110 protein-coding genes and 1 tRNA gene (2 of these 111 cut by a window edge) are annotated in these 113515 nt (G+C 71.7%); 58 read left to right on the top strand and 53 right to left on the bottom strand.

The features are described from left to right. The 4 genes from AB0L00_RS16460 to AB0L00_RS16445 all read right to left on the bottom strand — a co-directional run. On the bottom strand, window positions 1–501 hold the start of the coding sequence (locus AB0L00_RS16460; RefSeq protein ID WP_364434170.1) for an EAL domain-containing protein. The gene continues 636 nt to the left of window position 1, outside the view; only the first 501 of its 1137 coding nucleotides appear in the window; it begins with the start codon at window positions 499–501; its stop codon lies beyond the left edge, outside the window. Window positions 502–683: 182 nt separating this feature from the next. After that, window positions 684–1079 carry an ABC transporter permease gene (locus tag AB0L00_RS16455; protein WP_345347110.1) on the bottom strand — a complete coding sequence of 132 codons (396 nt, stop codon included), beginning with the start codon at window positions 1077–1079 and terminating at the stop codon, window positions 684–686. Between the two features lie 65 nt (window positions 1080–1144). Next, window positions 1145–2200 carry a DUF2330 domain-containing protein gene (locus AB0L00_RS16450; protein ID WP_364434167.1) on the bottom strand — a complete coding sequence of 352 codons (1056 nt, stop codon included), beginning with the start codon at window positions 2198–2200 and terminating at the stop codon, window positions 1145–1147. 359 nt (window positions 2201–2559) lie between these two features. Further along, complete coding sequence (locus AB0L00_RS16445; protein WP_364434164.1) at window positions 2560–2799, bottom strand: hypothetical protein; 240 nt, start codon at window positions 2797–2799, stop codon at window positions 2560–2562. A 283-nt stretch (window positions 2800–3082) separates the two neighbouring features. On the opposite strand from AB0L00_RS16445, the gene abc-f reads away from it, so the two are divergent. From abc-f to AB0L00_RS16420, 5 genes are all read left to right on the top strand, one after another. Next, window positions 3083–4681 (top strand): ribosomal protection-like ABC-F family protein, encoded by a 1599-nt coding sequence (gene abc-f / locus AB0L00_RS16440; protein ID WP_364434161.1) that lies wholly within the window; start codon window positions 3083–3085, stop codon window positions 4679–4681. A gap of 126 nt (window positions 4682–4807) precedes the next feature. Then, on the top strand, window positions 4808–5020 hold the full coding sequence (locus tag AB0L00_RS16435) for a helix-turn-helix domain-containing protein (protein WP_141961196.1): 213 nt from the start codon (window positions 4808–4810) through the stop codon (window positions 5018–5020). A 121-nt stretch (window positions 5021–5141) separates the two neighbouring features. Beyond that, window positions 5142–5927 (top strand): enoyl-CoA hydratase/isomerase family protein, encoded by a 786-nt coding sequence (locus AB0L00_RS16430; RefSeq protein WP_364434159.1) that lies wholly within the window; start codon window positions 5142–5144, stop codon window positions 5925–5927. Window positions 5928–6093: 166 nt separating this feature from the next. Then, the gene (bioB, locus tag AB0L00_RS16425) at window positions 6094–7152 is read left to right on the top strand and encodes a biotin synthase BioB (RefSeq protein WP_345347095.1); all 1059 of its coding nucleotides are present in this window, start codon (window positions 6094–6096) and stop codon (window positions 7150–7152) included. Between the two features lie 147 nt (window positions 7153–7299). After that, window positions 7300–8094, top strand: a complete 795-nt coding sequence (locus AB0L00_RS16420; protein WP_364434463.1) for an aldo/keto reductase — start codon at window positions 7300–7302, stop codon at window positions 8092–8094. A gap of 50 nt (window positions 8095–8144) precedes the next feature. Here AB0L00_RS16420 and AB0L00_RS16415 read toward each other — a convergent pair whose 3' ends face one another. Beyond that, window positions 8145–10013 carry a Xaa-Pro dipeptidyl-peptidase gene (locus AB0L00_RS16415; protein ID WP_364434157.1) on the bottom strand — a complete coding sequence of 623 codons (1869 nt, stop codon included), beginning with the start codon at window positions 10011–10013 and terminating at the stop codon, window positions 8145–8147. 268 nt (window positions 10014–10281) lie between these two features. Here AB0L00_RS16415 and AB0L00_RS16410 point away from each other — a divergent pair, with 268 nt between their 5' ends. The 4 genes from AB0L00_RS16410 (at window position 10282) to AB0L00_RS16395 (ending at window position 13632) form a co-directional block, all read left to right on the top strand. Next, the gene (locus AB0L00_RS16410; protein ID WP_364434460.1) at window positions 10282–12327 is read left to right on the top strand and encodes an ABC transporter ATP-binding protein; all 2046 of its coding nucleotides are present in this window, start codon (window positions 10282–10284) and stop codon (window positions 12325–12327) included. A gap of 45 nt (window positions 12328–12372) precedes the next feature. Next, on the top strand, window positions 12373–12555 hold the full coding sequence (locus AB0L00_RS16405) for a hypothetical protein (protein ID WP_364434155.1): 183 nt from the start codon (window positions 12373–12375) through the stop codon (window positions 12553–12555). Window positions 12556–12678: 123 nt separating this feature from the next. After that, complete coding sequence (locus AB0L00_RS16400) at window positions 12679–13206, top strand: hypothetical protein (protein ID WP_364434153.1); 528 nt, start codon at window positions 12679–12681, stop codon at window positions 13204–13206. A gap of 27 nt (window positions 13207–13233) precedes the next feature. Beyond that, complete coding sequence (locus AB0L00_RS16395; protein ID WP_345347083.1) at window positions 13234–13632, top strand: hypothetical protein; 399 nt, start codon at window positions 13234–13236, stop codon at window positions 13630–13632. A 312-nt stretch (window positions 13633–13944) separates the two neighbouring features. On the opposite strand, the gene AB0L00_RS16390 is transcribed toward AB0L00_RS16395, so the two are convergent. The 4 genes from AB0L00_RS16390 to AB0L00_RS16375 all read right to left on the bottom strand — a co-directional run bounded on the left by AB0L00_RS16390 (window position 13945) and on the right by AB0L00_RS16375 (window position 17854). Then, window positions 13945–14847, bottom strand: a complete 903-nt coding sequence (locus AB0L00_RS16390; RefSeq protein ID WP_364434150.1) for a sulfotransferase — start codon at window positions 14845–14847, stop codon at window positions 13945–13947. A gap of 169 nt (window positions 14848–15016) precedes the next feature. After that, entirely contained in the window at window positions 15017–16126 is a 1110-nt protein-coding gene (locus tag AB0L00_RS16385) for a glycoside hydrolase family 3 N-terminal domain-containing protein (protein ID WP_364434148.1), read from the bottom strand. Between the two features lie 189 nt (window positions 16127–16315). Further along, the gene (locus AB0L00_RS16380) at window positions 16316–17071 is read right to left on the bottom strand and encodes a glucose 1-dehydrogenase (protein WP_364434146.1); all 756 of its coding nucleotides are present in this window, start codon (window positions 17069–17071) and stop codon (window positions 16316–16318) included. A 42-nt stretch (window positions 17072–17113) separates the two neighbouring features. After that, a complete protein-coding gene (locus AB0L00_RS16375; protein ID WP_364434143.1) occupies window positions 17114–17854 on the bottom strand; it encodes an SDR family oxidoreductase in 741 nt (246 codons plus the stop codon). Window positions 17855–18153: 299 nt separating this feature from the next. On the opposite strand from AB0L00_RS16375, the gene AB0L00_RS16370 reads away from it, so the two are divergent. Then, window positions 18154–19110, top strand: coding sequence for an LD-carboxypeptidase (locus tag AB0L00_RS16370; protein WP_364434140.1), 957 nt, complete (start codon window positions 18154–18156; stop codon window positions 19108–19110). Further along, window positions 19107–19970, top strand: coding sequence for a hypothetical protein (locus AB0L00_RS16365; RefSeq protein WP_345347066.1), 864 nt, complete (start codon window positions 19107–19109; stop codon window positions 19968–19970). Before AB0L00_RS16370 ends, AB0L00_RS16365 begins: the two co-directional genes overlap by 4 nt. A gap of 51 nt (window positions 19971–20021) precedes the next feature. Here AB0L00_RS16365 and AB0L00_RS16360 read toward each other — a convergent pair whose 3' ends face one another. Next, window positions 20022–21821, bottom strand: a complete 1800-nt coding sequence (locus tag AB0L00_RS16360) for a glycoside hydrolase family 15 protein (protein ID WP_364434137.1) — start codon at window positions 21819–21821, stop codon at window positions 20022–20024. A gap of 152 nt (window positions 21822–21973) precedes the next feature. Between AB0L00_RS16360 and AB0L00_RS16355 the strand changes: the two genes are divergently transcribed. Then, entirely contained in the window at window positions 21974–23524 is a 1551-nt protein-coding gene (locus tag AB0L00_RS16355; protein ID WP_364434134.1) for an MFS transporter, read from the top strand. Window positions 23525–23571: 47 nt separating this feature from the next. On the opposite strand, the gene AB0L00_RS16350 is transcribed toward AB0L00_RS16355, so the two are convergent. After that, window positions 23572–24252: a hypothetical protein gene (locus AB0L00_RS16350; RefSeq protein WP_364434457.1), complete on the bottom strand. Its 681-nt coding sequence runs from the start codon at window positions 24250–24252 to the stop codon at window positions 23572–23574. A 145-nt stretch (window positions 24253–24397) separates the two neighbouring features. Between AB0L00_RS16350 and AB0L00_RS16345 the strand changes: the two genes are divergently transcribed. Then, window positions 24398–25804, top strand: coding sequence for a PLP-dependent aminotransferase family protein (locus AB0L00_RS16345; RefSeq protein ID WP_364434131.1), 1407 nt, complete (start codon window positions 24398–24400; stop codon window positions 25802–25804). A gap of 114 nt (window positions 25805–25918) precedes the next feature. On the opposite strand, the gene AB0L00_RS16340 is transcribed toward AB0L00_RS16345, so the two are convergent. Beyond that, a complete protein-coding gene (locus AB0L00_RS16340; protein ID WP_364434128.1) occupies window positions 25919–26812 on the bottom strand; it encodes an alpha/beta fold hydrolase in 894 nt (297 codons plus the stop codon). Window positions 26813–26834: 22 nt separating this feature from the next. Beyond that, window positions 26835–27644 carry a formate dehydrogenase accessory sulfurtransferase FdhD gene (gene fdhD / locus AB0L00_RS16335; RefSeq protein WP_364434125.1) on the bottom strand — a complete coding sequence of 270 codons (810 nt, stop codon included), beginning with the start codon at window positions 27642–27644 and terminating at the stop codon, window positions 26835–26837. Between the two features lie 144 nt (window positions 27645–27788). Here fdhD and fdh point away from each other — a divergent pair, with 144 nt between their 5' ends. The 3 genes from fdh to nrfD all read left to right on the top strand — a co-directional run bounded on the left by fdh (window position 27789) and on the right by nrfD (window position 32915). Continuing rightward, window positions 27789–31007, top strand: a complete 3219-nt coding sequence (gene fdh / locus AB0L00_RS16330; RefSeq protein WP_364434123.1) for a formate dehydrogenase — start codon at window positions 27789–27791, stop codon at window positions 31005–31007. A 4-nt stretch (window positions 31008–31011) separates the two neighbouring features. Continuing rightward, the gene (locus AB0L00_RS16325; RefSeq protein WP_364434120.1) at window positions 31012–31848 is read left to right on the top strand and encodes a 4Fe-4S dicluster domain-containing protein; all 837 of its coding nucleotides are present in this window, start codon (window positions 31012–31014) and stop codon (window positions 31846–31848) included. A gap of 158 nt (window positions 31849–32006) precedes the next feature. Next, window positions 32007–32915 (top strand): NrfD/PsrC family molybdoenzyme membrane anchor subunit, encoded by a 909-nt coding sequence (nrfD, locus tag AB0L00_RS16320; protein WP_364434117.1) that lies wholly within the window; start codon window positions 32007–32009, stop codon window positions 32913–32915. A 31-nt stretch (window positions 32916–32946) separates the two neighbouring features. Here the strand turns inward: nrfD and AB0L00_RS16315 are convergent, their stop codons facing one another. From AB0L00_RS16315 to selD, 3 genes are all read right to left on the bottom strand, one after another. Beyond that, on the bottom strand, window positions 32947–33714 hold the full coding sequence (locus AB0L00_RS16315; protein WP_364434115.1) for a hypothetical protein: 768 nt from the start codon (window positions 33712–33714) through the stop codon (window positions 32947–32949). Window positions 33715–33864: 150 nt separating this feature from the next. After that, the gene (locus AB0L00_RS16310; RefSeq protein WP_364434112.1) at window positions 33865–34506 is read right to left on the bottom strand and encodes a trimeric intracellular cation channel family protein; all 642 of its coding nucleotides are present in this window, start codon (window positions 34504–34506) and stop codon (window positions 33865–33867) included. 69 nt (window positions 34507–34575) lie between these two features. After that, a complete protein-coding gene (gene selD / locus AB0L00_RS16305; RefSeq protein WP_364434109.1) occupies window positions 34576–35583 on the bottom strand; it encodes a selenide, water dikinase SelD in 1008 nt (335 codons plus the stop codon). A 155-nt stretch (window positions 35584–35738) separates the two neighbouring features. On the opposite strand from selD, the gene AB0L00_RS16300 reads away from it, so the two are divergent. From AB0L00_RS16300 to AB0L00_RS16290, 3 genes are all read left to right on the top strand, one after another. Next, window positions 35739–36005 carry a DUF6412 domain-containing protein gene (locus AB0L00_RS16300; protein ID WP_345347030.1) on the top strand — a complete coding sequence of 89 codons (267 nt, stop codon included), beginning with the start codon at window positions 35739–35741 and terminating at the stop codon, window positions 36003–36005. A 126-nt stretch (window positions 36006–36131) separates the two neighbouring features. Next, window positions 36132–36836, top strand: coding sequence for a membrane protein insertase YidC (yidC, locus tag AB0L00_RS16295; protein WP_364434105.1), 705 nt, complete (start codon window positions 36132–36134; stop codon window positions 36834–36836). A gap of 14 nt (window positions 36837–36850) precedes the next feature. Next, window positions 36851–36946 (top strand) — tRNA-Sec (locus AB0L00_RS16290). A 6-nt stretch (window positions 36947–36952) separates the two neighbouring features. On the opposite strand, the gene AB0L00_RS16285 is transcribed toward AB0L00_RS16290, so the two are convergent. Next, entirely contained in the window at window positions 36953–37780 is an 828-nt protein-coding gene (locus AB0L00_RS16285) for a helix-turn-helix transcriptional regulator (RefSeq protein WP_364434102.1), read from the bottom strand. 102 nt (window positions 37781–37882) lie between these two features. Between AB0L00_RS16285 and AB0L00_RS16280 the strand changes: the two genes are divergently transcribed. After that, window positions 37883–39262, top strand: coding sequence for an MFS transporter (locus tag AB0L00_RS16280; RefSeq protein WP_364434098.1), 1380 nt, complete (start codon window positions 37883–37885; stop codon window positions 39260–39262). Between the two features lie 63 nt (window positions 39263–39325). On the opposite strand, the gene AB0L00_RS16275 is transcribed toward AB0L00_RS16280, so the two are convergent. After that, window positions 39326–39862 (bottom strand): hypothetical protein, encoded by a 537-nt coding sequence (locus AB0L00_RS16275; protein ID WP_364434095.1) that lies wholly within the window; start codon window positions 39860–39862, stop codon window positions 39326–39328. Between the two features lie 404 nt (window positions 39863–40266). Here AB0L00_RS16275 and AB0L00_RS16270 point away from each other — a divergent pair, with 404 nt between their 5' ends. From AB0L00_RS16270 to AB0L00_RS16260, 3 genes are all read left to right on the top strand, one after another. Continuing rightward, window positions 40267–44877, top strand: a complete 4611-nt coding sequence (locus tag AB0L00_RS16270) for a HAMP domain-containing protein (RefSeq protein WP_364434092.1) — start codon at window positions 40267–40269, stop codon at window positions 44875–44877. A gap of 48 nt (window positions 44878–44925) precedes the next feature. Beyond that, window positions 44926–47418 carry a SpoIIE family protein phosphatase gene (locus AB0L00_RS16265; protein WP_364434089.1) on the top strand — a complete coding sequence of 831 codons (2493 nt, stop codon included), beginning with the start codon at window positions 44926–44928 and terminating at the stop codon, window positions 47416–47418. A gap of 94 nt (window positions 47419–47512) precedes the next feature. After that, entirely contained in the window at window positions 47513–49039 is a 1527-nt protein-coding gene (locus AB0L00_RS16260) for an alpha/beta hydrolase domain-containing protein (RefSeq protein ID WP_364434086.1), read from the top strand. A 15-nt stretch (window positions 49040–49054) separates the two neighbouring features. On the opposite strand, the gene AB0L00_RS16255 is transcribed toward AB0L00_RS16260, so the two are convergent. The 4 genes from AB0L00_RS16255 to AB0L00_RS16240 all read right to left on the bottom strand — a co-directional run bounded on the left by AB0L00_RS16255 (window position 49055) and on the right by AB0L00_RS16240 (window position 52471). After that, window positions 49055–50293, bottom strand: a complete 1239-nt coding sequence (locus AB0L00_RS16255) for a hypothetical protein (RefSeq protein ID WP_364434083.1) — start codon at window positions 50291–50293, stop codon at window positions 49055–49057. A gap of 1 nt (window position 50294) precedes the next feature. Then, complete coding sequence (locus tag AB0L00_RS16250) at window positions 50295–51122, bottom strand: alpha/beta fold hydrolase (RefSeq protein ID WP_364434080.1); 828 nt, start codon at window positions 51120–51122, stop codon at window positions 50295–50297. Between the two features lie 118 nt (window positions 51123–51240). After that, complete coding sequence (locus tag AB0L00_RS16245) at window positions 51241–51441, bottom strand: hypothetical protein (protein WP_364434077.1); 201 nt, start codon at window positions 51439–51441, stop codon at window positions 51241–51243. Between the two features lie 211 nt (window positions 51442–51652). Next, window positions 51653–52471, bottom strand: a complete 819-nt coding sequence (locus AB0L00_RS16240) for a GPR1/FUN34/YaaH family transporter (RefSeq protein WP_364434075.1) — start codon at window positions 52469–52471, stop codon at window positions 51653–51655. 354 nt (window positions 52472–52825) lie between these two features. Between AB0L00_RS16240 and AB0L00_RS16235 the strand changes: the two genes are divergently transcribed. Continuing rightward, a complete protein-coding gene (locus tag AB0L00_RS16235) occupies window positions 52826–53581 on the top strand; it encodes a protein phosphatase 2C domain-containing protein (protein WP_364434072.1) in 756 nt (251 codons plus the stop codon). Between the two features lie 124 nt (window positions 53582–53705). Here AB0L00_RS16235 and AB0L00_RS16230 read toward each other — a convergent pair whose 3' ends face one another. Next, window positions 53706–55166, bottom strand: coding sequence for an MFS transporter (locus AB0L00_RS16230; protein ID WP_364434069.1), 1461 nt, complete (start codon window positions 55164–55166; stop codon window positions 53706–53708). 86 nt (window positions 55167–55252) lie between these two features. On the opposite strand from AB0L00_RS16230, the gene AB0L00_RS16225 reads away from it, so the two are divergent. Then, window positions 55253–55648 carry a MarR family transcriptional regulator gene (locus AB0L00_RS16225; protein ID WP_364434067.1) on the top strand — a complete coding sequence of 132 codons (396 nt, stop codon included), beginning with the start codon at window positions 55253–55255 and terminating at the stop codon, window positions 55646–55648. A 96-nt stretch (window positions 55649–55744) separates the two neighbouring features. After that, on the top strand, window positions 55745–56731 hold the full coding sequence (locus AB0L00_RS16220; RefSeq protein ID WP_364434064.1) for a hypothetical protein: 987 nt from the start codon (window positions 55745–55747) through the stop codon (window positions 56729–56731). 22 nt (window positions 56732–56753) lie between these two features. On the opposite strand, the gene AB0L00_RS16215 is transcribed toward AB0L00_RS16220, so the two are convergent. Beyond that, window positions 56754–57278 carry a DinB family protein gene (locus AB0L00_RS16215; RefSeq protein ID WP_364434061.1) on the bottom strand — a complete coding sequence of 175 codons (525 nt, stop codon included), beginning with the start codon at window positions 57276–57278 and terminating at the stop codon, window positions 56754–56756. 100 nt (window positions 57279–57378) lie between these two features. Between AB0L00_RS16215 and AB0L00_RS16210 the strand changes: the two genes are divergently transcribed. The 4 genes from AB0L00_RS16210 (at window position 57379) to AB0L00_RS16195 (ending at window position 60235) form a co-directional block, all read left to right on the top strand. After that, entirely contained in the window at window positions 57379–58335 is a 957-nt protein-coding gene (locus tag AB0L00_RS16210) for a DJ-1/PfpI family protein (RefSeq protein WP_364434059.1), read from the top strand. Beyond that, window positions 58332–58931, top strand: coding sequence for a DJ-1/PfpI family protein (locus tag AB0L00_RS16205; protein ID WP_364434056.1), 600 nt, complete (start codon window positions 58332–58334; stop codon window positions 58929–58931). The genes AB0L00_RS16210 and AB0L00_RS16205 overlap by 4 nt, the downstream gene beginning before the upstream one ends. Window positions 58932–59199: 268 nt before the next feature. Further along, entirely contained in the window at window positions 59200–60075 is an 876-nt protein-coding gene (locus tag AB0L00_RS16200) for a helix-turn-helix transcriptional regulator (protein ID WP_345346975.1), read from the top strand. Beyond that, on the top strand, window positions 60059–60235 hold the full coding sequence (locus tag AB0L00_RS16195; RefSeq protein WP_364434053.1) for a DUF397 domain-containing protein: 177 nt from the start codon (window positions 60059–60061) through the stop codon (window positions 60233–60235). Before AB0L00_RS16200 ends, AB0L00_RS16195 begins: the two co-directional genes overlap by 17 nt. A 158-nt stretch (window positions 60236–60393) precedes the next feature. Here AB0L00_RS16195 and AB0L00_RS16190 read toward each other — a convergent pair whose 3' ends face one another. Further along, window positions 60394–61842, bottom strand: coding sequence for an MFS transporter (locus tag AB0L00_RS16190; RefSeq protein ID WP_364434051.1), 1449 nt, complete (start codon window positions 61840–61842; stop codon window positions 60394–60396). Between the two features lie 85 nt (window positions 61843–61927). On the opposite strand from AB0L00_RS16190, the gene AB0L00_RS16185 reads away from it, so the two are divergent. Then, complete coding sequence (locus tag AB0L00_RS16185) at window positions 61928–62416, top strand: MarR family transcriptional regulator (RefSeq protein ID WP_364434048.1); 489 nt, start codon at window positions 61928–61930, stop codon at window positions 62414–62416. A 71-nt stretch (window positions 62417–62487) separates the two neighbouring features. Here the strand turns inward: AB0L00_RS16185 and AB0L00_RS16180 are convergent, their stop codons facing one another. Further along, entirely contained in the window at window positions 62488–63447 is a 960-nt protein-coding gene (locus AB0L00_RS16180; protein ID WP_364434045.1) for an ornithine cyclodeaminase family protein, read from the bottom strand. Window positions 63448–63623: 176 nt separating this feature from the next. On the opposite strand from AB0L00_RS16180, the gene selA reads away from it, so the two are divergent. The 5 genes from selA (at window position 63624) to AB0L00_RS16155 (ending at window position 71422) form a co-directional block, all read left to right on the top strand. After that, window positions 63624–64928, top strand: coding sequence for an L-seryl-tRNA(Sec) selenium transferase (gene selA / locus AB0L00_RS16175; RefSeq protein ID WP_364434042.1), 1305 nt, complete (start codon window positions 63624–63626; stop codon window positions 64926–64928). Next, a complete protein-coding gene (gene selB / locus AB0L00_RS16170) occupies window positions 64919–66661 on the top strand; it encodes a selenocysteine-specific translation elongation factor (RefSeq protein WP_364434039.1) in 1743 nt (580 codons plus the stop codon). Before selA ends, selB begins: the two co-directional genes overlap by 10 nt. A gap of 72 nt (window positions 66662–66733) precedes the next feature. After that, on the top strand, window positions 66734–67927 hold the full coding sequence (locus tag AB0L00_RS16165) for an RtcB family protein (RefSeq protein ID WP_345346957.1): 1194 nt from the start codon (window positions 66734–66736) through the stop codon (window positions 67925–67927). Window positions 67928–68429: 502 nt separating this feature from the next. Then, complete coding sequence (locus AB0L00_RS16160; protein ID WP_364434036.1) at window positions 68430–68771, top strand: hypothetical protein; 342 nt, start codon at window positions 68430–68432, stop codon at window positions 68769–68771. Window positions 68772–68962: 191 nt separating this feature from the next. Then, window positions 68963–71422 (top strand): hypothetical protein, encoded by a 2460-nt coding sequence (locus AB0L00_RS16155; RefSeq protein WP_364434034.1) that lies wholly within the window; start codon window positions 68963–68965, stop codon window positions 71420–71422. 125 nt (window positions 71423–71547) lie between these two features. Here the strand turns inward: AB0L00_RS16155 and AB0L00_RS16150 are convergent, their stop codons facing one another. The 3 genes from AB0L00_RS16150 to AB0L00_RS16140 all read right to left on the bottom strand — a co-directional run bounded on the left by AB0L00_RS16150 (window position 71548) and on the right by AB0L00_RS16140 (window position 75326). Beyond that, a complete protein-coding gene (locus AB0L00_RS16150) occupies window positions 71548–74088 on the bottom strand; it encodes a LuxR C-terminal-related transcriptional regulator (RefSeq protein ID WP_364434032.1) in 2541 nt (846 codons plus the stop codon). A gap of 138 nt (window positions 74089–74226) precedes the next feature. After that, window positions 74227–74580, bottom strand: a complete 354-nt coding sequence (locus AB0L00_RS16145; protein WP_364434029.1) for a PRC-barrel domain-containing protein — start codon at window positions 74578–74580, stop codon at window positions 74227–74229. Window positions 74581–74837: 257 nt separating this feature from the next. Continuing rightward, window positions 74838–75326, bottom strand: coding sequence for a DUF4232 domain-containing protein (locus AB0L00_RS16140; protein ID WP_364434027.1), 489 nt, complete (start codon window positions 75324–75326; stop codon window positions 74838–74840). Between the two features lie 221 nt (window positions 75327–75547). Here AB0L00_RS16140 and moaA point away from each other — a divergent pair, with 221 nt between their 5' ends. Genes moaA through AB0L00_RS16120 form a run of 4 tightly spaced genes read left to right on the top strand, consistent with a single transcriptional unit; the run spans window position 75548 to window position 77667 of the window. After that, entirely contained in the window at window positions 75548–76537 is a 990-nt protein-coding gene (moaA, locus tag AB0L00_RS16135) for a GTP 3',8-cyclase MoaA (protein WP_364434024.1), read from the top strand. Between the two features lie 9 nt (window positions 76538–76546). Further along, the gene (locus AB0L00_RS16130) at window positions 76547–76858 is read left to right on the top strand and encodes a DUF3467 domain-containing protein (RefSeq protein WP_364434021.1); all 312 of its coding nucleotides are present in this window, start codon (window positions 76547–76549) and stop codon (window positions 76856–76858) included. Further along, window positions 76845–77429, top strand: a complete 585-nt coding sequence (locus AB0L00_RS16125) for a molybdenum cofactor guanylyltransferase (protein WP_364434019.1) — start codon at window positions 76845–76847, stop codon at window positions 77427–77429. Before AB0L00_RS16130 ends, AB0L00_RS16125 begins: the two co-directional genes overlap by 14 nt. Continuing rightward, on the top strand, window positions 77422–77667 hold the full coding sequence (locus AB0L00_RS16120) for a DUF6457 domain-containing protein (protein ID WP_345346927.1): 246 nt from the start codon (window positions 77422–77424) through the stop codon (window positions 77665–77667). Before AB0L00_RS16125 ends, AB0L00_RS16120 begins: the two co-directional genes overlap by 8 nt. Before the next feature lie 61 nt (window positions 77668–77728). On the opposite strand, the gene AB0L00_RS16115 is transcribed toward AB0L00_RS16120, so the two are convergent. Next, window positions 77729–78502, bottom strand: a complete 774-nt coding sequence (locus tag AB0L00_RS16115; RefSeq protein ID WP_364434016.1) for a YoaK family protein — start codon at window positions 78500–78502, stop codon at window positions 77729–77731. Window positions 78503–78707: 205 nt separating this feature from the next. Here AB0L00_RS16115 and AB0L00_RS16110 point away from each other — a divergent pair, with 205 nt between their 5' ends. Continuing rightward, window positions 78708–79934 (top strand): acyltransferase, encoded by a 1227-nt coding sequence (locus tag AB0L00_RS16110; RefSeq protein WP_364434014.1) that lies wholly within the window; start codon window positions 78708–78710, stop codon window positions 79932–79934. A gap of 13 nt (window positions 79935–79947) precedes the next feature. Here AB0L00_RS16110 and AB0L00_RS16105 read toward each other — a convergent pair whose 3' ends face one another. Beyond that, on the bottom strand, window positions 79948–80154 hold the full coding sequence (locus tag AB0L00_RS16105) for a hypothetical protein (protein ID WP_345346921.1): 207 nt from the start codon (window positions 80152–80154) through the stop codon (window positions 79948–79950). Window positions 80155–80251: 97 nt separating this feature from the next. Here AB0L00_RS16105 and AB0L00_RS16100 point away from each other — a divergent pair, with 97 nt between their 5' ends. Further along, window positions 80252–80947, top strand: a complete 696-nt coding sequence (locus AB0L00_RS16100; protein ID WP_364434012.1) for a hemerythrin domain-containing protein — start codon at window positions 80252–80254, stop codon at window positions 80945–80947. Here the strand turns inward: AB0L00_RS16100 and AB0L00_RS16095 are convergent. From AB0L00_RS16095 to AB0L00_RS16060, 8 genes are all read right to left on the bottom strand, one after another. Further along, window positions 80937–82691, bottom strand: coding sequence for a proton-conducting transporter membrane subunit (locus AB0L00_RS16095; protein WP_364434010.1), 1755 nt, complete (start codon window positions 82689–82691; stop codon window positions 80937–80939). The two genes, AB0L00_RS16100 and AB0L00_RS16095, sit on opposite strands and share 11 nt — an antisense overlap. Next, on the bottom strand, window positions 82688–83029 hold the full coding sequence (locus AB0L00_RS16090) for a cation:proton antiporter subunit C (protein WP_364434007.1): 342 nt from the start codon (window positions 83027–83029) through the stop codon (window positions 82688–82690). Before AB0L00_RS16090 ends, AB0L00_RS16095 begins: the two co-directional genes overlap by 4 nt. Before the next feature lie 64 nt (window positions 83030–83093). After that, a complete protein-coding gene (locus tag AB0L00_RS16085) occupies window positions 83094–83777 on the bottom strand; it encodes an MnhB domain-containing protein (protein ID WP_364434004.1) in 684 nt (227 codons plus the stop codon). Continuing rightward, window positions 83774–84025: a DUF4040 domain-containing protein gene (locus tag AB0L00_RS16080; protein ID WP_364434001.1), complete on the bottom strand. Its 252-nt coding sequence runs from the start codon at window positions 84023–84025 to the stop codon at window positions 83774–83776. Before AB0L00_RS16080 ends, AB0L00_RS16085 begins: the two co-directional genes overlap by 4 nt. Continuing rightward, window positions 84018–84287, bottom strand: a complete 270-nt coding sequence (locus AB0L00_RS16075) for a monovalent cation/H(+) antiporter subunit G (RefSeq protein WP_364433998.1) — start codon at window positions 84285–84287, stop codon at window positions 84018–84020. Before AB0L00_RS16075 ends, AB0L00_RS16080 begins: the two co-directional genes overlap by 8 nt. Then, on the bottom strand, window positions 84284–84529 hold the full coding sequence (locus tag AB0L00_RS16070; protein WP_345346900.1) for a monovalent cation/H+ antiporter complex subunit F: 246 nt from the start codon (window positions 84527–84529) through the stop codon (window positions 84284–84286). Before AB0L00_RS16070 ends, AB0L00_RS16075 begins: the two co-directional genes overlap by 4 nt. After that, on the bottom strand, window positions 84523–85020 hold the full coding sequence (locus AB0L00_RS16065) for a hypothetical protein (RefSeq protein ID WP_364433995.1): 498 nt from the start codon (window positions 85018–85020) through the stop codon (window positions 84523–84525). Before AB0L00_RS16065 ends, AB0L00_RS16070 begins: the two co-directional genes overlap by 7 nt. Beyond that, entirely contained in the window at window positions 84951–85982 is a 1032-nt protein-coding gene (locus AB0L00_RS16060) for a cation diffusion facilitator family transporter (RefSeq protein WP_364433992.1), read from the bottom strand. Before AB0L00_RS16060 ends, AB0L00_RS16065 begins: the two co-directional genes overlap by 70 nt. A gap of 300 nt (window positions 85983–86282) precedes the next feature. Between AB0L00_RS16060 and AB0L00_RS16055 the strand changes: the two genes are divergently transcribed. After that, the gene (locus tag AB0L00_RS16055) at window positions 86283–87215 is read left to right on the top strand and encodes an ATP-binding cassette domain-containing protein (RefSeq protein WP_364433989.1); all 933 of its coding nucleotides are present in this window, start codon (window positions 86283–86285) and stop codon (window positions 87213–87215) included. Then, on the top strand, window positions 87212–88048 hold the full coding sequence (locus AB0L00_RS16050; RefSeq protein ID WP_364433986.1) for an ABC transporter permease: 837 nt from the start codon (window positions 87212–87214) through the stop codon (window positions 88046–88048). Before AB0L00_RS16055 ends, AB0L00_RS16050 begins: the two co-directional genes overlap by 4 nt. A 245-nt stretch (window positions 88049–88293) precedes the next feature. Here AB0L00_RS16050 and AB0L00_RS16045 read toward each other — a convergent pair whose 3' ends face one another. Further along, entirely contained in the window at window positions 88294–88608 is a 315-nt protein-coding gene (locus AB0L00_RS16045) for a DUF3099 domain-containing protein (RefSeq protein ID WP_364433983.1), read from the bottom strand. Between the two features lie 252 nt (window positions 88609–88860). On the opposite strand from AB0L00_RS16045, the gene AB0L00_RS16040 reads away from it, so the two are divergent. Next, entirely contained in the window at window positions 88861–89073 is a 213-nt protein-coding gene (locus tag AB0L00_RS16040; RefSeq protein WP_364433980.1) for a dodecin, read from the top strand. Between the two features lie 249 nt (window positions 89074–89322). On the opposite strand, the gene AB0L00_RS16035 is transcribed toward AB0L00_RS16040, so the two are convergent. Next, on the bottom strand, window positions 89323–90714 hold the full coding sequence (locus AB0L00_RS16035; RefSeq protein ID WP_364433977.1) for a metallopeptidase TldD-related protein: 1392 nt from the start codon (window positions 90712–90714) through the stop codon (window positions 89323–89325). Then, window positions 90711–92210, bottom strand: coding sequence for a TldD/PmbA family protein (locus tag AB0L00_RS16030; RefSeq protein ID WP_364433974.1), 1500 nt, complete (start codon window positions 92208–92210; stop codon window positions 90711–90713). The genes AB0L00_RS16035 and AB0L00_RS16030 overlap by 4 nt, the downstream gene beginning before the upstream one ends. Window positions 92211–92325: 115 nt before the next feature. Here AB0L00_RS16030 and AB0L00_RS16025 point away from each other — a divergent pair, with 115 nt between their 5' ends. Both AB0L00_RS16025 and fabI read left to right on the top strand, forming a co-directional pair. Continuing rightward, window positions 92326–93030 (top strand): beta-ketoacyl-ACP reductase, encoded by a 705-nt coding sequence (locus tag AB0L00_RS16025; protein WP_364433971.1) that lies wholly within the window; start codon window positions 92326–92328, stop codon window positions 93028–93030. Between the two features lie 71 nt (window positions 93031–93101). Further along, window positions 93102–93866, top strand: a complete 765-nt coding sequence (fabI, locus tag AB0L00_RS16020; RefSeq protein WP_364433968.1) for an enoyl-ACP reductase FabI — start codon at window positions 93102–93104, stop codon at window positions 93864–93866. Window positions 93867–94029: 163 nt separating this feature from the next. Here fabI and AB0L00_RS16015 read toward each other — a convergent pair whose 3' ends face one another. Both AB0L00_RS16015 and AB0L00_RS16010 read right to left on the bottom strand, forming a co-directional pair. Beyond that, window positions 94030–94131, bottom strand: a complete 102-nt coding sequence (locus tag AB0L00_RS16015) for a DUF397 domain-containing protein (RefSeq protein WP_345346867.1) — start codon at window positions 94129–94131, stop codon at window positions 94030–94032. Next, entirely contained in the window at window positions 94128–94937 is an 810-nt protein-coding gene (locus tag AB0L00_RS16010; protein WP_364433964.1) for a helix-turn-helix transcriptional regulator, read from the bottom strand. The genes AB0L00_RS16015 and AB0L00_RS16010 overlap by 4 nt, the downstream gene beginning before the upstream one ends. Before the next feature lie 155 nt (window positions 94938–95092). Here AB0L00_RS16010 and AB0L00_RS16005 point away from each other — a divergent pair, with 155 nt between their 5' ends. From AB0L00_RS16005 to AB0L00_RS15990, 4 genes are all read left to right on the top strand, one after another. Then, window positions 95093–95497, top strand: a complete 405-nt coding sequence (locus AB0L00_RS16005) for an ATP-binding protein (RefSeq protein WP_364433961.1) — start codon at window positions 95093–95095, stop codon at window positions 95495–95497. Next, entirely contained in the window at window positions 95497–95826 is a 330-nt protein-coding gene (locus AB0L00_RS16000; RefSeq protein WP_364433958.1) for a hypothetical protein, read from the top strand. Before AB0L00_RS16005 ends, AB0L00_RS16000 begins: the two co-directional genes overlap by 1 nt. A gap of 135 nt (window positions 95827–95961) precedes the next feature. Beyond that, window positions 95962–96468 carry a hypothetical protein gene (locus AB0L00_RS15995; RefSeq protein WP_364433955.1) on the top strand — a complete coding sequence of 169 codons (507 nt, stop codon included), beginning with the start codon at window positions 95962–95964 and terminating at the stop codon, window positions 96466–96468. Window positions 96469–96480: 12 nt separating this feature from the next. Continuing rightward, window positions 96481–97335: a phosphotransferase gene (locus AB0L00_RS15990; protein ID WP_364433953.1), complete on the top strand. Its 855-nt coding sequence runs from the start codon at window positions 96481–96483 to the stop codon at window positions 97333–97335. A gap of 51 nt (window positions 97336–97386) precedes the next feature. On the opposite strand, the gene AB0L00_RS15985 is transcribed toward AB0L00_RS15990, so the two are convergent. Next, on the bottom strand, window positions 97387–98649 hold the full coding sequence (locus AB0L00_RS15985) for an MFS transporter (RefSeq protein WP_364433950.1): 1263 nt from the start codon (window positions 98647–98649) through the stop codon (window positions 97387–97389). Window positions 98650–98805: 156 nt separating this feature from the next. After that, window positions 98806–99150, bottom strand: a complete 345-nt coding sequence (locus tag AB0L00_RS15980; RefSeq protein WP_345346846.1) for a helix-turn-helix transcriptional regulator — start codon at window positions 99148–99150, stop codon at window positions 98806–98808. 128 nt (window positions 99151–99278) lie between these two features. Here AB0L00_RS15980 and AB0L00_RS15975 point away from each other — a divergent pair, with 128 nt between their 5' ends. Beyond that, window positions 99279–100754, top strand: a complete 1476-nt coding sequence (locus AB0L00_RS15975) for an MFS transporter (RefSeq protein WP_364433947.1) — start codon at window positions 99279–99281, stop codon at window positions 100752–100754. Window positions 100755–101013: 259 nt separating this feature from the next. Here AB0L00_RS15975 and AB0L00_RS15970 read toward each other — a convergent pair whose 3' ends face one another. The 3 genes from AB0L00_RS15970 to AB0L00_RS15960 form a co-directional block, all read right to left on the bottom strand. Continuing rightward, window positions 101014–101658: a hypothetical protein gene (locus AB0L00_RS15970; RefSeq protein ID WP_364433944.1), complete on the bottom strand. Its 645-nt coding sequence runs from the start codon at window positions 101656–101658 to the stop codon at window positions 101014–101016. An 83-nt stretch (window positions 101659–101741) separates the two neighbouring features. After that, a complete protein-coding gene (locus AB0L00_RS15965; RefSeq protein ID WP_364433942.1) occupies window positions 101742–103346 on the bottom strand; it encodes a helix-hairpin-helix domain-containing protein in 1605 nt (534 codons plus the stop codon). 124 nt (window positions 103347–103470) lie between these two features. After that, window positions 103471–104409, bottom strand: a complete 939-nt coding sequence (locus AB0L00_RS15960; protein WP_345346834.1) for an aldo/keto reductase — start codon at window positions 104407–104409, stop codon at window positions 103471–103473. A 275-nt stretch (window positions 104410–104684) separates the two neighbouring features. Between AB0L00_RS15960 and AB0L00_RS15955 the strand changes: the two genes are divergently transcribed. Next, window positions 104685–105503: an undecaprenyl-diphosphate phosphatase gene (locus tag AB0L00_RS15955; protein WP_345346831.1), complete on the top strand. Its 819-nt coding sequence runs from the start codon at window positions 104685–104687 to the stop codon at window positions 105501–105503. 110 nt (window positions 105504–105613) lie between these two features. Here the strand turns inward: AB0L00_RS15955 and corA are convergent, their stop codons facing one another. Continuing rightward, window positions 105614–106585: a magnesium/cobalt transporter CorA gene (gene corA, locus AB0L00_RS15950; protein ID WP_364433937.1), complete on the bottom strand. Its 972-nt coding sequence runs from the start codon at window positions 106583–106585 to the stop codon at window positions 105614–105616. Window positions 106586–106688: 103 nt separating this feature from the next. Here corA and AB0L00_RS15945 point away from each other — a divergent pair, with 103 nt between their 5' ends. Genes AB0L00_RS15945 through AB0L00_RS15935 form a run of 3 tightly spaced genes read left to right on the top strand, consistent with a single transcriptional unit; the run spans window position 106689 to window position 108701 of the window. Then, window positions 106689–107351: a histidine phosphatase family protein gene (locus AB0L00_RS15945; RefSeq protein ID WP_364433934.1), complete on the top strand. Its 663-nt coding sequence runs from the start codon at window positions 106689–106691 to the stop codon at window positions 107349–107351. Between the two features lie 9 nt (window positions 107352–107360). Further along, a complete protein-coding gene (locus tag AB0L00_RS15940; protein WP_345346822.1) occupies window positions 107361–107909 on the top strand; it encodes a DUF3090 domain-containing protein in 549 nt (182 codons plus the stop codon). A gap of 27 nt (window positions 107910–107936) precedes the next feature. Beyond that, window positions 107937–108701, top strand: coding sequence for an SCO1664 family protein (locus AB0L00_RS15935; protein ID WP_345346819.1), 765 nt, complete (start codon window positions 107937–107939; stop codon window positions 108699–108701). 22 nt (window positions 108702–108723) lie between these two features. Here the strand turns inward: AB0L00_RS15935 and AB0L00_RS15930 are convergent, their stop codons facing one another. After that, window positions 108724–109659 carry an alpha/beta hydrolase-fold protein gene (locus tag AB0L00_RS15930; protein WP_364433929.1) on the bottom strand — a complete coding sequence of 312 codons (936 nt, stop codon included), beginning with the start codon at window positions 109657–109659 and terminating at the stop codon, window positions 108724–108726. A 231-nt stretch (window positions 109660–109890) separates the two neighbouring features. Between AB0L00_RS15930 and mshC the strand changes: the two genes are divergently transcribed. Further along, window positions 109891–111153 carry a cysteine--1-D-myo-inosityl 2-amino-2-deoxy-alpha-D-glucopyranoside ligase gene (gene mshC / locus AB0L00_RS15925; RefSeq protein ID WP_364434454.1) on the top strand — a complete coding sequence of 421 codons (1263 nt, stop codon included), beginning with the start codon at window positions 109891–109893 and terminating at the stop codon, window positions 111151–111153. Window positions 111154–111198: 45 nt separating this feature from the next. On the opposite strand, the gene AB0L00_RS15920 is transcribed toward mshC, so the two are convergent. Then, the gene (locus tag AB0L00_RS15920) at window positions 111199–112047 is read right to left on the bottom strand and encodes a PAC2 family protein (protein ID WP_364433926.1); all 849 of its coding nucleotides are present in this window, start codon (window positions 112045–112047) and stop codon (window positions 111199–111201) included. A gap of 100 nt (window positions 112048–112147) precedes the next feature. Next, window positions 112148–112606, bottom strand: coding sequence for a universal stress protein (locus tag AB0L00_RS15915; protein WP_345346810.1), 459 nt, complete (start codon window positions 112604–112606; stop codon window positions 112148–112150). 198 nt (window positions 112607–112804) lie between these two features. On the opposite strand from AB0L00_RS15915, the gene metH reads away from it, so the two are divergent. Further along, window positions 112805–113515, top strand: partial view of a methionine synthase gene (gene metH, locus AB0L00_RS15910; RefSeq protein WP_364433924.1) — the start only. Its footprint extends 2763 nt past the window's final position; only the first 711 of its 3474 coding nucleotides appear in the window; its start codon is at window positions 112805–112807; its stop codon lies beyond the right edge, outside the window.

Raw genomic sequence — 113515 nt, 5'->3', positions numbered from 1 at the left:
CCGGGTGACCGCGAGGTCGAGGATGAGCACCGTCGGGGCCATGTCGGCGACGAACCGGGTCGGCAGGTCGCCCGCCTCCAGGGCGAGGAGGTATCCGGCCGAGCGGAGCCCGCCGAGCCGCGCGGCGGCCTCGTCGAGCGGCATGCCGGGGTCGCCCGTCAGCGAGACGATGACGCCGCCGGGACGGCGGCCCAGGTCGGCGAGCGTCCGGTGGAGCCGCTCCATCGGCCGGTCGTAGGCGAGAGTGCTCATTCGCAGGAGCAGTTGCAGGGGAAGCAGCGTCTCCGCGCGCGAGAGGGCGCGGGCCGCCTGGACCGCGCGGTCGACCTCGCCGTCCGGGTCGGGGATCCGCGCGCCGGGCACCGCGGGTGCCACGGCCACGACCGTTCCGGCCTCGAGATCGACGATGGGATGGAAGGTGACATGCTCCGGCGACGAGGCGTCCGGACGCCCCGCGAACGCGGGCTGCGAGCCGCCGGGGGCGGCGGCGAAAGCTGTCACGGAACGATTCTGCGACGGTTTCGTGGTGCCGGTAGCCCGCTGACCTCACTATTCATCGGGAATTTCACCAGTTGCCGCCCTTGTGATATCGGGTGGGCCATGCGCGACCGAAGGGACTTCCGTAACCCGCGGCGTCCGGTCCGGCGCCGACGCGACGCCCGCCGTCCGTCCGGTGCGGACGCTCAGTAGGTGCGGTTCAGCATCAGGACGGACAGGAAGTAGGTCACCCCGGCGACGGCGGCCAGGCCGGCGAGCAGGCCGATCTCGGCGCCGCGCAACGCCTGGACCAGCAGGGCCGCGACGATCACGCCGACCAGCACGTCACCGGTCATGGCGGCGGCCCGCAGGTGGATCCCGGAGCGCCGGCCGAGTCCGAACGCCTCATGCACGGTGAGGACCGACTCACTTCGGCGGTAGGCCAGCAGCGCGCCGTAACCGAGGAGCACGGCGAGGCCCACCAGCCCGGTCGTCGCGTGACCCCGGGCGGTCTCGGTCACCCCGATCGCCAGGCCGGCCGCCACGGCGAGCGCCGGTGCGATCCACCGGCCCACGCGCCGGCGTTCGGGAGCGATCCACATGCCGAGATCCTCCCACCGGACGGCCGTTCCCAAACCGAGGGGTGACAGAGATGTCGATCAGCCGGTCAGGGCGTGGTGCGGATGGACCGCCTCGTCCGGGACCGGCGGACCACGAGGATCGCCACCAGGACCACGACCAGCACGACGGGCACCGAGAGGAACCACAGGAAGGCGGGCAGGCCCAGGAAGGTCACGAGCCCGCCCTCCTCGTATTCGACCTGCCGGTAGGACGTGTCGGCCGTGTACCCGAAGCCCAGGTCGTCGGTGAAGTCGGCCGGCGGGATCCCCTGCCGCACGAACTCGGTCATGAACGCCCCGCCGCCCAGCAGGGCGCGCAAGCCGGGGGAGGAGACCTGCGCGGGGCGCACCCGGCCCGCGTACGTGGTGAACAGACCCAGCCCGCGGACGGCGACCCGGTGCGGCGCGAGGACGTACAGGTGCACGGCCTGGGGCGTGCTCGCCAGCCGGGACAGCCGGATCGGGTAGACCGGGGTGGTGGCGGCGAACCTGATGCGCAGCGGGTCCAGCTCGCCGGTGAGCGAACCGCTCTCGGGGGCCAGCCTGACCGCCGTGTACGTCCAGTGCCGTGCCACGTACGGTGCCAGCGCCTGGCTGAGGCGGCCCTTCAGGTGGTAGCCGTGCGACGTGAGCCACGCCGCCAGGGCGTGGGAGTCGCCCGCCGACAGCGTCGTCACCTCGAAGGGCCCGAGCCGCTGCTGGGCGAGCACGCCGACCCGGCCGCCCGCCCTGGGCGCCGAAGCGCCGACCTCGCGGTCCCCACCGCCGAGATCCGGGAGCCAGTGCCTGTGCCGGATCACCTTCGGCTCGGTGAGGCGGTCGAGCTGGTCGAACCAGCCGCGTTCGCCGAGCGATACCGCGGCACGGGACGGGGTCGGCATCAGCCAGGCGGCGTCACGGGCGCTGGACCGCACCGAGAGCCGCATGACGATCTCCTCGGACGAGCCGTCGTAGCGGACGATGGACGTCTCGTCGGCGACGTTCACTCCCGAGTCCGTCCTCGTGATGAGCGCCCCGCAGCCGCAGGCCCAGGACGGCCGGACGACCCCGAGCGCCGCGACGGCCACGACGAGGGGGACCAGGATGCGGAAGAGCGTACGCATGCCTGGTCGGACGCGGACGACGTCGGCACGGTTGCACGCCGACGGTCACGATCAGGACTCGCCCGCCGACGCGGCGTGCCGCGCGCGCCCGTCCGGGGGCGTCCTCGTGGGGGCTCTCGAGAAGGTCAGTAGGGGAGCCGGCGGCCGGAAGGAGTGCGCAGGTCGAGTTCGACGACCGGGGTAGGACGCGGGCGTTTGACCTTGATACTGATACGACGCATCGGTGAGACCTCATCCTCGACGGGGAAGCGGGGCGGAACGGCCGACATCCACTCTTGTCCCCGGGCGGACACGCGACCACGGGGAGACTCCCCGTTCGGGTACCTGGATCGGGCCGGGCCCGGGCCCCGGCCGAGGTGTCACTCCTTGCCCAGCCGCCGGAGCAGGTCGACGCGTCTGTCCTCCATCCGCCCGAGGATCGCCTCCTGCTCCTCCACGTTCTGCAGCTGTACGGACTGCTCCGCAGGGTCGGTGGGACCGTACTCCTGCTGCCCGATCTGCCGGCGCAGTTCCTTCAGCGTCGGCCGCAGGGACGCGATGTCGTCCTCGACCACCCGGAGCTCCTCCTCCAGCTCCTCCCTGGAGCGTTCCTCGGCCATCACGCGCCTCCCTCTCGTCGTCGGTCCCGCGCCCGCCCAGGTCGGCGGGCCCGTTCGCCGTACACGCTTCCCCTGATCCCGGCCGTCACACGTGTGCAAGATCACCCAGCTCGGCCGGCGCGGCGACGATGTCAAGATCCAGGGGCGGCTTCCCCTACACTGGGAGGCATGCTTGCGAGCTGATCAGGCGCTCCAAGGGCGCGGCCGGGCCATCGGGGCCTCCGGGCGGCGCCCTTTTCGTCGTCTCGCCTCTCCCAGCCCGCCCCCCAGGAGCGTTCTCACTGTGATCACCGCCCGTGACATCGAACTCCGCGCCGGCTCCCGTCTGCTGCTCGAGGGAGCCTCGTTCCGCGTCAACCCCGGCGACCGCGTCGGTCTGGTCGGCCGCAACGGCGCCGGCAAGACCACGCTGACCAAGGTGCTGGCCGGCGAGGGCCTGCCCGCCGCCGGCGAGGTGACGCGGTCCGGCACCGTCGGCTACCTCCCGCAGGATCCGCGCACCGGCGACCTCGAGGTCCTCGCCCGCGACCGCATCCTGTCCGCGCGCGGCCTGGACGAGGTCATGAGCCAGATGCGCGAGGCCGAGCTGAAGATGGCGACCGCCGAGGGCGCCGAACGCGACAAGGCGGTCCGCAAGTACGGCCGCCTCGAGGACCGGCTGCACGTGCTCGGCGGGTACGCCGCCGACGCCGAGGCGGCCTCCATCGCCTCCAGCCTCGCCCTGCCGGACCGGGTGCTCGGCCAGCCGCTGCGCACGCTGTCCGGCGGCCAGCGCCGCCGCGTGGAGCTGGCCCGCATCCTGTTCTCCGGAGCCGACACCCTGCTGCTCGACGAGCCGACCAACCACCTGGACGCCGACTCGATCTCCTGGCTGCGCGACTTCCTCAAGTCGCACCAGGGCGGGCTGATCATGATCAGCCACGATGTCGGCCTGCTCGACGCGGTCGTGAACAAGGTCTTCCACCTCGACGCGAACCGCAACGTCATCGACCTCTACAACGTCGGCTGGAAGACCTACCTCACGCAGCGGGAGACCGACGAGCGGCGCCGCAAGCGCGAGCGCGCCAACGCCGAGCGCCAGGCGAACACCCTGCAGACACAGGCCGACAAGATGCGCGCGAAGGCGACCAAGGCGAAGGCCGCGCAGCAGATGGAACGCCGTGCGCAGCGCCTTCTGGCCGGGGTCGAGGACGAGCGTCAGGCCGACAAGGTGGCCCGGATTCGGTTCCCCGCGCCGGCTCCGTGTGGCAAAACGCCGCTCATGGCACGAGCTTTGTCCAAATCGTACGGTTCGTTGGAAGTCTTCGCGGATGTCGACCTAGCGGTTGATAGGGGCAGTCGGGTCGTCATCCTGGGCCTCAACGGAGCGGGCAAGACGACGCTGCTGCGCCTCCTCGCAGGCGTCGAAAAGCCCGATACGGGCGAGCGTGTCGATGGACACGGCCTGCGCCTGGGGTACTACGCGCAGGAGCACGACACGCTCGACGTGGACCGCACCGTGCTGGAGAACATGCGCTCGGCCGCCCCCGACCTCCCGGAGACGGAGGTGCGCAAGATCCTGGGCTCGTTCCTGTTCACCGGCGACGACGTCGACAAGCCCGCCGGCGTGCTGTCCGGAGGCGAGAAGACCCGCCTCGCACTCGCCACTCTCGTGGTCTCCAGCGCGAATGTGCTGCTGCTCGACGAGCCGACGAACAACCTCGATCCGGCGAGCCGCGAGGAGATCCTGGGCGCCCTGCGGACGTACGCCGGAGCGATCGTTCTGGTGACCCACGATGAGGGTGCGGTGGAGGCGCTGCAACCGGAAAGAGTGATCTTGCTTCCGGATGGTGTTGAGGACATCTGGAGTGACGAATTTTCCGATCTCGTGGCACTTGCCTGACCTGCAGCGCAACCTTGACACAACGAAGCAGATCTTTTCTGGCGTAGTGGGTAGCCGATCGCGCGCGAATGTCTGATCATGGCTGGGGATAACGCAGCGGTCACCGCATCACTACGGGAGGTACTCGTGGCCGAGACCCTAAAGAAGGGCACCCGCGTGACCGGTGCCGAGCGAGATAAGTTGGCGGAGCAGTTGAAGAAGCGCTACGACTCCGGCGAGAGCATCCGTGCCCTGGCTGCCGCAACCGGACGGTCGTACGGCTTCATCCACCGCATCCTCACCGAGTCCGGCGTGAACCTGCGCGGACGCGGTGGGGCAACCCGCGGTAAGAAGTCCTGACGGACAGCTACTCCCCCCAGCTCTCGGCGCCGGACCGCATGAGAGGCCACCGTGCCCGACCCGCTAGGGTCGGGCACGGTGGCGGGCCCGTCCGCCACGACGCACGCGTGGAAGGAGCGTCATGGCGGACCTACCGCTCGACCCTGCCGAGCTTCAGCGAGCAGGCCTGCGCCTCGACGTCGACGGCGCCGTGGCGACGATCAGTCTTGCCCGGCCGGAGCGGCGCAACGCCCTGACCTTCAGCACCTGGCACACGCTCGCCCGCATCGGCGAGACGCTGCCCGAGACCGTCCGCGTCGTCGTCGTACGCGGCGACGGTCCCTCCTTCTCCGCGGGCATCGACCTGCGGCTCTTCAGCTCCGAGGGCGTGCCCGGCGAGGACACCTCCGGCCCCCGTGACGAGGAGTTCATCGCGGGACTGCAGGCGGGCTACCTCTGGCTCCGCCGCCCCGACATCGTCTCGATCGCGGCCGTGCAGGGGCACGCCATCGGCGGCGGCTTCCAGCTCGCGCTCTCCTGCGACCTGCGCGTGGTCGCCGACGACGTGAAGTTCGCCATGAAGGAGCCCGCGCTCGGCATCGTCCCGGACCTCACCGGGACCAAGCCGCTCGTCGACATCGTCGGCGTGCCGCGCGCCCTGGAGATCTGCCTGACGACGCGCACCGTCTTCGCCGAGGAGGCCGCCCGCCTCGGCTTGGCCGAGCTGGTCGTGCCCGCCGCCGAACTCGACTCCACGGTCGCCGACCTCGTCGCGGCGATCCTCCAGGTCCCGCCGGCCACCGCGGCCGCGACGAAGCGCCTCATCCGGCAGGCGCCGCACAACACCCTCGAGGAGCAGGCGGCGGCCGAGCGCCGCGAGCAGGTGCCCCTGCTCGGCGACCCGGCCGGCGCGTCGCCGGCCTCCTGACCCTCGGCCGCCGGCGCGTCGATGACCCCGGTCCGCGGCCGCCGGCGGGTCCACGGGCCGCTCCGGAGCGCGCTCGCGTCAAGTAGATCGCGCCTACAAGCCACGGTCCGCCCTGTTGTGCCGGTGGCTCCTCCGCGCGTCGACCGGCACACGGCAGACTCGCCCCATGGACGATCTCGTGGATCCGATCGTGGCCAAGGCGATGCGCCGGGAGGCGCTGACCCGGGATGAGGCCCGTACGGTGCTCGCCGTCTCCGACGAGGGCACGCTCGAACTGATCGCGGCAGTCGGACGGGTGCGGCGGGCCTTCTTCGGGAACCGGGTGAAGCTCAACTACCTGGTCAACATGAAGAGCGGCCTGTGCCCGGAGGACTGCTTCTACTGCTCGCAGCGCAAGGGGTCCGACGCCGACATCCTGAAGTACTCCTGGCAGGACACCGAGGAGATGGTCCGCGCCGCCGATCAGGCGGTCGCGCGCGGCGCACGCCGGGTCTGCCTGGTCGCCAGCGGCCGGGGCCCCGCACAGCGGGACATCGACCGGGTCGGCGCGGCCGTCCGGGAGATCGCCGCGCGCGACGTCGAGGTCTGCGTGTGCCTCGGCCTGCTGAAGCCCGGCCAGGCCGAGCAGCTGCGCGAGGCGGGTGCGTTCGCCTACAACCACAACCTCAACACCAGCGCCGAACGCTACGGCGACATCTGCACGACCCACGGTTTTCAGGACCGGGTCGACACGGTCAACGAGGCGGCGGCCGCCGGGCTGTCGCCGTGCTCGGGAGCGATCTTCGGCATGGGGGAGGGCGACGAGGACGTCATCGACGTCGCGTTCGCGCTGCGCGAGCTGAACCCGGACTCGGTCCCGGTGAACTTCCTCATCCCGTTCGAGGGGACGCCGCTCGCGGGGAGGTGGGAGCTGACGCCGCTGCGCTGCCTGCGCGTCCTCGCGCTGTTCCGGCTGGTCTTCCCGGACGTGGAGGTGCGGCTGGCCGGCGGACGGGAGATCCACCTGCGCGGCCTGCAGCCGCTCGCGCTGCACGTCGTGAACTCGATCTTCCTCGGCGACTACCTCACGAGCGAGGGCCAGGCCGGCGACGACGACCTGCGCATGATCGCCGACGCGGGCTTCGTCGTGGAGGGCGCCGAACGGTCCGCCGGGCCGGAGGCCCGGCACGACCTCGTCGTCATCCGGGACCGCGGAATAGGGACGGACACAGAGGGCAATACGTGATGGTCCGCCCCCTCGGCGGCAAAACGGACCCGGCTGGAGGGGAGTTCCGGCCGGGTCCGTACGCTGCCGGGAGGCGATTACTTCGACGACAATGGAAGGACCCTTGTGTCAAGCGTCCCGACGATCACGCTGAACACCGGTGCCACCATGCCGCAGCTGGGGTTCGGTGTCTGGCAGGTTCCCGACGAGGAGGCGGCCCCCGCGGTCGGCACCGCAATCGAGGCGGGCTACCGCAGCATCGACACCGCGGCGGCCTACGAGAACGAGGAGGGCGTCGGCAAGGCCATCGCCGACGCCGGCGTGCCCCGCGACCAGCTGTTCGTGACCACGAAGCTGTGGAACGGCGACCAGGGGTACGACGCCGCGCTGCGGGCGTTCGACCTGAGCCTCGACAAGCTCGGGCTCGACCACGTCGACCTCTACCTCATCCACTGGCCGCTGCCGGCCAAGGACGCCTACGTGGAGACCTGGAAGGCGTTCGAGAAGATCTACAAGGAGGGCCGGGCCAAGGCGATCGGCGTCTCGAACTTCCAGATCCCGCACCTGCGGCGGTTGTTCGAGGAGACCGACGTCGTCCCCGCGCTCAACCAGATCGAGCTGCACCCGTACCTCCAGCAGGCGGACCTGCGGGCGTTCCACGCCGAGCACGGCATCGCCACGGAGGCGTGGAGCCCGCTCGCCCAGGGCGGCGGGCTGCTCAAGGACGACACGGTCACCCGGATCGCGTCCGCGCACGGCAAGACCCCGGCGCAGGTCGTCCTGCGCTGGCACGTCCAGATCGGCAACGTGGTGATCCCCAAGTCGGTCACGCCGTCCCGCATCAGGGAGAACATCGACGTCTTCGACTTCGAGCTGAGCGACGACGACCTGGCCGCCATCGCGGGCCTGAACCGGGACGAGCGCACCGGCCCGGACCCGGACACCTTCAACCTCGGCGCCTGAGCGAAGCTCAGGATGGGCGGGCGGCGTCACGCCGCCCGCCCATCGCCGTCTCAGCGCGGGGCGACCGGCAGGTGCAGGGTGCTCACCCCGGGCCGCACGGTCAGCCGCGTTCCGGCCGGATAGCGCAGCGTGTAGTCGTAGTCGGTGGACAGCACCACGACGCCCAGCCGGTGGCCCGCCTTGAAGACGTAGTCGTTCGGCTGGAAGTCCCAGGTGAAGTCGTACGTCTTCCCGGCCTGGAGCGGCTCGGTACGGGCCGGGTCGTGCCGGTTGCGGGCGTCCAGCCAGCCACGCGTCACGATCTTGAACGGCTTGGTCTCGGTGACGTGCGCGGTCCGGGTGGTGCAGCCGTCATCGCCTGGGACCCCCTGGCCGTAGCAGACCTGTTCGCCCGTGCTCGCGACCACACCGGTCGGCCGGGTGTCGGTGCCGTAGTCGACCAGCAGCGCGGTGAGGTACGGCGAGCGGCCGTCGAGGGAGGCGCGCAGCGAGATGCGCGGCGTGCCGCCGACCCGCACCGGCTTGGTGAGCTGCGGGGTCAGGTAGACCAGGCGGTTCGGATCCGGGGTCGTCGGGTCGGCCGCGAGCTGCTCGGCCGTCCGGGTGCGCCCCGCGTCGACCATCGACTGCGCCGCGCCGCGCTGCGGCTTCGCGGCCAGGTCGCCGGAGGCGTTCAGGTGCAGGTCGACGGTGCGCGTGCCGGGCTCCGGCCAGTCCGCGTGCTGCTCCCACTGCCCGGGCGCCCGCTCGATGTCGACGCGCGGCTCCCGCATGATGCCGTTGTCGATCCCGTACAGCCAGTGGTCGAACCAGTGGTGCGTCTGCCGCAGCCATTCCTCGATCCGCCAGCGGAACGGCGTGTTGTGGTTCGCCTGGTGCAGCCACAGCTTCCGGGGGACGCCGGCGCGGGCGAGGGCGTTCCACCACTGCACCGACTGCTTGGTCTTGACGTTCCAGTCGTTCAGGCCGTGCACGACGAACACGGCGGCGCGCACCTTCCGGGCGTCCTGGACGTAGTTCCGCTCGTCCCAGAACCGGCTGTAGTCGCCGGTGTCGCGGTCCTGCCTCGCCTCGATGTCGGCGATGACCTGCTTGCAGATCTCCCGGTCCGCGCGCGTGTAGATGTACTTGGCCAGGACGTCGAGGTCCTCGCCCTGGAAGCCGCCGGGCGCGAGCACGCCGCCGTTGGCGCGGTAGTAGTCGTACCAGGAGGAGATCCCGGCGATCGGCACGATCGCCTTGAGCCCCGGCACACCGGTGGCGGCCGCCATGTTCGGCAGCGTCCCGTCGTAGGACTGACCGATCATGCCGACGTTCCCGGTCGACCAGGTCGCCTTGACCGGGGTGCCGTCGGGGGCCCAGCCGCGCGCGCGGCCGGTCAGCCAGTCGACGGCGGCGCGGGCCCCGGCCTGTTCGTTGCGCGCGCCCGAGGTCGGGCAGCCGGTCGAGCCGCCGGTGCCCAGGCTGTCGAGGTCGGCGACGGCGTAGCCGCGCGGCAGGAAGTAGTTGTCGTAGTAACCGGGAAAGGCGCCGGCGAGGACGTCGGCCGACCGGTTCTGCCGCAGCCCGCGGGCGCTCAGGCCGTCGATGTCGACGTCGTGGTTGGGCACGTCGTTGCCGCCGGCCCAGTACGGGCTCGGCTCGACGATGGTCGGGACCTTGAGGCCCTGGTCGGTCTCCTTGGGGCGCATGATCCGCATCTGCATCCGGTCCCGGACGCCGTCGTGGTCGCTGTCGACCGGGACCTCGATGTTCACCGTCTGGGTGATGGCGTCGGCGCGGGAGAAGACCGGCTGGGTCTCCCCACCGGACACCGTCACGTGGGGGGTGGGGGCGGCGTCGGCGGGGCGTGCGGAGATGGCGGGCGCGGCGGTGATCGTGGTGATCGCCAGGACCACGCCGAGCGTGCGTTGTCGCATGAAGGCTCCGTTGGGGGTTGTCGGGGCTTGTGACATTCCACGCAAGATCGACTTCCGGCACAAGTCCGTGGAAGGGGGGACTAGGCCGCGGGTCCGGGGTCCGGTTCGGCCGGACGGCGGATGGCGGGGATCCGTGTGCATGGCGCAGGCTGGGATGGAGGCGAGCGACGAACCGGAAACCCGGGGGAATCAACCAACGATCCGGTACGTTCTTGCCGACGCGCTTACATGATTACGTCGCGAATCCTCGGGAGGGACCGCCGTGGGGATGCCGGACAACGGCTGGATGATGATGGCGTCGTTCCGCCGCGACAGGTCGGTCGTCAAGGAACGGCTCAAGGCCGGGACGGTGCGCCGCATCGCCGGCTACGCCCGCCCGTACATCCGGGAGCTCGTGCTCTTCCTGGCGCTGAACGCCGTGGCCGCCGTCATCGTCGTGGCCAACCCGCTGCTGCTGAAGACCATCATCGATCGCGGGATCGTGCCGCACCGGACCGGGATCGTGATCACACTGGCCTCCGCCGTCGCGGGCCTCGCCCTGGTGGAGGCGCTCATCGGCCTCGGCCAGCGGTGGTACTCCGCGCGCATCGGCGAGGGGCTGATCTACGACCTGCGCACCCAGGTGTTCGACCACGTGCAGCGCATGCCGGTCGCCTTCTTCATGCGCGCCCAGACCGGTTCGCTGGTCAGTCGTCTGAACAGCGACGTCATCGGCGCGCAGCGCGCCCTGACCACCACGTTGTCCTCCGTCGTCTCGAACGTGATCAGCCTGATCCTCGTGCTGGTCACCATGCTCGTGCTGTCCTGGCAGGTCACGCTGATCGCCCTGGTGCTGCTACCGATCTTCATCTTCCCCGCCAAGTGGGTGGGCCGGCGGCTGCAGAAGATCAGCCGGGAGCAGATGCAGCTCGACGCGGAGATGAGCTCGCTCATGACCGAGCGGTTCAACGTCGCCGGCGCGATGCTCGCCAAGCTGTACGGCCGGCCCGAGGAGGAGTCGGCGGGCTTCGCCGACCGGGCCCGGCGGGTGCGCGACATCGGGGTGACGTCCGCGATGTACGGCCGGGTCTTCTTCACCGCCCTCACGCTGGTGGCCTCGCTGGCGACCGCCATGGTGTACGGGGTCGGCGGCTCGCTCGTCGTCGACGGCAGCTTCCAGCTCGGCACGCTCGTCGCCCTGGCGACGCTGCTCACCCGCATGTACGGTCCGCTGACCGCGCTGTCCAACGTGCACGTCGACGTGATGACCGCGCTGGTCAGCTTCGACCGCGTCTTCGAGGTGCTCGACCTCAAGCCGATGATCGACGAGAAGCCCGACGCCCGGCCCCTGCCGGAGCGCTTCTCCGCCTCCCCTCGCCCGGACGACTCCGCCGCGTCCGCCGGGTCCGCGGCGGATGACCTGGACCTGCTCGTGGCGGACGACGCGCCGGCGATCGAGTTCGACGACGTGGTCTTCAGCTACCCGGCGGCCGCCGAGGTCTCGCTGGCCTCTTTGGAGTCGATCGCGCGGACCGACACCGCGCCGAGCCGCGAGGTGCTGCACGGAGTGAGCTTCCGCGCCGCTCCGGGAACGATGACGGCACTGGTCGGGCCCTCCGGCGCCGGTAAGACGACCATCACCCAGCTCGTATCCCGGCTGTACGACGTGACGGAGGGCGTCGTCCGCATCGGCGGCCAGGACGTACGGGACACGACCCTCGAGTCGCTGCGCGGCACGGTCGGCGTGGTCACCCAGGACGCGCATCTGTTCCACGACTCGATCCGCGCCAACCTCGCGTACGCCCGGCCCGACGCCACCGACGAGGAACTGGCCGAGGCGCTCCGGGCCGCGCAGATCTGGGAGCTCGTCGAGAGCATGCCCGACGGCCTCGACACCGTCGTCGGAGACCGGGGCTACCGGCTGTCCGGCGGGGAGAAGCAGCGCCTGGCCATCGCCCGGCTGCTGCTGAAGGCGCCCTCGGTCGTGGTGCTCGACGAGGCCACCGCCCACCTGGACTCCGAGTCCGAGGCCGCGGTGCAGCGGGCGCTGCGCACCGCTCTGGCCGGCCGCACGTCGATCGTCATCGCCCACCGGCTGTCGACGATCCGCGAGGCCGACCAGATCCTCGTGATCGAGGACGGCCGCGTGGCCGAGCGGGGCCGTCATGACGAGCTGCTCGCCGGGGGCGGGCTGTACAGCGAGCTGTACCACACGCAGTTCGCCCGGCAGGATGGCCCCGCCGCTGGCCACGGCGCCGTACCCGGCGCCCGCCGCCCCGCCGCGCCGGCCGCCGGGAAGCGGCCCGTCCCGCGTACAACGGCCGTTCGCGGGTAGACGGACTCAGCGAGGATCCGTGTCCACGAGTGAAGGGAACGGTCGATGGCGATGCCGGGTGACCGCGCCCGTACCCATATCCCGCCGCCGCGTGAGATCTGGCCGAGCAGCGAGCTGTTCCGCGAGGTGGGCCGGCTCGTCGCCGAAGAGCTCGAACGCCCGGCACCGGACGCCCGCTCGCAAGACTCCGACAACACCCCTGGTGAGCAGGGCGCCGACCGGTCATGACGCCGGCGATCGGTGCCGTTTCGGGCAGCGGGGTGGAATGGGCTTTTTGTCATTTGTGGTGATTTGTCGGCGCTCGGTCAGCGCACAGGAATGAGCCGGTGACGACGAGGGTAGATCCTCGGCGTGAGCTTTCCGTATACCAAGCGGACACGCTGGGTGACCGTCGTCGCGTTGATCGCCTGCGCCGGGGCCCTGCTGCTGACCGGCGCGGGGACCGGTGAGCGGACCGACCCGCCGGGCCCCGACGCCCCGTCGGCGGCTCCGGACCCGGGCGGTCCGGGCGCGCCGTACGCCGACCGCTCTCGCGTCTTCGGCCTGGTCATGGTCGGCCCGACGGCGGAGGTCGTGCTGTTCGCGCCGGCCCGCAAGGTCCAGCCCGGCGGGCCGGAGACGGTGCGCCCGGCGGACGTGGGGCGCTACGTCCCGCTGCGGCTGGCGCCCGGGGCGGTGATCCGGGCGTCCGCCCCGATCGCCAACGACGGCGTCACCGACTGGGTGCGCGGAGTCCGGCTCACTCCGGAGGAGTTCCGCGCGCTGCTCGGCAAGCTGCAGGCGCGGCTCCACCCGCTGGTGGACCGGGCGCACATGTTCGAGCTGTGGTTCGACGGCCGGGGCCGGGTCACCCGGATGCAGCATTACTTCAGTCCCTGAGCGGGACGCGGATCGGGGGGAGACGAGATGAGACGTTCGCACGCCATGGTGGGCGCGGTCTTAGGAGCCGCGCTGGCGATGACCGGCTGCCGCCAGAGAGTCGAGCCGGTGGACCGGGACGTGAACGTCTCCCATCATCAGACCGCCCGGGCCGGGTCCGCCCACCACCGGCCGCTCCGCGAGGGCCGGCACCACCGGCCGTCGATCGCGGGGATCAGGGCGGGGGTCGTCCGCGACGTCCCGGAGCCCCGGAGAGGGGGACGGCGGCCGCCCCCGCTGCCGGCGAACGGATGCGCCACCGTCCGAGAACCCGGTCACGGCGTCGCCGTGCGCTGTGTGCAGGGATCCGGCGAGGACTTCGACCGATCGCACGACGCCGTTCTGCGCGGGCCCACCGACGCCCCGGACGACGACAACGAGGACTGAGCCCGCTCCGGCGTTCCCGGGCCGGCGCCCTGGGACGCAGGCGTCCTGGAACACCGGCGCGCCGGCGCCCGTTCGGCGCGGGCCGACACCGCGGACCGTCCGCGGGGTTTCACCTGAGCGCATTCTCATCGCAACGCCGCCGTCGCGCGCTCGGGACAATGTGGGAGCAGGCGGCGAATCGTCACTGCGGAGTGAATGCGATGGTGAAGAACAGGCGCGGGATGCGGCGGATCACCGCTCTCCTCGTCGGGTGCGGCGCGGCCGGACTGGCGATCGGCTGGCGGTACGCCGAACGCGGGAGCCCGCCGACGGCTATCCCCGGTCGCTGAGCCGGTAGCCGAGACGGGTCAGCTCGGCCCCGGCGATCTTCTCCACCTGGATGACCTGCTTGGGCGTCAGCCCCTCCTGCCACCGGCCGACGCCTCCGTCGTGGAGGCCGTACAGCGCGGTGCGGGAGACCCGCTGGCCGAGGTAGTCGGACAGGGCGGAGACGACCTCGCGGGGCCGGGCCACGAGTTCCTCGTACCGGATCGTGAGCAGTTGCTCCTCGGGCGTCTGCGCCCGGAGCCGGGCACTGAGCCGGATCGCCCCCCGCCAGCGCAGCGCGCACTTGACCGCGACGCCGGCCTGCGGCCAGCGGGCCCGCTCGGTGACGTCCTCGACCCCGAAGAAGGGGTTCGGGAAGACCTCGTCCAGGTTGGCGAACCCGGGCCGGAACCAGGCCAGGCAGCGCTCGTCGGTGAGCATTCCGGCGACGACGTCCCGGCCGTCCCGGATGATCTGGATGAGCTGCGCGTCCGGGAAGGCGTCCAGGATCACGTCCGTGCTGTAGATCAGGTCCGGGGTGGCGTCGGCGAACCGCTGGACGCCGCGCGGGTCCGCGCAGGTGCCGTCGGCCCCGATGCGGCCCAGTCCGCGGCAGTCCGCCGGGCACTCGCCGCAGCCCTCGCGGGTCACCTGCCAGGTGTGCGCGTACGCGTCGCGCAGGACGCGCGCCGCGCCCTGCCCCCGCTCATTGGCGATCGAGGGTCGCCGGGCGAAGGCGTACACCGTGCGGACCACGCCGGGGCGTCCCATCGTGACGTGGAACGCGCCCGAGCGTCTGAGCGCGCGGGCGAGGAGGTCCGTTCCCGAGTGGGGTGCGCCCAGGAGAAAGACCGGGCGGCGGACCTTGGTGCCATTGACCACCAGGATGTGGGGGGACGTCGTGCGCATGGGTCCCATAAGTCTGCCACTCTCGTCAGGTCGACTTCGCCCTGATCGCCACTCATGGGGCCTCTCCCCGGATGCGTCGGCCGTGCCCACGACCGGTTGACGGACACATCGGATGTTAGTGCCAGAAAACTGGATTCTGCCGCAGGCGCGAAGGGTCAAACGGGGGAATTCAGCCGGACCTGTGGCGAAGATCGGAGACCCGGGCCCGTGCGGCGTCGAAGGCGCGCCGGTCCAGTCGTCCGCTCCGCAGGGCGCCGGCCAGGCCGGAGACGACCGCTTGCCCGTCGGCGACCCGCTGGGAGCAGACGAGGATGAGGTCCATCCCGGCCCGCGCGGCCGCGACCGCCCGCTCCGCGTACGTGCCGAACGTCTCCAGCCCCCCGGCGTTGATCGCGTCGCTCACGGTCACGCCCCGGAACCCGAGCCGGCCGCGGAGCGACCCGAGGACGACCGGGGACAGGCCCGCGGGCCGTGCCGGGTCCAGCGCCGGATAGACCGCCCAGGACGGCATCACGAGCCGCACACCGGCCGCGATCGCCGGAGCGTACGGGGGTTCGTCGACGGTCCTCAGGACCGACCGGGGGACCCGCAACGTGACGGGCCGCAGGTCGGTGTTCTCGTCCGGCCCGGCCGCACCGAGCCCTGGGAAGTGCTTGACGGTCGCCGCGACCCCGGCCCGCTGCTGCGCCGTGACGAAGGCGGCGCCCAGCCGGCCGCAGACGGCCGGATCCGTGCTGTACGAGCGGCCCAGCCGATCGGCGAAGTCGCCTTCCACCCGATGGACGTCGAGGACCGGCGCGAGGTTGACGTTCATTCCGACGCCCGCGAGCAGCCGCCCGGCCTCCGTGCCGGCCCGGGCCGCCGCCGCGGTGGGATCGGATGCCTGGCCGATCTCCTTCTGCGAGCTGACGGGGCCGCCCGGGAGCCGTCGGATCCTGCCGCCCTCCTGGTCGGTCATCAGCAACAGCGGAGCCGGTACCGGACCCGCCTTCCGCGCGGCCTCCAGCCGGCGGGTCGCCGCGGTGACCTGGTCCAGGCTCGTGACGTTGTCGGCGAAGAAGATGACGCCCGCCGCGGTCCCGGCCTCGATCTGCGCCAGCAGCGCGGGCGGCACGGCGGAGCCGGAGTAGGAGAAGATCACACGCTGCCCGGCCTGCTGCTCCGGCGTCAGGCCGGTCCACGGGCGCGCGAGGGCGGCGGGCGCCGGTGCGAGCGCCGCGACGGTCAGGCCGGCGCGGAGGGCGTCCCGCCGGGTCATCGGCCGGTCGGGGTGTTCCATCACGTTCCCCCCGGGTTCGAGTTCGGAGCCCGCCTCCTCGGCCCGGCGAGCGGCCGCGGGCCCGTGGCCCACGCCGCCCGCGTGCGGGCTCTCCCTTCGATTGTGGAACGCCGCCGTGCCCGGGACCGGACCAGGGCCGGTGGGACGACGGCCCGGGTCACCCCGTGCCGCGATCAGAGCACCGGCGGCTCAGTCGCCCACGATGTCGTCGGTCATGCGCTGGTTGCCCGCAAGCAGCCCGCCGTCCACGGGCAGCGTCGTCCCGCTGATCCACGCGGCCTCGTCGGAGGCCAGGAAGGCCACCGCGGCGGCGACGTCGTCCGGAGTGCCGACGCGGCGCAGCGGATACCAGCCGGCGACGCGGTCCAGGACGCCCGGGCGGTGGCTCTCGCGCTCGTCCCACGCGCTGGTGCGGATCGTGCCCGGCGCGACGGCGTTGCAGCGGATCCCGGCCGGGCCGTAGCGCACCGCGACGCTGCGCGTGAGGCTGAGGACGCCCGCCTTGGCCGCGCTGTAGGCCTCGTTCCCGAGATGGGTGATGCCGTTCACCGAGGCCACGTTCACGATGACGCCCCCGCCCCGCCGCAGCATCGCCGGCAGGACGGCCTGGGTGCACAGGAAGGTTCCCTTCAGGCACAGGTCGACGTCCCGGTCCCAGGCCTCCTCGGGCAGTTCCTCGAACGCGGCGTCGACCGCGCCGCCGGCGTTGTTCACCAGGACGTCGACGGGTAGGTCCGCCAGCGCCGCCCGGACACCGGCGCCGTCGGTCACGTCGAGGGCGACCGCGCGGGCGCCGGGGATCTCACCCGCCGTACGCTCGGCGCTCGCGGCGTCCAGGTCGGCGACGACGACCTGAGCGCCCTCCGCCCCGAACCGCAGGGCGATCGCCCGCCCGATGCCGGCGCCGGCGCCGGTCACCACCACCGAATGCCCGGAGAATCGCATCCCCCGATGATGCATCATCGCCGCGTCGGACGGCCGAGCAGGTCAGCGTCCCGGGAACGCGCCTCCGTTGACGTGGATCACCTGACCGGTGATGTGCCCGGCCGCCGGGGACGCCAGGAAGGCCACGGTCGCCGCGACCTCGGCGGGCGTGGCGACCCGCCCGGTGAACGTCTCGGAGCTCGACCGCGCGCGCCGCTCCTCCGACAGCGTGCCGTTGAAGAACTCGGTGTCCTCGACGAGGCCGGGCGACACGGTGTTCACGGTGATGCCCCGCGGGCCGAGCCGCGCTCCGAGGTCGGCGGCCAGGTTGTGCACCGCCGCCTTGGCGGCGCCGTACGAGCCGTTGCCGCGCGCGCCGCCGCCGCGCACGCCCGCGATCGAGCCGACCAGGACGACCCTGCCGTTCGCGGCCAGGCGCGGCGTCAACGCCGTCGTCACCATTACCGCGCTGACGACGTTCTGGTCGTACTGCGCGAGCCACAGTTCGCGCAGGCCCGCCAGGTCGCCGTCGGCCGGCGGGGAAAGGCGGCGCGTGGCGTTGCCGCCGGCGTTGTTGACCAGCACGTCCACCCGCTCGGGCAGCGCCGGGAGCGCCTCCTCGACCGCGCCCGGATCGGCGGCGTCGAAGGCCACGGCCCGCGCCCCGATCGTGGCGGCGGTCTCCTCGAGCACCTCCTTCCGGCGCCCGGTGATGGTCACGTCGACGTTCTGGGCGATCAGCGCCTCCGCGATCGCCCGGCCGATACCGGTCCCGCCGCCGGTCACCACGGCCGTCCGTGTCATGACACACTCCTCGTCCGAGTCCGAACAGCTCGCCGGCCACACTAGGGCCTGTCTCGCGAAGTCGCCGGAGCCGAGCCCGGGCGGGCCACCGCGTGACCGAGGGGTTTCGGATCGTTAAGGAACGGCAAACACCGTATGATCGGCGTGCCGCGTGATGCGCGAGCCGATCGGGGACGTTCTGACCGCAGGGTGTCAGGGGTGAGCTGACACCGGCGGCTCGGTCACGCGACACCTGACCTCTTCCGCTGCGGGGGTTGTTGGTGCCATGCTCTGACGCAGTACATAACAAGGAGGGGCGGATGCGCGACCCCGGGGGCGGTCAGCCATCATCACTGCACGCCGGGGATCGAGTCGCCGTCATCGCCCCCAGCGGGCCGGTCGACCCCGACCGTCTCGAGCGCGGTGCCACGGTGCTGCGGAGCCTCGGCCTCGAGGTGACGTTCGGGCGGCACGCCCTCGACATCGCCGCGACCCTGCCCCACCTCGCCGGCACCGACGCCGACCGCGCGGCCGACCTGCAGGCGGCCTGGTGCGACCCGGAGATCGCGGCGGTCCTGTGCGCCCGCGGCGGGTACGGCGCCGCGCGGGTCCTCGACCATCTCGACTGGACCGCGCTCGGCCGCGCGAAACCGAAGCCCCTGCACGGGTCCAGCGACATCACCGCCCTGCACGTCGCGTTCGGACGACGACTCGGGGTGACCACCTCGTTCGGGCCGATGATCGCCTCCCTCATCGCCGACGGCGAGCCGGAGGCGGTCGACCACCTGCGAGCCGCCCTGTTCGGCCGGGGAGGGCCCGTCACCGGCACGCACGCGCTGCGCCCGGGCCGCGCGACCGGCTCCCTGACCGGCGGCAACCTCGCTCTCCTGACCTCCCTGCTCGGCACGCCGTACGCCCCGGAGCCGGCCGCCGGCCGCATCGTCTTCCTCGAGGACGTCGGTGAGGCGCCCTACCGCGTCGACCGCATGCTCACCCAACTGCGCCAGGCGGGCTGGTTCGACGGCGTCGCGGGCATCGTGCTCGGTACCTGGACCGGCTGCGGTGACCTCGACGCGGTGTTCGCCGACCGTCTCGGCCCGCTCGGCGTGCCGATCCTCGCGGGGGTGCCGGTCGGGCACGGCCCCCGCCAGCTCACCATCCGGCTGGGCGCTCCGGTCCTGCTCGACGCGGACGCGCTCGTACTTCATCCGGGCGTGCCGGACGCCCGGGGACGGCGGTCCGGACCTCCGGGCGCCTTCGCGGGGGAGACACCATGACGACGTACGAACGCCGCGACCACCGGCCCGCCCCGGCCGGTGGAGACGACCGGGCCCTCGACTCGCTCGTCGTGCTGGTGGCCGAGAGCCACGGGTACGGCTGCCGTCCCGTCCAGAACGACGCGATGCTCCTCGACGGCCCGCAGCGTCTCCACATCGGCATGCGCAACCTGCGCCAACTGGCCCGCCAGGTGCCGCGCGACGACTGGCCCGCACTGGTCGCCGACCACGTCGGCACCATCATCACCGCCATCGAGGAGCCACTCGACCTGCGCGACTTCGCGCTGGTGCGCGGCCTCCTGCGGGCCCGCGTCTACCCGGCCGAGGCCCGCACCGGACGCCTCATCTGCCGGCCGTTCGCGCCCGGGCTCATCGAGGCGATCGTCGCCGACACCCCCACGACCGTGCGCACGATCGTCACCGACGACGCCATGACGTGGCCGGTGACGGCCGACGAGCTGTTCGCCGTCGGCCGCGAGGGCGTGCGCGCCGACGGCCCGCTGGAGTGCGACGTCATCGACGACACCGGCATCCGCGTGCTGGAGGGACAGACGTTCTACGCCGCGACGCACCTGCTGTGGCTGGACTCCTACCTCGACCCGGGACCGTACGGCGCGCTGGCCGTCGCTCCCACCCGGAGTGCGATCGCCGCCTGCGCCATCCGCAAGAACACCGCGATGATCACGGCTGAGCGCCTGCACGCCTTCGCCAGGAACGCCTACGACGAGGGCCCCGGCTCACTCACCCCGGAGCTGTTCTGGATCCGGAACGGCACCCTCACCCTCCTGGAGTCCCGCACGATCGGCGGCCGCCTGGTGCTGCCCGCCGACTTCATGCACTTCCTCGACACCCTCCCCTGACCCGCGCCCCGACGCCCGGTGGCCCTCTCCTGGACGCCGGCCGGGAGCGGGTCAGGAGGCCGCGCGGGCGCGGCGGACGCCGTCGTGGCCCTCCAAGTCGTAGGCGGTGAGGACGAGGGGCACGTGGCTGAACGCCTGCGGGAAGTTGCCGACCTGGCGGCGCAGCCGCGGGTCGTACTCCTCGGCCAGCAGGCCGACGTCGTTGCGCAGGTCCAGCAGCCGCTCGAACAGCTCGCGGGCCTCGTCGACCCGGCCGATCTGCTGGAGCGCGCCGGCCAGCCAGAAGCTGCAGGCGAGGAACGCGCCCTCGCGGCCCGGCAGGCCGTCGACCCCCTCCTCCTGGTCGCCGGTCTCGTACCGCTGGACGAAGCCGTCCACGGTGAGCTCCCGCTGGATCGCCTCGACCGTGCCGACGACGCGCGGGTCGTCGGGGGGCAGGAAGCCGACGCGGGGGATGAGCAGCAGCGCGGCGTCGAGCTCCTTGGAGCCGTACGACTGGGTGAACGTCCCCCGGTCCGAGTCGAACCCCTTGGCGCACACCTCACGGTGGATCTCGTCGCGCAGCGCCCGCCACTGGTCGAGCGGGCCCTGCCGGTCGAACGTCTCGATCATGCGTACGGCGCGGTCGACCGCCACCCACGTCATGACCTTCGAGTGGACGAAGTGCCGGCGGGGACCGCGGATCTCCCACAGTCCCTCGTCCGGGTCGCCCCAGTGCTCCTCGAGGAAGCCCGTCAGCGCGCGCTGCAGCGACCAGGCGTGCCGCTCGGGCTGGATGCCGGTGTTCAGCGCGAGGAACAGCGAGTCGGCGACCTCGCCGAAGACGTCGAGCTGCAACTGCTTGGACGCGGAGTTGCCGACGCGGACCGGACGGGAGTCCTCATACCCCGGCAGCCACGGCAGCTCGTACTCCTCCAGCCGGCGCTCGCCCGCGACGCCGTACATGATCTGCAGATCCTCGGGGGTGCCGGCCACGGCGCGCATCAGCCAGGACCGCCAGGCCTTGGCCTCGTCGCGGTAGCCGCTGCGCAGCAGGGCCTCCAGCGTCATCGTCGCGTCGCGCAGCCAGCAGAAGCGGTAGTCCCAGTTGCGCACGCCGCCGACGTCCTCGGGCAGTGAGGTGGTCGCGGCGGCGACGATGCCGCCGGTCGGCTCGTAGGTCAGGGCCTTCAGCGTGGCCAGCGAGCGGACGACCGCGTCGCGGTACCGGCCGTCGTAGGTGCACTGCCGCGCCCACCCGGTCCAGAACCGCTCGGTGCCGTCGAGGGCCTCGTACGGGTCGACGTCACGCGGGGCGGGCAGGTGCGAGGGGTGCCAGGTGCAGACGAACGGCAGCGAGTCGCCCTCGCACACCACGAAGGTCGCGCGGTGGGCGAAGTCGCGGCCCTCCAGTTCGATCGGGCTGCGCAGCCAGACCGAGTCGGGCCCGGCGGTGGCGGTGAGGTGGTCGCCGACGCGGCGCATCCACGGGACGACCCGGCCGTAGTCGAAGCGGAGCCGCAGGTCGAGGCGCATGGGAACCCGGCCGGACACGCCCTCGATGATGCGGACGACGTCGGCCGCCTCGCCGCGCTCCGGCATGAAGTCGATGACCCGGACGGTGCCCTCCGGGGTGTCCCACTCGGTCTCCAGGATCATCGTGTCGCCGCGGTAGCGGCGCCGGGTCGCCCGGCCGCCGGAGACCGGGGCGATCTGCCAGCGGCCGTTGTCGGGCGTGCCGAGCAGCCCGGCGAAGCAGGCGGGGGAGTCGAACCGGGGCAGGCACAGCCAGTCGATGGAGCCGTCCAACCCCACGAGCGCGCAACTGAACAGGTCGCCGATGAGTGCGTAGTCCTCGATTCGCGCGGGCAACGCCGCCCCCTCCCATCTCGGATTTTCCGTCGTACCGTAGCGCGGCACGCGTCCGGTGTGACCGCAGGACGCATGACATCGTTGTTTACCGCCCGGTCACTCGGTTACGTCTCCCCTGTCCCTCGCGAGGGCGCGTGGACCAAGGAGATGACATGCACGAGACCGGTGACCCGGCGTCTCCGCCGGACGTCGTTCGCAGCCTGGTACCCGCCCGGATCGACCGGCTTCCCTGGTCGCGGTTCCACACCCGGATGATCGTCGCGCTCGGTGTCGCCTGGGTGCTGGACGGGCTGGAGATCCAGATCGCGAGCATCGTGGGGCCGGTCCTGCAGCATCACGGCACGCTCGGGCTGAGCTCCCGGGCCGTCGGCTTCGCCGCGACGGTCTACCTGCTCGGCGAGGTCGCGGGCGCGCTGATCTTCGGCCGGCTGTCCGACCGGCTCGGCCGCCGCAAGCTGTTCATCGCCACGCTCGGGCTGTACCTGGCGGCCAATGCCCTGACCGCCCTGTCGTTCAACTACGGGATCTTCCTGCTGTTCCGGTTCATCGCCGGGATGGGCATCGGCGGGGAGTACGCCGCGATCCACTCGGCGATCGACGAGCTGATCCCCGCGCGGTACCGGGGGCGGGTCGACCTGGCCGTCAGCGGCACCTACTGGTTCGGCGCGATCCTCGCCTCGCTGAGTACGTATGTCCTGCTCAGCCCGGATCTGCTGCCCGAGAATCTCGGCTGGCGGATCGCCTTCTTCATCGGCCCGCTGATCGGCGTGGCGATCTGGACGCTGCGCAGAACGCTGCCGGAGAGCCCCCGCTGGCAGCTCATGCACGGGCGCGCCGAGGAGGCGGAGGAGACGGTCGCCCACATCGAGCGCGAGGTGGAGGCGTCCGGTCACCGGCTGCCGCCCGTCGACGAGAGCCGGTACCTCGACGTCCACCCGCACGAGTCCGTGTCGTTCCTGACCGTCGGGCGCACGCTCTTCCGGGAGTACCCGTCGCGGTCGCTGCTCGGCGCCACGCTGATGATCAGTCAGTCGTTCCTCTACAACGCGATCTTCTTCACGTACGGCCTGGTGCTGAGCCACTTCTACGGGGTGGCCGACCACGACGTGCCGAAGTACTTCTTCGCCTTCGCGGCCGGGAACCTGCTCGGTCCGCTGCTCCTGGGACCGCTGTTCGACACCATCGGCCGCAAGCGGATGATCGCCGGGACCTACCTGCTGTCCGGCACGCTGCTCGCGGTCAGCGGCTACCTGTTCAAGCTCGGCGAGCTGTCCGCCCTGACCCAGACGATCCTCTGGTCGGTGATCTTCTTCATCGCCTCGGCGGCGGCCAGCTCCGGCTACCTGACCGTCAGCGAGATCTTCCCGCTGGAGCTTCGCGCCCAGGCGATCGCGCTGTTCTTCGCGATCGCGCAGGTCTTCGGCGCCCTCGGCCCGACGATCTTCGGGGCGCTGATCGGCGACAAGGACCACCCGGATCCCGGACGGCTGTTCGTCGCCTACCTGATCGCGGCGGGGATCATGCTCATCGCCGGAGTGGTCGAGGCGATCTTCGGCGTCCGGGCGGAGCGCGCCTCGCTGGAGGACGTCGCGACGCCGCTGTCGGCGGCGCGCCGGGCGGCCGAACAGGTCGGACGACGGCTCGACCCGGGCCCCGGGACCGGCCCGGCCGGCACCGGGCCGACCGGCACGGCGGGCGCCTAGAAGGCACATAGGGGCGTCGCCGAACTCGGCGGGCGCCCAGGACACGCCTAGCGGGCGTCGCCGCACTCGGCGGGCACCGCGGCGGCCGGGACGGGGGCTCTGCCCTCGTCCTCCGGCCGCTGCCGCGCCGCCTCGCGGGGCTTCTCTTCACGCGGCGCCTTCTTGATCTCCAGCCTCGGGATGAAGACGTGCGTGAGCGGGCCGATCGCGACCGCGTAGAGCAGCGTGCCGATGCCCACGGTGCCGCCCAGCAGCCAGCCGACGGCGAGCACCGTCAGCTCGATGCCGGTCCGGACGACGCGGATGGAGTGGCCGCGGGCCGCCAGGCCGGTGGTCAGGCCGTCTCGCGGTCCCGGTCCCAGCCCGGCCCCGATGTAGCACCCGGTGGCGAACCCGCCGATGAGGATCGCCGCGACGAGGTAACCCCACTGCGCGATGACCGTCCCGGGGTGGGGGAGCGCCCAGAGGAAGAGGTCGGCGAACGCGCCGACGAGGACGGCGTTGCTGATCGTCCCGATGCCGGGCCGCTGACGGAGCGGGATCCACAGGGCCATCACGGCCACGGCGGCGATGATGATCCAGGTGCCGATCGACAGGCCGGTCTGGCGGGCGAGCCCCTGGTGGAGGGTGTCCCACGGGTCGTTGCCGAGCCCGGAGGCCACCTGCAGGGCGATCCCCAGCCCGTAGAGGGCCAATCCAATGTACAACTGGGCCAATCGGCGGACCATCACCGGTCTTCTCCGCTCACGTGCGACTTCTTCCAGCAGGAACACCGATGGGTCGGTGCCCGGCTCTCGGACGTGGCTCATTCACCCACGGAAGTGGCTTGAAGATTAATGGCCAATCAGGAAAAGTGGCCATATGACGTCGCGGGTGATCAATGCCACGAGCCTCGCCCGGCTGCTCGGCGGCGCGCCGGAGGGCCGGCCCCGGTACGCGGTGGTGGCCCGGAGCATGCGGGCCCTCGTCCTCGACGGCCGGCTCCCGCTGCGCACGCGGCTGCCCGCCGAGCGCGATCTCGCGGCCGCGCTGGGAGTGAGCCGGACCACGGTGACCTCCGCCTACGACGCCCTGCGCGCCGAGGGGTACGTCCAGAGCCGTCAGGGGGCGGGCAGCTGGACCGCACTGCCCGCCGGCAGCCCGAGGGCGGCCCGGCAACGGCTCGCCGAGGACCGCTCGCTCATCGACCTGGCCTGCGTCACGCCGTCCGCTCCCCGTGGTTTCGAGGACGACGTCGCCGCCGCCGTGGCCGAGCTCCCGCCCTACGCCTGCGGCCCCGGCTACGAGCCGCTCGGGCTGGCGCCGCTGCGTGAGGCCGTCGCCGCCCGCTACACCGCGCGCGGCGTGCCGACGCTGCCGGAGCAGATCCTGGTCACGACCGGGGCCCAGCACGGGCTGTGCCTCGTCCTCCAGGCGCTCGTCCGTCCCGGGGACTCCGTGCTCGTCGAGTCGCCGACCTACCCGCACGCCCTCGACGCGTTGCGCCGCGCGGGAGCGCGCCTGGTGCCCGCGGGCGTCAACGCCGGCTGGGACCCCGAGCTCATCAGGAGCGGCCTGCGGCAGTCCGCCGCCCGGCTGGCGTACCTCATCCCGGACTTCCAGAACCCCACCGGCCTGCTGATGGACGATCAGGTCCGCGCCGCGCTCGTCTCGGCCGCACGGGCCACCGGGGCGTACGTCGTCGGCGACGAGACCTTCGCCGAGCTCGCCGTGGACGACATCGCGCGGCCGCGTCCGCTGGCCGCCCACGACACCGACGGACGTGTGATCAGCATCGGGTCGGCGTCCAAGGTCCTGTGGGGCGGCCTGCGCATCGGCTGGATCCGGGCGACGCAGGCGCTCGTCCGCAGGCTGGCCGAGGCCCGCGACACCGTCGACCTGGCCAGCCCGGTGCTCGAGCAGCTCATCGTGGCCCGGTTGCTCGGCCGCATCGACGCGGTGGCCGACGAGCGGCGCGCGATGCTGCGGGAGCGCCGCGCGGTCCTCGTCGAGGCCCTGCGCCGCGAGTGCCCCGACTGGACGTTCACCGTCCCGCCTGGCGGCCTGTCACTGTGGGCCCGGCTGCCGGGGACGTCGAGCACCGCGCTCGCGACGGCGGCGGCCCGCTACGGCCTGCACGCCGTGCCGGGGACGGCCTTCGGCGTGGACGGCGTCCTGGACGACCACCTCCGCGTGCCCTACGTGCTCCCGCCGGAGGTGCTGCGCGACGCCGTCTCCCGGCTCGCCGCGGCCGCCCGGGAGGCCGTCGGCGCCCAGCCGCCTCCTCCCGCGTTCGTCTAACACCCCCTGGACCGTGCCGGATGCCCGGAGCGCTCGGCTCGGGTACCACCGGTTCACGGAGCACACCGCGCCGGCGCCCGCCGAGGGGCGGCGCCCGAGCTCACGTGCGCGGGGTCAGGAGGCGGAGGCCTGCTCGGCGTGCTCGGCGATGAGCCGCGCGAACTCCTCCGGCCGGGTGAGGAGCCCCCAGTGCGACGTGGCGACGGGCCGTACGCGCAGGTGCCCGGTGAACGGGCGCGGCGCCTCGGCCGTCAGCGCCGGGGTGGCGTACGTGTCCTTCGTCGGCACGATGACCTGCGTCGGCACGGTCACCTTCGGGGAGACGCCGGTCCGGCGCGCGCTGCGGGTCCCGCCGAGCATGTTCGCCCGGTAGAGGTTCAGCCCGGCCACGGCGTCCTGGAGGAGCGTCGGCGCGGGGTGCCCGTCGCCGGCCGGCACGCCTTCGAGCCGCTCCAGGCGCCGGCCCCACCGGCCGGCCAGCCCGCGCCTCCAGACGAGTTCCGGAACGACCGGCACCTGGAAGGCGGCGAGGTACCAGGACCGCGCCAACTGCCGCGCGACGGCCGGCACGCCGGACGGCCGCCGCGGGCGCGTCCGGAACCAGTGCGAGGCGTGCGCCAGGCAGGGCCCGGAGATGGAGGTGAACGAGGCGAACCGGTCGGGCATCTCCCGGACCGCCTCCCATGACTGGATGGAGCCCCAGTCGTGGCCCACCAGGTGCACCGGCGCGTCGGGGGAGACGGCGTCGAGCACGGCGCGCATGTCGGCCACCAGGTGCTGGAACCCGTACGCCTCCCGCCGCGACGGACGCGAGGACGCGCCCGCGCCCCGCACGTCGTACGCCACGACGTGGAAGCGGTCCGCCAGCCGGGCGGCGACCGCGTCCCATACCGCGTGGGTGTCCGGGTAGCCGTGCACGAGCAGCACCGTCGGCCCGGAGCCGCGCTCGTACACCGCCAGTTCGACGCCGTCGCCGTGGACCCGGCGGGTGCGCGTGTCGTCCGACATGACGCCTACCGTAGGGCCGCGGTCAGTCCTTGATCCGCTCGGCCCCCGTGTAGACGTTCATCGAGGACCCGCGGAGGAAGCCGATGAGCGTCATGCCGGCCTCCTCGGCGAGTTCGGCCGCGAGCGAGGACGGCGCGGACACGGCCGCGAGCGTCGGGATGCCCGCCAGCATGGCCTTCTGGGTGAGCTCGAACGACGCGCGGCCGCTGACCAGGAGCACGTGACCGGTGAGCGGGAGCCGCCCGTCCTTCAGCGCTCGGCCGATCACCTTGTCGACCGCGTTGTGCCGTCCGACGTCCTCGCGGAGCGCGACGAGCGTGCCGTTCGCGTCGAACAGCCCGGCGGCGTGCAGCCCGCCGGTCCGCTCGAAGACCCGCTGCGCCTCGCGGAGCGTGTCCGGCAGGGCGGCCAGGACCTCCGGGGCGAGGACGGTCGTGTCGGACCGGAGGTCGTAGCGCGCCCGCTGCCGGAGGGCGTCGATGCTCGTCTTCCCGCAGACCCCGCACGCGCTCGTCGTGTAGAAGGAGCGCTCCACCGAGACCTCCGGCGGGCCGACCTCCGCGGCGAGCGCGACGTCGACGACGTTGAACGTGTCGGTGTCGGCGCAGTAGCGCATCGCGGCGACGTCCTCCGGCGCCCGGATGACGCCTTCGGCGTACAGGAAGCCGGTCACCAGGTCGAAGTCGTTCCCCGGCGTCCGCATGGTGACCGACAGCGGGCGTCCGCCCAGGCGGATCTCGAGGGGTTCCTCGACGACGAGGGTGTCCGGTCTCGTCCGGCGTCCGCGTTCGTCGATGTGCGCGATCCGCCGCCGCACGGTCACTCGGCCCATGATCCGACCGTACCGCCTGTGATACTCGTCGAAGCGGGCGCGGTCCGCCGCGTCGGTTGAGAAAACCGCGGCCCACGGTGTTATAAAGAGCCCGGAAAGGGCACGTGGACGACGAGATCGACACGGGAGGGGGAAAGCACGGGCGTGGGCATCGAGTCCTGGCCGGTGATCCGGCAGCTCACGGGCACCGACCCGCTGGGGCGCGGCCGGTCCGCGCGCTCCCCGCGGACGGACGGCCTGCGGGCCCGGACCGAGCAGGCCGACCGGGTCGTCGACTCCATCTGCCCCTACTGCGCGGTCGGCTGCGGGCAGAAGGTCTACGTGAAGGACGAGAAGGTCGTCCAGATCGAGGGCGACCCGAACTCCCCGATCTCCCGCGGCAGGCTCTGCCCCAAGGGCTCGGCCAGCAAACAGCTCGTCACCTCGCTGAGCCGGCAGACCAAGGTCCTGTACCGCCGGCCGTACGCCACCGAGTGGGAGTCGCTCGACCTCGACGAGGCGATGGACATGATCGCCGACCGGGTCATCGCGGCCCGCCGTGAGGGCTGGCAGGACACCTTCGAGGACAAGCCGGTGCGCCGCACGATGGGCTTCGCGAGCCTCGGCGGCGCCACCCTCGACAACGAGGAGAACTACCTCATCAAGAAGCTCTGGACCGCGCTCGGCGCGATCCAGATCGAGAACCAGGCCCGTATTTGACACTCCGCCACCGTCCCCGGTCTGGGGACCAGTTTCGGACGCGGCGGCGCGACGACGTTCCAGCAGGACCTCGCGAACTCCGACTGCATCGTCATCCAGGGCTCGAACATGGCCGAGTGCCACCCGGTCGGGTTCCAGTGGGTGATGGAGGCGAAGGCCCGCGGGGCGCGGATCTTCCACATCGACCCGCGGTTCACCCGCACGAGCGCGATGGCGCACCGGCACACGCCGATCCGCGCGGGCAGCGACATCGTCCTGCTCGGCGCGCTGATCAACCATGTGCTGAGCGGCGGGCACGACTTCCGTGAGTACGTCCTGCGCTACACCAACGCCTCGGTCATCCTGAGCGACGACTTCCAGGACACCGAGGAGCTCGACGGGCTGTTCTCCGGCTACGACGCCGAGTCCTCGTCGTACGACCCGGAGACCTGGGCGTACGCCGGGGGCGAGCAGGAGGCGCCGGCCGCCGGCGCGCGCGACGAGCAGGAGAAGGGCGACGAGGACGGACCGCCGGGCCGCATCACCCAGGAGCACGGCCCCGGCGCCACGTACGAGGCCACGCCGTCCCAGACCGGCCACGCGGAGCGGCGCGACGAGACGCTGCGGCACCCGCGCTGCGTCTACCAGGTGCTGAAACGGCACTTCGCGCGCTACACCCCGGAGATGGTCGAGCAGGTCTGCGGCATCGCGCCGGACGTCTTCGCCGAGCTCGCCGAGGCGATCGTGGCGAACTCCGGGCCCGACCGGACCACCGCCTGGGTCTACAGCGTGGGCTGGACGCAGCACACCGTCGGCGCGCAGTACATCCGCACCGCCTCGATCCTGCAGCTCCTGCTCGGCAACATCGGGCGGCCCGGCGGCGGCATCCTCGCGCTGCGCGGGCACGCGAGCATCCAGGGCTCCACGGACATCCCGACGCTGTTCAACCTGCTGCCCGGCTATCTGCCGATGCCGTACGCCCACCACCACGAGGACCTCGACACGTACCTCGAACGCGCCGCCGGCGACACCGGCTTCTGGGGGCGCAAGCGGTCCTACATGGTCAGCCTCCTCAAGGCGTGGTGGGGTGACGCGGCGACCGCGGACAACGACTTCTGCTTCGACTACCTGCCGCGTCTCACCGGGGACCACGGCACGTACCACACCGTCATGGACCAGATCGAGGGCAAGGTCAAGGGCTACTTCCTGCTCGGCGAGAACCCCGCGGTCGGCTCGGCGGGCGGCCGGCTGCAGCGCCTGGGGCTGGCCGCGCTGGACTGGCTCGTCGTACGGGACCTGCAGCTCATCGAGAGCGCGACGTTCTGGAAGGACTCCCCGGAGATCGAGACCGGTGAGCTGACCTCCGAGGGGATCGGCACGGAGGTGTTCTTCCTGCCCGCAGCCTCCCACGTGGAGAAGGACGGGACGTTCACGAACACCCAGCGGCTGCTGCAGTGGCACCACAAGGCGATCGAACCGCCGGCCGACGCCCGTAGCGACCTGTGGTTCATCTACCACCTCGGCCTGCGGATCCGCGAGCGGCTGGCCGGCTCCACCGATCCGGTCGACCGGCCGATCCTGGACCTGACGTGGGGCTACCCCGAGGAGGGGGAGCACCGCGACCCGTCCGCGGAGGCGGTGCTGCGCGAGATCAACGGCCACGACGCCGACGGGAACATCCTGTCCGGGTTCACGGCGCTCAAGGACGACGGTTCGACGTCCTGCGGCTGCTGGATCTACTCCGGCTGCTACACCGACGGCGTCAACCAGACCGCCCGCCGCAAGCCGGGTTCGGAGCAGTCCTGGGTGGCGCCCGAGTGGGGCTGGGCCTGGCCGTCGAACCGCCGCATCCTCTACAACCGCGCCTCCGCCGACCCGCAGGGCCGTCCGTGGAGCGAGCGCAAGGCGTACGTCTGGTGGGACGGCGAGCAGTGGACCGGCCATGACGTCCCCGACTTCGAGAAGACCAAGCCGCCCTCGTACGAACCGCCGCCGGACGCCAAGGCCGAGGCGGCCATCGGCGGGACCGACCCGTTCATCATGCAGACCGACGGCAAGGCCTGGCTCTTCGTGCCGCGCGGGCTGGTCGACGGGCCGCTGCCCGCCCACTATGAGCCGCACGAGTCACCGGTGGAGAACCTGCTGTACAAGCAGCAGGGCAACCCGACACGGCAGACGTACCAGCGCCCCGGGAACCGCTACGACCCCGTCGGCAGCGACGTCTACCCGTACGTCTGCACGACCTACCGGCTCACCGAGCACCACACGGCGGGCGGCATGAGCCGGTTCCTGCCCTACCTGTCCGAACTGCAGCCGGAGATGTTCTGCGAGGTGTCGCCGGAGCTGGCCGCCGAGCGGGGCCTGGTCCACGGCGACTGGGCGACCGTCATCTCGGCGCGCACGGCCATCGAGGCGCGCGTCCTCGTCACCGACCGCGTCCGGCCGCTGCGGATCCAGGGCCGGGTCATCCACCAGATCGGGCTGCCGTACCACTGGGGGTCGGCTGGCGCCGTCCGCGGCGACTCCGCCAACGACCTGCTGCCGATCGTGCTGGACGCGAACACCCACATCCAGGAGAGCAAGGCGGCGACCTGCGACATCCGACCCGGACGCCGCCCGCAGGGGCCGGCCCTGCGCGCCCTCGTGCGGCGCTACCGCCGAATGGCCGGGATCCCGGAGGACTGACGGAATGAGCAACAGCCTGTACGGCCCCCTTCCGGACGTCGCGGAGGACGCCGGCTACACCGACGCGCCCGAACGCCGGGGGTTCTTCACCGACACCTCGGTGTGCATCGGCTGCAAGGCGTGCGAGGTCGCCTGCAAGGAGTGGAACGCCGTCCCCGACGACGGGTTCGCGCTGACCGGCATGTCGTACGACAACACCGGCGCGCTGGGCGCCAGCACCTGGCGGCACGTCGCGTTCGTCGAGCAGACCCGGCCGCATGAGGTCGGCGAGGGGGCCGACACCCGCTGGCTGATGGCCTCCGACGTGTGCAAGCACTGCACGCACGCCGCCTGCCTCGACGTCTGCCCCACCGGTGCGCTCATCCGCACCGAGTTCGCCACCGTCATCGTGCAGTCGGACGTCTGCAACGGCTGCGCGTACTGCGTGTCCGCCTGCCCCTACGGCGTCATCGACCGCCGCGAGGACGACGGGCGCGCGTGGAAGTGCACGCTGTGCTACGACCGGATCGGCGACGGCCTCGAACCCGCCTGCGCCAAGGCCTGCCCGACCGACTCCATCCAGTACGGCCCGCTCGACGAGCTGCGCGAACGCGCCAAGGCCCGGCTGGACACGCTCCATGAGGAGGGCGTGACGGAGGCGCGCCTGTACGGCGAGGACGACGGCGACGGTGTCGGCGGGGCCGGCGCGTTCTTCCTGCTGCTCGACGAGCCGGAGGTGTACGGCCTGCCACCGGACCCGGTCGTCACCACCCGCGACCTGCCGGCCATGTGGAGGTGGGCCGGCGGCGCCGCCCTGGCCCTGGCCGGGGGAGTGGCCCTGTCCTTCCTCGGGAGGCGCTGATGCGGCCGGACCGGCACGAAGAAGGGCACGCCGGGGATCGCGGCGAGGCGCGTGAGCGACGCGGCGAAGATCGTCAGGGGCGCGGCGAAACGCGTGAGCGGCGCGGCGGGCGTCGGGAGCGGCGCGGCGGAGGGGGCTCCGGGGGACGCGAGGAGCGGATGGTCCCGCGCGCGGACTTCCGCTCCTACTACGGCCGCCCGATCCTGAAGAAGCCGCGGTGGAAGGCCCCGCACATGCCCGGCTACCTTTACCTGGGCGGGCTCTCGGGCGCCTCCTCGACGATGGCGGCGCTGGCCGACGCCACCGGACGGCACCGGCTGGCGCTGACCGGCAAGATCACGGCGGCGGCCGCGGCCACGGCGGGCGCCGGACTGCTCGTCGCCGAACTCGGCCGCCCGGAGCGGTTCCTCAACATGCTCCGCGTGTTCAAGCCGACCTCGCCGATGAGCGTCGGCTCGTGGATCCTCGCCGGGCAGGGCGGCTTCACGGCGGTGGCCGCCGCCTCCGCCGTCACCGGGATCGCCCCGGGGCCGGGCCGGGTGGCCGGCGCGGCGGCCGCGGTCACCGGTCCCCTCGTCGCGACCTACACAGGCGTCCTGCTGGCCGACACGGCCGTGCCCGCCTGGCATGAGGCCTACCGGCACCTGCCGCTGCTGTTCGCGGGCAGCTCACTGGCGAGCGGCGGAGCGGTCGGCATGATCGCCACGCCCCGCGCCGAGGCCGGCCCCGCCCGCCGGATGGCGTTGCTCGGCGCCGGTCTCGAGCTGGCCGCGGCCGGCGCCCTCGAGCGCGGCGTCGGCCTGCGCGAGAGCCCGGAACTCGTCTCCGAGCCCTACCGGACCGGACGGCCGGGCGCGCTCCTGCGCGCCGGGCGGGCGCTGACCGTCGCCGGGGCGGTCGGAACCGTCGCGGCGGGCCGGAGCCGGGCGGCCGGCGTCATCGCCGGCCTGGCGCTCACCGGTGGCGCGCTGTGCACCCGCTTCGCGGTCCTGTACGCCGGGCACGCCTCGGCGGAGGACCCGAAGTACACGGTCGTGCCGCAGCGCGAACGCCGAACCGTGGCCTGAGCGGCCACCGGCCCGGCGCGCAGCCCCTCGCTCAGAGCTTCTTCATGCAGAGCACGAAGCTCAGGATGGTGATGGTGTTCTTCCGGCGGAACGCCGCCGTGTAGCCGGGCACGCCCTTGCACTTGTCCCAGTCGGACGTGCCGGTGATCCGCTTGAGCACCTTGTAGGTCCCGGAGTGGCACGTCGTCTCCTCCAGGTCCGGGTGCGACTGAGTGCCGGCGTTGCGCACGCAGTCGCCCGGCTGCACCGTCGACGCCGCGTCCAGGGTCGGGGAGGACGAGGGGCTGTCGCTCAAGCTCGGCTCGACCGTCGGATAACCCCCCGTGGGCACGCCGGTCGGCAGGCTGTACGACGGGGTGGGCAGCGAGATCGGCTTCTTGTGGTCGTCGCCGCTGCTCAGCGCCCACGCGATCGCACCGCCGCCGCCGAGCACGACCAGCGCCGCCACGATCGCCACCACGATGAGCGGACCGTTGTTCTTGCGCGGCGGCCCCGGCGGTGGGCCCCATCCGCCCGGACCCGACGGCTCCGACGGGCCGAAGCCCCCGCCGCCTCCGCCCCACGGCGTGTTGGGCGGTGGCTGCTGGCCGCCGCCGTACGGGTCACTCGGGTAGTAGGGCTGCTGCCCACCCTGGCCCGGGTAGGACTGCTGGCCCCCGCCACCCTGGCCGGGATAGGGCTGCTGCTGCCCCGGGTAGCCCCCCTGCCCCGGATACGGCTGCTGGGGAGGGTAGCCGCCCTGACCCTGCGGTTGGTTCGAGTACGGCCCCTGGCCGTAGCCCTCAGGTGATTCGTGCACGGACGACCGCCCCTCGTTGCATTACCCCACAAAGCTGTACTAGCCAACTAGTCTGCGGGCCGGTGTGCAAACCGGCCTTAACCTAAGACGTTAGGTTTCGGGTCCCGGATCCCGCCGATCCGTGCCTGACCGAAGCCGGACAGTACCGGATCATGTGCGATCCTCGAGCCCCCGGGCGCGCGGCATCCGCCAGCGCAGCCGGAGCGCCACCAGGCGGACGCCGAACGCCAGAGCGGCTGTGACGAGGGTCACAAGATATCCGCGCACTCCGAGCAGGTACGCGCCCGTGGCGGTCCCCGCGCCGATGAGGGCGGGGACGATGTACAGCTGCCGGTCGTGGAGGACGTTCGGCACCTCCCGGGCCAGCACGTCGCGCAGGATGCCGCCGCCGATCGCCGTCATCACGCCCAGCGCCGCCGCGGCGGGCGCCCCCAGCCCGTACGTCAGCGCCTTCATCGCGCCGGCCACGCTGAACAGTCCCAGCCCGGCGGCGTCGAGCACCAGCACCGTACGGCGGATGCGCTCCAGGTGCGGATGCCAGGTCGCGGTCAGCGCCGTCGCCACGAGGGGCACCATCGTGTAGCCGACGTCCCGGAACGCCGCCGGCGGCACGGCTCCGATGACGAGGTCGCGCAGCACGCCGCCCCCCAGGGCGGTGATCTCCGCGAGCACCGCCATCCCGACGACGTCGAAGCGCTTCCGAACGGCGACGAGCGCGCCGGTGACCGCGAAGACGAAGATCCCGGCGAGGTCGACGACGTACTCGACCTCGGTGCCGTGGACGGAGCTCACAGCTGGATCATGCCGTGTCCGCCGTCGCGCCGGGCGTGAGGGGTGGTGGAACCGTGGCGTACGGGCGTGTCACCGGACGATCAGGGCGGCGGCCTCACGGAGGATGAGTTCCCCCACCACCGGCGCGCCGGGCAGCTCACCGGCGACGAGCAGGCCCCCGGACGTCTGGGCGTCCGCCAGGAGCAGGTGGTCCTCCTCCGGCACGCGGCCGAGATCCGCGTGCGGCGTCACCCAGGCCAGGTTGCGGCGGGTGCCTCCCGAGACGTACCCCTCGCGCACGGCGTCGCGGGCGCCCTCGAGATAGGGGACGGCCGCGGCGTCCACCACCGCGGTGACGCCGCTCGCCCGCGCCATCTTGTACAGGTGACCGAGCAGCCCGAACCCGGTGACGTCGGTCGCGCAGCGGTGACCGCGCTCCAGCGCGGCCCGGGACGCCTCGGCGTTCAGCGTCGTCATCGCCGCGACGGCGTGCGGGAACACCTCACCCGTCGCCTTGTGCCGCGTGTTCAGCACCCCGACGCCGAGCGGTTTGGTCAGGGAGAGCGGCACCCCGGGCCGCCCGGCGTCCAGCCGCAGCAGCCGCGCCGGATCCGCCAGGCCGGTGACCGCCATGCCGTACTTCGGCTCTGGATCGTCCACGCTGTGCCCGCCCGCGACATGGCAACCGGCCGCGCGCGCGACGTCGAGACCGCCGCGCAGCACCTCGCGCGCCAGCTCCATCGGCAACGTGTCCCGGGGCCAGCCCAGGAGGTTCACCGCGACGACCGGGACGCCGCCGACGGCGTAGACGTCCGACAACGCGTTCGTCGCGGCGATCCGTCCCCAGTCGTACGGGTCGTCGACGACGGGGGTGAAGAAGTCGGCGGTGGCCACCACCGCCCGGTCACCCTCGATCCGCACCACCGCGGCGTCGTCTCCGTCGTCCAGCCCGATCAGCAGGTCGTCCGGGCGGTCGGCGTCGATCAGCCCGGCGACGACCTCCTCCAGCTCCCCGGGCGGGATCTTGCAGGCGCATCCGCCGCCGTGCGCGAACTGCGTCAGGCGATAGGTCGTCCCGAGTGCGTCACCACTGCCCATGACGTGAACCTATCGCGGACGCCGGCCCGGCCCCCGGTTCGGCCGGGCGCGGCGAGTGCAGCCGGGCGGGGGTCACTTACGGCCGGGTCCCCGGGCGGCGGACCGGCGATGTCCGCCGGCGGGAACCCGGCGCGCGGCCGGCGCGTCTGTAGGGCATGGTCCGGGTACTCGCCGCCGCCGTCGCGGCGATGATCGCGTGGTGGGATCTCACCGACGCGCTCACCCCGTCCGTCGTCTTCGCGGCGGCGGCGGCCCTCGCGGTCGCCGGACTCATCGTCCTGGTCGCCGGCCGAGCCCCGGTGGCCGTCGCCGCGGGCCCGCGGGTCCGCGCGGCCGCCCTTCGCGACCGCGCGGGCCGGTCCGCCCTCGTACGCCTCCGCGACCCCGACGCCCCCGGCCGTCCTCGAGTGCGCGCCCCCTAGGGCGGGAGTTCGCCGTACCGTCCCTCCCCGCGTCCGCGGTCCTCCTGACCGCGCGCCTGCCGGGGACGGGCGGCGTACGGCCGTTCGCCGTTCCCACTCGATCACCTGCCGAAGGGTCCTTCTCCCATGCTCGCCGTTCTCGACGGTCCCGTCCGCGTGGCGTACGACCTCGTCACCGGGCTCACGTCCGCCCTCCACCCGCTCGTCGGCGGCCCCAGCGCGGCCCTCGCGATCGTCGTCTTCACCGCCGGAATCCGCCTCGCCCTCCTTCCGCTCAGCCGCCGCCAGGCGGCCGCGGGGCGGGCCCGCCTACGGCTGGCCCCGCAGGTCGAGGCGCTGCGCCGGCGGCACCGCGACGACCCCGTCCGCGCCCACCAGGAGGTGACCGCGCTGTACCGGGCCGAGGGCACCTCGATGTTCGCCGGCATCGGCCCGGCGCTGCTGCAGATGCCCGTCTTCACCGTCGTCTACCGGCTGTTCCTGTCCCCGGCCGTCGGCGGTCACGCGAACCTGCTGCTGGCGAACACCCTCTTCGGGGTGCCGCTGGGGAGCCGGTGGCTGCTGTCGCCCGGTGCCTTCGGCCCGCACGGCCTGGTCTTCCTCGCCCTGTTCCTCCTGCTGGCCGTGGTGGCCTGGTGGACGTCACGCCGGATGTACGCCGGTCAGCCGGTCCCGGCCGGACCGCTCGGCAGGGCGATGCGGCTGCTGCCGTTCGGCACCGTCGCGGTCGCCGCGTACGTCCCGCTGGCGGCCGGTCTGTACCTGCTGACGTCGACCGCGTGGAGCACCGCCGAACGCGCCATCCTGTGGCGCGGCGTCACCGTGGGGTGAGTAGGCTCTGCGGCGGAGGCGGGAGGGTGCCTGGTGGCCCTCGTGGTCTTCAAAACCATTGGACGGCGCTCGGCGTCGTCGGCGGGTTCGATTCCCGTGCGCCTCCGCCACCAGTCCTAATGTCCCTTTGACCAAAGCCGGACCAGCGCGGCGTGCGAGTCGGAGCCCGGGTCGGCGCTGTAGGCGACCAGCCGCTGCCCTGCGGCCCCTGGGGCGGCCAGCACCGCGTAATCCAGCGTCAGGCGGCCGACTCGTGGGTGGCGTAGTTCCTTACGTCCGTCGTCCTTCTGGCGCAGTTCCCGCGCCGTCCACAGCCGGCGGAAATCGGGGCTGACCTCGTGAAGTTCGGTGACGAGCTCGGTGAGTTCGGCGTCGTCGGGGCGATGCCCGCTCGACGCGCGCAGGTGGGCCACCGAGTCCGCGGCGATGTGCGGCCAGTCGACGAACAGCCTCTTGGCCTCCGGATCGGTGAACACGTACCGGACGTTGTTGGGACGACGCGGACCGTCGACCAGGTGCCCGAACAGCGCGCCCGCGGTGTCGTTCCATGCCAGCACGTCACTGTTCCTGTTGATCACATAGGCGGCGGTGGGCGGACGGAGCAGGTCGAGCATCCGGCGGCTTCCTTCCGTGAGCTCCTCCGGCTCCGGCGCCGGGCAGCTCTCACCGGCCAGCGCGAACAGGTGCTCGCGCTCCGGCTGGGACAGCCGCAACGCCCCGGCCAGCGCGCCCAGCACACTCGCCGACGGATGCAGCGCGCGGCCCTGCTCCAACCGGACGTAGTAGCCGTCACTGACACCGGCCAGCCGGGCGATCTCCTCCCGGCGCAGTCCGGGCGTACGCCGAGCACCCGTGACCGGCAGCCCGACCTCGTCCGGCGTCAGCAGTGTCCGCCGCGCCCGCAGGAACGCGCCGAGCTCGCGTGCTCTGAGTCGACTGACCAACCCCACCGCTCCTCGTCCTCTCCGGCGTCGCCGGTCAGGGTAGCCCTGTCAGGTACACCCTCGCCGATTGCCCGTCGGCACGTTGATCAGCAGTCTGGAGCGGTGAACATCGCACTGACCGCTGATCCCCCCGTCGCCACTACTTCGCCGAGGGCACGGTGGACTCTGTTCGCCGCCTCGTTCGGGTTCTTGATGGTCAGCCTGGACGCGACGATCGTGAACGTCGCGCTGCCGACGCTGAGCCGCGAACTGGGCGCCGGGCTGACCCAGTTGCAGTGGATCGTGGACGGTTACACGCTGATGTTCGCCGCGTTCCAGCTGATCGGCGGGTCCCTGAGCGATCGGCTGGGCGCGCGTCGCGCGTTCACCACCGGCCTCGGCCTGTTCGTGCTCTCCTCATTGGCCTGCGGCCTGGCCACGTCGCCGAGCATGCTCATCGCGGCACGGTTCGTCCAGGGCATCGGCGCCGCCACGCAGCTACCGGCGTCCCTGGCCATGATCCGGCACGCCTACACGGACGCCACGGCACGGACCAGGGCGGTCGGGGTGTGGGCGGCGGCCGGCGGCGCGGCCGTGGCAGCGGGGCCCGTGCTCGGCGGGCTCCTCCTGGTCTGGCTGGGCTGGCGATCGTTGTTCCTCGTCAACCTGGTGATCGGAGCGATCGGCCTGCTGATGACCGCCAAAGCGGACGCCACCCCCTCCGCCGGCAGGCGCCGCCTGGATCCGGTCGGCCAGGTGGCCGTGATGCTGGCACTGTCCGGGCTCGCCTTCGGACTGATCGAGGGCGGCACATTGGGATGGGGTTCGGCACCGGTGCTGGCGGCGCTGGTGATGGGCGCGACCGCCGGCATCTTCTTCGTGTGGTGGGAAAGGCGGGTCCCCGAGCCGATGCTGCCGATGCGGCTGTTCGCGCACGCGAAGTTCGCCGCGGCCAGCGTGGCCGGCTTCGTCCAGAACTTCGCCTACTACGGCATCGTCTTCCTGCTGAGCCTGTTCCTTCAGAACCAGCGGGGCGATTCGGCGCTGGCCACCGGCCTGATCTTCCTGCCGATGAGCATCGCCGCGATGACGTCCAACATGCTCGGCGGTCGCCTCACCGGACGGCTCGGCCCCAGGCTGCCGATGACGGTCGGTCAGCTCGTCTTCGCGCTCGGCCTGCTCGGGCTACTGGCCGCCGGGCCGGACGCACCGTACTGGGTGCTCTCGCTGACCACGCTACCGGTCGGCGTCGGCGCCGGAGTCGTGGTCCCGGCCATGACCAGTGCCGTGCTGGAATCGGTCGAGCCGGAGTACGCCGGGGTGGCCTCCGCGCAGCTGAACACCGCCCGGCAGGTCGGCGGCGCGGTCGGTGTCGCGCTCTTCGGCACGCTCGTCGCCGGGTCGTTCATCCCGGGCCTGAGGCTGTCCCTGGTGACCGGGTCCGCCGCACTGGTCATCGGCTCCGCGACGGCGGCCCGCTGGGTCCGTGCCCGCCAGGGCTGAACCCGCGTCACCTCTCGGAGGTCTCCTCCGCCCTGAGCGGCCGGGTGTCGGCGTGGGTTCGGTTCAGCGGGGAGTGCCGCCGATCTGAGGGGGATCTTGGCCGCGGACCTTGAAGATCTGAGGTCCGTATTCGTCCTTTATCTCCTCGAAGGTCTGGCGAAATTCCGTGAACCGGTCACGCAGTCGCTGGCCGGAGAGTTCATCCGCCTCGGTGGTGAAGTCGCGCAGTGCCTTCTGGAACCTGACCGCGGCCTGATGAGCGATCTGTGACTGCTCTCGGTCACGGCTGAGGCCCTGCACGTACTGCCCGACGGCCGCGAGGAAGCCCAGCGACGCCGGCACCCACGTCGGTGCCCGAACGGCCACCGCCAGTGTGACCGCGAGTGCCAGCACGCCCGAGGCCAGCGCCACGGCCTTGAACCTGATCGACCGGATCCTCGCTCCCCGGATCACCCAATCGGTGTGGTCTCCCGCCCAGACCACGTACTTCTCTTGAGAAGGAAGCAGGCCGTCGGGAGGCTCGTACCTCGGGAAGGCTCTCGGGTCGGGCCTGTACTCCTCGGTCACCGACACTCTGAGCAGCACGACGACCCCGATCACGGCGAGCAGGGTCCGGGAGACCGTCCGGCTCAGAGCCCTGCGACGACCCACGAGCATCTCCTTCCGGCGCGTCGATCGTAAGCAACCCGTCGACCACCGAGCCGGTGGTCGCCCGTTGTGATGTCCATCGCCCCGGATACCGGAAACGCAACCTGCTTGCCGGTGCTCGTCGGCTGAAGCGCTGCACCCGCGCATGCGCCGCCGCCGCCGACCGCCGAAGTCGGCCGGCCGGGCATCGGCGAGGACGGCGGGGCCAGGGTGGCCCGTGGGGAGGCGGTCGCGGCCTTAAGGTACGGTCGGTTCCAACTAGTTGTCATAGGGCAATTTATGAGATCGCACAGGACATCGGGCGCTTCTCCTCGTGTTCGACATATGCCTGTCCGTTATGAAGCAAGGAAATGGTCATGGTGGATCCCGCAGGCAGGGCAGTGCGCAGTGAGCGTGGGCGGGCGCGGACCCCGGGCAAGGTCGGTGAGGCCGAGCTGCGGCAGCTGCTGGCGGGATTGACGGCCGTCCGTGACGGCGATTTCGGTACGCGCCTGCCCGAGGACGGCGACGGGCTGCTCCATGAGATCGCGACCGTCTTCAACGGGATGGTCGACCAGCTGTCCCTGTTCACCAACGAGGTCACCCGGGTCGCCCGTGAGGTCGGCACCGAGGGGCAGCTGGGCGGGCAGGCGGAGGTTCCCGGAGTGTCGGGCACCTGGAAGGACCTGACCGACTCGGTGAACGCGATGGCCGGGAACCTCACCACCCAGGTCCGGGACATCGCGCAGGTCGCCACCGCGGTGGCCAAGGGCGACCTGTCGCAGAAGATCGACGTCGATGCGCGCGGGGAGATCCTGGAGCTGAAGAACACCGTCAACACGATGGTGGATCAGCTTTCGTCGTTCGCCGACGAGGTGACGCGCGTGGCCCGTGAGGTCGGCAGCGAGGGGCGGCTGGGCGGGCAGGCCAACGTGAAGGGCGTGTCGGGGACCTGGCGGGACCTGACCGACTCGGTGAACTTCATGGCCGGCAACCTGACCGACCAGGTCCGGAACATCGCCCAGGTGACCACGGCGGTCGCGCAGGGCGATCTGACCAAGAAGATCGACGTCGACGCGCGGGGTGAGATCCTGGCGCTGAAGACCACGATCAACACGATGGTGGACCAGCTGTCCTCGTTCGCCGACGAGGTCACGCGGGTGGCGCGTGAGGTCGGCACCGATGGCCGCCTCGGCGGGCAGGCGCAGGTGAGCGGGGTGGCGGGCACCTGGCGGGACCTGACCGACTCGGTGAACTTCATGGCCGGCAACCTGACCGACCAGGTCCGCAACATCTCCCAGGTCGCCACGGCGGTCGCCAGCGGTGACCTGTCGCAGAAGATCACGGTGTCGGCTCGCGGGGAGATCCTGGAGCTGAAGAACACGATCAACACGATGGTGGACCAGCTGTCCTCGTTCGCCGACGAGGTGACGCGGGTGGCCCGCGAGGTGGGCACCGAGGGCCGGCTGGGCGGCCAGGCCGACGTCAAGGGCGTCTCGGGCACCTGGAAGGCGCTGACCGAGTCGGTGAACGTCATGGCCGACAACCTGACCGCCCAGGTGCGGTCGATCGCCCAGGTGACGACGGCGGTGGCCAAGGGCGACCTGTCGCAGAAGATCCGCGTCGACGCGCGCGGGGAGATCCTGGAGCTGAAGGACACCATCAACACGATGGTGGATCAGCTGTCGGCGTTCGCCGACGAGGTCACGCGGGTGGCCCGTGAGGTCGGGACCGAGGGCAACCTCGGCGGCCAGGCCACCGTGCGCGGGGTGTCGGGCACGTGGAAGGACCTGACCGACAACGTCAACGTCATGGCGTCCAATCTGACGGGGCAGGTCCGGTCGATCGCCCAGGTGGCCACGGCGGTGGCGAAGGGCGACCTGTCGCAGAAGATCACCGTGGAGGCCAAGGGCGAGGTCGCCGCGCTCGCCCAGACGATCAACACGATGGTGGACAACCTCTCGGCGTTCGCCGACGAGGTCACCCGGGTGGCCCGTGAGGTCGGGACCGAGGGCCAGCTCGGCGGCCAGGCGCGCGTGCCGAACGTCGCCGGGACGTGGAAGGACCTCACCGACAACGTCAACTCGATGGCCAACAACCTGACCAACCAGGTCCGGAACATCGCCCAGGTGACCACGGCGGTCGCGCAGGGCGATCTGACCAAGAAGATCGACGTCGACGCGCGGGGTGAGATCCTGGCGCTGAAGACCACGATCAACACGATGGTCGACCAGCTGTCGGCGTTCGCCGCCGAGGTCACCCGGGTGGCCCGTGAGGTCGGCAGCGAGGGCCGGCTCGGCGGCCAGGCCGAGGTCGAGGGCGTGTCCGGCACGTGGAAGCGGCTCACCGAGAACGTCAACGAGCTGGCCGGCAACCTCACCCGGCAGGTCCGCGCGATCGCCGAGGTCACCAGCGCGGTGACGTCCGGCGACCTGACCCGATCCATCAGGGTGGACGCGTCCGGTGAGGTCGCCGAGCTCAAGGACAACATCAACCTGATGGTGAAGTCCCTGCGCGAGACCACCCGGGCCAACCATGAGCAGGACTGGCTCAAGACGAACCTGGCGCGCATCTCCGAACTGATGCAGGGCCACCGGGACCTGTCGGTGGTCGCCGAGCTGGTCATGGACGAGCTGGCCCCGCTGGTCGACGCCCAGTACGGCGCCTTCTACCTCGCGGAGGACAACGGCCGGCTCGAACTTCGGCTGGTCGGTTCGTACGGCTATCCCGAAGACGACGATCCGGCCGCCCCGGCGCGTCCGGCCCGGTTCCGGCCCGGGCGTTCCCTCGTGGGCCAGGCGGCGCGCAGCCGCCAGACCATCGCGGTCGACGAGGTCCCGCCCGGCTATCTCACCATCTCGTCGGGGCTGGGGGCGGGCAACCCGGCGAGCCTGATCGACCTGCCGATCGTGGCCGAGGACCAGGTTCTGGGTGTGATCGAGCTGGCGTCGCTGAAGCCCTTCAACCCGGTGCAGCGGGACTTCCTGGAGCAGCTGCGCGAGAACCTCGGCGTCAACGTCAACACCATCATCGCCAACGCGCGTACCGACGAGCTGCTCGCCGAGTCCCAGCGGCTCGCCGGCGAGCTGCGGGCACGCTCGGAGGAACTCCAGGCCCGCCAGGAGGAGCTGCAGCGCTCCAACGACGAGCTGGAGGAGAAGGCGGAGCTGCTGGCCCAGCAGAACCGCGACATCGAGGCGAAGAACAGCGAGATCGAGCAGGCCCGCCAAGAGCTGGAGAACCGCGCTCAGCAGCTCGCCCTCGCTTCGAAGTACAAGAGCGAGTTCCTGGCGAACATGAGCCATGAGCTGCGCACTCCGCTCAACTCGCTGCTCATCCTCGCCCAGCTGCTGGCCCAGAACCCGACCCGCAACCTCACCCCGAAGCAGGTCGAGTACGCCGGCATCATCCACTCGGCGGGGTCGGATCTGCTGCAGCTCATCAACGACATCCTGGACCTGTCCAAGGTCGAGGCGGGCAAGATGGACATCAGTCCCGAACGAGTCCCGCTGCGCCATCTGGTGGACTACGTGGAGGCCACCTTCCGGCCGCTGACAGCCCAGAAGAACCTGACGTTCCGGATCACCACGGCGCCGGGATCGCCCACCGACCTGCTGACCGACGACGCCCGGCTGCGGCAGGTGCTGCGCAACCTCCTGTCGAACGCGGTGAAGTTCACGGAGTCCGGGAGCGTCGAACTGCGCGTCGAGCCCGTGGACGCGGCCGAGCTGCCACCCGCCTTCCAGGTGCACGGCCCGGCCCTCGCCCTGCGCGTGGTCGACACCGGCATCGGCATCGCCGAACACCAGCTCGAATCCATCTTCGGGGCCTTCCAGCAGGCCGACGGCACCACCAGCCGCAAGTACGGCGGGACCGGCCTGGGCCTATCGATCAGCCGGGAGATCGCCTACCTGCTCGGCGGGGTCATCACCGCCGACAGCACGCTCGGGCAGGGCAGCACCTTCACCTTGTACCTTCCGATCACCCGGCCCGACTTCGAGGCGGCGATCGGGGCCGTGCCGCCCGAGGCCGATCGGCCGGCCGTCGCCGCCGGCGAGCCGGCGGACCCGGACCCGGTGGCGGAGCGCTCCCCGGCGGCAGAGGCGGCGTCGCACCTCCCGCAGCGGGACGACTCGGGGCGGCGACGGCTGCTGGTCATCGAGGAGCGGCAGGGCGGACTGCTGTCCCTCGTCGCCGAGAACGCCGCCGCCGACAGCCATCACATCGGTGATCCGCGCGGCCCGGTCGAGATCGTCACGGTCGTCGGGGCCGACGAGGCGGCGTCCGCGCTGGCCAGCGCACCCTGCCACTGCGTGGTGCTGCAGATGGACATGCCTGACGACGCGGCACTGCGCTTCCTGCAGGCCATGGACGGGGACTCGGCCCTGGAGGGGCTGCCGGTCCTGGCGCACAGCGGCCGACGGCGGGACCCGGAACGCGAGCAGCGGTTCACCGAACAGGTCGCCTCACGCGGCTTGGAGCTGCTGAGCAGCCTGGATGAACTGCGCGAACGCATCACCCTGCACCTGTCGGCCGAGCATCCCGGCGCCATGGTGCCGCTCGTCAGCCATGAGGACACCGCCGCGCAGGCCCCCGCCGAGATCGACACCTCCCTGTCCGGGAGGCTCGCGCTCATCGTCGACGACGACCCCCGCAACGTCTACGCGCTGACCGGCATCCTGGAACTGCACGGGATGCGGGTGGTGCACGCCGAGAACGGCCGGGAGGGCATCGAGGCGCTCAGCGCCCATCCGGACGTCGACGTCGTGCTGATGGACGTCATGATGCCGGAGATGGACGGCTACACCGCGACCACCGCGATCCGGGCGATGCCGCAGCACGCCGACCTGCCCATCATCATGGTGACGGCCAAGGCGATGCCCGCGGACCAGGAGAGGAGCCTGGCGTCGGGCGCCAACGCCTACATCACCAAGCCGCTGGACGCCGCCGACCTGATCGCCTGTATCCATCGCTGGCTCGACGCCTGATCCGGCTCGCCCAGTCACGAACACCCCCGTCGGCAAGGAGAGATCTCAGTGGACAGCGCCCGGCGATCTGGCACGCCCGGTGATCCGACGCCGGTGGACGCGCCCGTCGGCGCCCCCACCGGGGACGGGGGAGCAGCCGGCGCGGCGCTGCCCGAACGCTCCCGCGCCGGCGTGAACGGTACGGACTCGGTCGTCAACCGGCTCGCCGCCACCGTCGCGCGGCTGCGCCGGCAGGTCGAACAGGCCCAGTTCGACGCCGACGGCCGCAGCGTCATCGAGTTGGCCAAGGGCGTGCTGGTCGAACGGCTGCACTGCGCACCGGCCGAGGCCGCCCGGCAGCTGGAGGACCTCGCCGCCGAGACGGACCTGCCGGTCCTGCAGTTGGCCGCCGAGATCATCAACCAGGCCGCCCGTGACCAGGTCGCCGAGGCGACCAAGGCGTTCCTGACGCAGGCGTCCGGCGGCCGGTCGTACGACGATCCGGAGGAGAACAGCGGGACCACGGTCGCCACGCGGCTCCGTACGGCCGAGAGCGGTGTGCTCGCCGCGGCCGACACCCAGGCCGTCGCCGAATCCCTGCTGACCCACGCGCTGCGACCGCTGGACGCCGTCTCCGTCGCCGTCTGGGCCGTCGCGCCGGACGGCTCCATGAGCCTCGCCGGAGCGGCCGGCTTCCGCGCCGACGAGGCCGCCCGCTGGCACTACGTGCCCCCCGGCGTCACCACGCCCGCCCACAAGGCCCTGCTCGAGCGGCAGCCGGTCTGGCTGCCCTCGTTCGCCGAGACCGGACTGCCGTCCGTCGGCCGTCACGACACCCCTGAGGGCGGCCGGGTCGCCATCCCGACGGGTACGGGCGGGCGCCTCACCGGCGTGCTGGAGATCTGCTGGCCCGGCTCCCTACCGCCGCGGTCGCCGCAGATCGAGCGGCAGCTGGAGGCCCTGGCACAGCTGTGCGCGCACACGCTGGAGACCCGGCCCGCCGCCGGGCTGCCGGGCCCGGCACTGTCCGACTCCGCCTACCGGGACCTCACCGAGCTCATCGACCTCGTCGACGGTCTGTACGACCCGGCCCTGGTCCTCCGCCCGCAGATAGACGCCGACGGTCACCTGATCGACTTCCGGATCCATCACACCAATCCGCGGTTCGTCGACCCGGTGGGCCGTCCCCGCAGCAGCGTCACCGGGGCGCTCCTGCTCGAGGCCTACCCCCTTGCAGCCGGGCAGAGTGGCCTGTTCGACAAGGTCGAGCGCGTCTACGCGACCGGGGAGCCGTTCCGCGCCGACGACACTCCGCTGACCACCCTGGTGGACCAGGTACCGCTGACGTCTCCGGCCGACATCAGCATCAGCCGGCACAGCGACAGCGTGCTGCTCATCTGGCGGGTGAAAGACCAGGCCGACCGCCTGGCCAGCCTTCTCCAGCACGCCCAGCGCCTCGGGCGGGTCGGGGGCTTCGAGGAGAACCTCGCGACCGGAGAGATCACCTGGAACGACCAGATGTTCACGTTGTTCGGCCTGCAGCCGACGGCGACTCCGATCCCGCTGACCCAGCTGCCGGCCCATGCCCACGCCGACGACGAGACCGGTATCGGCCGCTTCCTGCGCACCCTGCTGCACCAGCGGCGATCGGCGTCCACCGCGTTCCGCCTGAAACGGCCCGACGGCATCATCCGCCACCTGCGCGTCGTCGCCGAACCGGTCCTGGACGACACCGGCCACGTGCTGCTCGTCCGTGGGGCGTACCAGGACATCTCGGCTCAGCACTGGACCGAGGTGGCTCTCGCCGCAACGCGCGATCAACTGGCGCACACCGAACAGCAGGCCGCCGAGAACAACCGGCTCACGCTGAAACTCCAGCGCGCGATCATGCCGCCGACCCGGGGCCCCCTCGACGCCGCCGGCCTGCGCGTGGCCGTACGCTACCGGCCCGCCGAGGACGACCACCTGGTCGGCGGCGACTGGTACGACGCGGTCGTGCTGCCGTCCGGCCGGGTCCTGCTGTGCGTCGGAGACGTCGCCGGCCATGGGATCGAGGCCGCGACCGGCATGGTCGTGCTGCGCAACGCCCTGCGCGGCCTGGCCACCACCGGCGCCGGCCCCGGCCAGCTGCTGCGCTGGCTCAACCTGGTCGCCCACCACCTCACCGACTACGTCACCGGCACCGCCGTCTGCGGTCTGTACGACCCCGACACCCGCACGCTGGAATGGGCGCGGGCGGGCCACCTGCCCCCGGTGCTCGTCCGTGACGGGCGAGCGACCGCACTGCCCCTGATCGGCGGGATTCTCCTCGGCGGCCCGCCCGACAGCCAGTACGAGGAGGGCCGTCTCACCCTCGAAGCCGACGACGTGCTCCTGCTCTACACCGACGGCCTCGTCGAACGCCGGGACACCTCCATGGGCGACACCCTCGACCGGCTGCTCGTCACCGCCGGGCGGCCGGCCCCGAGCCTGGAGGACCGCCTCGACCACCTCCTCACCCACAGCGACGCCGACACCGACGACGACACCTGCGTGATCGGGATCCACCTTCCCCCTTCATGAGGTAAAGCCGAAGACCGGTGATTTACCCGATTCGCGGCCGAGACGGGCGGCCGACACTGTGCTTCCCCGACCCCTGTTCCCCAGGAGGCACCCCGTGCGCCCACCCGTTCGGTTCCCGCGGCGGCGGACGATCGCCGCGGCGCTGGCAGCGGTGCTCTGCGCCGTCTTCCTCGGCGTTCCCCCGGTCGCCTCGGCCGCGCAGGCCGCGGCCGCCGGCCCGACGATCACGGTCCCGCCCAATGGCAGCCACGGCTTCCCGTTCCTCGCGGCGGCCGAGGACCTCGGCTCGTTCGGTTACACCGAGAGCGAGTACTTCGTCGCGGGCGTCGCCACCTCCTACGTCAAGTCCGGGATCTGGACCTCGGACGGCCGATGGGCCGTCCGCGCGGCCCTCCGCGCCCCGTACAAGACCCGGATCCTCGTCCGCCGGCCCACCGACCCGGCGAAGTTCAACGGCACCGTCGTCGTCGAGTGGCTCAATGTCAGTGGCCAGCTCGATCTCTCTCCGGACTACTGGTTCGCCCGGGAGGAGCTGCTCCGCAAGGGTTACGCGTGGGTCGGCGTCTCGGCGCAGGCGGTCGGCGTGAACGGCGGCCTCGGCCAGATCCACGGTCTCAAGGGCTGGGACCCGGCGCGGTACGGCACCCTCTTCCACCCCGGCGACGCCTTCTCGTACGACATCTTCTCCCAGGCCGGACAGGCGCTGCGCGCCCCGAACGGGCCGGACCCGCTCGGCGGGCTGCACATCAGAACGCTGCTCGCCGACGGCGAGTCGCAGTCGGCCGGGTTCATGACGACGTACGCCGACGCCGTCCAGCCGGTATCGCAGGTGTACGACGGCTTCATGATCCACAGCAACAGCGCCATCGCCGCGCCGATCAGCGGCAGCGCCGCCGACACGTTGCTGATGCCGAATCCCTCCCGGATCCGGACCGACCTGTCGGTACCGACCTTCGTCGTCCTCACCGAGACCGACGTCCCGCTCGCGTCGGCCGCCCGGCAGCCGGACACGAACCGGGTGGTGCACTGGGAACTGGCCGGCACCTCGCACGGCGACCAATGGGCGTACGACCTCGGTAACCCGACGCTGCAGAAGTCGGCCGGCTCCGCCGCCCCGCAGCCCGACTGCGCCGCGGGGTCGGCCCCGTACAACGACGGGCCCGGCCACTACGCGATGAACGCCGCGCTGCGCCACCTGACCGACTGGGCGCAGGGCGGAGCCCCGCCGCCGAGCGGGCCGGCGCTCGACGCCGACGTGCGCGACCCGAGCACCGGCCTGGCCATCGGCGGGATCCGGCTCCCCGACGTGACGGTGCCGACCCGTACGCTCACCGGGCTGCGGGACACCGGCGGCAGCGGTGTCTTCTGCGGTCTGTACGGCGCCAGGGACCCGTGGAACGACGACGCCGACCCATGGGACCGGCACGACGCCGGCGACCCGTCCGACCCCGCCGCTCCGCCCAACGCCGAACCGGTGCTCAGTCGGCTGTACCCGACGCACGCGGACTACGTGAGCAAGGTGCGGGCGGCCGCGCAGGCATCGGTGAACGCCGGCTATCTCCTGCCGGAGGACGCCACGACGATCGTGATCGCCGCGCAGAACTCCGGCATCGGCGGCTGACCTCCACGCCGCCCCTCACGCGGACGGGACGATCTTCGCGATCACCGAGGGGAGCGGGTCGCCGTCGAGCACCTTCCGGAGTTCCCGTACTCCCTCGGCCCGCCGCGCCGGACCGAGGGAGAGGTGGTGCTCGATCCGTTGGTTGAACGTGTCCCGGAAGCGCCGGTAGAGCCCGTCGTCCGTATGGATCCGGCCGGCGATCCGTACGAGGGCCGCGGTGCCGGCGAGGTCGTCATCGGGCACCGGGTGATCCGGCAGGACGTCGGCGAATCGGCCGGCGGTCCGGCCGAAGAGCGTCCCGCCCAGCCGCCGGACGGTAAAGACGTGCGCGTAGTGCTGTTCGGGCAGCGCCAGCGGCAGCCGCCCGAGGGCCATCGCCTCGTGCAGCGCCGTCAGACCGGGCGCGAGCAGGTAGTCGGGGACCGCCGCCGCACGTCGCAGCAGGTCGCGTTGGCGCAGGAGCCGGCAGTCGGCGCGCCGGCCCGCGACCGTGAAGGTCCGCTCACGACCTGGGCCGTACGGTCCACCGCACACCAGCACCCGCGCGAACCGCGGCCAGTCGCGCAGCAGGTCGGGAATCCACCGGTGCAACAGCCGCAGGTAGTCGTCGGCGGCGTCGAAGTCCAGCAGGAAGTTCTTGAATCCGCCGACGTTGACCAGCAGGTCGCATCCCGGATCGGCGTCCCGCGACGCGCCGCGCACGCCCTCCAGGTCGATGATCGGGCCGGTCAGGTGCATCTCGGGGCCGGTGCCGAGGGAGTCGATCTCGGCCGCGCGTTCAGGGACGCCGGGGAAGTTCTGCACGACGCTGTGCGCCGCGAGCAGATGCGCCGCGACGACGCGCTCGTGCGGGGACAGGTCGGCCAGATGCCGGTCCGCGGCCGCCACGGACGAGAGCGGCAGGCTCGCGCACCGGCGATGGATGGCGGCCGGCGGCCGCCGCAGCAGCCAGAAGCTGAACAGGCTGTCCACCATGACGGCGGGACGCCCCAGGACGGCGGCCCGTATCACCAGGTCGGCGTCCATCACCGAGATCACCAGGTCACCGGACTCGACCAGGCGGTCGATCGACGCGGAGTCGGTCTCCGGGAGCTCGTGCACCTCGTCGAAGGCGTCGGCGTTTCGACGCGCGAACGCGCCGGCCACGTCGTCGCCGACGAACACGCGTTCGTGACCGGTCAGCAGCCGGGAGACCGCGACGAGCTCGGCCGCCGGGCCGAAGCCGCAGTCCTGCGCTCCCATGACGATCCGCATGTCATCGCTCCCGGACCGGCGGTGTGCCCGAGGCCTTGGCCGCGAGTACCTCGGCGAGCCGGTCGGCGAAACCGGCCGGATGCTTGACGTATCCCATGTGCCCGCCGGGAAAGAGCACCGGCCGGTGGCCGAGCCGTTCGGCGAGGGCCACTGCCGGGCGGTGCACGGTGTAGGCGCGCGAGTCCTCGCCGCCTGCCGCCACGACCCGGTCCGCGAGGGGTGCCAGGGCGGTGAGGTCGGGCACGTGGCGGGTGAACGGCCGCATGACGTGGGCGAGGAAGAACGCGGTGTTGTCGTGTGCCTGGGGCAGCGCCGGCGCGGGGGCGCCGCCGAAGAAGGCGCTGAACCTCTCGAGCGCGGGTGCGACTCCTTCGCGGTGGAACGTCCCGTGGACGTCGTCGAAGAACGCGTGGTGTGCCGCGGCGTCCGGCAGCAGTGCCATCGCGGGCGGCTCGTGCACGACCACCGTCCGCACCCGATCCGGCCGGCCGATCGCGAGTTCGAGGGCGACGAGCCCGCCCGAGCAACTGCCGAACACGTGCACCGGCTCCCCACCGGCGGCCACGTGGTCGATCAGCCGGGCCGCGTCGTCGGCGTGGACGTCGACCCGCTGGTCGACCGGCGGCCCGTGCAGCGCGCTGCGGGAGTTGCCGCGCGAATCGTAGGCGACCACCCGGTGACCGTCGGCGAGAACCGCTGCCAGCCGCCCGAACACGGCCGCGTCCGAAGAGCCCGCGGCGATCAATAAGAGCAGTGGGCCGGTGCCGCGGACCTCGTAATGCAGGGTCGCGCCCGGCACCGCGAGCGTGCCGATCTCGAAGGCGCCCATGACGCTCCAGAGCAGGGAACAGGATCGCCATCATCGCACGAAGTCGCCGAGGCATCACGGAAAGTGCGCGCGGGGCGAGGCATGTGCTCCGGGGTCGTACGGAGGTGACGACGCGCGCTCAGACGGCGGTGTGGCCGGTGCAGACGTGCTCTGACCGGGCGTCGGCCTGGAGGAGCACCGTGTCGCATCCGGTGCAGGCCCACACGCCATCGGGGACGACCACACTCCAGGTCGCCGCGTCGTCACGCGCGCAGGCGATGCGGTACGCGCGGAGGGAACGGCGCGTCAGTGATCTATAGAACCTGGCCACACGAGACATGGGGGACTCCCGCTGGACAAACCGTGTCGAATCAGACGTGTTCGTCGAGCGTAGCGGACCATGAAGCAGTCTCTGACCAGGGGATTCCGGTATCGGGCGGCCGGGAGGCCTTCACCGGTGAGGTCTCGCCTCTTCGTTCCCCGTCCCGGCCGTGCCCTGGGGCGGCGCTGTCCGCGCTGCCCCAGGGGCGACGTCCGCGGTTCCGAGGCGGTCACTGGCCGATCTTGACCCCCGGCTGGCCGTACTTGTACTCCAGCGGCCGGGTGATCCTCCGGCCCGGGATGTTGGCCGCGGCGCTGTACTTGCCCAGCGGCATCATGGTCCGCCCGAAGCTGCCCTCCATCATCATGGCGCCGGCTATGTACAGGGCGGCGGCGGCGGACGCCACGAAGAGCCAGCCCGCCACGATGACGGGCCACGACGCCCCGGAGACGAAGCCGGCGGCGGCGAACCCGCACGCCACGGCCAGCAGGACGAGCATCACCGTCAGCCCCATGTTCTCGGCCGTCGCGGCCATCGCGCAGAGTGCGGTGATCAAGCACAGCGCGATCAGCCACAGGGCGAACGGCGTATTGGCGACCCCGATCCGCGGTGCCAGGATGATCGGGAAGGTCCCGGCGGCGACCAGCATGAACATGAAGCCGAACGCGAGCCAGAACGCGCCCCATATCCCGTGTACCGCGGTGGCCAGACCGTCTCGAGCGCGATAGGACCACATGCCCGCCAGGAACTGCGCGAGCCCGCCGGCGGTCAGCACGAAGGGGAACAGGATCACCGGGCTCAGCGCGTTCCCGTACCAGCGCGCCATCCACGCGCCGACCATGAGGGTCGCCGTCGCCAACCCGAAGAGCCCCAGGATCGACGGCGCCGCGATGGGCTGCAGGAACACCCGGCTTCTGTCCTGCCAGAAGGAGAATTCCTGCTGTTCGGTCTCCATCTCCCCGCCGGTGGGCGTCGCGCCGACCTCGTGCCCTCGAGCTCCGGCTCCCGTAGGTCTGTTGTAGGAGCCTTGGCCCCTTGACTCGGTCATGGCATCCTCCCCCCTAGCTCACGGATGCCCACCCTGTCCATACCGCGATTCTTTCCGCCAAAAACCTCTTATGGGTAGATATTGGCGTATTGACCCAGGCTTATCACAAGCCCCACAAAGTCATTTAATTTCGCCGAACACCGCCGGACACTTCCGGATATCCGGTGCCGCATCGTCGATGCCATTGAACGATCTTTTCGGGATGGAGGGCATCGCCGGGCTCGCCCTGTTCCGCCGTGGGCCCGGTCATGCCGGATACCAGCCCACGGCCGATCGCCGCTACGGTCAGGTGCGGCGAGCGCCGGGCGTCGACGAGGGCGCCCCCGGGATCCCAGGCGAAAGGACGTTCGGTCGGTGCAGATCACCTATGCGACCCAGGCGGCCCCCGGCACCGTCAACGAGGACTGTGTGGTCGCCGGTCCGGACTGGGCGGTCGTGCTGGACGGGGCGACCGCGGCGGCCGGCGTGGACAGCGGATGCGTGCACGACGTCGCGTGGCTGGTGCGGCGGCTCGCGGGGGCGCTCGGCGCCCGGCTGGCCGAGGCCGCCGACTGCTCACTCACCGACCTCGTGGCCGACTCGATCGAGCAGGTCTGCGCGTCGCACGCCGGAACCTGCGATCTGGCCAACCCGGACAGCCCGTCGTCGACCTTGGCGGTGACGCGTCGGCGCGATGGCCGGGTCGAGTGTCTCGTCCTGGCCGACTCGCCCATCGCGGTGCGCGGTCGTGACGGCTCTCTTCACGTGGTGGAGGACGATCGGCTCTCGCACCTGCCGGGCGGGCGCCCGTACACGCTGGAACAGGTCCGGACGCATCGGAACCGGCAGGGCGGGTTCTGGGTGGCGAGCAGTGTCCCGGAGGCGGCCCATCAGGCGGTGACGGCGGTCTTCCCCGCGCCGGAGGTCGACCAGGTGGCGATGTTCACCGACGGGACGACCCGCTTGATCGAGCATTACGGGTACGACTGGCCGCGGCTCCTCGAGGTCCTGCGCGACGGCGGCCCGGCGCACGTCATCGGCCTTGTCCGGCGGGCGGAACGGGCCCGGCCGATATCCGGGGCGAAACCGCACGACGACGCCACGGCGCTGCTCGCGACCACGCCGGCCTGAGGACCGCCGCCGGCACGCCTCGGCATCGGATCCGTCGCCGACCATCGAATCGGCCTTCGGCCCACGCGCGACGGCCGGATCACCCGGGTCGGACATCCCAGGTGATCCGGCGAGCGGTGGCGGTTCAGCGCTGTGCGCCCTGCCGTGCCGCCCGGCGGCGCAGCAGCGGGACGATCGAGATCAGCAGCCCGCCGAGGGCCACGGCCGTGACGAAGACCAGGCCGGGCCGGTACTGCGCGAGCATCGCGGCGGGGGAGTGGGACCCCGGCCTCGTGTCGTCGCCCGTGATGATCGCGGTGGTGACCGCCAGGACCAGCGCGGCGCCGACCTGGCCGGCCGTCTGAACGAGTCCGGCGGCCAGTCCCTGCTCATCGTCCTCGACGCCCGCCGTGGCCTGCACGTTGATGGACGGGAAGCCGAGGGCGAAGCCGGAACCGAGCAGCAGCGCCGTCGGCAGGACGGCCAGGACGTAGACCGGATGGGTGTCGACGCGCAGGAACAACAGGTAGCCGGCCGACATCGCGGCCAGCCCGCCGACGATGAACCGGGCCGTGCCGAACCGGTCGATCAGCGCGCCGGTGAACGGCGCGCTGAACACCACCAGGAGCCCGGTGGGCAGCAGCGCCAGGGCCATCGTCAGCGGCGTCCAGCCGAGAACGGACTGCAGGTACAGCGTGACGATGAACTGGAACGAGGTGTACGAGCCGAGCAGCGCGACGATCGCGAGGTTGGCGCGCACGAGCGTGCCCTTTCGGAGGATGCCCAGCCGGACCAGCGGGTGCCGGACACGGCGCTCGACCAGGATGAAGGCGCCGAGCAGGACGACGACGGCGCCGAACAGCGCGAGCGTCACCGGGGCGGTCCAGCCGCGGTCCGGGGCGGACACGAGGTCGTACACCAGCAGCAGCATCGCGGCCGTGGACGTGAGGGCTCCGAGGAGGTCGTGACCGCCGTCGGACGCCGGGCGGTCACGGGGGATCAGCGACAACCCGGCGACCAGCGCGACGAGCGCGATCGGCACGGGCATCAGGAAGGTCCAGCGCCAGCCGAGCCCGGTCATGAGCCCGCCGAAGATCAGGCCGAAGGAGTAGCCGCTGGCGCCGAAGACCGTGTAGATCGAGAGCGCCTTGTTGCGCGCCCGGCCCTCCGCGAACGTCGTGGTGATGATCGACAGGCCGGTGGGCGCCGTGAACGCGGCGCTGACCCCCTTGATGAAGCGGGTGGCGATCAGCAGCGGACCCGAGTCGACCAGGCCGCCGAGCAGCGAGGCGACGGCGAACACGGCCAGTGCGATCAGGAACACCCGCCGCCGGCCGAGCAGGTCGGCGGTGCGGCCGCCGAGCAGCAGCAGACCGCCGTAGCCCAGGACGTATCCGCTGACGATCCACTGGAGGCTGGAGGTGGTCAGGTCGAGTGCCCTGCCGATGGACGGGAGCGCCACGCCGACCATCGACACGTCGAGCCCGTCGAGGAAGAGGACCAGGGAGAGAACGGCCAGGATGCCCCACAGTCGGGCGGGCCACCGGTCGCGGACGGGCGGGGCTTCGAGAAGCGTGCGTGAGTCGGGGAGTGCTGTCGTGGTCACGGCGAAGAAGTTACATGCACATGCATCAGTTGTCCAAGCATTAAATGCGTTTGCATCTATGTTTCCCGCGTGTTAAGGTCCGGGCCATGACGGAGACGGGCGAAACCGAGCTCGTGCGCCGCTGGCGCGACGTTCTGGCCTGCTACAGCACGGTCTCCTGCGCTCTCGATCGTGCGCTGCAGGAGACGCATGGGATCGGCATGAGCGAGTTCGAGGTGCTCGATCGGCTGATCGACGCCTCCTGCGAGGACCTCCGCATGCACGATCTCGCGACCTCGATGTACCTCAGCCAGAGCGCGCTGTCGCGGACGGTCGCCCGGCTGGAGCGCGACGGCCTCGTCGAGCGGTCCATGTGCGCCGACGACCGGCGCGCGATCTTCGTGAAGCTCACCGCCGCCGGGCGGGAGCGCCACACGCGGGCGCGGACGACACAGCGCGCCGTCCTCGCCGAGCATCTGATGGCCGAGCCGGCCCGGGTCTGACCCCGCCCGCGGCCGCGGGCGTAGCATCGGGGGAGACCGACCCCCGACCCCCGAGCCGCGCGCCCCCGGCCGACAGCGGGCGGCGGCAGGAGAGCCGTGCATCACGGATCAGGCCGTTCCCCGGACCCCGTGTTCCCGCCCGTCACCGCCCCCGGACGCGAGCTGCGTGCTCTCGGCTACGCCGAGGACCCCATCGCCCGGCCGCTCACCTACCCCGGCCTGCGGCCGCCTGGATCCGGGCTCCTGGTCGATGGATGCTTCCTCGACCTGCGCGTGACGCCCCCATCGTCCGTCGCTCGGCCGCCGGCCCGGCCGCGCGGCCGACCGGTCCCCGCCGCGGCCGACGCCGGCGCGAGTCCGGCGACTCCGCCGGCACCGCAGCCCTCACCCGGACACTGGGTCCTGGACGTGTCGGCGGTGCCGCCGCACGTGTTCGGCGGGGCGGAGATCCCGCTGGACGAGGCGCTGCGCGCCTGCGGCCGCCCGGTCATGGCCGACCGCCGGCCGGTGCTCGCCGTCGGGTCGAACGCCTCACCGGCCCAGATCGCCCGGAAGCTCGCGGGGCGGACGCGTCCGGTCGTCCCGATGACGTACGCCCACGTGTCCGGGCTGACCGCCGGGGCGTCCGCGCACGTGAGCCGGCCCGGGTATGTGCCGGCCGTCCCGGTGCTGGCACCCGGCGCGAGCACCGAGCTCGTCGTCCTGTGGCTGGACGACGAGCAGCTCACCGCCGTCGATCGTACGGAGCCGAACTACCACCGGGTGCGGCCACCGGCGCCGGTGACCGTCGCACTGCCCGGCCTCGGCCCGCTCGGCTGTCACCTGTACGCCGGGCGGCACGGCTGCCTGACCGACGCGGGCGGCGTCCCGATCCGCCTCGCCGGACAGCCCGACCTGCTGGCCGGGCTCCTCGCGGCGTCTCCCCGCCTGGTCCGGCTGACCGGCGCCCGTACCCCGGAGGAGTTCGTCGCCCGCACCCGCGCCGACGCTCACCTACGGGACGACGTACGGCGGCTGTGGCGTCAGGAGGGGATCGTGCTCGACCAGCCGGAACTCGTTCCGGGGCACCCCACGGCGCCCTGAACAACGCCCCCGGGCGCCCGGATCACTCGCCGACCGACCCGTCGATCAGTTCCCGGGCCACGTCGAGCTGCCCGGCGTGCCGCGCGTACTCCTGCAGCAGGTGGAACAGGATCCGGCCCAGCGTCGGCCGGACGGCCGGCGGCGTGAACCGGCCCGATCCGGACGCCACATCGGAGAGTCGCGCCGCCGCGACGATCTCCCGCGACCGCCGGCACTGCTCGAGGAAGAACGCCGTGACCTCCTCGGCGCTCTCGCCGTCGGCGACGTGCCACCGGCCGTCCGGTCCGTCGTCGCCCCAGGGCTCCCGGACCGGCTCCCCGGCGAAGCCCCAGCACAGCCATCGCCGCTCGACGTGACCCAGGTGTTTCAGCAGTTCCAGAGGCGTCCACCCGCTGGGCAGCACGCTGGTCCGCAGTTGCGGCGGGGACAGTCCCTCCAGCTTGCGCAGGACGGCGTCCCGGTAGAAGTCGAGGTACGCGGCGAGCAACTCCGCCGGATCGCTCATCGTCTGCGGCGGTTCAGGCGCGGGGCTCCTGGAGACGATCACCGTCCCGACGGTACCGGGTACGGCTCATGGCGGGCCGATGGCGTGATCCGTGGGGTACGTGTCGTTGACGCCATCACGTGGGACCGGCGAGCCTGGAGCCGTGGACGCCCCTCAGATCTGTTTCGTCGTCTTCGACGGCTTCCAGCCGCTGGACCTCGCCGGACCGCACGAGGTGTTCGCCGACGCCGGGTACCGGTCGCGGATCATCGCGACGCGGGCCGGGCTCGTACGCTCCGGCAGCGGTCTGCCCGTCCACGCGGAGTACGGGGTCGGCGACGTCGACCCCGCCGGCGTGGACACGCTCGTCGTGGTGGGCGGTACGGGCGTCGACGCGGCACGGCTCGACTCCGCGCTGGTCGGCTGGATCGCGGAGGCCGGGGCCGTGGCCCGGCGCGTCGCCTCCGTCTGCAGCGGGGCCCTCCTGCTGGCGGCGACGGGCCTGCTGGACGGCCGGCGGGTGACGACCCACTGGAAGCGCCGCGACCAGCTCGCCGCCGAGCATCCGGAGCTGATCGTCGACTGCGATCCGATCTTCATCCGGGACGGCAGGTTCTGGACGTCCGCGGGGGTGACGGCGGGCATGGACCTGGCGCTCGCCCTCCTCGAGGAGGATCTCGGCCGGGACGCCGCCCATGAGGTGGCCCGCGAACTCGTCATGTTCCTGCGCAGGCCCGGAAGCCAGTCGCAGTTCAGTGTTCCGCTGTGGTCGGCACAGCCGTCGAGCGACCCGATTCGCGTCGTCGTGGACGCGGTGCACGCGGCGCCGGGGGCGCGGCACGGCATCGGGGACCTGGCGGCGAGGGCCGGGCTGAGCCCCCGTCACCTGCAACGCCGGTTCACCGCCGAGCTCGGCGTGCCACCGGCGGCGTACGTCGAACGGGTCCGGGTGGAGGCGGCGCGCCGTGCGCTCGCCGAGGGGGACGACCCGGTCGAGGCCATCGCCCGGCGATGCGGCTTCGGGACCGCCGAGACGCTGCGCCGGGCGTTCCACCGGCACGTCGGCGTTCCCCCGTCCGACTACCGGGACCGTTTCCGATCGACCAGGGAGTACGCGTGACCACATATGGACTGCTGGTGTTCGACGGCGCGGAGGAGCTGGACTTCGTGGGGCCGTGGGAGGTGTTCACCGCCTCCTCCATGCTCCGCGACGGCGCCGACACCGCCGTGACCGTCGCCGAGAGGTCCGGCCCGGTGCGCTGCGGCAAGGGGCTCGGGGTGCTGGCCGACCATTCCTTCGGCGACCACCCGCCGCTGGACGTCCTGCTGGTGCCGGGCGGCCAGGGCACCCGGCGTGAGGTGTCCAATCCGGCGCTGATCGACTGGATCGCACGGACCGACGCCTCCTGGGTCACGGGGGTCTGCACCGGCGCGCTTCTCCTGCACGAGGCGGGGCATGCGCGTGGCCGCCGGGTGGCGACGCACCATGCCTTCGAGGACACGCTGCAGGCGCGGGGTGACATCACGGTCGTACGCGACGCGCGCTACGTCGTCGACGGGAACCTCGTCACCAGCCAGGGCGTCTCGGCCGGCATCGACATGGCGCTGTGGCTCATCGGCCGGCTGCACGGCAGGCAGCATGCCCGGGCCGTCCGCAGATACATCCAGTACGAGCCCGCTCCGCCGTACCTCGCGGACGAACCTCAGGACGCCTGACCGGAGGCGATGTGGGTAGCGTCACAAGATGGGCGCTGTCGGGTCGAACGGGCAGATGGGCTGCTATGTATGCGGGGTAAGAGTCGGATCGTCCAACCGGACGATCCGACTCGCCGTGCGGCGTCCGCTAAGGTATATTGCGTCGCAAGTTTCACTAAATGTTGTGACGGCAATTTCTTGACACTATTACGGCCGACCTCTATAACGGTTATGCCGAGTGGTAGCGCACGACCGGTGAGGTCTCGCCGGTCGGCTGGGGAGGAACAAGGTGCCCGGGCCCGGAAGTGGCACGGTTCGTAACCGCAGACTGGCCACGGAGTTGCGCCGCCTCCGCGAAAGAGCCGAACTGACCGGTGATGACGTCGCCGACCGACTCGGATGGTCGGCCTCGAAGGTCAGCCGCATCGAGAATGCCCGCCAAGCCCCCCGTCTGGGAGACGTGAGGAGCTTGCTGGACCTCTATGGTGTCGAAGGTACGTACCGGGACCAACTGCTCCAGTTGGCCCGGGACGCGGGTCGAAAGGGCTGGTGGGAGGCGTATTCCGACGCTCTCCCCGAGCCGTACGCCTCCTATATCGGTCTCGAGATGGAGGCGGAGGAGATCCTCCAGTGGGAGACCCAGGTCGTGCCCGGCCTGCTGCAGACGGAGGCGTACGCCCTGGCCGTCGAGCAGGGGTCGCACTCGATCGAGGTGATCCCGCCGAGCCGGGTCGACGCGCGCGTGGAGGCTCGGCTGGCGCGCCAGTCCGTGCTCACCCGAGAGACGCCGCTGCGGCTGTCCCTCGTCCTGGACGAGGCCACCCTGCTGCGCCGCTTCGGAGACGCGAGCGTGATGGGCGAGCAGCTCGAGCGCCTTCTGGAGTTGGCCGAGTTGCCCAACGTCACGCTCCAAGTGCTTCCACTTGATGGGCCCCATCCGATCACCACGGGGTCCTTCACGCTTCTGCAGTTCCCGCAAGTCGGGGGAATCAAGTTCCACGACGTCATCTATATCGAGCATCAGAACGGCTGCTCGTATCTCGAAGAAGAGACCGAGACCTACCGGCATCGGCTCAGTTTCGAGCGACTCAGCGCAGAGGCGCTCGCGCCTGCGGAATCCATGGATTTGATCTCCAGGATCGCCCGGGATGCGTGGGGTTCTTAGCCGAAAACGGAGGGGGGTGATAATGATGGACCAGGCAATCAGGCATCCCGGCGTCATCTGGCGCAAAGGATCTCGCAGCATGGCCAACGGCGCATGCGTCGAGGTCGCGACGGTGCCGGTGACCGCGTCGGAGGACGACACGGCTCGGGCGGCGGAGTAGCGCCACAACTGAACAACGACAAATAAGTTGGATCGCTCGCAATAGTAATATTGTGGGCGATTGTGCGTGAAATAGCAGTGACGACGGTCCACTTCCTTTGCGGCGTGGCGGAGGAAGTGGACCGTTCGGGGTTTTCGGCTCGGGTCTCCGGATCGAGGTCAGGAGATCTCGAGCGCCTCGACCCCGTGGGGGACCGACTTGTGCCGGACGCCGTGCACCACCGCCACGACGGCCGCCAGCACCGCGCCGATCGTCGCGATCACGAAGCACACGACGTACGCGTGTTCGGTGGGGACGCCCGGCGTTCCCGGGATCGTCTGCCCGGTCAGCACCGCGGCGGTGACCGCGCCGGAGACGCTGCCGCCCGCCGTCCGGACGAGAGAGTTGATGCCGCTGGCGATGCCGCTCTGGTCCATCGGCACGTGCTGCACCGCGAGGGTGCCCAGCGCGGCGTACGCCACCCCGACGCCGATGCCCTGCACGGCGCTGAAGCCCAGCATGTCGAACCCGTGCCCGTGTGACACGGCCAGCCAGAGGTAGCTCAGCCCGGCGCCCACCGACCCGATGGCCAGGGTGTACGCCGCGCCGATCCGGCCGGCGATCCGCCCCGAGAGCGCCGAGCAGACGAACATGGTGAACGTGCTGGGCAACATGTACAGGCCGACGTCGAGCACGGAGCCGCCGAGGCCGTAGCCGATCGCCTTGGGAGTCTGCACGAAGTTCGAGATGAGGGTGAACGCCGCGAACATCGCGAACCCGAGCAGGAGCGAGGCGGCGTTCGCCGACAACGACTGACGGCCGACCAGGAGGTTCAGCCGGACCAGCGGCTGGTCGACGCGCAGCTCGATGACGACCCAGACGGCCGCCAGGACCACCGTCGCGCCGAACAGGCCGAGCACGCCGGCGGAGGACCAGCCCCAGTCGTTGCCCTCGCTGATCGCCAGCAGCAGGCACACGAGGAGACCGGCGAGGAACACCGCGCCCGGGATGTCCGGCCGCCCGCCGACGCGGACGCCGACGTCCCGCGCGCTCAGCGCGACCAGCACGAGCCCGACCCCGGCCGCCCCCGTGGCGATCCAGAACTCCGGGCGGTAGCTGCTGGTGTGGTCGGCGATCAGCCCGGTGACGATCATGCCGATGCTGCCGCCGACGCCCATGGTGGCGCTGACGATGCCGATCCCCGAGGTGACCTTCTCCCGCGGGAAGGTGTCCCGGATCATGCCGATGGCCAGCGGGATCAGGGCGGACGACGTGCCCTGCAGCGCTCGCCCGACGATGAGGACGCCGAGCGAGTTCGACAGCGCGCAGATCGTGGAACCGACGACCAGCAGCCCCATCGCGATGATGATGAGGTTCTTCTTCCCGTACATGTCGCCCAGTCGCGACAGCAGGGGGGTGGCCACCGCGCCGGCCAGCAGCGATGCGGTGAAAACCCAGGTCACCGCGCTGACGGACGCGTCGAAGTGACGCATCAGCGCCGGCAGCAGGGGGAGCACCAGCGTCTGCTGTACGGACGCGACCATGCCGGCGGTGGCGAGGGCCAAAAGGGTCAATCCGGTGTGCGTCTGCTCCCCGCTCTCACGCGACGAGACGGCGACGTCGACCATCGGGGGACTCTCCTTAGGTTGTGATCTCGCCGCTCATGATGACTTACTTAATTAAGGTAAGCAATCAATGAATATGCTGGATGACATGCCTCCGCCCGACGACATGGCCGAACTCGAACGGGCCCTCAGCCGGATATCCCACCTGCTCAGCCGCGCCAAGGAGCACGACCGGACGATCGAGGAGGCCGGCGTGGCCGTGGACCGGGCGAGCGCGCCGTTCCTGCGCGCACTTGCCGACGCGCCCGCGCCGCTACGGCTGGGGGAGTTGGCCACGCTGCTCGGCGTGGAGGCGCCGCACGTGACCCGGCAGGTGCAGCGGCTGGAGCGCGCGGATTTCGTCGAGCGTGTTCCGGACCCGGACGACCGACGGGCTCAGCGGGTGCGGATCACCGCCAAGGGCGCCGACGCCGTCGAGTGCATTCGCGCCGTGGGGCGGCGCTGGATGTCCGACGCGCTCGCCGACTGGTCCGACGAGGACCGGCACCGCCTGGCGGCGCTCTGCCACCGGATGGTCGACGACTTCCTCCGGTTCGGAGCCGAACGCCGCGAGTCCGACCGAGGCCGCCCCGCGTGACGCCGAGCGCTCGGCCGGGGAGCGGGCGCGCGAACGAGGAAGGCGGGCGCTCGACCCAGGGCGGCGGGTGTTCAGCCGAGGAAGTCGAACCGCGTGACCGATGCCGCGGCCCGGTAGGCCGCCCAGCTCAGCGCCAGGTCCTGCCACGGCAGGCCGACGGGCGCGTAGACGGTGACCTCGGACGGTTCCGTACGGCCCGGGGCGGCGCCCCGCAGCACTTCCGAGATCACGCCGGCGGCGGCGTCCGGGCCGAGACCCGCGTTGCCGAGCGCGCCCATCGCGACGGCGAGGTCGAGGTCGTCCACGAACGTACGGCTCGCCCGCAGCAGGTCGGCCGACAGTTCCGCCTTACCGGGTTCGTCCGCGCCGAGGGAGGTGACGTGCGTACCCGGACCGACGTCGCCGGCGTGCAGCAGCGGCGTCCTCGACCAGGTCGCGGCCACGATCACGGCCGCCTCCGCGACGCCGGACGGGACGCCTCCGCCGGTCTCCGCCGGAACCGCCCGGCCACCGTGGCGGGCGGCGAACGCGGCGGCCCGCTCGGGGTCGAGGTCGGTGACGACCAGGTCGCGGATCGGCCGGAGGCGGCGCAGGCCGGTGACCACCAGGTGGGACTGGGCGCCCGCCCCGATGACCGCGACCGTGTCCGCGTCCGGCCGGGCGAGCGCGTCCGTGCCCAGCGCCGCGGCCAGGCCGGTGCGCCAGGCGGTCACGGTCGCCGAGTCGAGCAGCGCGAGCAGTTCGCCGGTCCGCAGGTCGTGCAGGCAGACGACGCCCCGCAGCGCGGGCGTGGCGCCCGGGAACTTGGCGTTGACCTTCACCGTGTAGGCCGGCACCCCGTCGATGAGGCCGGGGATGAGCGCGGTGGCGGTGCCCGGCCCGGGAAGGTCGGTGCGGACACGCTGCGGCCGGACGCGGCCCGGGGACGCCTGGAAGCCGGCGCGGAGCGCGTCCAGGCACTCCCGGGGATCGAGCAGGGACTCCAGGTCGCTTCGGCTCAGCAGCACGGTCACCGGACGATCTTCGCTCATCCGCGGCGAATGAACGCCGTCGCCCTGCTCGCCGAGGACGCCGGCCTGGTCCGGCCGGCCACAGACAGGTCGTCGGGCAAGGTCATCGACGATCGACGCCGACCGCGGTCGGAGCGGTGACGGCTCAGGCCGAGCCTCCTTGGCGTCCGGGGCCGCGCTGGTCATAGGTTTCTGCCATGGACTCTCGACGCCGGGTGCCGCGTACGGACACCGTGCTCGCCGACCCGAGGCTCGCCGAGGCGACCCTCCGGCTGGGGCGCGGCATCGTGAAGTCGGCCGTCGCGGCGGCGCAGGAGCGCGCGCGGCGCGGCGAGATCGCCCCCGAAGGCGTCGCCGACGCGGCCCTGGCGTCCCTGCCGACGCACGCCGCGACGCTGCGGCCGGTGATCAACGCGACGGGCGTCCTCCTGCACACCAACCTGGGCCGCGCGCCGCTGTCCGCGGCCGCCCGCGAGGCGGTGCTCGCCGCCGGCGGCTGCACGGACGTGGAATACGACCTGGCCACGGGGCACCGGAGCCGGCGTGGCCGCGGCGCCCTGGCGGCCCTCGCGGAGGCGTGCCCGGCGGCCGAGGCGGTCCACGTGGTCAACAACAACGCCGCCGCCCTCGTCCTGGCCGCCACCGCCCTCGCCCGCGACCGGGAGATCGTCATCAGCCGCGGCGAGATGGTGGAGATCGGGGACGGTTTCCGCCTCCCCGACCTGCTCGTCTCGACCGGCGCGCGGCTCCGCGAGGTCGGCACGACCAACCGCACGACCGCCGCCGACTACGCGGCCGCGCTCGGCCCCGAGACCGGGTTCGTGCTGAAGGTCCACCCGTCCAACTTCCGGATCGAGGGCTTCACCGCGCAGGCGCCGGTGCGCGAGCTCGCCCGGCTCGGCGTTCCGGTCGTCGTCGACATCGGCTCCGGGCTGCTGGCCCCGGAGCCGGTCCTGCCCGATGAGCCGGACGCCGCCACCGTCCTGCGGGAGGGCGCCGACCTCGTCACCGCCAGCGGCGACAAGCTGCTGGGCGGCCCGCAGGCCGGTGTGCTCCTCGGCCGCGCCGACCTGATCGAACGCCTGCGGCGCCACCCTCTCGCCCGCGCGCTCCGCGTCGACAAGCTGACCCTCGCGGCGCTCGAGGCCACCGTCCGAGGTCCCCGCACGCCCACCGAGGAGGCCCTGCACGCCGACGTCCGCGCCCTGCGGCAGCGGGCCGAGCGGCTCGCCAAGCGGCTTCCCGAGCACGACGCCCTGGCCGTCGAGTCGACCGCCCGGGTCGGCGGCGGGGGAGCGCCCGGCGTCGAGCTGCCCAGCGCGGCCGTCAGCCTGCCCGCGTCGTACGCCGTCCCGCTCCGCGGGTCCGGCGTGGTCGGGCGGCTGGAGTCCGGCCGGCTGCTCCTGGACCTGCGCACCCTCCCCGCCGACCTCGACGACGCCGAGCTGGTCCGGCGGATCGAGCAGGCGGTCGCGGCGGGGGAGGAGCGCCCGTGCACGTGATCGCCACCGCCGGCCACGTCGACCACGGCAAGTCCACGCTCGTACGGGCGCTGACCGGGATGGAGCCGGACCGCTGGGCCGAGGAACGCCGCCGCGGCATGACCATCGGCCTCGGGTACGCCTGGACGACGCTCCCGTCGGGAGACCGGATCGCGCTCGTCGACGTGCCGGGCCACGAGCGGTTCGTCACCACGATGCTGGCCGGGGTCGGTCCGGTGCCCGCGGTGATGTTCGTGGTCGCCGCCGACGAGGGCTGGATGCCGCAGTCCGCCGAGCACCTCGCGGCGATCGACGCCCTCGGCGTCCGCCACGGCCTGCTCGTCGTCACCCGCGCCGACCTCGCCGACCCCGCCGCCGCCCGCGACGAGGCGGCGGCCGAGATCGCCCGTACCGGCCTGGGCCGGGTCGAGACGGTCACGGTGAGCGGCGCCACCGGCGCGGGCCTGCCCACGCTGCGGGACGCCCTCGACCGGCTCGTCGCGCGGCTGCCCGCGCCCGACGCGACGGCGCCCGTACGGGTCTGGGTCGACCGGGCGTTCACGATCAAGGGCAGCGGCACGGTGGTCACCGGCACCCTGCCCGCCGGGACGATCCGGGTCGGTGCCGAACTGCGCCTCGACGGCCGTCCCGTACGCGTCCGGGCCCTGCAGACGCTGAAGGAGACCGCCGAGACCGTCTCCGCCGTCTCCCGCGTCGCGATCAACCTGCGCGGCGTCGACCGCGACGAGGTCGCCCGCGGCATGGCGCTGACGAGCGACGAGTGGACCGTCACCGACCTCGTCGACGTGCGCGTGCACGGCGCCGAGACGTCCGCGCTGCCCCGCGAGCCGGTGCTGCACGTCGGCTCCGCCGCCGTCCCCGTACGCCTGCGTCCGCTCGGGGACGACACGGCACGGCTCGCGCTGACCCGGCCGCTGCCGCTGCACATCGGTGACCGCGCGCTCCTGCGCGACCCCGGCGCCCGGCGCGTCGCCGGAGTGACCGTCCTCGACGTACGGCCCCCGGCGCTGCGGCGGCGGGGCGCCGCCGCCGACCGCGCCCGCGAGCTGGCGGCCGGAGTTCCGGACGCCGAAGCGCTGCTGCGTCGCTACGGTCTGATCCGGGTCCCCGACCTCCTCGCCATGGGCGTCGCGGCGGCGGCCGAGCCGGTCGCCGGTGACTGGCTGGCCGACCCGGAGCGTTGGGCGGAGCTGCGCCGCCTGCTGGCCGAGGCGGTGGAGCGCCACGACGCCGCGGACCCGCTCGACCCGGGCCTCCCGGTCGAGGCGGCGCGCGCCCTGCTGGACCTGCCCGACCGGCGCCTGGTGGACGCGCTGGCCCACCCCCCACTCCGCCTGGACGGGGGCCGGGTCCGGGGCCCTGCCGCGGCGAGCCTGCCCGCGCCGGTGGCCGGCGCGGTGCGGCGGCTGCGCGACGACCTCGAGAAGGAGCCGTTCCGCGCCCCGGAGGCCGGCCGGCTCGCGGAGCTGGGCCTCACCGGCCGCGCCCTGGCCGCCGCCGTACGCGCGGGCGTGCTGCTCAAGATCGCCGATGGCGTCGTCCTGCTGCCCGGCGCGGACACCGACGCGGCGCGGCTGCTGGCCGGGCTGCCGCAGCCGTTCACGGTGAGCGAGGCCCGCCGCGCGCTCGGCACCAGCCGGCGGGTCGCCGTCCCCCTGCTGGAACACCTCGACCGGCGCGGCCTCACCGAACGCACCGGGGACCGGCGTCGCGTACGTCCTATCGGGGATTAAATCGGTTGAACGGGGCACCGCCTTTCTGGCGTCATAGATCCGGCTCACCGATGATCTGGAGAGGAGATGGTGATGCCGTACCGCACGATGAAGGGCGGCCACGTTCCGATCCGGATGTGGACCGACCCGGCCGACGTCGAGACGATCGCGCTCGACCAGCTGCGCAACGTCTCGAGCCTGCCGTGGGTGCACGGCGTCGCGGTCATGCCCGACGTGCACTACGGGAAGGGCGCGACGGTCGGCTCGGTGATCGCGATGCGCGACGCCGTGGCGCCGGCCGCGGTGGGCGTGGACATCGGCTGCGGGATGACCGCGGTCAAGTCCAGCCTCACCGTCGCGGACCTGCCCGACGACCTCGGCCGCCTGCGGGCGAAGATCGAGAAGGCCGTTCCGGTGGGGCGCGGCGCGCACAAGACGCCGATCGACCCGTCGGCGGTCCCCGGCCTGAAGGAACGCGGCTGGTACGAGTTCTGGAAGCGGTACGACGAGCTGGCGCCGGTCGCGCGGTCCCGCCGGGGCAAGGCGACCTCGCAGCTGGGCACGCTCGGCTCGGGCAACCACTTCCTGGAGGTGTGCGCCGACGACGAGGGCTCGGTCTGGATCGTGCTGCACTCCGGCTCCCGCAACATCGGCAAGGAGCTGGCGGAGCACCACATCGAGGCCGCGATGCGTCTCCCGCACAACCAGGACCTGCCCGACCGCGACCTGGCGGTCTTCCTCAGCGGCACGCGGAAGATGGAGGAGTACCGCCGGGACCTGTTCTGGGCGCAGGACTACGCGCGGCGCAACCGCGCCGTGATGATGGCCCTCACGCAGAACGTCGTCACCCGGTTCTTCGCGGGCACGCGGGTCCGCTGGGACGACATCATCTCCTGCCACCACAACTACGTGGCGGAGGAGGTCTACGACGACGTCGAAGTGCTCGTCACCCGTAAGGGCGCCATCCGCGCGGGCGACGGCGACCTCGGGATCATCCCGGGCTCGATGGCGACCGGCACGTACATCGTGCGCGGGCTCGGCAACGAGAAGGCGTTCAACTCCGCGTCGCACGGCGCGGGCCGGAGGATGAGCCGCAACCAGGCGAAGCGCTCGTTCACCGTGGACGACCTGATCGAGCAGACCAAGGGCGTCGAGTGCCGGAAGGACTCCGGGGTGATCGACGAGATCCCGGGCGCGTACAAGGACATCGAGTCGGTGATCGAGGCGCAGTCCGACCTGGTCGAGGTCGTCGCCCACCTGCGCCAGCTCATCTGCGTGAAGGGCTGACAGGGCCCCGCCGGGCCACGGCCCGGCGGGTGCCAGGGCTCCCCGGGAGCCGTTGAGCCGTCCCCACCGGGGAGGTGGGGACGGCTCCGGCGTCGCCTCACCTGAGGCCTCTGAGCGCGACCAGGCGGTGGGACGCCTTATCGGTACGGTCGGACGCCGAGACCCCAGCGGGCTCCCTTACGCGGAGAAGGCCACGGCCACCCGTCCGGTCTGTGACGTGAGGACCACGATGGGCACCGAAGGCGAGACCTGGCTGCCGAAGCCGGCCGCCCCGGCGTGGCGGTCCCTGGAGAGCGCCGACTATTTGACCCTGGAGAAGTCCTGCCCCGCAGACGAAGCGGAATCTGGGCTTCGAGGCGTTGGGACAGTCAACCGAGTAGCGGGCGATATATCCGGCGCCCCAGCCGAGTAGATAATTAGGAGGGCCATTGAATCGCCGGCTGTGTATGGTGCAGGAAGTGGCGTCTTTGGCGGCGACGCCGTAGCCCTCGCTGTAGCCGCGATGGTATTGCGCCTCTATATCCGGCTCGGGGCTAGGGTTATCGGTCCGCTGAGAGAAGTAACCCGCGACCGCGCCTGCGGGCACAGTCGTCGCCTGAGCTGCTTCAACGCTCCCGAGGGCGAGTCCGGCGCCGAGCACTGGCGCGACCAGTATCAGGCGATGTTCGTGACACATGCCGCCTCCTCCCGATTCGGCCGCTGGCGGCACACGACCGATGTTGCCCGTTCGGCTGACAGTAAAGGGCGTGTCCCGCTGGTCACCCGCTTCCCACTGAAACCGAACGCAACGGCGCAAATCAACATCATTATGGCCAATAATTCGTCAGTTGATTTTTGCGGGTAGATAAGATTGGCGTTGACCGTAACCCCGCTGGCGGGCTCTCCGGGAGCCGTCGAGCCGTCCCCACCGGGAGGTGGGGGCGGCTCCGGCGTCACGGTAATTGAGTAATCCCCTACTCACGCCTGCCGACGTGACCATCGAGAACGATTCGTACGAAGACGGGGGACCCGAAACAACCGCGAAGGGGGATACGGGTGATCGTACGATCGAGACCGATCCACTGGGTGACCGTGGCGCTGCTGGCGCTCGCCCTGGCCATGTTCGTCCCGCCGGGAGGGCCTGCCGGAGCGCGGACCGGAACCTACCGGCTGGCGATCCTTCAGGTCTCCTACGCCGACTCCGCCGATCATGACTATTCGACGGCGCAGTTGCAGGCGGCGGGCGGGGAGCTGTCGACCTACTTCGGTCAGCTCTCCAACGGCCAGCTGAACTTGCAGGTCAGCGTCTACTCGGCGCCTCTCACCGAGTCCTGGCAGACCCGCGCGCACTACTGGACCGGCGTCGGTGACGACCTCCTCCAGCACGCGGTGAGCGCGGCGGCGGGATCGGGTCTGCAACTGTCCGGGCTCGACGGCGTCATCGTGCTGAGCCCGGGTACGGGTGGTGACTTCACGATCGACCCGCGGCAGGTTCACGCCGGTGGTGTGACGCAGACGGTTCAGAACTCATACGACTTCGAGCAGTGCGGGGGCGGCTGCGGGCCGGCGGGCGGCCACACGCCGGGGCTGTCGCGCGTGTGGTGGAACGGTTGGGCGCACGAGATAGGCCATCAACTGGAGCTCGCGGACGGCACGGTCCTCGGCGGGAACTGGAATGGGCATCCCGGCCAGTACAGCAGCGGCTACGACCTCATGGACAGTGGCTACCCCGACAGCGAGAGCGTGTACGGGCTGTCGCGCCCGGAGATCGGTACGAAGGCCGTCTTCCCCGGGTGGCTCCCGGCGTCGAAGGTCAGTTCGGATCCGGCGCCGTCCTCCGGCGCCCCGGTCAGCACGAACTTCGATCTGGCGCCGATCTCGCAGGCATCCTCCAGTACGTCGAACCTCCAGGGCCTCAAGCTGCCGATCGCTCCAGGCGTGTACCTCACCGTCGAGGCGCGGCGGCGTGTCGGGGCGGACAGCTACAGCGTCGGGCCGGGGATCTTCGATGAGGGCATCCTGCTGCACTCGGTCTCGGAGATGAGCGACCCGCCGGTGCGCCCGATCGACTCGTGCGACTACGTCGGCTCCGGCGGGTGCGTGCGCGAACGCTCCGACTCCCGGGCGATGTCGTGCCAGGGCGGTGGCACGACAGTGGCCGCCTCACACCCGTACTGCTGGCCGTACGCGCTCTTCCACGTCGGCGACACCTACACCGACGCCGCCGACAACATCACCGTACAAGTGACCGGGCAGAACCCCACGACCGGCACCTATCACGTGGTCGTCACGCGCGGCGTCATGACGGGGCATCCCCAGTTGTACGTCACGCCGTGGCAGACGGCACCGATGCACACCTGGGAGACCCGGGACATCTGGGTGGACAGCTCGTGCAACGGCTACGGCGTCTACAAGTACGGCGCCTATCCCGCGCCGGACGGGAACGTCGGGCAGGGCAACGGCGACGATCCCTGCGTCGGTCATCCCAACCGCGTCTACGTACGCGTCCACAACGTCGGAACGACTCCCGCCGAGCACGTCGTGGTGAATTTCAAGGCCAGCAACCCGCTCGGCACCGGAGTGGGCCCCGACACCGGATGGAGCGACATCGGGTCCGCGAGCGAGGCCGGCTTCCCCGCGCTCACCGCCATTCCCGCCGGCGGATACGCCGACGTGTACGTCGAGTGGACGCCGAACGTGGACCCGTCCCGGATTCCGGACGCCACGTCGTTCTCCTTCCACAGCTGTCTCCAGGTCCAGGTCTCGAGGGCGCCGGGTGAGACGAGCGACGCCGGCCACCTGGCACAGGAGAACTTCGACTACTTCCAGGCGCAGACCGGGATGGACGGCGGCTCCGGGTTCGCCCCGCACGACGTCAACGTGATCCAGCGCAGCATCCACCTCGTGAACGAGTACTCCAAGGCGGATCAGAACCCGCGGCTCTTCTACATCAACACCTCGGGCACACTGCCCGACGGCGCGGAGTGGAAGGTCGGCGACGGGCAGAGCAGGATCCTGCTGCAGAACGGCGAGGCGCGCGATCTGCCGGTCACGGTGACGCTTCCGGCGGACATCCCTGCGGGCCGCCAGTACCGGCTGAACGTCACGGCCGGAACGGTCTTCACCACGACGAATCCGGCCATCCCCGACCGGGGGGTGGCGCCGCAGACACAGACGGAGTACCGGGACGTCGGCGGCGTCGTCATCGACGTCGACACGGTGCAGCAGAGCGCGATCAGCCTGACCGGCACGCAGTACCAGAACGCCGAACTGGTCGCCGACGGCAAGTTGATTCCGGGACTCGCCGGGCAGATCGTTACCGTCGACTACCTGAGCCCGGACGGCGCGCAGTTCTCGCACCAGGTCCAGGTGCAGTCCGATGGGACGTTCAGCGACAAGTTCTCCCCGCCGAAACCACAGGTCGGCAAGTGGCGGCTGCGCGCCATCTGGCAGGGCACACAGTCGATCTCCAGCGCGGTCACCACGGTCGACGCCGTGGTGTCGCCGACCGGGTGATCCGTCCGTAGGAAGGACCGGAGCCGGCGCCGTCACGGTGCCGGGCGGCCCTCGACGCGGCGTGGACGGCTCGTACCGCCGTCCACGCCGCTCGCGCGGTTCCGGGCGTCCGGGCGCGGGTTCCGTCATAAGTCGTGAGCGCGCGGGAGATCCGTACGGCCGCCGCGCATCAGGCGGGCGAGTTCGGCGCGGCCGGTGACGCCGAGCTTGGCGTACGCCCGGCTCAGGTGATTGTCGACCGTGCGCACCGAGAGCACCAGCGTCGCGGCGATCTCCCTGCTCGTCGTTCCGCGCGCCGCCAGTTCGGCGATCTGGCGCTCCCGGTCGGTCAGCTTGGGCATGCTGAGCGCCCGCAACGCCGGCGTGACCGCGCCTTCGCAACGGCTCGCGAGGCGGCGGGCGCGGTCGCCGGCCGCCGGGCTGATCCGTGCGGCCTGCGCCACGGCGTCGGCCGCGTGCAGGGTCAGGCCGAGTTCCTCGAAGCGATCGGCCGCGCCGAGCAGCCCGCGCACGTCCCCGTCGGCCAGTGCCCTGGCGTGCCGGGCGAACACGTCGCCCAGCGGCCCCTCGCACACGTCGCTCAGCGCGGTGAGCCGCTCCGCCGCCGGTTCGGCGTCGAGCCGCATCGCGTCGTGCAGCGCGGCGGCCTCGAACCCGGTGAATCCGTACGACCGGGCCCGACGAGCCGTGCGCAACGCCGCGGCGCGGGCCTCGCGCAGGCGGCCGGTGACCGCCAGCACCCAGGGCTCGGCGAGCTCGATGAGGGGATTGAGCAGCTCGAACGCCGCCGAACGCGACTCACCGGCGGTACGCAGCGCCGCCACCGCCGTGTCGGCGTCACCGGCCAGCGCCGCGGCATGGGCGAGCTCCGCGAGGCACAGCGGCGCCCACGGCGACCCGTCCAGGTTCGCCACGGCATCGCGCTGCCAGCGCACGGCCTCGGCGACCCGGCCGCGGTACCGCGCCGCCCAGCCACGCGACATGGAGAGGCAGCCGAGCGCCCAGGGCCAGCCGCCCACCGTGGCGAGCCGTTCGTACGCCTCCTCGGCGGCGCGTTCGGCGGCCGGCAGCTCACCGGCCAGCAGATGCGCCAGCGTCAGCATGCTGTCCATGCCGACCTGCAGGAAGGGGGCCTGCGGCGCCCACGCGTCGACGGTGGCCATGGCGGCGTCGGCGGCGGCCCGCGCTCCGGACACGTCGCCCGTCACCGCGCGCACGTGGACCAGGACGCCGTGCGCCTGGGCGGTGGCCGGCGGCGGCAGCGGCGGGCCGCCGAGCAGCTCGGCCGCCACCGCCACGGCCGGGCGCCACTGCCCACCGAGCATCTGCTGCGCGGCGCGCAGGCTGACGAGGAGTCCGGCCAACTCCCGCACCGGCTGACGCGCCGCCTCCTCATCGAGGACGCGCAGTGCCTCGTCCAGCCGGCCCAGTCCCCAGCCCAGGTTGATGGCCCGGTTCACGGCGTAGCGGGTGCGCTGGAACTCGTCGGAGTCCGCCAGGTCGGCGAGGGCGAGCGCGGCGGCGGCCTCTTCGGGCTGCGCGGACCAGATCCTGAACTCGGCGAGCATGAGGGTGGCGTCCAGGCCGCCACCCGCCGCGACCGCGGCCTCGGCGAGCCGGAGCGCCAGCGACAGGTCGGACACCGCGTACGCGAGTGCGGCGGCGGCCAGCAGCGGTCCCGGTTCGGTGGCGGTGCCGCTCTCGAGCCGCCACGCCGCGATCCGCATGACGTCCTCCCGGCGCCGATGGCCGTACGCCTCTGTCACCGCCGCCAGCTCCGCCTGACGACGACGAGCCCGCAGCACCGGGCGGGACGCGCGGATGACCTCGCCGTAGATCGGGTGCGCGAGCCTGAGCTGGGTGCGGCGGCCGTCCCGGAGCACGGACGCGAGCTGCGCCTCCTCCACCGCCTCGCATGCCTCCGCGGAGGTGAGCGCGATGAGCGCGGCCAGCCCCACCGGCTCTCCCAGCGACAGGTACTCCAGCACCGCGAGCTCATCGCCGCCCAGCCCGGCCAGCCGGTCGTGGACCAGTTCGGCGAGTCGAGGGGAGATCCGTACGGCACCGGAGCCGCGCGGACTCCTCGCCTCCCGCGTACCGCCGAGAGCGTCGCCGCTCAGCGTCAGTTCCCGCAGCATCAGGGCGTTCCCGCCGGTCAACCGATGAAGCCGGCGCACGGCCGACTCGGAGATCGCGGGCAGGACCGCGCGAACGTCGTCCACCGTGAACGGGCCGAGCTCCGACCGCGCCACCCAGTCGTCCTTCCACAGCGCCGTGATCGCATCGGGTGCGGGTTCTCGGCTGCGCACGGTCAGCAGCAGGAACGCCCGGCCGGCGGCGGCCAGGTGCAGCAGCAGAGTGGCCGAGGCGTCGTCGAGCAGATGCGCGTCGTCGACCGCGATGACGCGTCCGGAGAGCGCCTCGGCCGCCCACCGCACCATCCCCGCCGGTCCCGCGTCCACCGGCGGATTCGGGGGGAGATGAGGGGCGAACACGCCGAGCGGCAGTCCCGCGCCCGCCCGGGTGGCCTGTACGGACACGACGTCCCGGTCCGCGCACGCCTCACGGAGGAGGCGGCTCTTGCCGACCCCCGCCGGACCTGCGATCAGCAGGCCCGCCTTGGCGCGAGCACCTACTGCGGCGCGGATTTCGGCTATTTCGTCCACGCGACCTACGAAAGGCCAGACGCCGACCATGAACGGATCTTAAAGTCGGCTTCCCGGAAACCGGCATGATCCGGCCTCATCCGGCCCATCTCGCAGCGCCGCGTAAGGGCACCTCTCCGGGCGGAGTCCCACGTTCGCCTACCGCCGAGCGAGCCACCGCTCCGTCGGCTCCGCCTGATACGGCAGGTCGTAGTGGGCGAAGACGGCCTCCTCGTCGCCGGCGAGCAGTTCCCCGTCGATGTCGATCGACGGAGCGTCTTTGACCTGGTCGCGGGTGCGGGTGATGCGGATGTAGCCAGGGCCGACCGTGGCATCGGCCAGGGGTACGAACACCAGCCGGTAACGGGTGGGCAGACCGACCCGGACGGTGGCGAACGAGGGCTGATCCGTGCGGGTGTCGACGTACACGGCTTCCAACTTGCCGATCTTCTTGCGGTTCGCGTCCACCACGTCGTGGCCGCGCCATTCGCGGATGTCGTGAGCTTCCAGCATCCTGCCGCTCCTCCCTGGTGGACGGATCTACAGGGGCGGGGGAGGCGCTCTCCTTCACCGGAGGTGTGTCAACGACGGCCCTGCCCCCTGGGCCGCGTTCCAGTCGCGCGCCGCGCAATGGTTTCCCCAAACCGTGTGCCCGGCGGCCTCGAGTCGCACGGGGCGGGAGCCGGTGAGCCGTCCCCACCGGGGTGGGGACGGCTCGGGCGTCGCCTCATCTCAGAGGGTCCTACGGTGACGCGACGGCGCGGGGGCGGTCAGTCCAGCCAGGGCTTGATGGCGCCGACCTTGATCTTGGAACTCGGGGTGTTGGAGTTCCACTTGACGGGGGCGAACGTCCCGGCCTTGGGCGACACCGTGACGCGGACGTACGCCGGGTGGACGGGGTGCGTGCCACCCGTCGTGAAGGTCAGGTCGAACACCGCCTCCCGTCCGGGACCGACCAGGGCCTGGCCCTTGGCGCCCCGGTAGACGCCGATGACCTTGTGCTTCTTGTTCAGCAGCCGCACGACCGGCCGGCCGCTGAGCAGGCAGGTCTTCTTGCCCTTCGTGCTGATCGACAGCGGCTGGTCGACCTTCTTGCCCTCGGGGTAGCCGTGGGCGAACTGGAGGACCAGACGGTTCTTGGCGACCGAGCAGGCCGGCGCCTTCGCCGCCGGCGTCGCGGCCTGTGCCGGTGCGGCCAGGCCGGCCACGGCGATGGCGCCGGCGACGCCGGTCATCGCGAGCGTGGTGCTGAGCTTCACCTGGGTGACCCTCACTCTCCGTTGAGCGTGGCTCCCGCTGCGCGCGGGAGGGACGGAACATCCTGTCCAAGGCCATGATCATCTAAATCCACGGTACGAGGCGCCGTTTCGTGACAAGTCCCGTCAAGGCCGCGATGAGCGGAGGAGCCGACCGCGGGCGCGCGGATCGTCGGCGCGACGGCATAGGCTGGAGTGTCCGCATCGACAGAGGGGGTTCGTCCTTGCTGGTGGACGGGTTCGGCCGGGTGGCGACCGACCTTCGCGTGTCCCTGACCGACCGCTGCAATCTGCGTTGCTCCTACTGCATGCCCCCCGAGGGCCTCGAGTGGCTGCCCAAACCGGAGCTGCTCACCGACGACGAGGTCGTCCGGCTCGTACGGGTGGGCGTCGAGCGCCTCGGCATCACCGAGGTCCGCTACACCGGAGGCGAGCCGCTGCTCCGCAGGGGGCTGGTGGACATCGTGGCGCGCACCACCGCGCTGCGCCCGCGCCCGCAGGTCTCGCTGACCACGAACGCCATCGGGCTGGCCCGGCTGGCCGGGCCGCTGCGCGAGGCCGGCCTCGACCGGGTGAACGTCTCCCTCGACACCCTCGACCGGGACACCTTCGTGCGCCTCGCGCACCGGGACCGGCTGCCGGACGTCCTCGCCGGCCTCGCCGCCGCGCACCGCGCCGGGCTGCGGCCGGTGAAGGTGAACACCGTGCTGATGCGCGACGTCAACGACCACGAGGCGGCGCCGCTGCTGCGCTTCTGCCTGGAGCAGGGCTACGAGCTGCGCTTCATCGAGCAGATGCCGCTCGACGCCCAGCACGGCTGGCGCCGGGACGACATGGTCACCGCCGACGAGATCCTCGACCGGCTCACGACGGAGTTCACGCTCGTACCGGACGACGCCGCCGCACGCGGTAGCGCCCCGGCCGAGGCGTTCCTCGTCGACGGCGGCCCCGCGCGGGTCGGTGTCATCGGCTCGGTCACCCGGCCGTTCTGCGGGGCCTGCGACCGGGTCCGGCTCACGGCGGACGGCCAGATCCGCAACTGCCTGTTCGCGCGCGAGGAGTCCGACCTGCGCGCCGCGCTGCGCTCCGGCGCCTCGGACGACGACCTCGCCGAGCGCTGGACGGCCGCGGTCGCGGCCAAGCGCGCGGGGCACGGCATCGACGACGTCGGCTTCCTGCAGCCCGCCCGTCCGATGTCCGCGATCGGCGGGTAGAAAGGACGCGTGACCGAGCAGCCGCAGGAACACCGGGTCGAGATCACCGTTCCGCCCGACCACGAGGTGGGGGTGTACGCCGGGTTCGCGTCGGTGTGGCGCACCCCGGACTCGTTCGTCATCGACTTCTCCACCGCGGTGCGTCCCCCTGAGGTGATGCAGGACACCGAGAGCGGCGCCTCGTACGTCCATGTCCCCGCCCAGGTGGTGTCCCGCGTACGCATCCCGCCGAGTCAGGTCTGGGAGCTGATGAAGGCCCTCGAGCAGAACCTCAGCGCGTACGAGCGGGAGAGCGGCAAGAGCGCGCATGACGACGGATGACGCGTACGACGCCGTGATCCTCGCAGGCGGGGCCGCGTCGCGCTTGCGCGGCGCCGACAAGCCCGGTCTGCTCGTCGGCGGGCGGACGCTGGTGGAGCGCGTCGGCGCGGCCGTGGCGAACGCGCGGCGCATCGTGCTCGTGGGGCCGGACCGTCCCGAGCTGTCCGCCGCGGTCGTCGTCCGGGAGGATCCTCCGGGGGCCGGGCCGGTGCCCGCCCTGCGCGCCGGGCTGGCGCGGGTGGAGGCGTCCTGGGTGGCCGTGCTCGCCGCCGACCTGCCGTTCCTCACTGCCGATGACGTCGACGCGCTGCACCGTCGGGCCCGCGGCCGGGCCGGGGCCGTGTACGTCGACGACGGGGACCGTCCTCAGTGGCTGACCGGGGTGTGGCGGACTTCGGCCCTGCGCGACGCACTGGCCGGGTATCCCGGCGCGTCGCTGCGCGGGCTGATGGCACCGCTCGACCCGGCCCGCGTACGGGCCGCCGGGCGCCGCCGGCCCGCGTGGTACGACTGTGACACGGAGGACGACGTCGTCCAGGCGTCCCGGCTGATCGAGGAGAACGATGCTTGAGGAGTGGCTCGACACGGCATGCGCGGAGCTCGGCATCGACCGCGCGGAGGTCGACCGTGACCTGGTCCTCGACCTCGCCCGCGACGTCGCGCACGGGGTGGCCCGGCCCGCCGCTCCTCTGACGGCCTACCTGCTCGGCCTGGCCGTGGGCCGTGGCGAGCCCGCCCGGGACGCGGCGGCCCGTATCACCGAACTCGCCACCGAGTGGCCCGCGCGCCGGGAGGGCCGGCCGTCGTAGCCGTACGGCCGCCGGGGCGCGGGAGCCGTGACCTCACGACCGCAGGAGACGGGGACTGCTCTCACGACCGCCGGGGGCGGGGCACGGCGCGGCCGACGGTCATGGCCGCCACGACCGTGAGGGCGGCGAGCAAGGGCAGCGCGGGGGCGACCGGGCGTCCCCAGGTCAGCAGCACCGCTTCCAGCGCGGCACCGCCCAGGGCCGCCGCCAGCACCGCCGCGCGGCGGCGCATGGTGAGCGGTGATCCGGTGGTCGCCGTCTCGGTCATGAGCGAGGTCAGCGTTCCGGTGAGGTAGGTGGTCGCGGCCCCGCTCACCGCGAGCGCGTTGACCGCCGTGCTCTGCACGCCCATCGCCGCGGCGGCCACGGCGATCAGCGCGACCTGCGGGGCGGTGCCGGGCCGGGCCGCCGCGGCGAGCCAGCCGGCGAGCACGGTGGCCTGCGCCACGGGCACGGCGGCCAGCGCGGCGACGACCCGTCCGGGCCACGGCCCGGCGCCCGCGGGCGACGTGTCCCGCAGCCACGACGCGGCACCGAGCACTCCGGTCGCGTAGGCCGTGATGGACACCACGGAGCGTACGGCGCCGCCCGCGTCGGCGTGGACGACGGCGACGCCGAGCAGCACGAGATTTCCGGTCATGACGCTCGTGAACACGGCGCCCAGCGCGACGAAGCTGAACGCGTCGGCCGCCCCGGAACCCAGCGCGAGCAGAAAGACGGCCGCCGTGACGGCGCCCTCCCGTGGTGCGACGGGCCGTGCGGACCACCCGGAGCGGAACGACCGCGCGAACCGCCGGAACCGCGCCGGCCGCGGCGTTCGTCTCCCAGGGCTCACGCAGATCGTGTTCCCGCCTGTGCCCGTTCCATGGCGGCCGCGACGACCCCGATCACGCTGCGCTTGATCTTTTCGCGCCGCGCCGCATGCCGTGGACCGCTAGGCTCGCCGAACGATTTCGCCGGAAATGTCGGGAGAGTTGTTGGGTTCCCTCATCGGGGTGGGTTCCGGCCATGGAGGTATCGCCGCGCCGGTTCCCCCGCATGTGGTTCAGCGTCCCCGCCTCGCGTGGCTGGACGCGCTCCGTGGGGTGGCGGCGCTGACGGTGGCCCTGCACCACGCGTCCTACGACTACCTTCCCGGAGTACGGCAGGCGGTCCTCGGCTGGTTCGACGCAGGTACTTACGGCGTCATGGTGTTCTTCCTGGTCAGCGGCTACATCGTGCCGGTGTCGCTGGAACGGGACGGCAGCGTACGGCGGTTCTGGATCAGCAGGGTCTTCCGGATCTATCCGCTGTGGACCGTCGCCTGCGGCGTGACGCTCGGGCTGATGACCGTCGGCCTGTATCGGAGCAGGGGAGGGCCGAACGGCCTGACCGCGACGATCGCGCACGCCACGATGCTGCAGGATCTGCTCGCGGTGCCCAATGTGTTGAACGTGCTATGGACCCTCTCTTATGAGATGGCGTTCTATCTGCTGGTGGTGGCCTTCTTCGCCGTCAGAATTCATCGCCGCTCGACGACGATCGCCCTCGTCTTCTCGATGGCGAGTCTGACGTTAGGCGGGGCGCTTCCCACCGCGGCGCTGTCCGGGTCCCCGTACAACGACATGATCGTGCTGCTCGTCGCCCTACTGGGGGTGGGGGCGATCGCTCTCGCTTCGCGGAGGTCGGTCACCGGCGCCGTACTGGGGGGCGCGCTGGCCATCGTCCTCGTGGCGGTGAACGGCCGGGTGAGCCCGGCGGAGGGACTGGCCATCCTGGCGGTCATGTTCACCGGCACGGCGATCCATCGGGCCGAGAAGGGGCAGACCGATCACCGCGTCGCGACATCGGCCATCGGCGTCGTGCTGTTCGCGACGTTGCTCACCGGCGTATGGAACATCTATCGCGAGGACATCTCGCTGCAACGCGGCTGGTGCACCGCCATCGTGGCGGCGGCGATGACGTTCTGCCTGGCCATGGCACTGCGCCATCGTCGGATCCCCGGGTGGCTGAGCGGCCTCGGCAGGATCAGTTATTCGCTGTACCTGTTGCATCCGGTTCTTCTCGCCGTCTTCCGCGTGGCCTTCGGCGGCGGTCCGGATCGCCCGGAGCACGGCAGCGTCCTGCTGTTGATCGCCTTCGTCCCCGTGCTCGTAGCCCTGAGCTGGATGGCGCAGCGTTTCGTCGAGGCGCCGGTGCAGCGCCTCGGTCGTCGGCTGTCCGGAAGAGCGGAGGGGACGGGGGACGCCCTTGCGGGCGCCGCTCTCGTCAGGGGCGAGCAGGCGTAGGTCCGGAGGCGGCCTAGCGGATGTCGTCGACCGGGACGGTGTCGCGCAGGAAGCCCCGGCGCGCCAGGAACGTGCTCAGGTGTTCCTTGTGGTCGTCGCAGGCCAGCCAGATCTTGCGCCGGTCGGCATCGTGGATCTTCGGGTTGTTCCAGCGCAGTGCCCACCGGGCGTCGGCCCGGCAGCCCTTGGCGGAGCACTGGAGAGGTTCTGCGGCGGTCACCTTCCCAGTCTGGCGGATCCGTGAACCGGCCGTGATCCCACGGCGGCGTGATCCGCGCCGCAGCTCATCCACTCCACCCTGACTGTACGTATTCGTAGTGATTTGTTTGGGTTGTGGGTGTCCGGGTAACGGGGGCGCAACGGTTGAGCAGACAGCCGATCCCGCGCGGGCGGGGCTGTCGCTCGTCCCGGGGATCGGCGGAGGAGGAGGCACCGTGCCGTCCGATCGTGGGTCCCGGGACGTCATCGACGTGCTCACGAGGGATCATCGCCGAGTGAAGGAGATGTTCGTCCGCGTCATCGCGATTCCTCCCGGAGACAGCCGGCGCCGCTATTTCGTGGCGAGCGTGATCACCGAGCTCATGCGTCACGCCCTGACCGAGGAGATGTACCTCTATCCGGCGGTCCGGGCCCACGTGCCGGACGGCGACCGGCTCGCCGCGGAGAAGATCGCGGACCACGCCCTGGCACGGCAGACGATCAACGAGCTGGACGGACTCGACCCGTCGGACGCGCGGTTCGACGAGGTGTTCCGCCGCCTCTACGGGACCACCCAGGAGCATCTCGCGGACGAGGAGACGAACCTCTTCCCGCGACTGGCCGGCGCCTGCGACACCACCATGCTCCACGACCTCGGCACCAAGGTCGAGCGGGCCAATCGGGCGACGCCCGTGTGGCCGTCCGCCCAACCGGCCGACGTCCCGCCGCTCCACGGATGGTCCCGGCCCGGGCTGACCGATCATTCGGGCCCGGGGCTGGACGGCTGGCCGGGCTCCGGACCCCTCACGCGGTGAACAGGAGCAGCCCGAAGAGCGCCACCCCCGCGGTGAGCCACGCGGCGTACTCCCCGACATGCCCGGAGTGCGCCGCCCGCAGGCGATCGACCACGGGCCGCAGGACGCGCGGTACCGGGTAGCGGAGGCCGAGCACCGCGACCACCGTCGCCAGCACGACGCCGGCCGCTCCGCCGGCGAGCCCGGCGGTGGCCCACAGATGGAGCGGAACAGATGCCGCGCGCCAGACGCCGCCGGACAGCACCGCCGAGACGTAGCCGCCGTGGTCGACGAAGACTCCCGCCGCGTGCGAGACACCGCGGCCCAGGCCGGGGACGAGGCCCAGCGCCACGGCGCCCGCGGCGAGGACGACGGCCGGCGCGGCCATGGTCCAGGGCAGGCGCGACAACCTCGGCCCGGTCTCGGTGTCCTCATGCTCGGCGGTGCCGCCGCCGGACGGGCCCGCGCCGCGGAACACGCGGAGCCACACCCGCAGCACCGCGCCCGCCGTGAGCGCGGACGCCACCACGCCGACCGGCGCGGCCCACCACCAGCCCGCGCGCTCGGCGGCCTCGTCCATGACGGTCTTGCCGGCCCACAGCCCCGAGGGCGGCATTCCCGCCAGGCCCAGACCGCCGACGAGGAACACCGCGCCGGACACCCGCATCGTGCGCCCGCGGCCGTGCAACTCGCGTTCGTCGAGGGTCTCGAACCGGTTGAGCAGCGTCCCCGCGGCGATGAACAGCGCGGCCTTCACGCCCGCGTGGCCGAGTACGTAGTACGCCGCTCCGGCGAGGGAGTCGTGGTCCAGGGCCGCGACCCCGAGCAGGATGACGCCGACGTGGCTGACGGTCGAGTACGCGAGCAGGCGCTTGACGTGGTGCTGCAGGACGCACATGACCCCGCCCAGCAGGGCGGTGGCGACGCCGAGGACGGCCAGGGCGGGCCCGGTCCCGGGCACGGCCCCCGCGAACGTCGCCCAGTACGTTCGCGCGACCGCGTAGGCGCCGAGTTCCACCATGACGCCCGAGAACAGCACGCACACCGGCGTGGGGGCGACCGCGTGGGCGTCCGCCAGCCAGAAGTGGAAGGGCACGGCCGCCGCCTTGACCAGGAAGCCGGTACAGATCAGGAGGAACGCGACATTGACCAGGCGATGGTCCTGACCGGGCAGCCGCGCCCCCATGGCCGCGAACCCCAGCTGCCCGGTCCGGGCGTACAGCAGGCCGATCCCCATCAGCGTGATGTACGCCCCGAGCGAGTTGATCACACCGAAGTTCAGCGCTCCGTGCACCGTCCGCGGCTCTTCGGCCTTGTAGCCGGTCAGGACGTAGGCGATGACGCTCATCAGCTCGAAGAAGACGAAGGCGTCGAACAGGTCTCCGGTGAGGACGAACGCGCACATGGCGGCGGTGAACAGGAGCATCAGCGCGTGGTAGATCGCCTGCACCTCGACGAGGTACCGCCACGAGAACACGAGGGCCGCGAGCGTCAGGACGGCGACGAGCAGCGCGAGGCCCGCCGACATCGGATCGGCGACGAGCGGGATGCCGACGCTCACACCCGCCCGCGGCCGCCATCCCCCGAGCCACGCGACGACCGGGTGCCGGAGCGCGTCCGCCAGCACGACACCGAGCAGCACCGTCACGGCGAGGACCGTTCCGGTCGCGACCGTGTCGACCAGCGGTCGCGGCAGCCACCGGCCCCCCGCGGCGAGCAGGACCGCGACCATGACGGGTGCCGCGATCGCGGCCTGGAGTATCACTCCAGTGGCCGCAGTTCGTCCGGGTCGATGGTGCCCTGCCGCTTCGCCACCTGGACGGCCAGCGCGAGCAGCAGGGCCGTCGCGGTCGCGTTCACGACGATGTCGGTGAGCGCCATCGCCTGCACGACCGGGTCGACGACCTTCCCGGTGGGCTGGATGTCGGAGAACACCGGAGCGGTCCCGCCCTTGCGGTAGCCGACGGTCAACAGCAGGACGTACGTCGCCGACTGCGTCACCGACAGGCACACCACGACGTGCACCAGGTTCCGGCTCGTCACCATGCCGAAGATCCCGGCGAGCAGGATCCACCCGGCGGCCAGATACGGCAGGTGAGTCATGCGCCCTCCTTCGTCGGAGGAGTGACCAGAGACGCTGTGCTTACGGTTCGCTCGCTGCGCTCGCTCACGCGCCCTCTTCGCGTACGAGGAGCGCCTGCTCGAAGAACTTGGCGAGCACCAGGACGATCGCGCAGCCGACCTCCAGCCCGACCAGCGTGTTCCCCGTTTTCACCAGTCCGGCGCCGGCCAGGCCGACCATCACGAAGGCGCCCGCGGCCAGGGCCTCGCCCGCCTCGAAGGCCGGTACGGGACGCAGCCGTGCCAGCGCGGGATAGTCGCCGGTGAGGTAGAGGAGGTGCAGGGCGGTGCCGAGCACGACGCCGCCCTGGAAGCCGCCGCCGGGGGAGAGGTGACCGTGCGCGACGATGTACACGCCCACCAGGAGCGTCACGGGGAGCAGGACGTAGCCCGTGAGACGCAACGCGTCGAACACGTCGGCGGGCCCGTACCCGTGCTCGCCCGCCTCATCCTCCCGCTCCCGCCGGACCATGCGCAGCAGGACGACGGCCCCGAGCGCGGACGCGAACAGGATCAGCTCCTCGCCCACGGTGTCGAAGGCGCGCTGGTCGAAGTTGACCGACGAGACGACGTTCTTCGTCTTCTCGGCGATCGCGGAGGCCACCGCGCGGTCGCCGTACGGGTGGAACCGGCCCCCGAAGTCGGGCAGGCGGAACGCGGCCAGCACGAACAGCACCCCGAGCCCGGCCGCGCCAACGGCGAAGACGGCGAACCGCACCCCGCGGCTCACCGGCGTTCGCCGCCCTGCTTGCGGATCGCGTGGATCGCCAGGATCACCACCAGCGGGACCACGACCGTGCCCACGGCGATCTGGGAGAGCGCGACGTCGGGCGCCTGCAGGACCAGGAACAGGATGCCGAGTGTCACCCCGTAGGCGGACAGCACGATCGCCTGGCGGGCCGGATCGCGGGTCAGTACGACCGCGGTCGCCATGACGACGACCAGCACCAGGGACACGATGAGGAGGGCGTCAGTCATCGGGCCCTCGCCGCGCGCGTGCGGTGGCGACGACGGTCGCCGGTCCGGTGCCGATGAGCAGCAGGCCGATGAGGACCAGCTTGAACACGTCGTGCCAGGACGACCACGTGCGCAGCGCGAGCCCCGCGACGACCAGAGGGGCGGTCAGCACCGTCACCGGCCCGATGAAGTGCAGCCGGGCGAACAGGTCCCTGGTCAGCACCAGTCGGATCGCGCTCAGCGCCGCGACGGCGACCCCGGCCCAGATCAGGACGGTGCTCACAGGGTCCGTCCGATGAACCGGGCGTACACCAGGGAGCCCGCGAACGACAGCAGGCCGAGCACGAACGCGACGTCGAGGTAGGCGGGCCGGTCGTACCCGGCGGCCAGGAGCAGGAGGACCAGTGTCGCCGCCGGTCCCGCGAGGATGAGCCCGGTCAGCCGGTCGGCCGGATCACCCCACAGGGTCGCGAGCAGACAGGGCCCGACGGCGGCGATCAGCAGGACCAGCGCGGCGGTCAGCATGAGGTCAGCTCCCGTTCGAGGCGAGAGGGGCGGTCCTCCGCGCGGTGCACCCGGATGGTTTCCCGGTCCGGAGACACCTGGATGACGTACGCGCCCGGCGACACCGACAGCAGGAGCGTCAGCACACCGTCGCGGTGGGACGGCGGCGAGACCTCGGCGAACCGGCCCCGCCGGGCCGGTCGCAGGAGCAGGACGCAGTCGCGGAGGATCTGCGGGGGCAGCAGGAGCAGGACGCGGAGCCGGGGGCGGGCGACCGCCAGGTCGGGCAGCAGGGTCCGCCGCGTGGCGACCGCCGCCGTGGCCCCGAACGCCGCCGCGGCGGCCCCGACGACGAGCTCGGTCACCGAGACCGTCGAGATGATCCCCAGGTAGATCACGTACAGGGCCGCCCACCACGCCGCCGACTCGACGACGGACCGCGTCAGGCCGACCGTCCGGTCGTCGTGCCCGGATCCTCCGCCCGCGTCGCCTGGCCGCCTTCGTCGGAACACGAATGGCCGTATACCCGCTCGCCCGACCCGAAACCCGGACGCCGCGCGGCGGTCCGCTGCCGCGTCGGGTCGATGAACACGTGCGGGGTGACGGACAGCCGTTCCCCGACCCGCCGGTCGATGTCCTCGGCCATGTCCTCGACCTCCTCGGCGGTGATGTCGTCGACGAAGCTCGCCCGCGCCGCGATGAGGAGATGGTCGGGCCCGAGTCGCATCGTCAGCAGCTCGGCCACGTCGTCGACGCCCTCGGTCGCATTGATCTCCTCGGTGATCAGCCGCTGCTCGTCGGGGTCGGCCGCGTGTCCGATGAGCATGTCCCGGCTGTCGCGGCCGAGACGGTACGCGACGACGATGAGCAGCACGCCGACGGCGACGGACGCGGCACCGTCCCACACCGATGAGCCGGTGAGCTGGGTGAGCAGCAGACCGCCCCCGGCGAGGACGAGACCGATGACGGCGGCGGTGTCCTCGAACAGTGCCGCCTTGACCGTCATGTCCGGGCTGCGGCGCACGTGGTCCATTACCTCCCGGCCCTGGTTCTCGGCCTCCTGCCGCATCTGGTGGACGGCACGGGCGAACGAGATCCCCTCGGCCACGAACGAGACGGCCAGCACGATGTACGCGATCAGCGGGTCCTCGTGCCCATGGGGCCGCAGCATCGCGAGGATGCCCTCGAACACGGAGAATCCGGCACCCGCCACGAAGATCCCGAAGGCCGCCAGCAGCGACCAGAAGTAGCGCTCCTGCCCGTAGCCGAACGGGTGGTCGCGGTCCGGCGGTCGGGTGCTCTTGCGCAGCGACGTGAGCAGGAACGCCTGATTGAGGGTGTCGGCGAGGGAGTGGGCCGCCTCGGCGAGCATCGCGCTCGAACCGGAGATCAGGCCGGCGGCCAGTTTGGTCGCGGCGACCACCAGGTTGGCGGCCCCGGCGACGAGGACCGTACGACGGGTTGACCGATTCATGGGGGTTCCGTTACCCGCGTAAGACCCGTCGATACGCGCCCGTCCGAGTCCCCTGCGCGAGAAGGCCGAGTCCCCTGCGCGGGGCGGCCGGGTCGCCTGCCGTAGGACGGTCGGACCCGGCCACCGGCTCGGGGCGGTCGCCGGCGGTCGCCAAGGGATGCGCCCCGTTCGGCCGACCGGCCACGGGAAATGGCCGGTCGGCGATGCTGGATCGATACGAAGGGCGGATCCGCGCACACGGACGCAGCGTCTAACGTGAACGACCGCACGTCACCCTTTCCCCCACCTCAGGATCTGCTGATGATCGAGGCGAAGAACCTCACCAAACGTTACGGCGACAAGGTCGCCGTGCACGATCTGACCTTCACCGTCGAGCCCGGCAGGGTCACCGGGTTCCTCGGGCCGAACGGCGCCGGGAAGTCGACGACGATGCGCCTGCTGCTCGGCCTCGACCGCGCGGACGGCGGCGACGCGACCATCGCCGGCCGGCACTACCGGGACCTGCCGCGGCCGCTCTCGGTGGTCGGCGCGCTGCTGGAGGCACGGGCGGTCCACACCGGGCGCAGCGCCTACAACCACCTGCTGTGCCTGGCTCAGACCCAGGGCGTCGGCCCCAAGCGCGTCCAGGAGGTCATCGACCTGGTCGGGCTGCACGAGGTCGCCCGCAAACGCGCCGGCGGCTTCTCGCTGGGCATGGGGCAGCGGCTCGGCATCGCGGCCGCCCTGCTCGGCGACCCGGCCGTGCTGATCCTCGACGAGCCGGTCAACGGCCTCGATCCCGAGGGGATCCTGTGGATCCGCAACCTGATGAAGTACCTCGCCGCCGAGGGGCGCACCGTCTTCGTGTCGAGCCACCTGATGAACGAGATGGCGGTCACCGCCGAGCACCTCATCGTCATCGGCCGGGGGCGGCTCATCGCGGACTGCTCGACGGAGGAGTTCATCGAGCGCAGCACCGAGCAGCAGGTGGTCGTCCGCAGCCCGGACGCCGAACGGCTCGCCGCCGTCATCGGTGAGGAGGGCGGCAAGACGACCCTGGACGGCGACGGCGCCCTCCTCGTGTCCGACCTGGAGGCTCCGCGCATCGGTGAGCTCGCCGCCGCCGGCGGCTTCGTGCTGCACGAGCTGACCCCCAGGCGCGGCTCGCTGGAGGAGGCATTCATGGAGCTGACCCGCGAGAGCGTCGAGTACGGCGCGGCGTCGGCCCCGCACGTCGAAGGAGACCCGCGATGACCACCGCTCCCAGCGCGACCGCCGGCCCGGCCGCTCCCGCCGACCACCGGCCGGGCTTCCACCACCTGCTGCTGAGCGAGTGGACCAAGATCCGCTCAGTGCGCTCGACGGTGTGGTCGCTGATCCTGCTGGTCGTCCTCGACCTGGGCTTCACCGCCCTGTTCATGGCCGTCACCGTCGCGCAGTGGGACAAGACCGACCCGGCGGGACGCGCGTCCGTGGCCGCCGACCCGGCGAGCACGATCCTCGGCAGCGGGTTCTTCCTCAGCCAGCTCACCGTCTGCGTGCTCGGCGTCATGGTGATGGCCTCGGAGTACTCCACCGGGATGATCCGCGCCAGCCTCCTGGCGGTGCCCCGGCGGCTGCCCATGCTCGCCGCCAAGGCGACGGTGTTCGGCCTGCTGATCCTGGTCCTCGGGACGGTGGTGTCGTTCGCCTCCTTCTTCATCGGCGCGCCGATCCTCCACTCCAAGGTGCCGGTGTCGCTGAGTGACCCGGGCGTCCTGCGCGCCATCGTCGGCGGCGGGCTGTACCTCGCCCTGCTGGGGCTGTTCGCGCTGGCGATCGGCGGGATCGTCCGGCACACCGCGGCGGGCATCACGGGGGTGATCGGGTTCGTGCTGGTCCTCGCCCCGTTGACCCAGTTGCTGCCCGGCAGCATCGGCAAGCACGTCCATGCCTACCTGCCGTCCGAGGCGGGCCATCTGATCGCCCAGGCGCATCAGGGCAAGAGCGACCTCCTGACCCCGTGGCAGGGGTTCGGGGTCTTCTGCCTCTGGATCGTCGTGATGCTGGCGATCGCGGCGATTCTGTTGAAGCGGCGCGACGCCTGACGGGCGGTGAACGGGCGGCCGACGGCTCGCCGCCCTGGTCGACCGGGAATCAGCCCAGGTCGGCGGCGAACTGAATAAGGGGAGAAAAGTGGCGACGCCGGGAGGATACGGGGGCAATCCTCCCGGCGCCGCAATCATCGGTGTTCCGACGGGGGCCCGGAACACCGGCACGGGCGCCCCGACGGGGGACCAGAGCGCCGGAACAAATCGTACACCGAACCCCCCCTCTGTTAGTCAAGAGATTGTCACGAGCCGATTTCGTCGTGCGGGCCGGAAATCTCTTTTCGGTCAACGGTGTTTGGCTCGTACGGCGTGAATCGAGAGGCCGAGTCGGGCTCACGGCCGCCGTTCGCAAAGATGACGGCGACGTAGGGCAGCAGCACCGCGCCGAGGAGCGCGACGATCGCCAGCCACCGCCACGCGCCGTGAAGCGTCACGGCGAAGATGATGCTCAGCAGGAAGCAGAGCGCTCGCACGCCCATCGTGAGCAGGTAGCGGCGCTCGCGGTAGCCGATGTCCTCGGACAGGGGCCGGCGGGCGTCCGTCACCGTGTACACCACGGGCCGCTCATGTCGCCGGGTCGACGGTCTCACCTTCACACCTCCACGGTAGTCCTCGGACGGAACCGGGCAAGTGCCCGGGTGATCCGCGCCGGGTCCGGTACGACGCCCCCGCCCGAGACGGCCCGCCGGGTCACCCGGCCACCTCGGGCGACGCGGCGGGACGGGGACGCCCGCTTCGCGTCGCATGGCGCGTGCGGCGGGCGGGAAGAAGGATCAAAGCATGTTCATCGCGGCGCGGGAGGAACTGTCATGACGGACCGGACATACCGGGTAACGGAGATCGTGGGCACCTCACCGGACAGCGTGGACGCCGCGATTCGCAACGCGCTCAGACGGGCCGGGCAGACGCTGCGGCACCTGGACTGGTTCGAGGTCACCGAGGTGCGCGGCCAGATCGTCGACGGCGAGGTCGCCCACTACCAGGTGGGCCTCAAGGTGGGCTTCCGCCTCGAGGACACCTGAGCGGCACGCCCGCCGCACACGCGGCGACGGACCGATCCCCCGGTCTCCCGTACGGCCACCGGCCCCGTACGGGCCCCTGTGTCTCCCGCACGGTTCCCGATCCGTGCGGACCGAGCTGGATCTCCCGCACGGCTACGGGAAACCGTACGGAGACCGGAGCGCCGACGGCCGGCCGACCGGTCCGAGCCGGCCGACCGCTTTGTGGACGCGGTCGGCCGACTTTACGGACATAGTCGGCAGGGGAGATCGTTAGCTGGCTTTGCTGACCGTCGACATGTTGAAGTCGGTGATCCGGAGCGGCGGCATCGCCGTACGGGTGAAGTAGTCGGACCACTCGCGGCCGAGCGTCCGCTGCGACGCGCCGGCCTCCGCGATGCGGGCCAGCATGCCGACCGGGCTCTCGTTGAACCGGAAGTTGTTCACCTCGCCGACGACCTCGCCGTCCTCCACGAGGTACACGCCGTCGCGGGTCAGGCCGGTGAGCAGCAGCGACTGCGGGTCGACCTCGCGGATGTACCAAAGGCAGGTGAGCAGCAGTCCGCGTCGGGTGCCGGCGATCATCTCGTCGAGCGTCTTCGCGCTGCCCGGCACCTCCATCAGCAGGTTGTCGACGCCGGGAGTGAACGGCAGGCCGGTCAGCCTGGCCGAGTGACGGGTCTGCAGCAGCGCGGACAGCCGGCCCTCGGAGATCCAGTCGACCGACCGGAGCGCGACCCCGTTGTCGAACGCCGACGAGTCACGGCTGGACGCGTGCGCCACCGCGAACGGCGTGCACTCCAGGCCGGGCGCCGCCGGGTCGCTGTACAGCCGGACCGGCGTGTCGGTCAGGCTCTCGCCGACCCTGGTGCCCCCGCCCGGCTTGCTGAAGACGGTACGGCCGTCGTTCGCGTCACGGGCCCCGGCGGACCAGTAGAGGTAGACCATGAGGTCGGCCACCGCGCTGGGCGGCAACAGCGTCTCGTAGCGGCCGGCGGGCAGGTCGATCCGCCGCCGCCCCCACTCGAGGCGCCGGGCGAGGTCGCCGGCGAGCGCCGTGACGTCGACGTCGCGGAAGTCCCGGGTGCCGACGCCGTTCCAGGCGGACCGGGACAGGTCGTCGGACTTGGCGTTCAGCTCCACCTTCCCGGTCGGCTCGTCGGACCGGAGCCGCAGTCCCGTCGAGGTGCCGAGGAAGGTGGTGTTCATCGAGTGCTCGGCGAAGCCGTACAGCCTGCGGGCGTTCCCCTCCGCCGCGGCGAACGCCTCCCCGAGCGACGGCGCGAAGCCCTCGAAGACGCCGATGGACGTCTCGGCCGGCGGGTCCTCCCAGCGGCCGCTCGGACCGGCCTCGGCCGCCTCGATCAGCGCCGTGGCGTCCTCGGCCGGGGCGTTGTCGGCCGCCGCGCGCTCGGCCGCGCGGACCAGGTCCTCGACCTGGTCCGGAGTCACTCCGGCACGGGACATGACACCCGTCGAGACGCCGTCGGCCTTGTTCTTGATCGCGATGACGGTGAGCCGCCGGGAGCGGGTGACGCCGTTGGTGGTCAGCGTGTTGCCCGCCCAGCGCAGGTTCGTGCCGCTGGACTCCTCGGCGATGACGACGCAGCCGTCGGTGCGCGACAGCGACAGCGCCCGCTCGACCGTCTCCTGCGGGGTGGTCACTTGCCCGCCTCCTTCACCGCGTTGAGGATGTTGACGCCGCGGAACAGCGCGGCGGGCGTGCCGTGGCTGACCGGCGCGACCTGGCCGGGCTGGCCCTTGCCGCAGTTGAACGCGCCGCCGAGGACGTAGGTCTGCGGCCCGCCGACGGCCTCCATCGAGTTCCAGAAGTCGGTGGTCGTCGCCTGGTAGGCGGCGTCCCGCACCTGGCCCGCGAGCCGGCCGTTCTCGATCTTGAAGAAACGCTGGCCGGTGAACTGGAAGTTGTAGCGCTGCATGTCGATCGACCAGCTCTTGTCGCCGACCACGTAGAGCCCGCGCTCGACGCCGGCGATGAGCTCCTCGGTGGACGGGCCGTCCGGGGCCGGCTGCAGCGAGACGTTCGCCATCCGCTGCAGCGGCATGCTCGACGGCGAGTCGGCGAACGCGCAGCCGTTGGACCGCTCCGCCCCGGTCAGCCGCGCGATCCGCCGGTCCAGCTGGTAGCCGACGAACAGGCCGTCGCGGACGATGTCCCAGCGCTGCGTCTCGACGCCCTCGTCGTCGTAGCCGATCGTGGCCAGGCCGTGCTCGGCGGTGCGGTCCCCGGTGATGTTCATGACCTTGGAGCCGTACTGCAGGCTGCCGAGCTTGTCGGGCGTCGCGAACGACGTGCCGGCGTAGGCCGCCTCGTACCCGAGCGCCCGGTCGAGCTCGGTCGCGTGTCCGATCGACTCGTGGATGGTCAGCCAGAGGTTCGACGGGTCGATGACGAGGTCGTACGTCCCGGCCTCGACCGACGGCGCCGCGAGCTTCTCCGCCAGCAGCTCGGGGATGCGGGCCAGCTCGTCGTCCCAGTCCCACGCGTTGCCGGTGAGGTACTCGTAGCCGCGGCCGGCCGGCGGGGCGAGCGTGCGCATCGTGTCGAACGCGCCGTCGCGGATGCCGACGGCGGTCAGCACCGGGTGCAGCCGCACCCGCTGCTGCGTCGTGACGGTCCCCGCCGTGTCGGCGTAGAACTTGTTCTCCTTGACCTGCAGGAGCGACGCGTCGGCGTGCGCGACGCGGTCGTCGCGCAGCAGCCGGGCGCTCCAGTCGGCCAGCAACGCGGTCTTGTCGCGTACGGCGACGTCGAACGGGTCGACCTCGTACGCGGAGATCCAGACCCGCTCGCCGTGCGCCGGCTCGGCGGCCAGCTCGATGCGTTCGCGGTTGATGGCCGCGGCGACCTTGGCGACCTCGACCGCCTGCTCGGCGACCCGGACGGCCGCGTCCGTGGTCAGGTCGATGCCCGAGGCGAACCCCCAGGTGCCGTTCAGGATCACCCGGACGGCGAAACCCGTGTCGTCGGCGTCGACGGCCGTCTCGAGGTTGCCGTCGGACAGGCGCAGCGTCTGGTGACGGATGCGCTCGAGGCGGAAGTCGACGTGCTCCGCGCCGAGTTCGCGCGCCCTGGACAGCGCCGCGTCGGCCAGCGCCCGCGACGGTAGCACGGTGAAGTCTGAGTCGATCTCTCTCACTTGAGCAACCTACCGCGTCCTACAAAGACCGGCCGGTCCTCCTTGGCGGTGCCGTGCTCGTGTTACCTATCGGTAGGGCAATAGGCTCGCCACGATCGAACTGGAGGTTTGTCGAATGAGTCGCTCCGTCCTGGTCACCGGAGGCAACCGGGGAATCGGGCTGGCCATCGCCCACGAGCTGAAGGACGCCGGGGACGCCGTCGCCGTGACCTACCGCTCCGGAGAGCCCCCGGAGGGCCTGTTCGGAGTGCGCTGTGACATCACCAGCGCGGAGGACGTCGACGCCGCGTTCGGGAAGGTCGAGGCCGAGCAGGGCCCGGTCCAGGTGCTCGTCGCCAACGCCGGCATCACCAGGGACAACCTGCTGGCGCTGATGAGCGAGGACGAGTTCACCTCCGTCCTCGACACCAACCTCACCGGCGCCTACCGCGTCGCCAAGCGCGCGGTCCGCGGCATGATGCGCAAGCGCAACGGCCGGATCATCCTCGTGTCCTCCGTCGTCGGGCTGCTCGGCTCCGGCGGTCAGGCCAACTACGCCGCCTCCAAGGCCGGCCTCGTCGGCTTCGCCCGGTCGCTGGCCCGCGAGCTCGGTTCGCGCAACATCACGGTGAACGTCGTGGCGCCCGGCTTCGTGGACACCGACATGACCGCCGCGCTGGGGGAGGACCGCCAGGCCGAGATCAAGAAGCAGATCCCGCTGGGCCGCGTCGCCCAGCCGGCCGAGATCGCCAAGGCCGTCCGCTTCCTCTCCGGGGAGGACGCCGCCTACATCACCGGCGCCGTGATCCCCGTCGACGGCGGCCTCGGCATGGGTCACTGACCTCGCGCATCCCCGAAACGAGCACCGGGCCGCGGGCGACCGGCGGCCGACATCTGGAAATGGGACACTGAATGGGCATTCTCGACGGCAAGCGGATCCTCGTCACCGGCGTCCTCACCGACGCCTCCATCGGCTTCCACGTGGCACGGCTCGCCCAGTTGGAGGGCGCCGAGCTCGTCCTCACCGGGTACGGCCGCATGTCGCTCGTCGAACGCATCGCCAAGCGCCTCCCGGAGGCCGCGCCGGTCATCGAGCTGGACGTCACCGACGCCGAGCACCTCGACGGCCTCGCCGGGAAGGTCGCCGAGCACGTGGACGGGCTCGACGGGATCGTGCACTCCATCGGGTTCGCGCCGCAGACCGCCATGGGCGGCAACTTCATGAACACCGAGTGGGACGACGTCGCCACCGCCGTGCAGATCTCGGCCTACTCCCTCAAGTCGCTGACGGCCGCCTGCCTGCCGCTGATGAAGAACGGCGGCTCGGTCGTCGGCCTGGACTTCGACGCCACCCAGGCCTGGCCGGTGTACGACTGGATGGGCGTGGCGAAGGCCGGCCTGGAGTCGACCGCCCGCTACCTCGCCAAGTACCTCGGCCCGGACGGCGTGCGCGTCAACCTCGTCGCCGCCGGACCGCTCAAGACCATGGCGGCCAAGAGCATCCCGGGCTTCGAGGAGTTCACGAACGTCTGGCCGGACAAGGCCCCGCTGGGCTGGGACGTCGCGGACCCGGAGCCGACCGCCAAGGCCTGCGTCGCGCTGCTGTCCGACTGGTTCCCCGCGACGACGGGCGAGATCGTCCACGTCGACGGCGGCGTGCACGCCGTCGGCGGCTGAAGTTCGAGAACGGCCTGGCGCCCCGCCTGCTCGGCGGGGCGCTCGGTGGCCGGTGGCGGGTCGGCGTCGGTGACCGCGCCGAGGTGGCGGGTGCCGAACCGCCCGGATGGTCCGGCTCTCTCAGGAACCGGGCGTGAGTAGAGGGGCTTTCGTAGGTCCGGTGTCAGGTGGACCGAGTGTCCTCCAGGACAGTGACCTCGACGCACTCGCCGCCGGAGTTGCCGCTGCGACTGCTCTTCCTCCACGGCTGCTGCTTGAGATTCACAGGTACTCCTTCACCTTGTTCAGGCTGTCCTCGCCCGGCAGCGCCGACGTCCGGACGAGATCCCACGTTAACGTGATCTCCCGGACACGCGCCTGCTGATCGATCAGATAGCCGCCGCGCACGGCATCGACGTAGGCGATGTCCGCGCCGTCGTGGAAGCTGAGGATGGTGAACGCCCCTTCCAGTCCGGCGTACGTCTGCGCGGACTCGGGGACGACCTGAAGTGTGATGTTGTAGCGGTCGCTGATTTCGAGGAGATGCTCGAGCTGGGCGGCCATGACGTCTGGTCCGCCGACCTGGCGGCGAAGCGCCGCTTCATCGATCAGCGCCCATAGCCGGGCGGGCGCGGGGTCCTCGCGGAAGAGGATCCGCTGACGCTCCAGGCGGGCCGCCACGGAGTGCTCCAGCTCGTCAGGACTTCGCCCGGCCCGGAGGACGGCCGTGGCGTAGCCCTCGGTCTGGAGAAGGCCGGGGATGAGCAGAGGCGCGTGCGTTCTTGCCTGGTCGGCGGTTCGTTCCTTCTCGACGTATCCCCGGAAGAAGCTGGGGACGGCCTCTTTCTTGATCAGCTCGTACAGGTGACCGAAGCGGTCGGTGTGGAAGTAGGCGTCGAGGGCTTCCGCGTGGTGGCGCCTGGGCACGCGTTCGGCCAGTTCGAACATGCTCACGATGGGTCTGGTCCAGCGGAGTTCGGCGGCCAGTTGGTCCTGAGTGAGTTTTTCGTGCTCGCGGTGCCTTCGTAGCTCATATCCGAAGTAGGCGGTGGGGGAATCGCCCGGTCTGAGCTGCTTTGCTGGTCTTCCCATTTATGCCCCTTATGTTGACGAGGTGTTTGTCGCGGGTCGGGGTGCGCCGCCTTGTGACGAAAAGCGGGTGGCCAGCATAACGCCGTCCTGCCATGGTGAGAAAGAAGCAACTGAGAACAGGAACGGGATGACCACGACACAGAGGGGAGCTGGCCGTGCCGGTGCTACGCGGCGACCCCGGTCAAAGATGCGTTATACACCCGACGGCGGACCGCCGATCGGTGAAGCGCATCCGGCGCTTCGTTCGAGACGTACTCACAGACTGGAAATGTGACGAGCCGCTGATCGATAACGCGATCTCCGTCGTCGCCGAGCTGACCAACAACGTCATTCTCCACGTAGCGAACGTCACCGAACTTCGGGTCGCGGTATCCCGTGAGGCCGGGAAGATCTGTCTTGAAGTATGGGACCCGTCCGATGAGATCCCTGAGCCGCGTCACGCGGGCGTCGAGGACACCGCCGGCAGAGGTCTCGCCATGGTCGAGGCGCTGTGTGAGTCGTTCGAATGGCGGCGCGACGGCCACGGCAAGATCGCGAGGGCGGTGCCATGCGCCGAGTGATGGGGATCGACAAGGCGGATGCCGACAAGATGACCGCGCGGATCGAAGGGCGTCACCCCGGTTGGATCGTCGGCTACGGCGTCTGTCACGGATACGGCTACGAAGGCCGGGTGCTGAAGCCCTGGTGGGCGCTTACGGACCGGCTGGCGAGTAGGACGTTCTTCGTGCGACTCGAAGCCGATTCGGCGGCCGAACTGGAGAAGCGGATGGCCTACTACGAGGACCGGCTCGCCAGACGCCAGGACTTCGGCATATTCGCGAATTTCCCGGTGTCGGGCTGTCTCCTGAAGCCGGATGAAAGCCAAGTAGAAACGACACTGGTCGCATGAGCTCCACCACGCTGATGTCTTCGGAGACGACCCGCATCAGCACCGTGGTCACCAATATAGGCGCGACGGTGAAGGGAGCAGGTCGGTAAACAGCTTCACGTCAGTAGCAGCATCATCAACCGGAAGGAGCCGGTCGTGACGATCACGACGGAACATCCTCTGCACCAGGCCCAGGTCGATCCGAAGGACCCACGCGACCTCGTCTCGCCCGAGGTCTTCGAGAAGGTCACCACGCACCTCGCCAAGAAGATGGAGGTGACGACGGTCTACGCCGAGCGGATGTTCGGCCAGGCCCTCGTCTTCCTCAAGGCGTACGCCGACACCCGCAAGGCCAAATCCAAGGCCATGCTGCTGCCGGACGGCACGGGCTACCGGGTCGTCCCGGACGTCACGGTCGACCCGGCCTGGCACGCCTTCATCGAGCACACCGAGGACTACGTGCCGTTCTGCCGGGAGATCGCGGGCGAGTACATCCACCACCGGCCGGTGCTGACCGCGGAGATGCGGTCCGGCCACGCGCTGGAACACACTCTCCCGGCGCTGTACGCCACCGGCTACCGCGTAGACCCCGAGTTCTGGTCCACCGCGACGAGTTGCTGCCCGCCCTGCTGCGCACCGCCCATCCTTCCCCCGCTTTCCTAGATTAGGAGTCCCATGCGCACCGCCTGGACCGAGCTGCCTGGACAACTCCAGGCAGCGATAAAGGACCGCGCCGGTCGGATTCGTGCCCTCCAACCGGCTACACGGGGAAACCACGCGGACTTCGCGTCCACGTTGCATACCTCGGACGGACGTGTATTCGTCAAGGCCGCGCGGAAGGTGTCGACGGACGTCGACGGTCCCGAGGTCCGGGCGCTGCGCTGGGAAGCGGCGATCAATCCGTACGTGGCCGAGCTCGCCCCCCGGCTTCTGTGGCGGGCGGAGGCCGGGGAGTGGCTCGCCCTCGGATTCGAACATGTAGCCGGCCGACATGCCGATTACTCGCCCGGCTCTCCAGATCTGGCCGCACTCGATCGGGTGATTCGTACGCTTCAGGAGACGGTCACTCCTGAGGTGGTCAAGGGTCGCGTGGAACGCCGTTGGACTTTGGCGGATGTCGACGTGTCCGGTGCGGCCGGTGATGTGCTGCTGCACACTGACATCAACGCGGACAACCTGTTGATCACCCCGGACGAACGTGTCTATCTCGTGGACTGGGCGTTCGTCGCACGAGGTGCGGCCTGGGTCGAGTTGGGCTTGATGATCCCTTGGCTGATCAAGGCCGGTCATAGCCCTTCCCGGGCGGCGGCATGGGCCGAACGGTTCCCGGCATGGAACCGGGCCGATTCAGCTGCGATCGATGCGTTCTCCATGGCGCTCGCACAGTGCTGGCGCGTGCGATGTGAGCACAACCAAGCAGAATGGGTCGCAGAGCGCGCGGCGCTCACGCGACAGTGGGCTGAACATCGACTGAGAGGGCGAGAGGTGAACGGCGTGGGCGAGAAGCCGAGCGGCGTCAGCTGGGCCTGATCCGCCCCGCGTAGGTGACGGTGGCCGGTATCGCATCGCCGACTCCTCTGCTCAGCTCACCGTGCGGGGTTCTTCGCGGGTCCGATCGGCGTCGGTGGCGGCACGCCGCGTCGCGGTCGTCAGGCTCGGTTCCAGCAGGCGTACGGCGACGAGGGCGAGGCAGTCGATCGCGCCGAGGGCGACCCACGGCAGGGCGCGGTGGACACTGAACAGCCGGGTGAAGAACGCGGGCGCGATGATCCCGGCGAGGGTGAACGAGTACTGGAAGGCGGCCATGTAGCGGCCCCTGAGCTCGACGGGGGAGATCGCGGCCGCCAGTGCCATCGAGACCGGTGCGTGCATCACCTCGGCCAGGGTGAACAGCACCGTCGCGCCGGCCAGCACGGGGATCGTCACGGCCGGCCGACCGGGGACGAGACCGGACAACACGAAGCACCACGTGGCCCACAGGGCGGTCGCGGCCATCAGCACCCGGGTGCGCCGGTACCCGGCGAGCCGTTCGATGACGGGTGCGGCCAGCACCGACACCAGGACGGTGTTGCCCACGAAGAGCGTGGACGCGAGCCAGGACGGCCCTCGCAGGCCGGTGAGCACGAAGGTGGGCAGGGCCAGGCCGAGCATCATGCTCGTCATCGCCAGGACGGTGTTGATCCCGGTCAGGGCGAGGAACGGGCGGTCCCGGAAGAGTGTTCCATACCCGGATCGGGCCCGTCCGGTGCCGTCGTGGCGCCGTGGCGCGCGAACGAAGACGCCGATCGCGGTGGCGGCCACCGCGAAGCAGCCGGCCGCGCCGTAGGCGACCGCGCGATAGATAGCAGGACGGCCGTCGGCGATGACGGCGCCCGTGACCAGGCCGCCCGCACCCAGCCCCGCGGTGCGGGCCATGTTGGCCCAGGCGAACCATGAGTCGGGGCTCCGGCCGGAGGCGCTCGCGTCGGCGTAGTCGGCGAGCGCGGTGAAGACGCAGGACCAGAAGAACCGGACGCCCACGGCCACCAGGCTCGCCGCGAGGAGGACGCCGACGGGCGTCTGCACCCGAATGTACGCGAGGTAGCCGAGCGCCTGCACGACCTGGGCCGCGACGACCAGAGGCAGGGCGCCCAGTCTGTCGGCCAGGGAGCCGGCCCAGATGGGGATCGGGAGCGTCACGGCGTTGGCGACGCTGATCAGTACGCCGAGAAGGCCGAGCGGGATGTGGGAGAACCGGGTGAAGAAGACCAGGGACAACGGAAGAAAGAGCCCGTTGCCGACCGAGTCGATGACCAGGGCGCCGATCAGGACGCCGCCACCACGGGCCTTGATCGAATCGGTCATCTCCGGTGTCACTGTAATCGAACACAGGCTCGGACGGCGGTCGACGGCAGGTCGCCGGCGACCCGCGCCGAGGGGCGGCTGCCGAGCCGCCCAGGTGGTCGAGTTCGGTGAGACCACCGCATCGCCGCCAGGATGATGACACCCCTCAGGGGGTGGTCAGTGATGGCCGCCGTAGGTCTCTTCGTCGGCGTCGGCGGCGTTGATCTCGGCCGCGGTCAGTAGGGCGCCGAGCAGGCCGGGGAAGCGCGCGTCCAGATCCTCCCGGCGCAGGGACAGCAGGTTCTCGCGGCCGTAGGGACGCTGCCAAATGATCCCGCTGTCTCGCAGGACCTTCCAGTGGCGCGTCAACGTGGACTTCGACACCCCGTCGAGGATCGTCCCGCAGGGGTGCTCCCCGCCGGCGGCGAGCGTACGGACGATCTGCAGTCGCCGCGGGTTCCCCAAGGCCGTGAGGACGTTCTCCAACCGGATCTGGTGGCGTTCTGGGTGCTGAGGGATCACGTACCGAGTGTATGTACGCGTACCGACGAACATCCAACCCTCCTCTCTTGCGCAATCATACGTCAGTTGACATACCTGCGTACTGTTCGCAAATATGCGTACATTCGAACCTAGAGAACGGTGGGCGAATGACCGATTCATCCGTGGGGTCGAGCCGGGGCCCGGTGGGCCGGGCGCGACTGGGCTGGAGCCTGGCCCTGCTCGCGCTGGCCCAGCTGATCTTCGCACTCGACCTCAACATCGTGTTCGTGGCGCTGCCGGAGATCGGCGCCGACCTGGGCTTCTCGGATCAGACCCAGCAGTGGGTCGTCAGCGCCTATGTGGTGTTCGCCGGAGGGTTCCTGCTGCTGGGGGGACGCGCGGCCGATCTGCTCGGCCGTCGAAGGATCTTCGTCCTCGCCCTCACCGTCTACGCCGTGTCCTCACTGGCCGGCGGTTTGGCGGGCGCCCCGGGCGTCATCATCGTGGCCCGGGCGGTTCAGGGCATCGGCGGGGCGCTCCTGCTGCCCTCCACCCTGTCACTGATCAATACGCTCTTCGAGGAAGGGCCCCGGCGGAACCGCGCGCTCGCCGTGTGGGGCGGCGCCGGAGCCAGCGGGCTCACCGTCGGCGCGCTGCTCGGCGGAGTCCTCACCCAAAGCTTCGGCTGGCCCGCGGTCTTCTTCGTCAACGTGCCCTTGGCCGCCCTCGTCGCCCTGGGCGCACTGGCCGTTATGCCGCGTGACGGCCGCCGCCAGGAGAATCGCAGATTCGACCTGCCCGGCGCGCTGACGGTGACCGGCGGTGCCACCCTGCTCGTCTTCGCACTGGTCCAGGGGCCGGTGGCCGGCTGGTGGTCCGCGGAGATCATCGTCGCAGCGGTTCTGGCGCTGACGCTGCTGGTCGCCTTCGCGATCGTGGAACTGCGGAGCGCCGATCCCCTGATGCCGCTCCGGCTGTTCCGTAATCGCAGCCTCGTCGTCGGGGTCGCGGTCACGTTCATCTACATGGCGACGTTCGGCACTCTCCCGTACTTCCTGACGGTGCTGCTGCAGACCGTGCAGCGATTCAGCGCTCTGCAGACCGGCCTCGCCTTCCTCGTGCCCTCTCTTGCGATCGCGGCCGGCACCCAACTGGGCGAGCGCCTGGCGACCCGCCTCGGGATCCGCACCACGCTCCTGACCGGCTTCGGCATCGGCACGGTCGGCACACTCGTCCTCGCGCTCGGCTTCCATGCCGGCAGCGGTTACGCCGCGATCCTCCCAGGGCTGATCGTCTCGGGCGTGGGCCAGGGCATCACCTGGACCGCCATGTGGATCGCCGCGGCCGCCGGAGTCGCCCCCCGCGAACAGGGCGTCGCGTCCGGCATGGCCTCAACGACGCTGAATCTGGGCAACGCCATCGGCCTCGCCGTGCTCGTGGCGATCGCCAACTCCCGCGCCGGGGGGTCGTCAGGGCCGGTGCTGCGTTCCTCGATCGCCGACGGCAGCCGCACCGCCGTCTTCATCGCCGCCGGCGGCATGCTCTTCGGACTCCTCGTCGCGGTGCTCTCACCGCGTGGATCCGCCTCCGCCAAGGAGACGGTGGACGAGACGCTCAAGCCCTCCGAGCCCCAAGCGGTGTGACAACGGCCCCGCTCGTCCGACACGGCCGGGCGGGGCCTTCCCCTCCACGGCGGACGGCGTCACCGGGCCCGCCGCTCAGCTCACCGCCGGAGGGTTCTCAGGGCTCCGGTCGATTCCGGTGGCGGTACGTCGCGCCGCGGTCGGTCAGGCTCGACTCCGGCAGGCGACGATGGTGAGGCGGTCGATCGTGCCGAGGACGGCTAGGCTCCAACCGGTCGACGGTCCGCGCCGGTCCGGAAATTGCGGACGCACCCGGCCGTCAGCGCGGCCGGCGCAGGCGGCGGCCGAGCACGCTCAGATTGAGCGCCGTGACGGCGCCGATCAGGCCCGAGGCGGTCGCCACCAGGAGCGGTGGCACCGGGTCGCTCTCGGGGGCACTGGCGGCCACGAGGCGGGCCGGGCTGGCCTGGTCCTGCCCGACCGGCGAGTCCTGCGGGGACACGACCGGATCCCGCGACACGATGTCGGGCAGGGCGGGGCCCTGCTGCTGCGGCGCGGCGACCTCAGGGGCGTTCCCGCCCGCACCGGCCGCACCGGCCGCCGGCGGGGCGATCGGTGCGTCCACCGAACCCGAACCCCTCGAGCCGCCGGAGCCGGCACCCGAGCCGGAACGCGAGGCGCGGCCGGAGGCGGGCTTCGGCTTGGGTTTGGGCTGTGGCTTGGGCTTCGTCGTCGGCTTGGACGATCCGCCGCCGCTCGACTTCGGCGGAGCCGAGGCGCTGCCCTTCCCGCCGTTCAGGATGCTGCACAGCAGGGGGCCGAGCTTGCACTGGCCCGCCGTACGGACCGTGGCGCTCGTCTCCGCCGACGCCGGACCGGTGCCGACCGCGAAGAACACCACCGCGCCGGCGGACACCGTCGCCGACGCCGCACCGACGCGCCGCCAGTCTCGCCTTGGACCCATGTCACTCCCTGCGTCGCTCCCGTTGTTACTGACAACTGGTCCAACGACACGAGCGTTACACGGAAACGCCGGAAACGACAGACTTACAGATCCGCCAGGTTCTCGCGCAGCAACGCGGCGAGGCGGGTCCGGCGGGGCGGTTCGGCGCGGTCGCGGACCGCGCGGGCCAGCTCCGCGCCGGCGGCGTGCACGACCGACAGGTGCCGCCGTGCCCGGCTGAAGGCGCCCACCGTGAGCGGCCGGGACAGCGCCCCGCCCGCCTCCCCGGGCAGGACGGCGACGACGGCGGGCCAGCGCGTGCCCTGGGCCCGGCGGACGGTCACCGCCCAGCCGTGCCGCACCGCGGAGTCCGGCACCGTCGCCTCACCGGCCGGGAACGCGACGACCAGGGTGCCCTGGTCCGGGTGGGCGGCGGTGACCGTGCCGAACTCGCCGGCGGCGGCCGCCGGCAGGTCGGCGACGGCGACGACCCGGTCCCCGGCGTCGTACGGACCCGCGCCCGGGTTGAGGCGGTCCTTCAGCGCGCGGTTGAGCGCGATCGCGCCGGCCTCCCCGCGCCGTACGGGCGTCACGACGAGGATCTCCTCGGCGGAGATGCCGAGGGCGCGCGGGATCGAGTCCGTGACGAGCTGCACGGTGCGATGGGCCGCCTCACGGGCCTCCGCGGCCGGGACGATGACGACCTCGCGGTCGGGCGACTCCACCGGGGCGAGCGTGCCCTGGCGTGCCGCCGCGGTCAGCCGGCCGATGACGTCACGAGGCGTCGCGGGCAGCTCGGCCACCGGGACCGTCCCGGACGCGATGACGTCGGCGAGGACGCGGCCCGCGCCGGACGGGGACGGCGCCGCCGGGTCGCCGGCCAGCACCAGGTGCGTCCCGTCCATGCACGCCTCGACGAGCGCGGCCGCCCGCTCGACGTCGAGGGTCTCCGCCTCGGCCACCACCACCAGGTCGGCCTCGAGAGGGCGGTCCTCGCCGCGCGAGTAGCCACCGGGTCCCGGCTCGAGCAGCAGGTGCAGGGAGCGGGCGCCGCCCAGCGCCCGTGCGGCCCGGTCGGTCGGCGCGGTGACGATCACGCCGGGGGCGTCCCGCAGCCGCCCAAGGACCTCCTCGACGGCCTCCGGCGCGCCGGCGAGCACGCTGACGCCGCTCTCGCACGCCGCTTCCGGGACGCCCTCGACGGCGGGCAGCGGGTCGGCGGTGGCGGTGAGCCGGGCGAGGCCCTCGGCGACCGTCTCCTCCGCGACGGTGAGCCGGGCGAGGCCGAGCAGTTCGGTCTCGGACTCCTCGTCCATCACCGCGGCGATCTCCCCGGCGGCGATGGAGGCGCGCAGCACCTCGACCGCGTCACCCGGGTCCAGGGCCTCGAGGGCGGACAGGATCGCCTTGGCGGACGTCACGGTGTGGCCGTCGCCCGCCGCCCGCAGCAGCAGGTGCGCGGCGAGCGCCGCCGCGCGCCGCGGATCGTGCGGCCCGGCCTCCGCGCCGAGCAGCCTGCGGGCGAAGAAGTCGGCCTGCTCGGGCCGTACGCCGGGGATCTCCAGCAGGCGCCACGGGTCGTCGCGCAGGATCTTGGCGGCGGACTCGCCGAGGCGGGTCAGCGCCTCGGGCGCCAGCCGGGCCGGTACGTCGCTGGCCGCGAACAGCTCGGTCACATCGGAGAGCGGGCCGGAGAAGGTCTCAGTCATCGCCAGCTCACTCTAGTGCCGTGGCGTTCGCCGCGTCGGCGGAGACGGCGTCGCGATGTACGTGAGAAGGGAGGCAGGAGTGTCCCATGCGCCGCGCGGGCTCCGGCCTCGGCCGGGGAGCGCGTCAATCGGATGAGACGTCGTCGAGCGCGTCGCGGATCTCGGCGGGCAGTGTCACCTCCTCCGCCTTGAGGATCGCGGTGAGCTGGCCCGCCGTACGCGCCCCGACGACGGGAGCCGTGATGCCGGGCCGGTCGCGCACCCAGCTGAGCGCGACGGCCAGCGGCGAGACGCCGAGCCCTTCGGCGGCGGTCGACACCGACTCGACGATCTGGGCGCCGCGCTCGCTCAGGTAGGGTTGCACGAACTCCGCGTAGTGCGGCGTCGCCGCGCGAGAGTCGGCGGGGATGCCGGTGCGGTACTTGCCGGTCAGCACCCCGCGGCCGAGCGGGGAGCACGGGAGCACACCGACGCCGAGTTCCGCGGACGCCGGCAGCACGTCGTCCTCGATGTCCCGGCGCAGCAGGGAGTACTCCACCTGCGTGGAGACGATCGGGGTACGTCCCGGCCACGCCTTCTGCCACGTCGCGGCGCGGGCGAGCTCCCACGCGGCGAAGTGCGACACGCCGGTGTAGCGCGCCCGGCCGGAGGCGACGGCGTCGTCGAGGGCGGACAGCGTCTCCTCCAGGGGCGTCTGGGCGTCGTACGCGTGCAACTGCCAGAGGTCCACGTGGTCCGTGCCCAGCCGCTCGAGCGACGCGTCGAGGGCGCGCAGCAGGTGCCGCCGGGAGGCGTCGCGGGTACCGTCGGCGGTCAGCACGGCCTTCGTGGCGATGACCAGGTCATCACGCGCGACGACCCGGCCGACGAGGGCGCCCAGGACCCGCTCGCTCTCCCCGCCGCAGTAGACGTCCGCGGTGTCGACCAGGGTGCCGCCCGCCTCGACGAAGGCGGTGAGCTGGGCGGCGGCGTCCTCGACCTCGGTGTCCCCGCCCCACGTCATCGTGCCGAGACCGAGGCGGGAGACGGCCAGGCCGCTCCGGCCCAGGTGACGCTGTTCCATGCCTGCGGAGCGTATCGGCAGTCAGCGGACCCGGCATACGCCCGTCCAGTGGCCCGGGACACACGCCGGCCGTGGGCCGGAGGCGCGTCGACCGCCGTCCGGATCCCGACGACGGCGGGCCGGTGGGCTGGGCGGACCGCGGCCGGGACGCCCGCCGACCGACCGTCGGGACACACCCGGCCCGTGGGTCGGGCCGGGGTCCGCACGGCATTAGGCTGCCATCGTCATCAGCGACTCCCCGCGCGGCGGCGGGTGAACAAGGAGACTCCGGACCCGTGAACTTCGTGCAAGCGACCGTGCTGGGCATCGTGCAGGGCCTCACCGAGTTCCTGCCGATCTCCAGCTCCGCACACCTGCTGATCGTGCCGCGGCTGCTCGGCTGGAAGGACCCGGGCGCGGCGTTCACGGCGGTCATCCAGCTCGGCACGATGCTCGCGGTCCTGCTGTACTTCTGGCGGGACATCGTCCGCATCATCGGCACGTGGTTCCGCAGCCTCACGAACAAGGAGCTGCGCGGTCACCTCGACGCGCGGATGGGATGGTACGTCGGGCTCGGCACGATCCCGGTCTCGGTCATCGGGCTGGCGTTCAACCACCTGATCGAGGGACCCGCCCGGAACCTCTGGATCAACGCCGCCTCGCTCATCGTCATGGGCCTGGTCCTGATGGTCGCCGAATGGGCGGGCCGGCAGAAGCTCGAGGTCGGCGACCTCAACATGCGGGACGGCCTCATCATCGGCGGCTTCCAGTGCCTGGCGCTGATCCCCGGCTCCTCGCGGTCCGGCTCCACGATCACCGGTGGCCTCTTCCTCGGGTACACGCGGGAGGCGGCGGCGCGCTACTCCTTCCTGCTGTCCATCCCGGCGGTGGTCCTGTCCGGCCTGTTCGAGCTGCGCAAGGTGAGCGAGGGCGGTCTGCCGATCGCCGGGACCGCGGTCGCGACCGTGGTGTCCTTCGTCGTCGGGTACGCCTCGATCGCGTGGCTGCTGAAGTTCCTCGTCCGGCACTCGACGCTGCTGTTCACCTACTACCGGGTGGCGCTCGGCGGCGTCCTGATCGGCCTGCTGGCCGCCGGAGCGATCACCGCGACCTGAACCGCCGCCCGCACGTCGTCCCGAACCGCCGGCCGCACCTGCCGCCCGCGTGCCGCCTCGAACCGCGCCCGCACCGCCCGGCCGCGACCTCCGTCGCGGCCGGGGTCACGTCACAGCCAGCCGCTCTTGCGGAACCAGCGGTACAGGCCCAGGCAGATCCCGAGGATCAGCAGGAGCGCCGCGGGATAGCCCCACCACTGCTTGAGCTCCGGCATGTGCGTGAAGTTCATCCCGTACACGCCCGTCACCATGGTGGGCACCGCCAGGATCGCCGCCCAGGCGGAGATCTTGCGCATGTCCTCGTTCTGCTGCATGCCGACCTGGGCCAAGTGCGCGTTCAGCACGTTCGTCAGCAGTTCGCTGTGGGAGTCGACGCGCTCGTCCACGCGCAGCAGGTGGTCGAGGACGTCGCGGAAGTACTCCAGCGTGCCGGGCGCGACCTCGACCCGGCCCTTGACGATGTCCTGCAGGACCGGGATCAGCGGGTCCTCGGCGCCGCGGAACTCCAGCACCTCCCGCTTGAGGTCGTAGATGTCCTCGGTCACCATGCTGCGCCCGGGCGAGAAGACCGCGCGCTCCAGTTCGATGATGTCGGTCTCGACCTCGTGCGCGATCGACTCGTATCGGTCGACGACCTCGTCGAGGACCGTGTAGAGGACGGCGCTCGGCCCGTGGGTCATCAGGCGGTGGTCGCCCTCGAGCCGCCGGCGCACCTCCTTGAGCGGGCTGCCCTGGCCGTGCCGGACGGTGATGACGAAGTCGGCGCCGACGAACAGCATGATCTCGCCGACCTCGATGTCGGACGTCTCGTCGATGTAGCGCAGCGTCTTCACGACGACGAAGAGGGTGTCGCCGTAGCGTTCGAGCTTGGGACGCTGATGGGCCTTGACCGCGTCCTCGATCGCCAGCGGATGCAGGCAGAGCTCGTCGGCGACCAGGTCGAACTCCTCCCGGGTCGGCTCGTGCAGGCCGATCCACATGAACGCGTCGCCGTCCTCACGAGCGACGTCGAGCGCGTCGCTGAGGTCGCCGTCGACGGTCTCCCGCTCGCCTTTACGGTAGATGGCGCAATCCATGATCATGACGGGACATTGTTCCGCATCGCCGGTTAACAAAACGTCCAACAGTGCTTACCCACGGATACGCGAGGCAAGCGCCACCGCCGAGTGCCACTAGAGTTCACGGGTGGCCACACTTCTGCTGGTACGCCATGGGCTGACCGAGATGACCGGACCGCTGCTCGCGGGGTGGACCCCCGGCGTGCACCTGGACGAACGCGGCCGTAAGCAGGTCGCCGAACTCGCCGCGCGGCTGGCGCCCGTTCCCCTCGACGCGATCGTCTCCAGTCCGCTGGACCGCTGCCAGGAGACCGCGGAGGCGATCCTGACCGGTCGGGACGGCCTCGGCGTCCAGACCGACGACCGGCTCGGCGAGGTCAAGTACGGCGAGTGGACCGGCCGCCCGCTCGAGGAGCTGGCCAAGGAGGACCTCTGGAAGGTCGTCCAGGCGCATCCGAGCGCCGCCCGCTTCCCGGGCGGGGAGTCCCTCGCGGAGGCGCAGCACCGGGCCGTGTCCGCGATCCGGGAGTGGAACGACCGGCTCGGGCCGGAGGCGACCTACGTCGTCTGCAGCCACGGCGACATCATCAAGGCGATCGTGGCCGACGCGGTCGGACTGCACCTGGACCAGTTCCAGCGCATCCAGGCGGACCCGGCCGCGCTCACCGTGATCCGCTACACCGAACTGCGTCCCTTCCTCGTACGCCTGAACGACGTCGGCGGCCGGGTCGACGATCTTCTTGCGAAGTCGGGGCGGGACAGTGACGCGGCGGTCGGCGGCGGAGCGTAGGGTCATCTCATGCCGGTCATCGCATACGACATGCCCGACAGGTTCGTCGCTGGCACCGTCGGCCAGCCGGGCGAGCGCGCCTTCTTCCTCCAGGCACGGGCCGGCCGCCGCGTCACCAGTGTGGGCCTGGAGAAATTCCAGGTGACGCTCCTGGCCGAACGCCTCGAGGAACTGCTGGACGAGGTGTTGCGCCAGGGCGCCGCCGCGGTGGTCCCCGCCGTCGCGCCCGTCGAGCTGCAGGACGACGAGCCCCTCGAGCAGCCCGTCGAAGAGGAGTTCCGGGTCGGCACCATGGCCCTCGCCTGGGACCCCGAGGACGAGCGCATCGTCATCGAGGCCCAGGAGATGACCGAAAGCGAGGAGGACGAGGCCGACATCGGCAGCGAGAACCCCACGGTCGCCGTTCTCCGGGTGCGGATCACCGCGGCCCAGGCGCGGGCGTTCGCGCAGCGGGCCTTGAAGATCGTCGCCGCGGGTCGCCCGCCGTGCCCGCTCTGCGGCCTTCCCCTCGACGCCCAGGGTCACGTGTGTCCTCGCCAGAACGGCCATCTTGGCTGAGACCCCGATCCCCTGGACACTAAGCACATGAGTCAGCCCTCCAGGTACGGCATCGGCGGGGACGGCGCACTGAGCCCCGCCGACACCGAGGCCGCCCTCCGCCTCCTCCAGCACGGCGACATGACCGTCGAAGGGCGACTCGTCGCGGCCAGCAACGCGACGCTGTACTGCTCGATCGCGCACGACGACCTGCGCGCCAACTGCGTCTACAAACCCGTCTCCGGGGAGCGCCCGCTGTGGGACTTCCCCGATGGCACCCTGGCGGGGCGCGAGGTGGCCGCCTACCTCGTCTCCGAGGAGATGGGCTGGCACGTCGTGCCGCCGACGGTGCACCGCGACGGGCCGTTCGGGCCCGGCATGGTGCAGCTGTGGATCGACCACGACTCCGAGGTCGACCTGGTGGAGCTGTCCCGCGGTGACGACCCGGGCGTGCGCCGCATGGCCGTCTTCGACGCCGTCGTCAACAACGCCGACCGGAAGATCGGTCACCTGCTGCCCACCCGGAGCGGTCACGTGTACGGCTGCGACCACGGGGTCTGCTTCTCATCGGAGTACAAGCTCCGTACGGTGCTGTGGCAGTGGCGGGGGAAGTCGCTCACCTCCGAGGCCGTCGACGCGCTGCAGCGAATGCGCCGCGCCTTCACCCGCGACGGCTTCGCCCGGCGGCTGTCCGGGCTGCTGACCGCGGAGGAGGTCGAGGCGGTGCACGGCCGGATCGAGCTCATGCTCAAGCACCGGATCCACCCGTACCCGCCGGAGGACTGGCCCGCCATCCCCTGGCCGCCGCTGTAGCCCCCGGCCGCGGACGGCGACCCTACTGCGGCGACCCGCTGGGGCCGGGCGCCGTGTTCACCGGCCCCGGCGCGCCGGCCTTGGTCCAGCCCTGCGCGAGGAAGCCGAACGCGTCCGGCAGGACGCTGCGCACGTAGTCCCAGTCGTGGCCGCCGGGGCGTTCCTCGAAGACGGCCGGCACGCCCGCCGCGTCGAGCAGCTTCTTGAACCGCTCCGGCTCGCCCTTGATGACGTCGTTGTCCTCGTCCTCGGCGGCCGACATGAAGATCCGCACGCGCCGCGCGGCGGGGATGTTCTGATCCGGCCGGTTGGCGGTGATGGCGGCGGCCTGGTCGCCGAACATGTGCGACGGGTCGTCGACGTGGAAGTAGCCGGAGATGGACATCACCGCGCCGAACACGTCGGGGTGGCGCAGCGCGAGGTTCATCGAGCCGTACCCGCCCATGGAGAAGCCGCCGATCGCACGGTGCGCGGCGTCACGCCGGTGCCGGCCCTCGACGGCGGGGATGACCTCATCGAGCAGCCGGTCCTCGATCCGATCGGATCCGTCCACGGCGTTCGCCCACTCGGTGTCGTCGTGGTGGCTGCCGTTGCCGTCCGGCACCGCCAGTTCGAACGGCGTGCCGCCCTTGGCGACGTACGCCGCGACCTGCTTGGCGAGCCCTTCGTCGTCGATGAGCGTCTTCGGGTCGCTCGGCACGCCGTGCAGGAAGTACAGCACCGGCAGCATCCGCGTCTCCGGCACGTCGGGACGCCACACGTAGACCCCGTACGCCTTGTGGTCGACCGGGTCGGTGACCGTGATCCGGGTGAGCCCCGGCCGCGCCGGAGAGGGCGTGTCGACGTCCCGTGGCCGGCGCGTGGCGGCCGAGCCGTGATACAGGCCGACGTTCACGGTGAGGTACGCGATCCCGAGCGCCGCGGCGAGCGTCGCCGCCCACACGGAAAGGCCCGCCAACGGCGGGCGACGGGGCTTCTTCCTGCGGTGTTTCGACACGGTGCGGGCTCAGGCTAGGGGAGGGGACAAGCGTGACCAGACTTCCACATCGCTGGCGGACCAGCAGTTATTCCACGCGACATGGCGCACTCTTTACCCTTCGCCCGACAATTGGAACCCGAGCGGTATTCGGGTGACCGCCCGGTGAACCGAACCTGCCTGATCGTGGACCCGCGGACGCCGGTTAGGCTGCTGGGTATGCGATCGTGGCCCGCCCCCAAGGTCCCCAGCCTGGCCGAACACGGCCTCCCCACCCCCGGCGACGTCCGGCTGAGCGTCTACGACTCCTCCGCCGGCGCCGTACGCCCCACCGATCCCGGCCCGACCGCGCGGATCTACGTCTGCGGCATCACCCCCTACGACGCGACCCACCTGGGTCACGCCGCCACGTACCTGGCGTTCGACCTGGCGAACCGCGTCTGGCGCGACGCCGGCCACGACGTGCATTACGTACAGAACGCCACCGACGTCGACGACCCACTGCTGGAGCGCGCCGGCCAGACCGGAGAGGACTGGCGGGCGCTGGCCGAGCGGGAGATCTCGCTGTTCCGCGACGACATGACCGCCCTGCGCGTGCTTCCGCCCCGTGACTACGCCGGCGCCGTCGAGTCCATCCCGCTGATCATCGAGTTCATCGAGCTGCTCCGGGCCAAGGGCGCGACGTACGAGCTGGACGGCGACGTGTACTTCCCCATCTCCGCCGATCCGTCGTTCGGCGGGGTCAGCGGCCTGTCGCCGAAGGAGATGCTCCCGCTGTTCGCCGAGCGCGGCGGCGACCCCGGGCGCAAGGGCAAGAAGGACCCCCTGGACGCGCTGCTGTGGCAGGCCGAGCGCCCCGGAGAGCCGTCGTGGGACTCCCCGTTCGGCCGGGGCCGGCCCGGCTGGCACGTCGAGTGCGCGGCGATCTCCGTGCGCACCCTCGGCATGTCCTTCGACATCGAGGGCGGCGGCTCGGACCTGGTCTTCCCGCACCACGAGATGGGCGCCTCGCACGCCGAGATCGCCACCGGCGAGCGGCCGCACGCCAAGGCGTACGTCCACGCGGGCATGGTCGGCCTGGACGGCGAGAAGATGTCCAAGTCGCGCGGCAACCTCGTCTTCGTGTCCCGCCTGCGCGCCGCGGGCACCGACCCCATGGCCATCCGGCTCGCGCTGCTGGACCACCACTACCGGTCCGACTGGGAGTGGACGGAGGACGACCTCACCCGGGCCGAGGCGCGCCTGGCCCGCTGGCGTGAGGCGGTCCTGCTGCCGGCGGGCCCGCCGGCGGGCGACCTCGTCGGCCGGATCCGCCGGCACCTGGCCGACGACCTCGACGCCCCGGCGGCCCTCCGGGCCGTCGACGAGTGGGCCGACCACGCTCTCGGCGTCACCGACGAGGACCGCGAGGCCGACGGCGCGGCGCCCGGCCTGGCCCGCGTCGCCGTCGACGCGCTGCTCGGCGTCGAGCTCTAGGAGAACGCGAGGAGGGGAGGCGCGGAGCCTCCCCTCGTCAGCGTGTCACTGGGCGTCGCCGCGGCGGCGCAGGTAGCGCTCGAACTCCCGGGCGATCGCGTCGCCGCTCGCCTCCGGGAGCTCCGTCGCGTCCTTCTGCTCCTCCAGCGCGCGGACGTACTCCGCGACCTCGGAGTCCTGCTCGGCCAGCTCGTTGACGCCGTGCTCCCAGGCGCGCGCCTGCTCGGGCAGTTCGCCCAGGGACACCGAGAGGTCGAGGACGTCCTCCACCCAGCGCAGCAGCGCCAGGGTCGCCTTCGGCGACGGCGGCTGCGCCACGTAGTGCGGCACCGCGGCCCACAGCGACACCGTCTCCAGGTCCGCCTTCGCGCAGGCGTCCTGCAGCACGCCGAGGATGCCGGTGGGTCCCTCGTAGCGCGCCGGTTCGAGCTGCAGCCGGGTGGTCAGGGCGGCGTCGGAGGAGGCCGCGGTGATCGGCACGGGCCGGGTGTGCGGGGCGTCGGCCAGCAGCGCCCCGAGCAGTACCACGGTCCGGGCGTTCAGCTCGAGCATGATGCCGACCAGGTCACGGCAGAACGCCCGCCAGCGCATGTTCGGCTCGATGCCATGGACCAGTACGACGTCACGGTCGGAGCCGGGCATCTTCGCCACCGACAGGCGTGTCGTCGGCCAGCTGATGCGCCGGGTCTCCCCGTCGACCATCTCGACGGTCGGACGCGTGACCTGGAAGTCGTAGTAGTCGTCCGGGTCGAGTGCGGCCAGCGGGGTGGCGTCCCAGATGTCCTCCAGGTGCCGTACCACGCCGCTCGCCGCTTCTCCGGCGTCGTTCCACCCCTCGAAGGCGGCGATCACCACCGGGTCGACGAGCTCGGGCACGTCGTCGAGCTCGACCACGCGCTGCCTCCCAACCGACGTCCGATAAACGACATCTCCAGCCTATGTCCTGTACGCCCCCTGGCGTCCCCTGGAGATCACAGTGGACCGAACCGGCCGGTCATCGGCCGTCGGTCGTGCGGACGATGAGCACGTCGCAGGGGGAGCGGTGGGACAGGTTCGCCGGCACCGAGCCGAGCAGCCGGCCCGCGAGGCTGTTCAGCCCGCGGTTGCCGACCACGACGAGGTCGGCGCGGCGGTTCTCGGCGAGTTCCACGAGGGAGTCCACGGCGTCGCCCTCGACGGCGACCTCGTCGATGTCACGGGCCCCGGCGGCGACGGCCCGGTCGCGGGCGGCGCGCAGCGCGTCGTCGGCGGGCGTGGAGCCCTCGACCTTGTAGGCGAGGTCGCCGAGACGGTCGGCGGCGTGCTGGCGCTGGCGCTCGGGCATCGGGTGGTAGGCGCAGGCGAGGACGAGCGTGGCGCCGGCGTCGGCGGCGATCCGCGCCGCGGCCTCGACCGCCCGGAACGAGGATGTGGAGCCGTCGGTGCCGACGAGGACGGTGCTGTACGAACCCACGGGTCCTCCTTGGAGGAGACCAGGCCGGAGAAGGTGCCTGGCGATGGACGATCAGGACCGGCATATGGTGCCGTTCAGGACAACGCGTATCGACCGTAACGGTTACGGAACGCACGCGGACGGAGATGTCGATCACGTCCACGTCCCTCGAGGCGCGTACGAGCGGGCCTCCGGCGGCCGCGGATAGGCTTGGTGCTCATGAGCGCGACGCCAGAGACTTTGCGCCAGGCACTCCGCGACCGTGTCGTCGTGGCCGACGGCGGCATGGGGACGATGCTCCAGGCGGCCGGCCCGACCCTCGAGGACTTCGAGGGCCACGAGGGCTGTAACGAGGTCCTCAACGTCACCCGCCCCGACATCGTGCGCCAGGTCCACGCGGAGTACTTCGCCGCCGGCGTCGACTGCGTCGAGACCAACACGTTCGGCGCCAACATCGGCAACCTCGGCGAGTACGGCATCACCGAGCGCATCGAGGAGCTGTCGGAGGCGGGAGCGCGGATCGCCTGCGAGGTCGCCGCGGAGCTGTCGACGCCCGACCGGCCGCGCTGGGTGCTCGGCTCGATGGGACCGGGCACCAAGCTGCCGACCCTGGGTCACGTGTCGTTCGCCGAGCTGCGCGACGCGTACGAGCGCAACGCCGCCGGCCTGATCGAGGGCGGCGCGCACGCGCTCATCATCGAGACCTGCCAGGACCTGCTGCAGGCGAAGGCCGCCATCATCGGCGCCAAGCGGGCCATCGCCCGGGCCGGCACCGACACGGTCCTCATCGGCCAGGTCACGATCGAGCAGAACGGCGCGATGCTGCTCGGCTCGGAGATCGGCGCGGCCCTGACCGCCCTGGAACCGCTCGAACTGGACGTCATCGGCCTCAACTGCGCGACGGGCCCCGCCGAGATGAGCGAGCACCTG

It is taken from the genome of Actinoallomurus sp. NPDC052308 (genome assembly GCF_040679195.1).
GTDB lineage: Bacteria > Actinomycetota > Actinomycetes > Streptosporangiales > Streptosporangiaceae > Actinoallomurus > Actinoallomurus liliacearum.
Note: the sequence above shows the minus strand (reverse complement) of the source record. Positions and strands in the feature narration are given on the sequence as shown.

Coding starts and splice junctions, on each gene's coding strand:
- AB0L00_RS16225 (WP_364434067.1), top strand. CDS start 55,253: ATGACGGAGACGGGCGAAACCGAGCTCGTGCGCCGCTGGCGCGACGTT.
- AB0L00_RS16395 (WP_345347083.1), top strand. CDS start 13,234: ATGAGACGTTCGCACGCCATGGTGGGCGCGGTCTTAGGAGCCGCGCTG.
- AB0L00_RS16370 (WP_364434140.1), top strand. CDS start 18,154: ATGCGCGACCCCGGGGGCGGTCAGCCATCATCACTGCACGCCGGGGAT.
- AB0L00_RS16010 (WP_364433964.1), bottom strand. CDS start 94,937: ATGGGAAGACCAGCAAAGCAGCTCAGACCGGGCGATTCCCCCACCGCC.
- AB0L00_RS16070 (WP_345346900.1), bottom strand. CDS start 84,529: ATGCTGACCGCCGCGCTGGTCCTGCTGATCGCCGCCGTCGGGCCCTGT.
- AB0L00_RS16340 (WP_364434128.1), bottom strand. CDS start 26,812: ATGTCGGACGACACGCGCACCCGCCGGGTCCACGGCGACGGCGTCGAA.
- AB0L00_RS16415 (WP_364434157.1), bottom strand. CDS start 10,013: ATGCGACAACGCACGCTCGGCGTGGTCCTGGCGATCACCACGATCACC.
- AB0L00_RS16405 (WP_364434155.1), top strand. CDS start 12,373: ATGGCGATGCCGGGTGACCGCGCCCGTACCCATATCCCGCCGCCGCGT.
- AB0L00_RS15965 (WP_364433942.1), bottom strand. CDS start 103,346: ATGACTGAGACCTTCTCCGGCCCGCTCTCCGATGTGACCGAGCTGTTC.
- AB0L00_RS15990 (WP_364433953.1), top strand. CDS start 96,481: ATGCGCACCGCCTGGACCGAGCTGCCTGGACAACTCCAGGCAGCGATA.
- AB0L00_RS16160 (WP_364434036.1), top strand. CDS start 68,430: ATGGTATTGCGCCTCTATATCCGGCTCGGGGCTAGGGTTATCGGTCCG.
- AB0L00_RS16185 (WP_364434048.1), top strand. CDS start 61,928: ATGCCTCCGCCCGACGACATGGCCGAACTCGAACGGGCCCTCAGCCGG.
- AB0L00_RS16355 (WP_364434134.1), top strand. CDS start 21,974: ATGCACGAGACCGGTGACCCGGCGTCTCCGCCGGACGTCGTTCGCAGC.
- fabI (WP_364433968.1), top strand. CDS start 93,102: ATGGGCATTCTCGACGGCAAGCGGATCCTCGTCACCGGCGTCCTCACC.
- AB0L00_RS16250 (WP_364434080.1), bottom strand. CDS start 51,122: ATGGGCGCCTTCGAGATCGGCACGCTCGCGGTGCCGGGCGCGACCCTG.
- AB0L00_RS16120 (WP_345346927.1), top strand. CDS start 77,422: ATGCTTGAGGAGTGGCTCGACACGGCATGCGCGGAGCTCGGCATCGAC.
- AB0L00_RS16385 (WP_364434148.1), bottom strand. CDS start 16,126: ATGGAACACCCCGACCGGCCGATGACCCGGCGGGACGCCCTCCGCGCC.
- AB0L00_RS16255 (WP_364434083.1), bottom strand. CDS start 50,293: ATGCGGATCGTCATGGGAGCGCAGGACTGCGGCTTCGGCCCGGCGGCC.
- AB0L00_RS16420 (WP_364434463.1), top strand. CDS start 7,300: ATGCCGCAGCTGGGGTTCGGTGTCTGGCAGGTTCCCGACGAGGAGGCG.
- AB0L00_RS16050 (WP_364433986.1), top strand. CDS start 87,212: ATGACCACCGCTCCCAGCGCGACCGCCGGCCCGGCCGCTCCCGCCGAC.
- AB0L00_RS16125 (WP_364434019.1), top strand. CDS start 76,845: ATGACGACGGATGACGCGTACGACGCCGTGATCCTCGCAGGCGGGGCC.
- AB0L00_RS16380 (WP_364434146.1), bottom strand. CDS start 17,071: ATGCGATTCTCCGGGCATTCGGTGGTGGTGACCGGCGCCGGCGCCGGC.
- AB0L00_RS16025 (WP_364433971.1), top strand. CDS start 92,326: ATGAGTCGCTCCGTCCTGGTCACCGGAGGCAACCGGGGAATCGGGCTG.
- AB0L00_RS16080 (WP_364434001.1), bottom strand. CDS start 84,025: ATGACTGACGCCCTCCTCATCGTGTCCCTGGTGCTGGTCGTCGTCATG.
- AB0L00_RS16450 (WP_364434167.1), bottom strand. CDS start 2,200: ATGCGTACGCTCTTCCGCATCCTGGTCCCCCTCGTCGTGGCCGTCGCG.
- fdhD (WP_364434125.1), bottom strand. CDS start 27,644: ATGGGCCGAGTGACCGTGCGGCGGCGGATCGCGCACATCGACGAACGC.
- AB0L00_RS16000 (WP_364433958.1), top strand. CDS start 95,497: ATGGGGATCGACAAGGCGGATGCCGACAAGATGACCGCGCGGATCGAA.
- AB0L00_RS16060 (WP_364433992.1), bottom strand. CDS start 85,982: ATGAATCGGTCAACCCGTCGTACGGTCCTCGTCGCCGGGGCCGCCAAC.
- AB0L00_RS16390 (WP_364434150.1), bottom strand. CDS start 14,847: ATGCGCACGACGTCCCCCCACATCCTGGTGGTCAATGGCACCAAGGTC.
- AB0L00_RS16090 (WP_364434007.1), bottom strand. CDS start 83,029: ATGACTCACCTGCCGTATCTGGCCGCCGGGTGGATCCTGCTCGCCGGG.
- AB0L00_RS16325 (WP_364434120.1), top strand. CDS start 31,012: ATGAGCAACAGCCTGTACGGCCCCCTTCCGGACGTCGCGGAGGACGCC.
- AB0L00_RS16270 (WP_364434092.1), top strand. CDS start 40,267: ATGGTGGATCCCGCAGGCAGGGCAGTGCGCAGTGAGCGTGGGCGGGCG.
- AB0L00_RS15970 (WP_364433944.1), bottom strand. CDS start 101,658: ATGGGTCCAAGGCGAGACTGGCGGCGCGTCGGTGCGGCGTCGGCGACG.
- yidC (WP_364434105.1), top strand. CDS start 36,132: ATGCTCGCCGTTCTCGACGGTCCCGTCCGCGTGGCGTACGACCTCGTC.
- nrfD (WP_364434117.1), top strand. CDS start 32,007: ATGGTCCCGCGCGCGGACTTCCGCTCCTACTACGGCCGCCCGATCCTG.
- AB0L00_RS16180 (WP_364434045.1), bottom strand. CDS start 63,447: ATGAGCGAAGATCGTCCGGTGACCGTGCTGCTGAGCCGAAGCGACCTG.
- AB0L00_RS15940 (WP_345346822.1), top strand. CDS start 107,361: ATGCCGGTCATCGCATACGACATGCCCGACAGGTTCGTCGCTGGCACC.
- AB0L00_RS15985 (WP_364433950.1), bottom strand. CDS start 98,649: ATGACCGATTCGATCAAGGCCCGTGGTGGCGGCGTCCTGATCGGCGCC.
- AB0L00_RS16350 (WP_364434457.1), bottom strand. CDS start 24,252: ATGGTCCGCCGATTGGCCCAGTTGTACATTGGATTGGCCCTCTACGGG.
- AB0L00_RS16300 (WP_345347030.1), top strand. CDS start 35,739: ATGGTCCGGGTACTCGCCGCCGCCGTCGCGGCGATGATCGCGTGGTGG.
- AB0L00_RS16375 (WP_364434143.1), bottom strand. CDS start 17,854: ATGACACGGACGGCCGTGGTGACCGGCGGCGGGACCGGTATCGGCCGG.
- AB0L00_RS16190 (WP_364434051.1), bottom strand. CDS start 61,842: ATGGTCGACGTCGCCGTCTCGTCGCGTGAGAGCGGGGAGCAGACGCAC.
- AB0L00_RS16430 (WP_364434159.1), top strand. CDS start 5,142: ATGGCGGACCTACCGCTCGACCCTGCCGAGCTTCAGCGAGCAGGCCTG.
- AB0L00_RS15935 (WP_345346819.1), top strand. CDS start 107,937: ATGAGTCAGCCCTCCAGGTACGGCATCGGCGGGGACGGCGCACTGAGC.
- AB0L00_RS15975 (WP_364433947.1), top strand. CDS start 99,279: ATGACCGATTCATCCGTGGGGTCGAGCCGGGGCCCGGTGGGCCGGGCG.
- bioB (WP_345347095.1), top strand. CDS start 6,094: ATGGACGATCTCGTGGATCCGATCGTGGCCAAGGCGATGCGCCGGGAG.
- AB0L00_RS16165 (WP_345346957.1), top strand. CDS start 66,734: ATGCCGTACCGCACGATGAAGGGCGGCCACGTTCCGATCCGGATGTGG.
- AB0L00_RS16240 (WP_364434075.1), bottom strand. CDS start 52,471: ATGACCGAGTCAAGGGGCCAAGGCTCCTACAACAGACCTACGGGAGCC.
- AB0L00_RS16195 (WP_364434053.1), top strand. CDS start 60,059: ATGCGTGGGGTTCTTAGCCGAAAACGGAGGGGGGTGATAATGATGGAC.
- selD (WP_364434109.1), bottom strand. CDS start 35,583: ATGGGCAGTGGTGACGCACTCGGGACGACCTATCGCCTGACGCAGTTC.
- AB0L00_RS15960 (WP_345346834.1), bottom strand. CDS start 104,409: ATGGAACAGCGTCACCTGGGCCGGAGCGGCCTGGCCGTCTCCCGCCTC.
- AB0L00_RS16245 (WP_364434077.1), bottom strand. CDS start 51,441: ATGTCTCGTGTGGCCAGGTTCTATAGATCACTGACGCGCCGTTCCCTC.
- selA (WP_364434042.1), top strand. CDS start 63,624: ATGGACTCTCGACGCCGGGTGCCGCGTACGGACACCGTGCTCGCCGAC.
- AB0L00_RS16040 (WP_364433980.1), top strand. CDS start 88,861: ATGACGGACCGGACATACCGGGTAACGGAGATCGTGGGCACCTCACCG.
- AB0L00_RS16455 (WP_345347110.1), bottom strand. CDS start 1,079: ATGTGGATCGCTCCCGAACGCCGGCGCGTGGGCCGGTGGATCGCACCG.
- AB0L00_RS16410 (WP_364434460.1), top strand. CDS start 10,282: ATGCCGGACAACGGCTGGATGATGATGGCGTCGTTCCGCCGCGACAGG.
- AB0L00_RS16055 (WP_364433989.1), top strand. CDS start 86,283: ATGATCGAGGCGAAGAACCTCACCAAACGTTACGGCGACAAGGTCGCC.
- AB0L00_RS16145 (WP_364434029.1), bottom strand. CDS start 74,580: ATGCTGGAAGCTCACGACATCCGCGAATGGCGCGGCCACGACGTGGTG.
- AB0L00_RS16365 (WP_345347066.1), top strand. CDS start 19,107: ATGACGACGTACGAACGCCGCGACCACCGGCCCGCCCCGGCCGGTGGA.
- AB0L00_RS16445 (WP_364434164.1), bottom strand. CDS start 2,799: ATGGCCGAGGAACGCTCCAGGGAGGAGCTGGAGGAGGAGCTCCGGGTG.
- corA (WP_364433937.1), bottom strand. CDS start 106,585: ATGATCATGGATTGCGCCATCTACCGTAAAGGCGAGCGGGAGACCGTC.